At 55.3% G+C, this 115,343-nt stretch carries 105 protein-coding genes and 1 tRNA gene (2 of these 106 running past the window's edge); 58 read left to right on the plus strand and 48 right to left on the minus strand.

Going from position 1 to position 115,343, the window contains the following annotated elements:
* On the minus strand, positions 1-1,154 hold the 5' portion of the coding sequence (locus RCCS2_RS14575; protein WP_008235538.1) for an ABC transporter substrate-binding protein. It extends 430 nt beyond the left edge of the window; only the first 1,154 of its 1,584 coding nucleotides appear in the window; it begins with the start codon at positions 1,152-1,154; its stop codon lies beyond the left edge, outside the window.
* A gap of 178 nt (positions 1,155-1,332) precedes the next feature.
* Between RCCS2_RS14575 and RCCS2_RS14580 the strand changes: the two genes are divergently transcribed.
* Positions 1,333-2,244, plus strand: a complete 912-nt coding sequence (locus RCCS2_RS14580) for a LysR substrate-binding domain-containing protein (RefSeq protein WP_037294268.1) — start codon at positions 1,333-1,335, stop codon at positions 2,242-2,244.
* A 34-nt stretch (positions 2,245-2,278) separates the two neighbouring features.
* Entirely contained in the window at positions 2,279-3,247 is a 969-nt protein-coding gene (locus tag RCCS2_RS14585; protein ID WP_008235562.1) for a succinylglutamate desuccinylase/aspartoacylase domain-containing protein, read from the plus strand.
* Between the two features lie 277 nt (positions 3,248-3,524).
* Here the strand turns inward: RCCS2_RS14585 and RCCS2_RS14590 are convergent, their stop codons facing one another.
* Positions 3,525-4,280: a hypothetical protein gene (locus RCCS2_RS14590; protein ID WP_008235564.1), complete on the minus strand. Its 756-nt coding sequence runs from the start codon at positions 4,278-4,280 to the stop codon at positions 3,525-3,527.
* Positions 4,281-4,405: 125 nt separating this feature from the next.
* On the opposite strand from RCCS2_RS14590, the gene RCCS2_RS14595 reads away from it, so the two are divergent.
* From RCCS2_RS14595 to RCCS2_RS18000, 9 genes are all read left to right on the plus strand, one after another.
* Entirely contained in the window at positions 4,406-4,945 is a 540-nt protein-coding gene (locus tag RCCS2_RS14595) for a hypothetical protein (protein ID WP_008235565.1), read from the plus strand.
* Positions 4,946-5,297: 352 nt separating this feature from the next.
* Positions 5,298-6,104, plus strand: coding sequence for a tetratricopeptide repeat protein (locus RCCS2_RS14600; protein ID WP_008235567.1), 807 nt, complete (start codon positions 5,298-5,300; stop codon positions 6,102-6,104).
* Complete coding sequence (locus RCCS2_RS14605; protein ID WP_083791208.1) at positions 6,056-7,696, plus strand: ShlB/FhaC/HecB family hemolysin secretion/activation protein; 1,641 nt, start codon at positions 6,056-6,058, stop codon at positions 7,694-7,696. The genes RCCS2_RS14600 and RCCS2_RS14605 overlap by 49 nt, the downstream gene beginning before the upstream one ends.
* A 14-nt stretch (positions 7,697-7,710) precedes the next feature.
* Positions 7,711-14,043 carry a two-partner secretion domain-containing protein gene (locus RCCS2_RS14610; RefSeq protein ID WP_008235569.1) on the plus strand — a complete coding sequence of 2,111 codons (6,333 nt, stop codon included), beginning with the start codon at positions 7,711-7,713 and terminating at the stop codon, positions 14,041-14,043.
* Complete coding sequence (locus tag RCCS2_RS14615; protein ID WP_156788569.1) at positions 14,003-14,458, plus strand: hypothetical protein; 456 nt, start codon at positions 14,003-14,005, stop codon at positions 14,456-14,458. Before RCCS2_RS14610 ends, RCCS2_RS14615 begins: the two co-directional genes overlap by 41 nt.
* 14 nt (positions 14,459-14,472) lie before the next feature.
* Positions 14,473-15,171, plus strand: coding sequence for a deaminase (locus RCCS2_RS17995; RefSeq protein ID WP_008235571.1), 699 nt, complete (start codon positions 14,473-14,475; stop codon positions 15,169-15,171).
* A gap of 1 nt (position 15,172) precedes the next feature.
* A complete protein-coding gene (locus RCCS2_RS14625; protein WP_008235572.1) occupies positions 15,173-15,613 on the plus strand; it encodes a hypothetical protein in 441 nt (146 codons plus the stop codon).
* A gap of 84 nt (positions 15,614-15,697) precedes the next feature.
* Positions 15,698-16,468: a hypothetical protein gene (locus RCCS2_RS14630; protein ID WP_008235573.1), complete on the plus strand. Its 771-nt coding sequence runs from the start codon at positions 15,698-15,700 to the stop codon at positions 16,466-16,468.
* On the plus strand, positions 16,458-17,216 hold the full coding sequence (locus RCCS2_RS18000) for a hypothetical protein (protein WP_008235574.1): 759 nt from the start codon (positions 16,458-16,460) through the stop codon (positions 17,214-17,216). Before RCCS2_RS14630 ends, RCCS2_RS18000 begins: the two co-directional genes overlap by 11 nt.
* A 748-nt stretch (positions 17,217-17,964) precedes the next feature.
* Here the strand turns inward: RCCS2_RS18000 and RCCS2_RS14640 are convergent.
* Positions 17,965-18,051: transfer RNA gene (locus tag RCCS2_RS14640), tRNA-Leu, on the minus strand.
* A gap of 159 nt (positions 18,052-18,210) precedes the next feature.
* Here RCCS2_RS14640 and RCCS2_RS14645 point away from each other — a divergent pair.
* Positions 18,211-19,191: a complex I NDUFA9 subunit family protein gene (locus RCCS2_RS14645; RefSeq protein WP_008235576.1), complete on the plus strand. Its 981-nt coding sequence runs from the start codon at positions 18,211-18,213 to the stop codon at positions 19,189-19,191.
* Here the strand turns inward: RCCS2_RS14645 and RCCS2_RS14650 are convergent.
* Positions 19,188-19,991: an undecaprenyl-diphosphate phosphatase gene (locus RCCS2_RS14650; RefSeq protein ID WP_008235578.1), complete on the minus strand. Its 804-nt coding sequence runs from the start codon at positions 19,989-19,991 to the stop codon at positions 19,188-19,190. The two genes, RCCS2_RS14645 and RCCS2_RS14650, sit on opposite strands and share 4 nt — an antisense overlap.
* 216 nt (positions 19,992-20,207) lie before the next feature.
* Between RCCS2_RS14650 and RCCS2_RS14655 the strand changes: the two genes are divergently transcribed.
* The 8 genes from RCCS2_RS14655 to RCCS2_RS14690 all read left to right on the plus strand — a co-directional run bounded on the left by RCCS2_RS14655 (position 20,208) and on the right by RCCS2_RS14690 (position 31,473).
* Positions 20,208-21,635: an NAD(P)-dependent oxidoreductase gene (locus RCCS2_RS14655; RefSeq protein ID WP_008235585.1), complete on the plus strand. Its 1,428-nt coding sequence runs from the start codon at positions 20,208-20,210 to the stop codon at positions 21,633-21,635.
* Positions 21,636-21,736: 101 nt separating this feature from the next.
* Positions 21,737-22,408, plus strand: a complete 672-nt coding sequence (locus RCCS2_RS14660; RefSeq protein ID WP_008235586.1) for a hypothetical protein — start codon at positions 21,737-21,739, stop codon at positions 22,406-22,408.
* On the plus strand, positions 22,405-23,067 hold the full coding sequence (locus RCCS2_RS14665; protein ID WP_008235587.1) for a hypothetical protein: 663 nt from the start codon (positions 22,405-22,407) through the stop codon (positions 23,065-23,067). Before RCCS2_RS14660 ends, RCCS2_RS14665 begins: the two co-directional genes overlap by 4 nt.
* Positions 23,068-23,123: 56 nt before the next feature.
* The gene (gltB, locus tag RCCS2_RS14670; protein ID WP_008235588.1) at positions 23,124-27,656 is read left to right on the plus strand and encodes a glutamate synthase large subunit; all 4,533 of its coding nucleotides are present in this window, start codon (positions 23,124-23,126) and stop codon (positions 27,654-27,656) included.
* Positions 27,657-27,738: 82 nt separating this feature from the next.
* Positions 27,739-28,503 carry a monofunctional biosynthetic peptidoglycan transglycosylase gene (gene mtgA / locus RCCS2_RS14675; protein WP_037294273.1) on the plus strand — a complete coding sequence of 255 codons (765 nt, stop codon included), beginning with the start codon at positions 27,739-27,741 and terminating at the stop codon, positions 28,501-28,503.
* A 64-nt stretch (positions 28,504-28,567) separates the two neighbouring features.
* Complete coding sequence (fzlA, locus tag RCCS2_RS14680) at positions 28,568-29,233, plus strand: FtsZ-binding protein FzlA (protein WP_008235591.1); 666 nt, start codon at positions 28,568-28,570, stop codon at positions 29,231-29,233.
* Positions 29,234-29,284: 51 nt separating this feature from the next.
* Positions 29,285-30,322 (plus strand): tRNA epoxyqueuosine(34) reductase QueG, encoded by a 1,038-nt coding sequence (gene queG, locus RCCS2_RS14685; protein ID WP_008235592.1) that lies wholly within the window; start codon positions 29,285-29,287, stop codon positions 30,320-30,322.
* Positions 30,323-30,324: 2 nt separating this feature from the next.
* Positions 30,325-31,473 carry a PQQ-dependent sugar dehydrogenase gene (locus tag RCCS2_RS14690; protein WP_008235595.1) on the plus strand — a complete coding sequence of 383 codons (1,149 nt, stop codon included), beginning with the start codon at positions 30,325-30,327 and terminating at the stop codon, positions 31,471-31,473.
* Here the strand turns inward: RCCS2_RS14690 and RCCS2_RS14695 are convergent.
* On the minus strand, positions 31,470-32,495 hold the full coding sequence (locus RCCS2_RS14695) for a fatty acid desaturase (protein WP_008235597.1): 1,026 nt from the start codon (positions 32,493-32,495) through the stop codon (positions 31,470-31,472). The two genes, RCCS2_RS14690 and RCCS2_RS14695, sit on opposite strands and share 4 nt — an antisense overlap.
* A gap of 114 nt (positions 32,496-32,609) precedes the next feature.
* Between RCCS2_RS14695 and RCCS2_RS14700 the strand changes: the two genes are divergently transcribed.
* Positions 32,610-33,530 carry a DMT family transporter gene (locus RCCS2_RS14700; RefSeq protein WP_008235599.1) on the plus strand — a complete coding sequence of 307 codons (921 nt, stop codon included), beginning with the start codon at positions 32,610-32,612 and terminating at the stop codon, positions 33,528-33,530.
* Here the strand turns inward: RCCS2_RS14700 and RCCS2_RS14705 are convergent.
* Positions 33,527-34,159 carry a hypothetical protein gene (locus tag RCCS2_RS14705; protein WP_008235601.1) on the minus strand — a complete coding sequence of 211 codons (633 nt, stop codon included), beginning with the start codon at positions 34,157-34,159 and terminating at the stop codon, positions 33,527-33,529. The two genes, RCCS2_RS14700 and RCCS2_RS14705, sit on opposite strands and share 4 nt — an antisense overlap.
* Positions 34,160-34,388: 229 nt before the next feature.
* Between RCCS2_RS14705 and RCCS2_RS18720 the strand changes: the two genes are divergently transcribed.
* Positions 34,389-34,574, plus strand: a complete 186-nt coding sequence (locus RCCS2_RS18720; protein ID WP_156788570.1) for a hypothetical protein — start codon at positions 34,389-34,391, stop codon at positions 34,572-34,574.
* Positions 34,575-34,628: 54 nt separating this feature from the next.
* On the opposite strand, the gene RCCS2_RS14715 is transcribed toward RCCS2_RS18720, so the two are convergent.
* Positions 34,629-35,498, minus strand: coding sequence for a branched-chain amino acid aminotransferase (locus RCCS2_RS14715; protein WP_008235604.1), 870 nt, complete (start codon positions 35,496-35,498; stop codon positions 34,629-34,631).
* Positions 35,499-35,646: 148 nt separating this feature from the next.
* Here RCCS2_RS14715 and RCCS2_RS14720 point away from each other — a divergent pair, with 148 nt between their 5' ends.
* Complete coding sequence (locus RCCS2_RS14720) at positions 35,647-36,153, plus strand: MarR family winged helix-turn-helix transcriptional regulator (RefSeq protein ID WP_008235605.1); 507 nt, start codon at positions 35,647-35,649, stop codon at positions 36,151-36,153.
* Complete coding sequence (locus RCCS2_RS14725) at positions 36,150-36,851, plus strand: response regulator (RefSeq protein ID WP_008235606.1); 702 nt, start codon at positions 36,150-36,152, stop codon at positions 36,849-36,851. The genes RCCS2_RS14720 and RCCS2_RS14725 overlap by 4 nt, the downstream gene beginning before the upstream one ends.
* Positions 36,852-36,922: 71 nt before the next feature.
* Here RCCS2_RS14725 and RCCS2_RS14730 read toward each other — a convergent pair whose 3' ends face one another.
* Positions 36,923-37,645 carry a hypothetical protein gene (locus RCCS2_RS14730; RefSeq protein ID WP_232204283.1) on the minus strand — a complete coding sequence of 241 codons (723 nt, stop codon included), beginning with the start codon at positions 37,643-37,645 and terminating at the stop codon, positions 36,923-36,925.
* 111 nt (positions 37,646-37,756) lie between these two features.
* On the opposite strand from RCCS2_RS14730, the gene RCCS2_RS14735 reads away from it, so the two are divergent.
* From RCCS2_RS14735 to RCCS2_RS14765, 7 genes are all read left to right on the plus strand, one after another.
* The gene (locus RCCS2_RS14735) at positions 37,757-38,680 is read left to right on the plus strand and encodes a histone deacetylase family protein (RefSeq protein WP_008235608.1); all 924 of its coding nucleotides are present in this window, start codon (positions 37,757-37,759) and stop codon (positions 38,678-38,680) included.
* A complete protein-coding gene (locus RCCS2_RS14740) occupies positions 38,677-38,910 on the plus strand; it encodes an exodeoxyribonuclease VII small subunit (protein ID WP_008235609.1) in 234 nt (77 codons plus the stop codon). Before RCCS2_RS14735 ends, RCCS2_RS14740 begins: the two co-directional genes overlap by 4 nt.
* Positions 38,903-39,811: a polyprenyl synthetase family protein gene (locus tag RCCS2_RS14745; protein WP_008235612.1), complete on the plus strand. Its 909-nt coding sequence runs from the start codon at positions 38,903-38,905 to the stop codon at positions 39,809-39,811. The genes RCCS2_RS14740 and RCCS2_RS14745 overlap by 8 nt, the downstream gene beginning before the upstream one ends.
* 24 nt (positions 39,812-39,835) lie before the next feature.
* On the plus strand, positions 39,836-41,749 hold the full coding sequence (gene dxs / locus RCCS2_RS14750; RefSeq protein WP_008235614.1) for a 1-deoxy-D-xylulose-5-phosphate synthase: 1,914 nt from the start codon (positions 39,836-39,838) through the stop codon (positions 41,747-41,749).
* A gap of 339 nt (positions 41,750-42,088) precedes the next feature.
* Entirely contained in the window at positions 42,089-44,056 is a 1,968-nt protein-coding gene (locus tag RCCS2_RS18005) for an acyltransferase family protein (protein WP_008235617.1), read from the plus strand.
* 182 nt (positions 44,057-44,238) lie between these two features.
* On the plus strand, positions 44,239-44,586 hold the full coding sequence (locus tag RCCS2_RS18605; RefSeq protein ID WP_232204287.1) for a hypothetical protein: 348 nt from the start codon (positions 44,239-44,241) through the stop codon (positions 44,584-44,586).
* 86 nt (positions 44,587-44,672) lie between these two features.
* A complete protein-coding gene (locus RCCS2_RS14765; RefSeq protein WP_008235621.1) occupies positions 44,673-44,999 on the plus strand; it encodes a DUF3775 domain-containing protein in 327 nt (108 codons plus the stop codon).
* Between the two features lie 30 nt (positions 45,000-45,029).
* On the opposite strand, the gene RCCS2_RS14770 is transcribed toward RCCS2_RS14765, so the two are convergent.
* Genes RCCS2_RS14770 through RCCS2_RS14780 form a run of 3 tightly spaced genes read right to left on the minus strand, consistent with a single transcriptional unit; the run spans position 45,030 to position 47,338 of the window.
* Complete coding sequence (locus tag RCCS2_RS14770; RefSeq protein ID WP_008235634.1) at positions 45,030-46,079, minus strand: saccharopine dehydrogenase; 1,050 nt, start codon at positions 46,077-46,079, stop codon at positions 45,030-45,032.
* Positions 46,079-46,681: a glutathione S-transferase family protein gene (locus RCCS2_RS14775; RefSeq protein WP_008235637.1), complete on the minus strand. Its 603-nt coding sequence runs from the start codon at positions 46,679-46,681 to the stop codon at positions 46,079-46,081. The genes RCCS2_RS14770 and RCCS2_RS14775 overlap by 1 nt, the downstream gene beginning before the upstream one ends.
* 12 nt (positions 46,682-46,693) lie before the next feature.
* Positions 46,694-47,338: a histidine phosphatase family protein gene (locus tag RCCS2_RS14780; RefSeq protein ID WP_037294274.1), complete on the minus strand. Its 645-nt coding sequence runs from the start codon at positions 47,336-47,338 to the stop codon at positions 46,694-46,696.
* A gap of 250 nt (positions 47,339-47,588) precedes the next feature.
* Between RCCS2_RS14780 and recQ the strand changes: the two genes are divergently transcribed.
* Positions 47,589-49,628: a DNA helicase RecQ gene (gene recQ / locus RCCS2_RS14785; RefSeq protein ID WP_008235639.1), complete on the plus strand. Its 2,040-nt coding sequence runs from the start codon at positions 47,589-47,591 to the stop codon at positions 49,626-49,628.
* Positions 49,625-50,044 (plus strand): FosX/FosE/FosI family fosfomycin resistance hydrolase, encoded by a 420-nt coding sequence (gene fosX, locus RCCS2_RS14790; protein ID WP_008235642.1) that lies wholly within the window; start codon positions 49,625-49,627, stop codon positions 50,042-50,044. Before recQ ends, fosX begins: the two co-directional genes overlap by 4 nt.
* A gap of 10 nt (positions 50,045-50,054) precedes the next feature.
* Here fosX and RCCS2_RS14795 read toward each other — a convergent pair whose 3' ends face one another.
* Positions 50,055-51,272, minus strand: coding sequence for an MFS transporter (locus RCCS2_RS14795; RefSeq protein WP_008235643.1), 1,218 nt, complete (start codon positions 51,270-51,272; stop codon positions 50,055-50,057).
* Positions 51,273-51,401: 129 nt separating this feature from the next.
* Here RCCS2_RS14795 and truB point away from each other — a divergent pair, with 129 nt between their 5' ends.
* From truB to rpsO, 4 genes are all read left to right on the plus strand, one after another.
* Entirely contained in the window at positions 51,402-52,307 is a 906-nt protein-coding gene (gene truB, locus RCCS2_RS14800; RefSeq protein WP_008235644.1) for a tRNA pseudouridine(55) synthase TruB, read from the plus strand.
* Complete coding sequence (locus tag RCCS2_RS14805; protein WP_008235645.1) at positions 52,308-52,820, plus strand: DUF1643 domain-containing protein; 513 nt, start codon at positions 52,308-52,310, stop codon at positions 52,818-52,820.
* Positions 52,821-52,921: 101 nt separating this feature from the next.
* The gene (locus tag RCCS2_RS14810; protein WP_037294275.1) at positions 52,922-53,761 is read left to right on the plus strand and encodes a calcium-binding protein; all 840 of its coding nucleotides are present in this window, start codon (positions 52,922-52,924) and stop codon (positions 53,759-53,761) included.
* Between the two features lie 137 nt (positions 53,762-53,898).
* Positions 53,899-54,168 carry a 30S ribosomal protein S15 gene (rpsO, locus tag RCCS2_RS14815; RefSeq protein ID WP_008235647.1) on the plus strand — a complete coding sequence of 90 codons (270 nt, stop codon included), beginning with the start codon at positions 53,899-53,901 and terminating at the stop codon, positions 54,166-54,168.
* Positions 54,169-54,375: 207 nt separating this feature from the next.
* Here rpsO and RCCS2_RS14820 read toward each other — a convergent pair whose 3' ends face one another.
* The 3 genes from RCCS2_RS14820 to RCCS2_RS14830 form a co-directional block, all read right to left on the minus strand.
* The gene (locus RCCS2_RS14820) at positions 54,376-56,163 is read right to left on the minus strand and encodes a phosphate ABC transporter substrate-binding/OmpA family protein (protein WP_037294276.1); all 1,788 of its coding nucleotides are present in this window, start codon (positions 56,161-56,163) and stop codon (positions 54,376-54,378) included.
* Positions 56,164-56,388: 225 nt separating this feature from the next.
* Positions 56,389-57,033, minus strand: a complete 645-nt coding sequence (locus RCCS2_RS14825) for a 2OG-Fe(II) oxygenase (RefSeq protein WP_037294277.1) — start codon at positions 57,031-57,033, stop codon at positions 56,389-56,391.
* A 98-nt stretch (positions 57,034-57,131) separates the two neighbouring features.
* On the minus strand, positions 57,132-57,410 hold the full coding sequence (locus RCCS2_RS14830) for a hypothetical protein (RefSeq protein WP_156788572.1): 279 nt from the start codon (positions 57,408-57,410) through the stop codon (positions 57,132-57,134).
* A 297-nt stretch (positions 57,411-57,707) separates the two neighbouring features.
* Here RCCS2_RS14830 and pnp point away from each other — a divergent pair, with 297 nt between their 5' ends.
* Entirely contained in the window at positions 57,708-59,840 is a 2,133-nt protein-coding gene (pnp, locus tag RCCS2_RS14835; protein WP_008235658.1) for a polyribonucleotide nucleotidyltransferase, read from the plus strand.
* Between the two features lie 91 nt (positions 59,841-59,931).
* Here the strand turns inward: pnp and RCCS2_RS14840 are convergent, their stop codons facing one another.
* Genes RCCS2_RS14840 through RCCS2_RS14850 form a run of 3 tightly spaced genes read right to left on the minus strand, consistent with a single transcriptional unit; the run spans position 59,932 to position 62,166 of the window.
* Positions 59,932-60,849, minus strand: a complete 918-nt coding sequence (locus tag RCCS2_RS14840; protein ID WP_008235660.1) for a glycosyltransferase — start codon at positions 60,847-60,849, stop codon at positions 59,932-59,934.
* Entirely contained in the window at positions 60,816-61,472 is a 657-nt protein-coding gene (locus RCCS2_RS14845) for a hypothetical protein (protein ID WP_232204284.1), read from the minus strand. The genes RCCS2_RS14840 and RCCS2_RS14845 overlap by 34 nt, the downstream gene beginning before the upstream one ends.
* A gap of 40 nt (positions 61,473-61,512) precedes the next feature.
* Positions 61,513-62,166, minus strand: coding sequence for a peroxiredoxin (locus RCCS2_RS14850; protein ID WP_008235663.1), 654 nt, complete (start codon positions 62,164-62,166; stop codon positions 61,513-61,515).
* Between the two features lie 123 nt (positions 62,167-62,289).
* Here RCCS2_RS14850 and RCCS2_RS14855 point away from each other — a divergent pair, with 123 nt between their 5' ends.
* From RCCS2_RS14855 to RCCS2_RS14865, 3 genes are all read left to right on the plus strand, one after another.
* Positions 62,290-63,729 carry an aldehyde dehydrogenase family protein gene (locus tag RCCS2_RS14855; protein WP_037294279.1) on the plus strand — a complete coding sequence of 480 codons (1,440 nt, stop codon included), beginning with the start codon at positions 62,290-62,292 and terminating at the stop codon, positions 63,727-63,729.
* 96 nt (positions 63,730-63,825) lie between these two features.
* Complete coding sequence (locus RCCS2_RS14860) at positions 63,826-64,755, plus strand: VOC family protein (protein WP_008235668.1); 930 nt, start codon at positions 63,826-63,828, stop codon at positions 64,753-64,755.
* A 1-nt stretch (position 64,756) separates the two neighbouring features.
* Entirely contained in the window at positions 64,757-65,353 is a 597-nt protein-coding gene (locus tag RCCS2_RS14865) for an alpha/beta hydrolase (RefSeq protein WP_008235669.1), read from the plus strand.
* Here RCCS2_RS14865 and RCCS2_RS14870 read toward each other — a convergent pair.
* The 3 genes from RCCS2_RS14870 to RCCS2_RS14880 form a co-directional block, all read right to left on the minus strand.
* On the minus strand, positions 65,350-65,994 hold the full coding sequence (locus RCCS2_RS14870) for an RluA family pseudouridine synthase (protein WP_008235672.1): 645 nt from the start codon (positions 65,992-65,994) through the stop codon (positions 65,350-65,352). The genes RCCS2_RS14865 and RCCS2_RS14870 overlap by 4 nt on opposite strands.
* Positions 65,991-66,644, minus strand: a complete 654-nt coding sequence (locus RCCS2_RS14875) for a YggS family pyridoxal phosphate-dependent enzyme (RefSeq protein WP_037294280.1) — start codon at positions 66,642-66,644, stop codon at positions 65,991-65,993. Before RCCS2_RS14875 ends, RCCS2_RS14870 begins: the two co-directional genes overlap by 4 nt.
* Before the next feature lie 97 nt (positions 66,645-66,741).
* Positions 66,742-67,710, minus strand: coding sequence for a porin (locus RCCS2_RS14880; protein WP_008235675.1), 969 nt, complete (start codon positions 67,708-67,710; stop codon positions 66,742-66,744).
* 348 nt (positions 67,711-68,058) lie between these two features.
* On the opposite strand from RCCS2_RS14880, the gene RCCS2_RS14885 reads away from it, so the two are divergent.
* The 4 genes from RCCS2_RS14885 to holA all read left to right on the plus strand — a co-directional run bounded on the left by RCCS2_RS14885 (position 68,059) and on the right by holA (position 72,572).
* Positions 68,059-68,457: a DUF3576 domain-containing protein gene (locus RCCS2_RS14885; protein WP_008235676.1), complete on the plus strand. Its 399-nt coding sequence runs from the start codon at positions 68,059-68,061 to the stop codon at positions 68,455-68,457.
* A 77-nt stretch (positions 68,458-68,534) separates the two neighbouring features.
* Entirely contained in the window at positions 68,535-71,078 is a 2,544-nt protein-coding gene (gene leuS / locus RCCS2_RS14890; protein WP_008235677.1) for a leucine--tRNA ligase, read from the plus strand.
* Entirely contained in the window at positions 71,068-71,553 is a 486-nt protein-coding gene (gene lptE, locus RCCS2_RS14895; protein WP_232204285.1) for an LPS assembly lipoprotein LptE, read from the plus strand. Before leuS ends, lptE begins: the two co-directional genes overlap by 11 nt.
* Positions 71,550-72,572 carry a DNA polymerase III subunit delta gene (holA, locus tag RCCS2_RS14900; protein ID WP_008235679.1) on the plus strand — a complete coding sequence of 341 codons (1,023 nt, stop codon included), beginning with the start codon at positions 71,550-71,552 and terminating at the stop codon, positions 72,570-72,572. Before lptE ends, holA begins: the two co-directional genes overlap by 4 nt.
* Positions 72,573-72,626: 54 nt before the next feature.
* Here the strand turns inward: holA and RCCS2_RS14905 are convergent, their stop codons facing one another.
* From RCCS2_RS14905 to RCCS2_RS14925, 5 genes are all read right to left on the minus strand, one after another.
* Positions 72,627-72,839, minus strand: a complete 213-nt coding sequence (locus RCCS2_RS14905; RefSeq protein ID WP_008235680.1) for a hypothetical protein — start codon at positions 72,837-72,839, stop codon at positions 72,627-72,629.
* A 409-nt stretch (positions 72,840-73,248) separates the two neighbouring features.
* Positions 73,249-74,409, minus strand: coding sequence for a TIGR03862 family flavoprotein (locus RCCS2_RS14910; RefSeq protein ID WP_008235681.1), 1,161 nt, complete (start codon positions 74,407-74,409; stop codon positions 73,249-73,251).
* On the minus strand, positions 74,406-75,713 hold the full coding sequence (locus tag RCCS2_RS14915; RefSeq protein WP_050770834.1) for a mechanosensitive ion channel family protein: 1,308 nt from the start codon (positions 75,711-75,713) through the stop codon (positions 74,406-74,408). Before RCCS2_RS14915 ends, RCCS2_RS14910 begins: the two co-directional genes overlap by 4 nt.
* 57 nt (positions 75,714-75,770) lie before the next feature.
* Entirely contained in the window at positions 75,771-76,379 is a 609-nt protein-coding gene (locus tag RCCS2_RS14920) for an enoyl-CoA hydratase/isomerase family protein (RefSeq protein WP_008235701.1), read from the minus strand.
* On the minus strand, positions 76,376-77,134 hold the full coding sequence (locus RCCS2_RS14925; protein ID WP_008235702.1) for an SDR family oxidoreductase: 759 nt from the start codon (positions 77,132-77,134) through the stop codon (positions 76,376-76,378). Before RCCS2_RS14925 ends, RCCS2_RS14920 begins: the two co-directional genes overlap by 4 nt.
* 118 nt (positions 77,135-77,252) lie before the next feature.
* On the opposite strand from RCCS2_RS14925, the gene RCCS2_RS14930 reads away from it, so the two are divergent.
* From RCCS2_RS14930 to lpxK, 6 genes are all read left to right on the plus strand, one after another.
* Positions 77,253-78,755 carry a DUF2125 domain-containing protein gene (locus tag RCCS2_RS14930; RefSeq protein ID WP_232204286.1) on the plus strand — a complete coding sequence of 501 codons (1,503 nt, stop codon included), beginning with the start codon at positions 77,253-77,255 and terminating at the stop codon, positions 78,753-78,755.
* Positions 78,756-78,874: 119 nt separating this feature from the next.
* Positions 78,875-80,221 carry a TldD/PmbA family protein gene (locus RCCS2_RS14935; RefSeq protein WP_008235704.1) on the plus strand — a complete coding sequence of 449 codons (1,347 nt, stop codon included), beginning with the start codon at positions 78,875-78,877 and terminating at the stop codon, positions 80,219-80,221.
* Positions 80,208-80,999 carry an inositol monophosphatase family protein gene (locus RCCS2_RS14940; protein WP_008235705.1) on the plus strand — a complete coding sequence of 264 codons (792 nt, stop codon included), beginning with the start codon at positions 80,208-80,210 and terminating at the stop codon, positions 80,997-80,999. The genes RCCS2_RS14935 and RCCS2_RS14940 overlap by 14 nt, the downstream gene beginning before the upstream one ends.
* Positions 81,000-81,035: 36 nt before the next feature.
* The gene (locus RCCS2_RS14945) at positions 81,036-81,281 is read left to right on the plus strand and encodes a DUF4170 domain-containing protein (RefSeq protein WP_008235719.1); all 246 of its coding nucleotides are present in this window, start codon (positions 81,036-81,038) and stop codon (positions 81,279-81,281) included.
* A gap of 22 nt (positions 81,282-81,303) precedes the next feature.
* Positions 81,304-82,497 carry a 3-deoxy-D-manno-octulosonic acid transferase gene (locus RCCS2_RS14950; RefSeq protein ID WP_037294282.1) on the plus strand — a complete coding sequence of 398 codons (1,194 nt, stop codon included), beginning with the start codon at positions 81,304-81,306 and terminating at the stop codon, positions 82,495-82,497.
* Between the two features lie 3 nt (positions 82,498-82,500).
* On the plus strand, positions 82,501-83,487 hold the full coding sequence (gene lpxK / locus RCCS2_RS14955) for a tetraacyldisaccharide 4'-kinase (protein WP_008235721.1): 987 nt from the start codon (positions 82,501-82,503) through the stop codon (positions 83,485-83,487).
* Here the strand turns inward: lpxK and RCCS2_RS14960 are convergent.
* From RCCS2_RS14960 to RCCS2_RS14970, 3 genes are read right to left on the minus strand one after another with little or no spacing between them, the layout of a single operon-like run.
* Entirely contained in the window at positions 83,484-84,605 is a 1,122-nt protein-coding gene (locus RCCS2_RS14960; protein WP_008235723.1) for a CaiB/BaiF CoA transferase family protein, read from the minus strand. The two genes, lpxK and RCCS2_RS14960, sit on opposite strands and share 4 nt — an antisense overlap.
* A gap of 32 nt (positions 84,606-84,637) precedes the next feature.
* Positions 84,638-85,303, minus strand: a complete 666-nt coding sequence (locus tag RCCS2_RS14965; RefSeq protein WP_008235725.1) for a DsbA family protein — start codon at positions 85,301-85,303, stop codon at positions 84,638-84,640.
* 2 nt (positions 85,304-85,305) lie between these two features.
* Positions 85,306-85,824, minus strand: a complete 519-nt coding sequence (locus RCCS2_RS14970) for a DUF721 domain-containing protein (RefSeq protein WP_008235727.1) — start codon at positions 85,822-85,824, stop codon at positions 85,306-85,308.
* Positions 85,825-85,946: 122 nt separating this feature from the next.
* Here RCCS2_RS14970 and RCCS2_RS14975 point away from each other — a divergent pair, with 122 nt between their 5' ends.
* Both RCCS2_RS14975 and RCCS2_RS14980 read left to right on the plus strand, forming a co-directional pair.
* Positions 85,947-86,945 carry an A/G-specific adenine glycosylase gene (locus RCCS2_RS14975; protein WP_008235729.1) on the plus strand — a complete coding sequence of 333 codons (999 nt, stop codon included), beginning with the start codon at positions 85,947-85,949 and terminating at the stop codon, positions 86,943-86,945.
* Between the two features lie 52 nt (positions 86,946-86,997).
* Positions 86,998-88,140: an alkane 1-monooxygenase gene (locus tag RCCS2_RS14980; protein ID WP_008235730.1), complete on the plus strand. Its 1,143-nt coding sequence runs from the start codon at positions 86,998-87,000 to the stop codon at positions 88,138-88,140.
* Between the two features lie 9 nt (positions 88,141-88,149).
* On the opposite strand, the gene RCCS2_RS14985 is transcribed toward RCCS2_RS14980, so the two are convergent.
* Genes RCCS2_RS14985 through RCCS2_RS15005 form a run of 5 tightly spaced genes read right to left on the minus strand, consistent with a single transcriptional unit; the run spans position 88,150 to position 92,742 of the window.
* The gene (locus tag RCCS2_RS14985; protein ID WP_008235731.1) at positions 88,150-88,887 is read right to left on the minus strand and encodes an SDR family NAD(P)-dependent oxidoreductase; all 738 of its coding nucleotides are present in this window, start codon (positions 88,885-88,887) and stop codon (positions 88,150-88,152) included.
* Between the two features lie 2 nt (positions 88,888-88,889).
* Positions 88,890-89,462: a DUF3833 family protein gene (locus tag RCCS2_RS14990; protein ID WP_008235732.1), complete on the minus strand. Its 573-nt coding sequence runs from the start codon at positions 89,460-89,462 to the stop codon at positions 88,890-88,892.
* Positions 89,463-89,465: 3 nt separating this feature from the next.
* Positions 89,466-90,692 (minus strand): MFS transporter, encoded by a 1,227-nt coding sequence (locus tag RCCS2_RS14995; protein WP_008235740.1) that lies wholly within the window; start codon positions 90,690-90,692, stop codon positions 89,466-89,468.
* Entirely contained in the window at positions 90,689-91,447 is a 759-nt protein-coding gene (locus RCCS2_RS15000; protein ID WP_008235742.1) for a DUF1365 domain-containing protein, read from the minus strand. The genes RCCS2_RS14995 and RCCS2_RS15000 overlap by 4 nt, the downstream gene beginning before the upstream one ends.
* Positions 91,444-92,742: an NAD(P)/FAD-dependent oxidoreductase gene (locus RCCS2_RS15005; RefSeq protein ID WP_037294285.1), complete on the minus strand. Its 1,299-nt coding sequence runs from the start codon at positions 92,740-92,742 to the stop codon at positions 91,444-91,446. Before RCCS2_RS15005 ends, RCCS2_RS15000 begins: the two co-directional genes overlap by 4 nt.
* 256 nt (positions 92,743-92,998) lie before the next feature.
* Between RCCS2_RS15005 and RCCS2_RS15010 the strand changes: the two genes are divergently transcribed.
* Both RCCS2_RS15010 and RCCS2_RS15015 read left to right on the plus strand, forming a co-directional pair.
* Positions 92,999-93,523 carry a sigma-70 family RNA polymerase sigma factor gene (locus tag RCCS2_RS15010; RefSeq protein ID WP_198007055.1) on the plus strand — a complete coding sequence of 175 codons (525 nt, stop codon included), beginning with the start codon at positions 92,999-93,001 and terminating at the stop codon, positions 93,521-93,523.
* Between the two features lie 8 nt (positions 93,524-93,531).
* Complete coding sequence (locus RCCS2_RS15015; RefSeq protein ID WP_156788573.1) at positions 93,532-94,182, plus strand: ChrR family anti-sigma-E factor; 651 nt, start codon at positions 93,532-93,534, stop codon at positions 94,180-94,182.
* 65 nt (positions 94,183-94,247) lie between these two features.
* Here the strand turns inward: RCCS2_RS15015 and RCCS2_RS15020 are convergent, their stop codons facing one another.
* From RCCS2_RS15020 to RCCS2_RS15070, 11 genes are all read right to left on the minus strand, one after another.
* A complete protein-coding gene (locus RCCS2_RS15020) occupies positions 94,248-95,735 on the minus strand; it encodes an inorganic phosphate transporter (RefSeq protein ID WP_008235751.1) in 1,488 nt (495 codons plus the stop codon).
* A 55-nt stretch (positions 95,736-95,790) separates the two neighbouring features.
* Positions 95,791-96,282, minus strand: coding sequence for an NUDIX hydrolase (locus tag RCCS2_RS15025; protein ID WP_008235752.1), 492 nt, complete (start codon positions 96,280-96,282; stop codon positions 95,791-95,793).
* Positions 96,283-96,410: 128 nt separating this feature from the next.
* On the minus strand, positions 96,411-97,649 hold the full coding sequence (locus RCCS2_RS15030; protein WP_008235759.1) for a DNA recombination protein RmuC: 1,239 nt from the start codon (positions 97,647-97,649) through the stop codon (positions 96,411-96,413).
* Complete coding sequence (gene mutL / locus RCCS2_RS15035) at positions 97,646-99,457, minus strand: DNA mismatch repair endonuclease MutL (protein WP_008235760.1); 1,812 nt, start codon at positions 99,455-99,457, stop codon at positions 97,646-97,648. Before mutL ends, RCCS2_RS15030 begins: the two co-directional genes overlap by 4 nt.
* Before the next feature lie 48 nt (positions 99,458-99,505).
* Entirely contained in the window at positions 99,506-100,822 is a 1,317-nt protein-coding gene (locus tag RCCS2_RS15040) for a M16 family metallopeptidase (RefSeq protein ID WP_008235761.1), read from the minus strand.
* The gene (locus tag RCCS2_RS15045; protein WP_008235762.1) at positions 100,822-102,153 is read right to left on the minus strand and encodes a M16 family metallopeptidase; all 1,332 of its coding nucleotides are present in this window, start codon (positions 102,151-102,153) and stop codon (positions 100,822-100,824) included. The genes RCCS2_RS15040 and RCCS2_RS15045 overlap by 1 nt, the downstream gene beginning before the upstream one ends.
* 85 nt (positions 102,154-102,238) lie before the next feature.
* Positions 102,239-103,036 carry a DUF3035 domain-containing protein gene (locus RCCS2_RS18215; protein WP_008235763.1) on the minus strand — a complete coding sequence of 266 codons (798 nt, stop codon included), beginning with the start codon at positions 103,034-103,036 and terminating at the stop codon, positions 102,239-102,241.
* Positions 103,037-103,086: 50 nt separating this feature from the next.
* Complete coding sequence (locus RCCS2_RS15055) at positions 103,087-103,593, minus strand: signal peptidase II (protein WP_037294286.1); 507 nt, start codon at positions 103,591-103,593, stop codon at positions 103,087-103,089.
* A 10-nt stretch (positions 103,594-103,603) separates the two neighbouring features.
* Complete coding sequence (gene purH / locus RCCS2_RS15060) at positions 103,604-105,193, minus strand: bifunctional phosphoribosylaminoimidazolecarboxamide formyltransferase/IMP cyclohydrolase (RefSeq protein WP_008235765.1); 1,590 nt, start codon at positions 105,191-105,193, stop codon at positions 103,604-103,606.
* A 17-nt stretch (positions 105,194-105,210) separates the two neighbouring features.
* The gene (locus tag RCCS2_RS15065) at positions 105,211-106,938 is read right to left on the minus strand and encodes a heparinase II/III family protein (RefSeq protein WP_008235766.1); all 1,728 of its coding nucleotides are present in this window, start codon (positions 106,936-106,938) and stop codon (positions 105,211-105,213) included.
* A gap of 69 nt (positions 106,939-107,007) precedes the next feature.
* Positions 107,008-108,282: an RsmB/NOP family class I SAM-dependent RNA methyltransferase gene (locus tag RCCS2_RS15070; RefSeq protein WP_008235767.1), complete on the minus strand. Its 1,275-nt coding sequence runs from the start codon at positions 108,280-108,282 to the stop codon at positions 107,008-107,010.
* Between the two features lie 72 nt (positions 108,283-108,354).
* Between RCCS2_RS15070 and RCCS2_RS15075 the strand changes: the two genes are divergently transcribed.
* Both RCCS2_RS15075 and RCCS2_RS15080 read left to right on the plus strand, forming a co-directional pair.
* Positions 108,355-108,531: a DUF1674 domain-containing protein gene (locus RCCS2_RS15075; RefSeq protein WP_008235768.1), complete on the plus strand. Its 177-nt coding sequence runs from the start codon at positions 108,355-108,357 to the stop codon at positions 108,529-108,531.
* A 104-nt stretch (positions 108,532-108,635) separates the two neighbouring features.
* Positions 108,636-109,748 (plus strand): polysaccharide biosynthesis/export family protein, encoded by a 1,113-nt coding sequence (locus RCCS2_RS15080; RefSeq protein WP_008235775.1) that lies wholly within the window; start codon positions 108,636-108,638, stop codon positions 109,746-109,748.
* A gap of 16 nt (positions 109,749-109,764) precedes the next feature.
* Here the strand turns inward: RCCS2_RS15080 and RCCS2_RS15085 are convergent, their stop codons facing one another.
* On the minus strand, positions 109,765-111,933 hold the full coding sequence (locus RCCS2_RS15085; RefSeq protein WP_037294288.1) for a M10 family metallopeptidase C-terminal domain-containing protein: 2,169 nt from the start codon (positions 111,931-111,933) through the stop codon (positions 109,765-109,767).
* Between the two features lie 214 nt (positions 111,934-112,147).
* Between RCCS2_RS15085 and RCCS2_RS15090 the strand changes: the two genes are divergently transcribed.
* Positions 112,148-113,536 (plus strand): phosphomannomutase, encoded by a 1,389-nt coding sequence (locus RCCS2_RS15090; RefSeq protein WP_037294312.1) that lies wholly within the window; start codon positions 112,148-112,150, stop codon positions 113,534-113,536.
* 134 nt (positions 113,537-113,670) lie between these two features.
* Here the strand turns inward: RCCS2_RS15090 and galE are convergent, their stop codons facing one another.
* Together galE and RCCS2_RS15100 are read right to left on the minus strand one after the other, a co-directional pair.
* Positions 113,671-114,687 (minus strand): UDP-glucose 4-epimerase GalE, encoded by a 1,017-nt coding sequence (gene galE, locus RCCS2_RS15095; protein WP_008235780.1) that lies wholly within the window; start codon positions 114,685-114,687, stop codon positions 113,671-113,673.
* A gap of 60 nt (positions 114,688-114,747) precedes the next feature.
* Positions 114,748-115,343: the 3' end of a mannose-1-phosphate guanylyltransferase/mannose-6-phosphate isomerase gene (locus RCCS2_RS15100; RefSeq protein ID WP_008235781.1), read on the minus strand. Its footprint extends 820 nt past the window's final position; 596 of the gene's 1,416 nt are visible here — the last part of the coding sequence; its start codon lies off the right edge, out of view; its stop codon occupies positions 114,748-114,750.

Genomic DNA, 115,343 nt, shown 5'->3' on the forward strand with positions numbered 1-115,343 from the left:
GAGAACATCTGACCCAACGCTTCCGCGATGCGGGCATCGTTGATGTAGCGGTCGTTCGGGCCATGGATTGTCATGGTGAAACCGTCCGGGTAACCCGCTTCGGCCAGCAAGGCGCGCGCGCCCTCAGGGTCATATTCAACAGGTTGCAGGTTTGGCGAAATACCAAAGAAGCCTTCGGGCAACAACTGGCCTGCTTTGATCGCAGTGCCTTCCATGACACGGTCAACGATGGCATCGCGGCTGACGGCCATGCTTAGCGCTTGACGCACACGGACATCACGCAGCGGGTTTGGAATTTCCTCACCATTGGGTCCGGTGACAAAGGGCGATACATCGCGGAATTGATCCATATGCAGATAGATTACGCGGTTGGATACACCTTGGCTTAGCGAAATATCGTCGTTGTTTTGCAGGGTCGCAATATCCGTCGTAGGAACACCGGAGATCATATCAACATCACCCGACAACAGGGCGGCAACACGGGTTGGACCGGATTTCAAGAAACGATAATCAACCGTTTCAAACTCAGGTGCCGCATCCCAGTAATCATCATTGCGCTGCAATGTCAGGTTTTCACCGGGGGTAAAGCTGGCAAAACGGTAAGGGCCGGTACCAATCGCGGCAGATCCATCGTTAAAGTCTGCTGTGGTTGCGGTGCAACCCGTGTCGTCGGAAATAATCGCAACGTTCGCGATGTCGTTTGGCATCAACGGGTAAGGCGCTTCGGTCTTGATATGGATTGTGAAATCATCAATCCGTTCGACCGTCTTACCCTTGGTGAACGTGCCATAGCTTGACGGGCTGTCAGGTACGTTTGGCGCGCGCTCAAACGTGCAGACCACATCATCGGCGTTAAAGGCGCTGCCATCGTGGAAAGTCACACCTTCGCGCAACTTGAATTCCCATGTCAGATCATCAATCGGGGCCCAGGACACTGCCAAACCCGGCATCTGCTGCTGGTTTTCATCACGTTTGACAAGGTGGTCAAAGATATGGGTCGCGATTGCATTGTTCGGCCCGACATTGTGAAAATGCGGATCAATCGAGGTCGGCTCTGCGGCAAGGCCAATTGTCAGCGTCTCGGCTGTGGCACTTTGCGCCCCTGCGACGAGAACAGCGAACGGAAGCCCGGCTGCCAAAATAAGATGTTTCAAAGTTTTCTCCTACAGTCGGTGTGACGAACGGCGACAGCCCCGCAGGGCCTTAGGCGGTCCATTGCCAAATACGCTACTCGCATTTTTTTCATTAACAAGTTCATATCCTATGCGGTTTTGCATAGACCTATTCAGGCAACAATATGGTGGTTGGCGACAGTATGAAGGAAAAGAAGGCATGACATCGCATCGATACAGACTTCGAGAGTTAGAAGCGCTGCGCGCATTGGTCACCAGCGGTACAACCGTGGGTGCAGCCAGACGGTTGGGTGTTTCGCAATCAGGGGTCAGCCGCGCGATTTCGCAACTTGAAGCGCGGGTGGGACGAACCCTGTTCATGCGGCGCAACGGACGGGTCGAAGCCACTGAAGAAGCCTTGCGGCTTAACGGGCGTCTGGACCCGATTTTCGATACGCTGTCAGAAATTGAAGGCGCCAAATGGGCCGCGTTGGATGACACACCACTGCGCTTGGCCGTCCCACCCAGCCTTGCCCATCACTTTATCATGCCACGCATCGCCCGGTTTATCGAACAAAACCCGAAATATCGCATTCAGTTCGATATTCAGGCCAGCGAAAACATCGTCACCGGCATCCTTGAAGAACGTTTCGATCTGGGCCTGACCAGCACCATGGCGCAAAGGTCCGGCGTCACCCTGATCCCGTGGCGAACCTCATCCATCGTTTGCGCCATGCCGGAAGGCCATGTTCTGGCGCAGCGCGATATCGTGACGGCCAAGGATCTGGACGGCCAAAGCATGATCACCTTTTTGCGCCGTCTGGGCACACGGGCGGCCACCGAACAAATCTTTGCGCAGCATGGGATCGCCCCGCGCGAGGTCGCGGCAACGGCAAGTAACGTATCCGCGCTTGAACTGGTGCGCGAAGGGCTGGGGCTAACCTTGCTCAATCCGTTTCCGATCCTGTCAAAAGGATATCCCGGCATCATTGTGCGCCCGTTTGATGCGGCCATCACCTATCAAACTTGCTTTGCAGTGCCTGCCGGCCAACCGGCGACAACCGCTGCGCGCCAATTCATGAATTTTATTCGTATCACCACACCAAGAGACAGCTACTCAACAGACGGCTGAAACCGTCACCGGCCAACCCCAAGGATCAGGCAGAATGCAAAAAATCGACATCCCCAATACCTACCCTATCGAAGTCGCAGCGCCTGACATCTCAGCCTATGCAAATGGCAATACCGGCATTGATTATGTCTGGACCTTTGACAGCGGCCAAGACGGCCCACATGCGATGATCAGTGCGGTTGTTCACGGTAATGAACCAGCGGGGGCCATTGCGCTGGACTGGATGCTGCAAAAGCAGGTCCGCCCGTTGCAAGGTAAACTGACCTTGGCCTTTATGAATATCGCTGCATACGAAGCATTTGATGCAAATGATCCAAATGCCAGCCGCTGGGTCGAAGAAGACATGAATCGGGTCTGGGATACAGATGTTCTTGATGGCCCACGCGACAGTATCGAATTGCGGCGCGCCCGCGCCGTCCGGCCCGTGCTGGAAGATGTCGATTATCTGTTTGATATCCATACGATGCAGCATTTGGCCCCGCCCTTGATGATGACAGGGCGACACCAGAAAGCGATGCATCTGGCCGCACAGATTGGTATTCCTGAACGGGTGGTTGCTGACTTTGGCCACAAAGCAGGACGGCGCATGCGTGATTTTGGTGCTTTCGACGATCCAACGTCACAGCGCGCCGCACTGCTTATTGAATGCGGCCAGCATTGGCAGGTATCGGCGGGGCATCTGGCGCGCGAAAGTGCACTGCGCTTTCTTGCAACACTGGGTTTGATCGATTTGGCCAGTTTTGGCGTTCAGTCAGACGCGATGCCACCGCAGCGCTACTTTTCAGTAAGCGAAGCCGTAACGATCGCCACCGACGATTTTCGCTTTTCCGAAAACTTCATGGGCGGCGAAATCATCCCCCACGCGGGGACCTTGATCGGACACGATGGGGATGTCCCGGTGCATACACCAGCAGATGACACGATGCTCGTCATGCCGTCCAAACGCCTTTGGCGCGGCCAGACCGCAGTGCGACTAGCGCAATCGGTGACTTTGGATCGGTAAATGTACAAAGCTTACCGCAGGTTAAATACTTGTTTGAGTGTCTGAAAATGCGTCATTCTCAATAGTCACTTTCGGGTCAGCATACCGCGCCTCAAGCATTTCCATCTGCACAAAGACTGTAATGGCACCGGCCGATCCGTCACACTAGCCATCGCACGTTGAAAGGCGTGGCGTTCACGGCTTGGACATGGTCAAGGATGGGGCGGTGATCAAGGGTCGCCTATTCCCGCATTTCTGCACACAGCTAATCAAGCGCTACGCTTCAGTGCATATCGGTTTATTTTCTTTTTTCGCGCCAGATTATGATGCCAGTCATGGCAGCTATTCCGCCAATAATTGCGAAGATTAGTGAGCCGGTCGACCACATCAGGCCAAGTACCATGGCTGCAAAGAGAAGTGATAACGCGTGATCGGTTCTGTTTGACCATTGGCGCGCCAGGAAACCAGGTTTAGGTGCTGCGCTTTCATCTGTTGTTTGCCAGACGGGATGGTGCCAATGCGCATTTGGGGGGAAATCGTCTGATTGACCGGCCAACATAACCTCTTGGACTGGTTTTGGTTGTTCAGGAATAAATTCCAGATAGCCGGGCCACAAAGGTTCTATCTCAAAGCTGCTAACCTGTTTGCGCAGCTCTTCGATAAGGCTGTCCATATCCTCACTTGCCTGCGCCATATCGAATGTGTCCATGACAATATAGGGCGATGTCGTTTTTTGAATGTAGTCCAGAAAGGCATCATAAAGCGCTGCATATTCTGAACCGAGTGTGTTGAGCAGTTTGATCCTGCGTGCCTTGGCGCGCGAAACGCCCGTTTGAACACTTACCCCCAAAAACGGATATTTGAACGGTGCGCCTGTCCCGTCATCATTTTCGCAAGTTTCTGCGCGCATTTGAATGTCATCTTCATTAAAGAGCGCGAGCCAGAATAACGGCAGATTATTCGCATGTAATTCAAGGGTATCGTCTGGCAGGTCTTCCGACCAAGTCGATATATCCAACGCGGGCATGCCAATGAGGGTGATACGAATGCTCATGCGCAGGTTCTAAGGGAATTGATAGCGAAGAACCATCTGCTGTAATGTCATAATTTGACTACAGGCCAACTTCTTGTACGAATTTCCCTGCCAACAACTGAAGCTTTCGCATTATATCTTTGCCAATGACCAAAATCCATATTCACGAAGACGATGAAGGCATGCGTTGCCTTTACCCGGTCGCAGCGATGGATGATGTGCGGCGTGACCTGCATAAAGCCGCACAGAATGCAGCGGAAAATCGTGCGGCTGATGGCGTGGGTTGGACGGACATACATACGATCGAAAATCCCGCCGCCAACTATCGCAGCCACAAGATAAAGGTCTCGGCGGTTGCGAACCAGCTGATCACCATTCTACCCCGGATTAAGTATTTCGAAGTAGGCGCTGGGCGCGGCAACCCGTTTCACAAGCTGCAAAAACGCGCCTATTGCTTTGGCTTTGGCAAACACCTGTTTATCAAGATAGAAACCCGCCTGCGATATGTTACCAATATCTGGTATGATGTGGGTGTGTGCAGCAATGATGAACTTTCAGCTTTGCGAAAAGCGTTTGAACTGATCGACGATATCACACCATCGATTATCGTAGATTATTGGGAAAGCACTTGTGGCCCCATTGGTCGTTCGGATTTCATGGATCAATATATCGCTGAACTAAGTTAGGGTGCTGTACGGAAAGCGATGTCTGACATTTTTACAAAAGTTGGGTGCTTTTGAGGAAGATCACTGTCAGCGAAAAATGGAACCTCTAGTCCTGCCATCGCGCATCTGTGGTGCGTCACGATCCATCCCTTTGAGGGCGGTAATGTCCGTATCGGAATATTCCAGCACCAATAAATCTGGCCGCGTGGTGTAAAGACGGCGCATGCGAACGCAGAACAAGCTATTCATTGGTGGCGGGATAGGTGGTGTTGCCCGTCATCGTCAACGTTGCGAAATAGTTAATAGACTGTTGACGATTCTCTTTTTGGTTGTTTTACCTCCCTGCCATATTTTCCAACCGATAGGTCCCCAAATGCGTTGTTTTTCTGCCGTTTCTGCCGTTATTGTTTCGTCCTTGTTGACAGTTTCCGCCTCTGCAGATGTCGCACAAGGGGTTGAGTTGCTGAACGCAGGAGATGTATCCGGGGCGGCCACTGAATTTGCCGCGGCCTATGAGGCCGGCGATGGCGAAGGTGCATTTTATCTGGGCCGGTTGTTCGAGTTGGGTTTGGGCACCGAACAGGATGAAATGCGCGCAGCGAACCTGTATTCGGCGGCAGCCGAGGGCGGATCAGCTAAGGCGCAGGTCCGCTTGGGGCTGATGTATCATGAAGGCCGCATCCTGTTGCGCGACTACGTGGAGGGCACCCGCTTGCTGTGTGCCGCTGCTGATGCCGGTGATGCGGATGGGCAGTTGAACTGCGGTTTGGCTTACCGGGCGGGTCGCGGTGTAGCGCCTGATGATGTGCGCGCCTTATCCTATTGGCAGCAGGCCGCGGACCAAGGCAACATTCTGGCGATGAATGTACTGGGACAGACAGCTTTGAATTCCGGCAACATTGAACAGGCGGCTGTGCATCTCAAGCAATCGGCCGATCTGGGCAACGCGGGTGGCATGTATGAATACGCCAAGCTGTTGATGATCGGGGCAGAGTCTGATCCGGTGACCGCTTATTCCTATGCCAATCTGGCCGTTGTGCGCGGTCTGGCGGACGCGGGTGTGCTGCGCGATGAGATCGAGGCGCAATTGACAGCAGAGCAGGTTGTCGCCGGTCAGGAATTGGCCCGCACATGGACGGAAGAACGTATTCTGGAAGAGAACGCCGCGGGCGGGAACTGATCACTGCTGTGCATCATTGCGTGACATATGCCGCCTTGGGCGGAGCCGTTGGGCTATTGGCCAGCACTGCGCAAGCGCAGGTCAATTGTATTCCGATTGATACGATTGACGTGACCGGCGTCACTTTGTTGACTGCGCAGGAAACCGACGCGGCCCTTGCCCCCTTTCGTGGCGAATGCCTTGATATTGAGGGGATCAATGCGGCACTTGAGGCGGTGACGTTCCTTTATGTGGATAAGGGATATGTGACTGCGCGGGCGTATTTGCCAGAGCAGAATATCGCGGACCGGTCGTTGGACATTACGGTGGTTGAGGGCGAATTGGCCGCTGTAACCTTCAACGGTGAGGACAAACCTGTCTGGGAGGCGATCGTCTTTCCCAACCTGATCGGCAAATCGGCCAACCTGCGTGAAATCGAACAGGGGTTAGAGATTATCCGGTCGATGCCCGCCTATACCGCCACAATGGAGGTCAGCGCCGGTGCGGAAGACGGGCAGTCTGTGCTTGAGGTGACGGCTGTGGCCGAACGCCCGTGGACCGCACGAATTGGCGCCAACAACCAAGGCACCAAAGGTAGCGGTGAATATCAGGGCACGGTTGACCTGACCTATGATCACCTGCTGGGGCTGAATGAAAGCTGGTCACTGAGCTATACGCGCGGGGTCGAGACCTTTCCGTTCTCACCCGATACCGGCGGTGCCGCGACCGAAAATATTGGTGGATCGGTACGGTTTCCTTATGGGCGTTGGACGCTGACGGGGAACTACAAATATTCCAGCTATGAGACCGATACCGTTGGCCCGATCACGACGATTGGCACCGATGGATGGACCCATACTGTCGATGTTGGGCTGGCCCGTGTGGTCCATCGCAATCAGAACAGTAAAACGACGGTGTCCAGCACGGTTGAATATCGTGAAAACGCGAACCGGATTGCCGAGATTGAAATCAATGCATCAAGCCGGACCCTAGCGAGTGCGCGGCTTGACCTGGCACATGAACGCAGCATTTGGGGTGGCAGCCTGACGGCCCGCTTGGGCTATGAACAGGGTATCGCGGCCTTTGGCGCGGAAGAGCCTGATGACGAATTTTCAAGTTCTGATCCGCAGTTTGAACTGGGCGATTTTGAATTAAGCTATTTCCGGCCATGGCAGTTGGATAGCGGGCAAATCAGCTACACCGGGGTCCTGCGCGGGCAGTACAGTGACGATGCACTTTACGGTGCCTATACGCTGGCGATTGGCGGTTTGTCATCGGTGCGCGGTGCAAAAACGTTGGATTTTGATGCAACTGACGCAGGCCTTTTTGCAGGCAACGCAGGTGCTGTTTGGCGCAATGATTTCGCCTGGACGTCAAAGGCCGGGGCGACAAAACTTTTTGGCAGTTTGCAGACCTATGCCGCTTTGGATGCAGGTACGTTGCGCGTTGATGACAGTGACCAAGCGCGGCCCTTGGTGGGGTCCGCCGTTGGGGTGCGCACCGTTGGTGGCACTGTTTCAGTTGATGTGGGTTATCAGGAAGTGCTGCGCATGCCCAATGATACCAGCCCACCCGACGGTATTTTTATTGCTTCTCTTTCAGCCAGATTTTGACGAAGGTTAATATTATGACACGCAAGATGACAAAATATCTGAACAATGCGGTTTCAGCATTGTGTATCGCGTTGATCAGCGCCCAGCCTGTTATGGCGCAGTCTATTGTGGCTGATGGTAATGGTCCGCAGGTCATTGACACGCGCAACGGGACGCCGATGGTGATGATCAACACACCCGGTGCCGGTGGCCTGTCCCATAACACCTTTACCGAATTTGGCGTCGGACCGGGTGGCGCGATCCTGAACAATGTCGATACCGATACTGCCATGACCAACTTGGGTGGTTTGGTGCATGGTAACAGCAATTTGCGTGGTGGCGCGGCCAACATCATCCTTAATGAGGTCACTTCAAGCAATCCGTCGGTGCTGAACGGGTTTCTTGAGGTCGCAGGCCAGCGTGCTGATGTGATTGTGGCCAACCCTAACGGGATCACCTGCGATGGCTGCGGGTTTATCAATACCAACCGCGGCACACTGACAACCGGCACACCGACGATCCAGGGCAGCAATCTGACCGGTTTTTCAGTTGATGGCGGTGCTGTGCAGATTGGTAGAGGCGGCCTTGATGCATCTGACACCACAACGTTTGACCTGATTTCGCGCCAGATCACCGTTGCCGGTGCTGTGACTGGCCAGCGTATCCGCGTGGTCGCGGGCCGCAATGACGTGCTTTATGCGACAGGTGAAATAACCGAAAAAGAAGATAACGGGACCACAGTACCCGAACTGGCCATCGATTCCACCGCTTTTGGCGGTATGTTCGCAAACTCCATCACAATCACCTCGACCGAGGATGGTGTGGGCGTGCGCGCCCCGGAAAATATGGCGGCGAATGCCGGTGGTATGACGATTACAGCCGATGGCCGCTTGGTGATGAACAGCGCCACAGCCAGCCAGAACGTCACGGTCACCAGCACGGACCGGGTTGAGGTGCAGGGCAATGTGGTTGCGCAGACCGTAGATGTGACCAGTGCCGAAGATCTGGTGTTGCAAGCCAACGCCAAACTGATCGCCGAAAGTGCGGCTATTCTTGCGGTTGGTGGTGATCTGAATGTTGGCACGAACGCCGAGATCGCGGCGAACCGCTTTGATTTTGACGTGGCGGGCGCTTTTCGCGTCGGCAATGGCGCAGATGTTGTCTCGGTTCAGACGGCTGATATCGACGCAGGCAGCCTGCACAGCTTTGGCACACTGGCGTCGACAGATGGTGCTTTGCTGGTCACCACCAGCCTTGATCTGACCAACGAAGGTCTGATGTTCGGTGATACCGGCGTCACGCTGGCTAGCGATGCGTCGATCCTGAATAACGGTGGTAGCATTATTGCCAACGGGAATATCACGATCCGTGGTGAAACAAACGCCCGCGCGGCGGCCTTTACCAATCAGTTTGGTGGTGTGGTCGAAACGATTGCAGGCGATATCAGCATTTCCGCAGTCAGCTTTGGTAACCTGCGCGATGGCCCAATTTTAGCTGATGGCGTGCGGACCGATGGCGACCCTGCGGATGCCGTTTGTGACGGCGATACCTGCTATACAGAGATCAGGAATACGGGTCAGATCACCTATGATTATGATCCATCCCGGATCATCTCGGCCAGAAATATCACAATCAGTGCGGGTGATGCGGTTAACGCGTTCAGCACGATTTCGGCTTTTGGGAATATTAATATTGCAGCAAACAGCCTGACGAATGTCGGGCAGAACTATTACCGCGATAACGGTGTTGGCAGCCTTGAATTTATCGGCGCCGATTTTGGTGTGATCGAAGCAGGCGGGACCATCAATGGCACTACCATTACGGGCTATGTAATCAATGGCGCGGAAACAGCGCTGGCGTCACCGGCAGAGTTGACTGGTTCTACCAATACTGACATTTCTGACATTGATGTGGATTCCATTGGCAACCCTGATCTGATCGTCGTGAATGTCGATCCTGATGCAGAATTTCTTGTCGAAACGCGGACAGAGTTTGTCGATCTGGGGCAGTTCCTGTCGTCCGATTACTTTCTCGACATTATCCAGTACGACCCGGATCTGAAGCGCTTTGGCGATGCCTATGCAGAGGCGTTGTTTATCCGCAAACAATTGCAGGAACTTCTGGGTCAGTTGATCCTGACCACGGGCATTGACGAAAAAGCGCAAATTCAGGCGATGTATGACAACGCGATCAACGCGTTGGAAAACCTTGACCTGACACCGGGCGTGGCCTTGACCCCAAACCAGATTGGCGCGCTGACAAGCGATATTATCTGGCTTGAAGAAACGGTTATTGATGGCCAGACAGTGCTGGCGCCCAAGGTTTACCTGGCCAACCCCGAAATCCGCTTTGCCGGTCTAAGCGGGGCAATGATCACCGGTCAAAACGTTAACTTCCGGACGGATAACTTTGACAACTCTGGCAGCATCCGGGCCACCGATGAAATCAGCATCGTCGTCAGCGATACCTTCCGGTCCACCGGGGGTACGGTATCTGCTGAAAATATCGCCGTCGTTGGCAATAACATCGAAATCGTGACAGACGCACGGACGGTTGTGACCGAACAAGGTATTCGTTTGGTAAAGCTGCCGGTTAGAAACCCTATGCTTAGCCGCCTTTTGGCAGGCGCAAGCTGGACCGATCGCGAAGACCGCGCACTGCAAACGGCCACTTTCGCCGCTGGCAGCACCATTGTACTGACCGCCCGCAATGCAATCACAACAGCGGGTGCGCAGATTACGGCAGGTGACAATATCACACTGCTTGCCGGTGGCGACATCACCATCGGTGCTTTGGCGCTGGCGTCTGAGACAGGCAAAACCAGCGGGTCCAACCGCAACCGGATTGAACGTTTCGATCACCTGACCACCAGCCTAAGCGCTGATGGCGATATTATGATTTTGTCCTCGGGAAATGTGTCTGGTCAGAATGACATCGTTCTGGAAGGCGCAAATGTGACAGCAGGTGGCGATGTCGGGTTGATCGCGCAGGGTGGCGATCTGATCCTCGCGTCGGTCGCTGACGTGTATTTTCAGGATTATGCACGCAAAAGCGGCGGATTCCTCCGCAAGAAAATCCGGCGTGAGCAGACACTGAACGTCACAAACCAGACGACATCTATCACCGGTGCGTCCATTACCGGCGTAGCTGACAACAATATTTTGGTCGAAGGCAGCAGCTTTACCATTCCGGGCGTTGCGAACACCGATCTGGCACCGGGGCAATTGGCGCTTGTCTCTGTGAATGGCGGAACAGCGTTCACGGCACCAACGGACGTCCGTGCACGTTCCAGCTATAAAAGTACACGGTACTTGGGTGGGTTGATCACCAACTCGCGCGATAAACGGTCGTTGATTACTGATAGCGTAGGCGCCGTGGCAGATGCTGCGGGCGATATTGCGATCAACTCTGGCGCTGACCTCACGTTGACCTCTGTTGATTTCACCGCGGGCGGCGAATTTGTGACCAAGGTCACTGGCACAACCTATCTGCTCGCCGCGATTGATGTGGAATACCACAGTCTGACCGAGCACAAAGACAACGGCGTGATCATGACCGATATCCGGTCAGAGGATCTGACCGAAAGCGTGACGTTCAACGCGATCGAGGCCGCAGGTGGGGTCAACTTCGATGTGAACTCGCAGATCATATTGGCCGGGGTGCGCAACCCCCTGATTGACAGCATCCAAACAGGTGGCTGGGTCGCCGACAATGAAGATAGCGGACGGTTCAATATTGCCGATGCGTATCTGGGCGGGTCCGATGAAACCGAAAGCACCGAGGACGAAGCCAGCAACGATCCACACTGGCGCGAAGGCGGCGAATGGTCTGAGGAAGGTGAATTCCTTGTGCGGCAAGTCGCATTGCCCACAGGTGATGACGGGACTGAATACGCCTACCTCGCGGGCGTTCTTGGCCGCGACAGCACGATCAACAACCCGATTGAGCTGGTCAGCTACAACTTCTACGAAAAGGAACAAGCGCTTAGCCCGGCGTTTAAGGCGCTACTGACGATTGCCGTAACGCAAGGGCTGGCCGGGGTAGGCGGGCTGGCCGGGCAGTTGGGGATGGTGAATTCCGCGACCGCTGCAACAGCAACATCTGCGGCAACCGCGGCGACTGTCACAACCACAGGTCTGGCCGTAAACGCGGCGGCGGCTACCACGATTGTCGGTGTGCTGGATGGCGCCGTCGCCGGTGACATCGACATGGGCGACATTCTGGGTGAAGCTGCTTTTGCAGGGGTGAGTGCAGGGCTGACGGCTGGTATCGACGGTGGCGCCTGGCTGGGCGACACCGGCACGAAAAGCTGGATCAACATAAACCCAGCTAATGGCCCGGCCATTTTTTCCACACAAGGCATCTTGGATGCGATGACAGATGCGGTTCTGACAGCGGGTCTCAGTAGTGCCGTCTACGACACCGATTTCGCTGATAGCTTCAAAGCAAGCCTGCGAAGCTTTGCCATCAATCAAACGACGAGTGCTCTGCAATTTGGTGTGGGTGAGTTGAAAGCCGGGACCGATCTGGTCGATGGTGGCTTTGGCGCGGCCTTGCTACACGGGGCGATTGGGTGTGCGGCAAACGAAGCCTTTGACGGCGATTGCGGCTCAGGCTTTGCGACCGGGTTCACGACCGAGATTATCGCAGGGCAACTCTCGGCGAATTTCGAAGCCGATCCCGGCACGGACGCTGGCGCACAAGAAGCAGCACGACGGGCGTTCGAGCAAAACCGCGCAGAGCTGATCGGGGCGGCCTTGGGCTATCTGACCTCGGGCGGAAACGCAGTGAACGTCAACCAAGGGGCGTCCGTCGCAAAATCAGCGGTGACGTATAACCGACAGCTTCATATTCAGGAAGCAGAGCTGATTGAAATTTATGCAGGTGTCTTCGCACAAGAGCAAAACATCAGTCTGGAGGAAGCGACAGCACTTCTTACAGCGGAAACGCTGATTGGCGCATCCGACGATTTCACACATCTGCAAAGCAACGCGGCCGCCCGGGCGTTTTTGAATGGACTGGACCAAGCAGGGCAAGTCGTCGATGGCCAAACCTTGTTTGGTGAGTTGGATAGACAGTCCGAAGAATACCGCAACTCAACCATCAATATGCGCGATATGGAGCGGACTAATGCGCTGTTGTTCGGGGCTGACATCGCTGCATTCGACCGGGCGCTGAACCTTAGCGTTGACGATCCGAACTGGGACTATGTAGATCCATTTGCGCCAACATTCTTGGGTGCAGCAGCATCAGGCGCGGGCGCGGATTTAACGCAATTCAGAGGCACCTACGCGCGGTCTGAGGCGGAAGGTTTCTTTGAGGCAAACCGCCTTTGGGGCAGTGTCTATGCTGGTATCGGGCAGGGTCTGGAACAGGACTATCGCACTGGTTTGATCGACGACACTGATTTTGTCTCAATAGGAGATAGTGCCAGCAGTTTCCGCGATGCAGGTGCTGGCGTCGTGCAGATCAACAAACGAAATCTGGGCCGTTTGATACAGGACGGGCACGTTAGCTTGGCTGAGGTGCGCAGTGCCACAGGCGTTCAATTCAATCCTGATGGAACGACAAACGTATTCTGGGCCACCCAGCAAGACAATCTACTTGATGCAGCTGTTGTGGGCGCAGTCTCGGCTGGTGCGCTGACCATCCGTATGATGCGGTCGCCGCGCGTTTCGATGGACGGTCCTGGTGTCACGACAGGTATGCGTGTCGGGAATTCAGAAGTGCCCAGCGGATCTGCAATCGTACGCGATAGCACAGTGCGGTTGGATCAGAACATCACGACACCAGACGGTCAAACGATCCTAGCCGGGTCAGTGATCACGGAAAGCGGTGGCGCGATCCGGGTGGTAACACCGGGCGGCGTGGTGATTACAGGGCGGACGGCCGATCTGATGGGGGCTGCACCGCGGATTGCTACAAATACGGGACCTGTGCGAATTGGTGAGACCACGACTTTTGGTGATAGTACGAGACGTGCGGTGGTCGGCGATGGTTTAACTGGGGATCACATGCCATCACGTGCTGCTCTACAATCGCGTGTGGAAGCTGATATTGGTCGACCTCTCACTCAAGCAGAGGCAACCCAGCTAAGAAATTCAACGGGGTGTGTAATTGTTAGTGGCGGAGGGCATTGTGCCTTATCTAACACTTTCGGCGGTCGCAACACTCCAAGCAGAATTTTGAATGATGCAGCTAACCCACGTGCTGCTGCGGATGCTGATTTTGACGCAATGATCCCTGATTTTCAGGCTAGTGGTATGACAAGCGCTCAAATTAATGCGGCAAGAACACGTCTACATAACCTAAATGGAACTATTATCGATGACATTAACACCCAGTTTGGAACTCAGATTCGCTACTAATACTCTCGAATTATCTTTGGGGGGAGCTGTTCAAGATTTAGATAAAATGCTGGCTGCACATGTGGTCAGTACACAAGAAGATGTGCCGATGCACAGAACTTATCTTCGATTGATCGGAGACGGTGTTGAACTTGTATTTCAAGATAAACGTTTAACCACCGTTTTCCTCTATTTAACGAAAGGTCCGGAGAATTGTGGGATCTTTTCTGGATCGACTGATACGCTCGACCGTCAAGTGCTGGACAAAGCCGATGAACGAGAGTTTTCGGATGTGCTGGAAGCTAAAGGGTACGAACCTTCCAAACGAACGTATCCTTTTTCTGTTGATTGGCTAAATGATGTCATTCGGATCCGACTAGAAAAACGCTCGAGTGATTGTCTAGTGATGATTGATGATGGATCCATAATACGGTGATCGAGATTAGGCCCATGATCTATAATCTGATCCGAACATTAAGATTTTTACTGGTCATTGCTTTTGGCGTAGGGCCAGTGTTGGCACCACCTGCTTTGGCCTTGGATGTTCAATACCGACAACTGAACCAATATCACACCAACCAAGCCAGTGATATTGGCTTTGCGGCACGTGCGCCACCGTTGGCAGCGGCCAATGTTGCTACCATAGGTGATGTCACTGTCATGCAAGGCGGTTCGTTTGCTTTGTATGGGCAAGAAACGGTAGCGGCACTCTTTGGTTTTGGTGACGAAGCGTTTGGTGCGATATCGGATTTCAGAAGCCGAACCACAATTACTGATGCGCAAGGCGGAACGGGCACCGTAGCTGTAGCAGAAATCAATGGTCAGCGTTATTTCGGTGTTAACTCCACCAATCTCAGTGATGCTGATCGAAACTTAGGTCGTCAGTGGCGGGATCGGTTAGGATTAACACGAGGACAAGATCAAGTTGTGTTCCACGCAGAAGCACACTCATTGATGCGTGCTTACGAGCGCACCAATGGCAACATGCCATCAAATCTAACACTGTATGTGGACCGAAATTCTTGTGGTGTGTGTCAAACCTACTTGCCACGTATGGCTGATGAGATGGGCATCACCAATCTGAATCTTAGTTTTTCAAGCGGAAGATCTGGTGTGATCCGAAATGGCACTTTTGAGTGGTTGGACTAACATGAGCAGATATCATTCCACATTCTACGAACTTGGGCATAAGGACGACTTTTCTGCGAAAGCATGGAAGTCAGCGTTCAGCAAAGAGAATGAAATCCAGTGGGACAGCGAACAAAGCGGGTCGATCCAGTATTTTGATGATGATGGTGAACAGCACTCATTGATCATCAACTACAAACAAGGGCATGGCTTGGCGTTCTCATTGGACCGTTACAACAAGGCGAATTTTAGTCGGAACCGCTCAATGCTGAGCGTGGGCCAGCCATCAGAAATAAACAGCTTTGAGTGTGCTGATAGTGGTGTCACCGTATCACTTGGCAGCTTTGTCCCATTTGAAGCTGCTTGGCCTATTGTCGAACACTTTTTGTGTGAGCCGCATAACCTGCCGAACTGCGTGGAATGGATAGACGCCAACAAATTGGATTGGCCGGAAGATTATTGATCACCGTTCCAACTCTTTAGCGACGTTCATCAGCTCCAGCTCAATCGTCACACGGTCAACCAAATCTTGGAGTTCTTCGTGTGCATGGTTGAGATTGACGGCATAGCTTTTGCCGAAATGCGGGTTGCCGATGAAGCTGGCGAGGATGGTTTTTCTGACCGTTATGTGCTAAACAACCATATGAGTTTTTTACGTCATATCATTGGCTTGATCGCCGCTTTGATTTTCTCTGCGTTGAGCGTAGCAGCCATGCCAATGGCACCTGAAGCGACGTCTCAAGCTGAGTTATTCCCACATCAACCAGCTGCTGTAGCTGAACACGCTGATGTTCATTTTGCAGCACGAGCACCACCAGCAACAGTGGCCAATGTCGCATTCACAGGTGCTGCTGCTGCCGAGCGTGGCAACGGTATTGTCATGTATGGGCATGAACCCCATGTGACCAGCTTGGGTTTTAGTGTCGGTTTAGATGCTACAAATAGTGGACCCGATGGTATTTGGGATCGAGGGCAGTTTACGCCAATTCAGCGTGGAAATTTGATTGAAGATCATCTCGCCGTAACGGAATACAGTGGATGGACACGTGTAGGAGCTCAAAATAACGGGTTTTCACCCGCATTTGATTTCAATCAAGGTTCTACTTGGGTGAGCTTGAAAACCGTTGATACTGCGGGAACTGGATGGCAGTCTTCAATGCGGTCACATATTGACGAACTTAGAACTTGGACAAGTCTTAACTCAAACGCTACGAAGGTTTTGGATATAAGGGTTCAATCCGGTGGCGCGGATGTCGCACGTTCGCTTGAAGCATATGGGGCAGCAAGAGGAATAACGGTGAGGATCAATGAATTCTGATCTTTTTGATCGAGAACTTTGGATTATCGGAGAGAAGAAGCAGTTAGATGTTTCGGCAATCTGGTCGCAGTTTCAGTACATGGGGCTTCCAAACGATATGTCAGTTTCTTTTCGGTCTTCCAAAATCAACCGAGCTTCGATCAAAGTAACAAAAATCGAAGAGATCATTGATGGTGCCCATGTGCAATCGTTTGAAATTGAAGGAGATGGCTGCAGTTTTATGTATGGTCAAGATGGCGGCCACAATTATGATAGCGTATTCATAAACGCAAAATCAGCCATCCTGAATTCTAGCTTTTGTGACGAACTCTTAAACATGACAATCGCAGGTGATCCAAGCTTCACACAGGCTCATCTCTTTGATGCAAACTACCAACATTTGCAGAATATCTTTGACCCGCTACAGTTCAAAGCACTTGGACTTTCAATGGATGATTTGCCTATGAAATCGAACGGATTACCGTTCCCACTAGAGCAGAAAATCGTCGATACGAGCCAAAACCCGGGCCGATTTATTTTGGGACAAGGGTACGTGGAAGTAGCGGCAGCAGCGATGTGGTTTGGAGCTGGGTTTTGGGAAAAGGTCAATAACACAGCGCAAAAGGTCGTTGACCTGCTTCCAGCAGATGTAAAGCTTACAAAAGAGGTTTGCTGGAAGCTGAGCGCTGGTACTGACCTCTTCACTGATCAAACCACAGCCAAAGTGCAGGATGGCATCCGACAGGCTTTATTTGGGCGGATTATGTAAAGCTAATCACCGCTCCAAATTCTCGACCACGCACCCAATATCCAACTGAACGCTAACCTGTTCGACAATTCCTTCTAGCTCTTCGTAAGCGTGGTTTAGGTTTACCGCGTAACGGCGGGTACAGTCAGTGGTGTGGGTGCCCTACCGAACGCCGCACGCAACTTTGGCGGGCTCTTGAGCCGATCACGCGGGGGTGTTCTGGATGTTCCGGATACTGCGGCATTGCCCGATGGCTACAGATTATTAGATGATAGTGTTGGAGTTGCTCGTCCAACATTGACGGGCGGCAATCGCTGGGGGCTTGATACCGATGGTGTTGCAGTAATTCAAAGGCCAGACGGCACTTTTGCGCGGACGCAAACCGATATCTACAATATTGTTTTGCCGTCGGCTCCTAATAGTGGATGATTTAGTGGAATTAGGGCACGAAACGCTGATGAAGCGCAGTTCCTTCGCAATGTGGACGCAACATTTGGCGAAAGCACTACTTGGACAAGTGTAACTCGTCATAGGGACGAGTTGGTTGTGCAGCGTTCGGATATGGGACTGTGGAATCGATTGCACAATCAAAAAAGAACGCGTTAGACGAACAAAAGAATTCTCGAAATGTATGGGAATAAGTCGTTGCTATTGTCCAACATCGACAACGCTCAGCCGTGCGGTATGGTCTAAGAACGGGGGATATTCGGGGAACAAAAGAAATTTACGCAGCATATCTTTTTGATTTCCTGACATAAATCAAGACAAATGGTGCCCAGGAGAGGACTCGAACCTCCACGTCCATACAGACACCAGCACCTGAAGCTGGCGCGTCTACCAATTCCGCCACCTGGGCAGGTCACGTGTGCCGCGATTTACGCGCCGTTCCCCGCTGTGTCAACGCGATTCGAGGACAAAAAGCCGATGGTGGTTTAATTCAGGGTCATTGCGCCTTGTCTTAATGTGGCGCAGAGGGGTAAACCCGGACCCAGCTACTTATCCAAAGGCTTCAGCGATGTCTCAGCTTGTCACCATTTTTGGCGGTTCCGGTTTTGTCGGGCGTTATATTGCCCGTCGCATGGCAAAAGAGGGATGGCGCGTCCGCGTCGCTGTTCGCAACGTCAATGAGGCAATGTTCGTCCGCCCTTACGGTGTGGTGGGCCAGGTTGAGCCTGTTTTTTGTAATATCCGCGACGACGCAAGCGTTGAGGCCGTGATCAACGGTGCTGATGCGGTTGTAAACTGTGTTGGTGTTCTGGATGAGGTGGGCAAGAACACGTTTTCAGCTGTGCAAACCGAAGGGCCTGCGCGTATCGCCCGGATCGCTGCGGCCCATGGTATTACCCGGATGGTCCATATTTCGGCTATCGGTGCAGATGCCGACGCAGCGAGTGAATATTCAAAAACCAAAGCCGCCGGTGAATCCGGCGTGTTACAGCATATGCCGGACGCGATGATCCTGCGTCCGTCCATTATTTTTGGTCCTGAGGATCAATTCTTTAACCGCTTTGCCGGCATGTCCCGTTTGGGCCCTGTTCTGCCTGTGATTGGCGCTGATACGCGGTTTCAGCCGGTCTATGTCGATGATGTCGCCGCTGCTGCCGTCAAGGGTGTGCTGGGCGAAGCTGAAGGCGGCGTATATGAATTGGGCGGTCCTGATGTGCATACGTTCCGCGAACTCATGCAGCTGATGCTGGATGTGATCCGCCGCCGTCGTTTGATCGTGAATACGCCGTTCTGGATGGCGCGCGTGATGGCGTTTGGTTTTGGTCTTGTACGGAAACTGTCATTTGGGTTGATCAAAGGCCCTGTGACCAAGGATCAGGTTATCAATCTGGCTGTTGACAATGTCGTCGCTGACGATGCGCGCAGCTTTGCCGCATTGGGCATGCAGCCCACCGCGATGGAGGCCGTTTTGCCTGATTATCTGTGGCGTTTCCGCCCGTCAGGCCAGTACGACGCGATCAAAGAATCCGCCAAGAACCTTAAGACTTAAGTATAAGCGATCCACAGCAGGATGATGCCCAGCCCGATCCGGTAAATCACGTAAGGCGTGAAGCTGACGGATTTAAGCAAGCGCATCATCAGTGTCAGTGCAACCAATGCGGCGGCGAATGACATCCCGATAACGATCCCGATATCACGGATTTCACCGATGTCGCCGGTGCTGATCACATCCAGCCCAAGTAATGCCGCTGAGGCGATGATCGTCGGGATCGACATCAGCATGGCCAGCTTGGCTGCGTCTGTGCGGGTATAACCCAACATCCGCCCGGCAGTGATTGTGATGCCTGATCGTGATGTGCCGGGGATTAGCGCGACTGCCTGCCAGAGCCCCATTTGAAAGGCGTCTTTCAATGACCATTGCGGCGCTGTCTTTTCCGTCGTCCCCTTCTGATCTGCCCAATACAGCAAGATCCCAAAGATGATCATCGCCCAGCCAATAACAGCAATTCCACGCATCGCGTCTGACAGGCCGGTAACCTTCAGGATCAGCCCTACAATGATCACAGGCACCGTTGCGATGATCAGGCAAAGTGCCAGAAACGCGCCTTTTGTGTCGATCTTGCCGCGTATCAGGCGCAAGCTGCCGCCAAGGGCAAGTTTAACGTCCGACCAGAAGTATAAGATCACCGCGGCCAACGTGCCCACATGGGCCGCGACATCAATCACTTGTCCTTGGTCGTCCATACCTGACAAGGACGGCAAAAGGATCAGGTGCCCGGATGAAGACACAGGCAGGAATTCGGTGATCCCTTGGATCAGTGCGATAAGTAGCAGATGAAATGTCGTCATTGATCCGGTCTTTGATTCGTCAGATGCAAACTAACCTGCCTGAATTTAGGTGAAAGAGCGGATATAGGTCGCATACCGGACCTATATTTTAATATTTCCCAGCCACTTTCTTGTTCGAGAGTGAATTTTCTCACATATAGGTCAGTACTACTGCCTTTTCATTTGCGGATCACCGTCATAAAAGACATTTCGCTCTTGAATATGGGAGGTTCGCCGATGGCTGGCCAGAAGATGTTGAAGTTCACCAAGGTTGAACGGGATATGCCCGAAAAGCGCCCGCCGAACCTACGCAAAGAAGACTTCGGCGAGATTTATGCAGAGTACGCCCGCGACAAGGCCGCCGAGCAAGCCAGTCGGTGCAGCCAGTGTGGTGTGCCTTACTGCCAGACCCACTGTCCATTGCACAATAACATCCCTGACTGGCTGCGCCTGACCGCCGAAGGCCGGTTGGAAGAAGCGTATGAGATTTCGCAGGCCACCAACACGTTCCCCGAAATTTGCGGCCGTATCTGCCCGCAGGACCGCCTGTGCGAAGGCAACTGCGTGATCGAACAATCCGGTCATGGCACGGTGACCATCGGTTCGGTCGAGAAGTACATCACCGATACTGCGTTTGAAGAAGGATGGGTCAAGCCGATCCGCCCGCATGCCGAACGCAGCGAAAGCGTAGGTATCATAGGCGCGGGCCCCGGTGGTTTGGCCGCTGCTGACATGCTGCGCCGTCAGGGTGTGCAGGTCACCGTTTATGACCGCTACGATCGTGGGGGCGGTTTGCTGACCTATGGTATCCCCGGATTTAAGCTGGAAAAAGACATCGTCATGCAACGCATGGCGCAGCTGGAAGACGGCGGTGTGCAGTTTGTTTTGAATTGTAACGTTGGTGAGGACCTGTCGTTTGATGCTATTCGTGGCAAGCATGATGCGGTGCTGATCGCGACAGGCGTCTATAAAACACGTGATTTGCCCGACTCTGGCGCGGATGGCATCGTTGACGCGATTGATTTCCTGACTGCCAGTAACCGCAAAAGCTTTGGCGATGATGTGCCGGAATTTGACAGTGGTGAATTGAACGCCGAAGGCAAGCGCATCGTTGTTATTGGCGGTGGTGATACCGCGATGGATTGTGTCCGTACTGCCGTGCGCCAAGGTGCCGAAAGCGTCAAATGCCTGTACCGCCGTGATCGCGCGAATATGCCCGGGTCGCAGCGTGAAGTGCAGAATGCCGAAGAAGAGGGCGTTGAATTTGTTTGGTTGTCTGCGCCCAATGGTTTCGAGGGTGACGCTGTCACTGGCGTAAAAGTGCAGAAGATGCGTCTTGGCGCGCCTGATGCCACAGGCCGGCAGGCACCTGAGCTGATTGAAGGGTCCGACTATGTCGAAGGTGCGGATATCGTGATCAAGGCGCTGGGTTTTGAACCCGAAGACCTGCCAAAGCTGTGGGGCGTTGATGGGTTGGAAGTGACCCGTTGGGGAACCGTAAAAGCCGATTTTAACACAGGTGCCACCAACCTAGAGGGTGTCTATGCCGCAGGTGATATTGTGCGCGGTGCGTCGCTTGTTGTTTGGGCTATTCGCGATGGGCGTGACGCGGCGACGGCAATGCTGGAATACTTGGGGCAGGCCGCCGATGTGGCTGCTGAATAACGCCAGATATGGTCGTACAGATTGCGTACACATCCTGTACGTACACGCCGCCATACAGATGAATTGAGTAGGTCATACTGACTGACCCGGAAGGTAAAGAAATGATGAAGCCTTGGATGATCCTGACCGCCTTGGTTGCGGCCACACCTGCCACCGCTCAGCAAAGCTTTGCCGCGCCAGAAGGATGCGAGGCAGTTCTGACTGTTCAATATAAGGGCTGCGTCATGACGAATGTCTGGCGCTGTGAAGCTGATGATCCGGGTGATCAGTGGATCGCGCTTTTGACGCAGGCCGGTGTTTTCAGCGTGCAAAAAGTCGATGCAGAGTTTCAGTGGGTCGAGGCCTATAAAGTCACTGGCAATCAACGTCTGATCACACCTGCCGATGATCCTGCGTCGCTGACCACACTTTTCGACACCCAGATTGATACATGGGATTTCACCCTTGAAACTGATGAAGGGACTGAACGGAATGTGGGCTATGATCTGCTGACTGGCGAAACCACGGAAATTGATGGCGAGGTGCTGTTGAACACTGAATTTCAGGGTCGCACCATTGATGGTGAAGGCAATGAAATTGACGCCAGTAATGGCCGCCAATTTGTAAGCGAAAAGCATCGCTTGTTCTTTTTTGGCGAAAGCTGGCCGCAGGATAACCCCGAACAGATCATTGATATGTCCCCGGTAGAGTTTATTTATCCCGATGAACCGGGCTTTTTCGCGGATTTGCCGAAGTATGAGTGCAATGAAATCGACGCGGGGTTTCAGCCATGAGAACAGCACTTGCCCTGATCTGTTTCGCCGCCCCCGCTGCGGCGCAAGAGACGTTCGTACTGCCTGCAGGCTGTGATGCTTTTTTGACAGTGCAAAGTGAAAGCTGTCAGGTGGATCACCACTTTACATGCCAGGGTGATCCTGATGGGCACCAGCGCCGCGTCAGCCTTGATGAGGAAGGCGTGACCTATGCCGGCGTGATTGATCGCGAAACCCAGTGGATCAGCAGTTTTCATGTGCGCAGCGGGCATCGCGAACAGTTGGAAAGTGATCCTGCTGAACCTGCGTCCATTTCTGACCTGATCGAGACTGGGTTGGACGACTATGATTTCCGCACGTTTTCTGACGAGATCGGGACGACCCGCTATGTCGGCCAAGACACATTGACGGGTCGCGAGATTACCATTGATGGGGTCACGCTGGCCGAAACCACCTATGACATCACCGCACTTGATGAGGCTGGCAATGAGGTCTGGTCGTCCAAAGGCAACGAATTCATCAGCCGCAACTGGCGCATGTTCATCGCCGGTACAGGCGTGGTGACAACGTCCAACGGTGAATTTGAGCAAAGCAATCGCCCGGTCGAGTTTATCTATCCCGGTGAGCCGGGTTTCTTAAGCAGCAGCCCGAAACACGGTTGCGGCGTCGCAATCTCTTAAGAACAGAAATGCAAGTCCATCCCCCTGTGATGGCCCCGCCTACGAAAGGACATAACATGACAACATATGACGAAACTTGGGTCGCTGCCGAGGAAGCCAAGCGTCAGTGGATGGCTGAAAACGGTCTTTATAAAGACGACGATGAACATGCCTCTTGTGGTGTGGGCCTAGTGGTGTCCATTGATGGCACGCCATCGCGGGATGTTGTGGAAAAAGGCATCGATGCGCTGAAAGCCGTTTGGCACCGCGGTGCGGTTGATGCCGATGGCAAAACCGGCGATGGCGCGGGTATTCATGTGCAGATCCCGGTGCCTTTCTTTGAGGATCAGATCCGTCGTACCGGCCATGAACCCAAAGAAGGTGAACTGATCGCGGTTGGTCAGGTGTTCTTGCCGCGTACAGATTTCGGGGCGCAGGAACGTTGCCGAACTATTGTGGAAACCGAAGTGCTGCGCATGGGCCATTATATCTATGGTTGGCGTCATGTTCCCGTCAACACCGAGGTATTGGGCGACAAAGCGAACGCCACCCGCCCCGAGATTGAGCAAATCCTGATCCGCTGCGAAAAGGATATGGATGAAGAAAAGTTCGAACGCGAACTTTATATCATTCGCCGCCGGATCGAGAAGGCAGCGACCGCCGCTGGTATCGTTGGCATGTATATGTGTTCGCTATCCTGCCGGTCGATTATCTACAAAGGTATGATGCTGGCTGAACAGGTGGCGGAATTCTACCCCGACCTGATGGATGTCCGCTTTGAAAGCGCCTTTGCGATCTATCACCAGCGCTATTCCACGAACACCTTTCCGCAATGGTCGCTGGCGCAGCCGTTCCGCATGTTGGCCCATAATGGTGAAATCAACACGTTGAAAGGCAACGTCAACTGGATGAAAAGCCATGAAATCCGCATGGCGTCAGGGGCGTTTGGCGATAAGGCCGAGGATATCAAACCGATCATTCCGTCGGGTGCGTCTGACAGTTCGGCCTTGGATTCCGTGTTTGAGGTTTTGGTTCGTGCAGGCCGCAATGCGCCCATGGCCAAAACCATGATGGTGCCAGAGGCATGGTCGCAGCAGGCCGTGGAAATGCCCCAAGCGTGGCAGGATATGTATGGCTATTGCAATGCGGTGATGGAACCTTGGGATGGTCCCGCCGCTTTGGCGATGACCGATGGCCGTTGGGTCTGCGGTGGTTTGGACCGGAACGGTTTGCGCCCGCTGCGCTATGTTGTGACGGGTGATGGTCTGTTGGTCGCGGGGTCCGAGGTGGGCATGGTGCCGATTGATGAAGGCACTGTCGTCGAAAAAGGCGCGCTTGGTCCGGGGCAAATGATTGCCGTGGATATGCAAGAGGGCCGCTTGTTTCATGATGAAGAATTGAAAGACAAACTGGCCGCGGCCCAGCCGTTTGGTGAGTGGGTCAAAAAGGTTGTCGACCTTAACGACATCATGAGCGACGTGCCAGAAAAGGCGCTTTTTGAGGGTGATGAGCTGCGCAAGCGCCAGATGGCCGCCGGTTACAGCATCGAAGAGCTGGAGCAGGTACTGGCCCCGATGGCCGAGGATGGCAAGGAAATGATCGCGTCGATGGGTGATGATACGCCCTCTGCTGTGCTGTCCAAAACCTATCGTCCGCTGTCGCATTTCTTTCGGCAGAACTTTTCCCAGGTGACGAACCCGCCGATTGATTCACTGCGCGAAAGCCGGGTGATGTCACTAAAAACGCGGTTCGGAAACCTGAAGAACGTGCTGGACGAAGACAGTTCACAAACCGAGATTTTGCAACTGGCAAGCCCGTTTGTAGGCAATGCCGAGTTTGATGAAATGGTCAGCCACTTTGGTGACAACGTCGCCGTCATCGACTGTATCTTTGAACCCGGTTCCGGTGCGTTGAACGCAGGATTGAAGCGTATTCGTGCTGAGGCAGAGGATGCGGTGCGGTCCGGCGCAGGGCACATTGTGCTGACCGATCAGAACCAGTCGCCCTATCAGGTGCCGATGCCGATGATCCTTGCCACCTCTGCGGTGCATTCGGGGCTGACGGCGAAAGGCTTGCGCACCTTCTGTTCGATCAACGTGCGCGCCGCAGAATGCATTGACCCGCATTATTTCGCTGTGCTGATTGGCTGTGGTGCAACCACTGTGAATGCCTATCTGGCGCAGGATTCCATCGCGGACCGTCTGCGTCGCGGGCTGATTGATGGCACGCTGACCGATGCGATGACCCGCTATCGCGCGGCGATTGATGCGGGTCTGCTCAAGATCATGTCGAAGATGGGGATTTCGGTGCTGTCGTCCTATCGCGGTGGTCTGAACTTTGAAGCTGTCGGGTTAAGCCGTGCGATGGTGGCAGAATATTTCCCCGGTATGCACAGCCGTATTTCAGGGATTGGGACGAACGGTATTCAGACCAAGTTGGAAGAGGTCCATGCGAAAGGCTGGAAAGGTGGTTCTGACGTACTGCCGATTGGTGGTTTTTACAAAGCCCGCCGTTCTGGCGAAAAGCACGCTTGGGAAGCACAGACCATGCATATGATGCAGGCGGCGTGCAATAACGCGAGCTATGCGATGTGGCAGCAGTATTCCAAATCAATGCAGTCTAACCCGCCGATCCATTTGCGTGATCTTTTGGCGATTAAGCCATTGGGCACAGCGATCCCGATTGAGGAAGTTGAAAGCATCACCGCGATCCGTAAGCGGTTTGTAACGCCGGGTATGTCACTGGGCGCGCTGAGCCCAGAGGCGCATAAGACGCTGAACGTGGCCATGAACCGCATTGGTGCGAAATCCGACAGTGGCGAAGGCGGCGAAGATCCCGCGCATTTCCACCCGGAACCCAATGGCGACAATCCATCTGCGAAGATCAAGCAGGTGGCGTCGGGTCGTTTTGGTGTGACTGCTGAGTATTTGAACGCTTGTGAAGAGCTTGAGATCAAGGTTGCCCAAGGTGCCAAGCCCGGTGAAGGTGGCCAATTGCCGGGAATGAAGGTCACTGACCTGATTGCCCGTCTGCGCCATTCGACCAAGGGTGTGACCCTGATTTCACCACCGCCGCACCACGATATTTACTCGATCGAGGATCTCGCGCAGCTGATCTATGACCTGAAACAGATCAATCCGCGCTGTAAGGTGACGGTTAAGCTGGTGTCGTCGTCCGGTGTCGGCACGATTGCCGCTGGTGTGGCCAAGGCCAAGGCCGATGTGATCCTGATTTCTGGGCACAATGGCGGGACCGGTGCATCGCCTGCCACGTCGATCAAATATGCAGGTTTGCCGTGGGAAATGGGCCTGACCGAAGCGCATCAGGTGCTGGCCATGAACAACCTGCGCGAACGGATTACGCTGCGCACCGATGGTGGCCTGCGCACAGGGCGCGACATTGTGATGGCCGCGATGATGGGGGCCGAAGAATACGGGATTGGTACGGCTGCCCTGATCGCGATGGGTTGTATCATGGTCCGTCAATGCCAGTCGAACACATGCCCTGTGGGCGTGTGTACGCAGGATGAGGCATTGCGCGATAAGTTCACCGGCAACGCCGATAAGGTTGTGAACCTGATTACGTTCTATGCGACCGAAGTGCGTGAAATCCTCGCATCCATTGGGGCGCGCAGCTTGGATGATGTGATTGGCCGTGCTGATCTGCTGACCCAAGTGTCGCGCGGATCGGCGCATTTGGATGATCTGGACCTGAACCCGCTGCTGATCACCGTCGATGGTGCGAATAAGATTACTTATGATCGGTACAAGCCGCGCAATGCTGTCGATGACACGCTGGATGCGCAGATTGTGAAGGACGCCGCGCGCTTCCTGAATGATGGTGAGAAGATGCAGCTGGATTATGCGGTGCAAAACACGTTGCGGACGATTGGCACGCGGACCTCTTCGCATATTGTCCAGCAGTTCGGGATGCGAAATGCGTTGCAGCCGGACCACCTGACAGTGAAACTGCGCGGCTCTGCCGGGCAATCGCTTGGGGCCTTTGCGGCACCGGGGCTAAAGCTGGAAGTGTCGGGTGATGCCAACGACTATGTCGGCAAGGGCCTGTCAGGCGGCACGATTGTTGTGCGTCCGCCGATGGTTAGCCCGCTAGTGGCGTCTGACAACACGATTATCGGCAACACGGTGCTTTATGGGGCGACCGATGGCTACCTCTTTGCCGCCGGTCGCGCGGGCGAGCGTTTTGCGGTGCGGAACTCTGGCGCGAAAGTGGTGATTGAGGGCTGCGGGACCAACGGGTGTGAATACATGACCGGTGGTGTTGCGGTGATCCTAGGGTCGATTGGGGCCAACTTTGGCGCCGGGATGACTGGGGGAATGGCGTATCTTTATGATCCTCAGGCGCAAGTGGCTGATCTGATCAATATGGAAACGCTGGTGACGAACCCGGTGACGGTGGACCACTGGCACGCTCAGCTGAAAGGCCTGATTCAGCAGCATGCGCAAGAGACAGGCAGCCGCAAGGCAGCCGACATCTTGCAGCATTGGGACCTTGAGAAAGGGAACTTCGTGCAGGTCTGCCCGAAAGAGATGCTGGTGCATCTGCCCGCACCGTTGAGCATCGAAGATGCGGCGATCCCTGCGGAATAAATGACACGCCCCTGCGCCAAAATACGCGCGGGGGTGGCTGGTCTTCTTGACCTGTTAACGGCTGCCGTGGCTTATAGATGCGATGGCAGAAACGAGCACAGCAAAGAAGAAACCGGCGAAAAAGCCGGCACCTAAGAAGAGACCTGCGAAGAAGACCAAGAAACTCGGGCTAGTGGCGCGGGTGCGGCGGTTTTTTAGGCGGGTGGTTCTTTGGGGGGCGTTGGCCGTGTTTTCCTTTGCGCTGATGTGGACGCTGCTTTATGCGGTGATCAACCCGCCGACCACGCCTTACATGCGCGCCGAAGCGCATCGTCTGGTGAATGTGAAACAGGAATGGGTTGATATGGCAGATATCGCCCCGGTGATGGCCCGATCTGTTGTGGCGGCAGAGGACGCAAATTTCTGCCTGCATTGGGGGTTGGATGTAAATGCGATCCAGTCGGCGGTGGAACGGGGGCGCGGTGGTGCGTCGACCATTTCGCAACAGGTCGTGAAAAATGTGTTTTTATGGCATGGGCGCAGCTGGTCGCGCAAAGCGATTGAGGCGGTTTGGACGCCGTTGACAGAGGCGGTTTGGTCCAAGCGCCGGATTGTCGAAATTTACCTGAATGTTGCCGAATTTGATGAGGGCGTATTCGGTGTGCAGGCCGCAGCGCGGCACTATTTTGGGGTTGATGCGTCGAATTTATCGCCGATCCAGTCTGCGCGGCTGGCGGCCATCCTGCCGTCACCCAAGAACCGATCGGCCAGTAACCCCAGCACGTTTACCCGCAACAGGGCCGCGTCAATCATGAGCGGGGCTGCGACGATAGCGGCGGACGGACGCGCGGATTGCTTTGAAAACTGACCTGCCCATTGATCAGAGACGCGGCTTGCGGCATTGAAGGGGCAGTCCCTGAAGCGAGCCTGTCATGAACACCCTGTACCATTATCCCCTGTCCCCGTTTTCCCGCAAAGTCCGTTTATGCCTTGGCGAAAAAAAGATCGAAGTGGGGTTGGTCGAGGAACGATATTGGGAAGAAGATCCGGATTTCCTGCGCCGCAACCCAGCAGGCAAGGTGCCGGTGTTAAAGATGGATGGGCGCACGTTGTCGGATAGCGTGGCCATTTGCGAATATATCGAAGAGACACATCCAACGCCCGCCTTGCTGCCAAAAGCGCCTGATGCGCGCTGCGAAGTGCGCCGTTTGGTGGCCTGGTTTGACGATAAGTTTTATCATGAGGTCACCATCAATCTGACCGGTGAACGGGTATATCGCAAAGTCATGGGACGCGGATATCCCGACAGCACAAATGTCAAAGCGGGCGCAAAGGCGATTAAATATCACCTTGATTATATGGCGCGCCTGTTGGACGAGCGCCGTTGGCTGGCGGGTAACGACATGACGATGGCGGATTTTGCGGCTGCGGCGCAATTATCCTGTCTGGATTATACCAGTGATGTGGATTGGAACCGGCATGAGGTGCTGAAAGATTGGTATGCCAAGATCAAATCCCGCCCGGCTTTTCGGTCGATTTTGGCCGATGAGGTGCCGGGGTTTCAGCCGGCGGCCCATTATGCAGATCTGGATTTTTAAAGGGGGCCAGCCCCCCGTCGCTGCGCTCCTCCCCCCGAGGTATTTTCGAACATGAGAAGCTTGAAAGAGCAGCTTGTTGCGTTTGCGCAGGAGGCGGGTTTTGCATCTATGGGGGTATGTCGCCCTGATGCGGTGCCGGAATTACCTGCCCGGTTGCAAGCTTTTGTTGATGCGGGGATGCATGGGCAGATGGGCTGGATGGCCGAGCGGATGAATTGGCGCAGTGATCCGGCGGCATTATGGCCTGCGGCGCGGTCGGTTGTGATGTTGGCCGAGCCTTATACGCCTGACCATGATCCGTTGGCTGTACTGGAAGAACCGGATCGGGCGGCGATCAGTGTTTATGCGCAAAACCGGGATTATCATGATGTAGTGAAGAAGCGTTTGAAGCGTGTAGGCCGGTGGTTGATTGAACAGGTTCCCAGCGCTGAGATTAAGGTGTTTGTGGATACCGCCCCGGTGATGGAAAAGCCGCTGGCGCAGGCCGCTGGCCTTGGGTGGCAGGGCAAACATACGAATTTGCTGAGTCGTGATCTGGGCAATTGGTTTTTTTTGGGGGCGATTTTCACGACTGTTGATCTGGACCCTGATGCGGCTGAAGTCAGCCATTGCGGGTCTTGTACCGCGTGTTTGGATATTTGCCCGACGGCGGCGTTTCCTGCCCCTTACCAGTTGGATGCCCGCCGCTGTATTTCTTATCTGACCATTGAGCATAAAGGCCCTGTTGATGAAGAACTGCGCGCGCTGATGGGCAACCGGATTTACGGGTGCGATGATTGTCTGGCGATTTGTCCATGGAACAAGTTTGCCCATGAGGGCCGTGATGCAAAGCTGGCCGCGCGCGATGATTTGGTCGCACCCCCGTTGGATCGGTTAGCGGGGCTGGATGATGCGGCGTTTCGGGCGATGTTTTCTGGTTCACCGATCAAGCGGATTGGCCGGGACCGTTTTGTGCGCAATGTGGCTTATGCCATTGGGAATTCGGGTGAGGCTGCATTGATAGCATCTGTTTCACCTTTGGTTGATGATCCTGATCCTGCGGTGGCAGACGCGGCGCGCTGGGCTATCTTGAGGTTAAAGGAGACCTGATCATGATCCGTATTCTGACTTTGATGATGTTACCGTTGGCGGCCAATGCGCAGGTGGCACAGGGACGGGCCAACGCAGATTTTGCCCCTGCTTTTGCCGAACAGACCCGCGCGCCGGCCTTGCCAGAGACCTCGATCTCGGTTGAGGTTCTTGCAGAAGGGTTAGATGGCCCTTGGGGGATTGCCCCGCTGGGCGGTGGTCAGTTTTTGGTGACTGAAAAGTCGGGTGATCTGCGATTGATCAACCCTGATGGCAGTGTGAGCCGCCCTTTGTCTGGATTACCTGATGTCGCAGCGCAAGGTCAGGGTGGGTTGCTGGATGTGGCGGTATCCCCCGGTTTTGCGCAGGATCGAACGATTTTTTGGACCTATTCCAAGTCTGTGCGTGGTGGTTTGGTGACCGCTGCGGCACGTGGGCAGTTGGCTGCGGATGGAAGCGTGGGTGAGGTTGTTGATATCTTTGTGCAAGATAACCCTGCCCGCAATGGCCGTCACTTTGGCAGTCGGATTATTCCGATGGCGGATGGCACCGTTTGGATTACGACCGGCGATCGTGGCGCAGGTGATGGTGGCACATTGGTGCAGGACATCGACAGCACCCATGGCAAGGTTATTCGCATCAATGCGGATGGCACGGTGCCTGCCGATAACCCCTTTGTCGGTCGTGATGGGGACGATCAGATTTGGTCGCTTGGCCACCGTAATATGCAGGGCGCTGCGATTGGTCCCGGTGGGCTTTGGACGATTGAACATGGCCCGCGCGGGGGCGACGAGTTGAACCAACCGCAAGCCGGGCTGAACTATGGCTGGCCGGTGGTCAGTTATGGGATCAACTATCGTGGGTCAGATGTGGGCGAAGGCGACGCGCGTGGTGCTGGATTTGTAGAACCCGTTTACTATTGGGACCCCGTGATCGCACCCGGTGGCATGATGTTTTACGATGGCCCCTATACTGATTGGCAAGGCGACTTATTGATCGCATCGCTGAACCCCGGTGGTTTGGTGCGTCTGAAAATGCAAGGGGGCCGTGTGATCGGAGAAGAGCGGATGCTGACTGATGTTGGCCGTATCCGAGACGTGGAGGTCCTGGATGACGGCGCTGTTTTGGTGCTGCTAGATGCAGGTGAAGTGCTGCGGGTGACGCCCGGTTAAGCGGCCAGTTTGCGCGCTGCGGCGAATGAGATCAGGCGCTTTGACTTTTCGTCCCACAGATCAAGGCTCGCGCATTTGATGCTTTGCGCGATTGTCATGCGGCTGACCTCGACCAGTTCGTTGTGGTCGCGCAACACCTCTGTCAGCCGGTAGAATGGGATGCGGCTGTAAAGGTGATGAATGTGGTGAATACCGATATTCGCGGTGAACCAGCGCAGGATTGGCGGCAAGTCATAGTGTGAACTGCCGTGCAACGCGGCCTCGTGCAATTGCCAGTCTTCGTTTTGTTCCCAGTGGGTCGTTTCAAACTGGTGTTGCACATAGAACAGCCAAACACCAATGGACGCGGCGATGAGTGTTGTGGGCAGGAAGACAAGAAACAATGCCTGAAAGCCGCCGAAATAGACAATTGTGCCAAGAATAGTGAGGATCGCGGCGTTCGTGCCCATCGCGCTGATCCAGTATTTACGCCCCTGTTTCATCAAGCCCAATGGCAGCCGGTTTTGCAGGAAAAACAGATATGTCGGGCCAAGGCCAAACATCACAAACGGATGTCGGTAGGCGCGATAAAGGAAGCGGCCGAATTTCGTGCGTTGGTGATATTCTTCAACCGTCAGCGTCATCACATCGCCGATACCGCGCTGATCAAGGTCACCCGCGTGACTGTGATGGATCGAATGCGTGCGCCGCCACACGTCGTAGGGTGTAAGCGTAACAACGCCCAAGGCGCGCCCAACCCAATCGCTAACGTCGCGGTTGCCGTAAAACGACCCATGCCCGCAATCGTGTTGGATGCAGAAAAGCCGAAGCAGGAACAGACCGTTCGCTGCAGAGATCAGAAACGCCGCCAGATAGCTGTATTGTGCGACCCAACAGGCCAGCACCCAAAGCACCACAAAGGGGATCAAACTAACCGCAAGTTCAAAGCTGCTGCGGATGCTGCTTGGCTCACGATACTTTGCTAAAATCTGGACCCAGTCACGGGGGGTCATATTGGCGGGGGTCTGGTTTTTATCTTGCATATACTGCTTCTTAGCCTGAGTTACTTTCGGATAACCTAACGGCAGGCTTTAGCAAGTGAAAAAGGCTTCATTGTGTTCACCTCGCGACATAGTGTGCCATTGAGAGGAAAGACCATGCAGCCGCTTCGGGGCATCATTTTCAAGATTATGTCGGTCTGCATGTTCATGGGGATGGCCAGTCTGGTCAAAGCGGCATCTGTTGATGTGCCCCCCGGTCAGGCCGTGTTCTTTCGGTCGTTTTTTGCGCTGCCGATCATTCTGGGGTGGCTGGCGATCCGGCATGAACTGCGTACCGGCTGGAAAACCAAAAACCCGATGGGCCATTTCTGGCGCGGGCTGGTGGGGACATCGGCGATGGGGCTGGGGTTTACCGGTCTGGGGCTGCTGCCCCTGCCAGAGGTCACAGCGATCGGATATGCCGCACCGCTTTTGGTGGTCGTGTTTGCGGCGATGTTCCTGAATGAAAATGTACGTGCCTTCCGTTTGTCTGCGGTCGCTTTGGGCATGGTGGGCGTGTTGATCGTATTGTCCCCGCGGCTGTCTGTTGGGGCATCGCTGAACACGTCAGAGACATTGGGCGCGGTTGTGGTGCTGATGGGTGCGGTGCTGGCGGCCTTGGCGCAGGTGTTTGTGCGCAAATTGGTCGCGACTGAAACGACAGCGGCGATTGTGTTCTGGTTCACGATCACGTCGTCCGTCATGGCGCTGTTTACCCTGCCTTGGGGTTGGGTTGTGCCATCTTGGCAGGTCGCATTGATGCTGATTATGGCGGGTTTGCTAGGTGGCGTTGGGCAGATATTGCTGACCTCCAGTTATCGGTATGCGGATGCGTCGCTGGTCGCACCTTTTGACTATACATCAATGATTTTGGCGCTGCTTATTGGGTATTTCATCTTTGATGAGGTGCCGACCGGCACGATGCTGATCGGCGCCGCGATCGTGATTGCCGCTGGCGTGTTGATTATCTGGCGCGAACGTGCGCTGGGCCTGCAACGCGCCCAACAGCGTAAAGCGACCGGAAATGTCGGCAACTAGGCGCGGCGTCCACTTATTTTGAATTTGCGAAACATCGCCTTTGCGCGTGCAATCTTACGGGCGAAACCGGGTGGCGCGGCGTCGACGTCCAGACCCAACTCTGCGAAAAGTGGCCATAGGTGTGGCGCTTGATCCGGTTGCAAATGGGCCGGCACCTTGATGGCTGCGCCGCCTGTGGGTTCAAGAAACCGCTGCGGTATCTTGAATGGCAATGCCCCTTGTGAGTGCACCATCAGCTTTTGTTTTGTACGGGCAATGGCGCGCGGGTCTGCATCAACCGGATCGACCTGAATGCGATGTGTCCGGTAATACCCTGTGTCCCAGTTTAGCAGGATAAGCGCGAAAAGGTCCGCATGTCCGGGGCGCTGCGGGAGCGGTTTCGGATCGTCCAAGTACCGTGCCGGATCGCTGCGATAGAAGGCATGCACTGCGACCGCAAAGTCGCATTCCGTCTGGCTGAGCATCCAATAGACCAAACTGTTATGTTGTGGTCCCCGGGTCCGTCGAAGCGTTTCGAGCCAGACATCCTGGGGTGATGATTTGAGCGCACGACGCAAAAGCATCTCGCTGTCCGCGAGCTTTGGTTTGTTGGGCGTTGAAGATGCGTTGACGTTGTCAGGAAGGACCATGGCACTTTTTACTGATTGAACACTGTAGGTATTTCATTGAAAGCAGTCTGAACTTTGTCTGCGCAGAACACATTCAAGCATTTAATGTTGCAAGAATGGATACAATTTTACGAAATTTGCCCTTCTGCAACCGTTGACGCAAGAAAAGCTACTATTGGCTGGGTTTTGCCGACAGGCGCGCGAATCCTTGCGAAATATGGTATAGTAAGGGGCCAAATTGGAGGATGAGATGACAAAACATGTTTTCGACCGACCAAAGATTGTTTCGCCGGCCATGATAAAGCGTGCCGTGGCAATAGAACGCCAAGGCCGCCCCAATCAGGCAACGCTCGCGCTGCAGCGCCGCCGCCGCAAAAGAGAGTGGGACCAGCGTGCGAAGTTCTATACGCAGTTTGCGCATGGTGTGGAGCTTTAGAACGTAAAAAGGGACGCCAGAGCGTCCCTTTTTCGAGTTATGTTAGTGATCGCCCTATGCCCGCACCAGCTTTTCATAGTCTTCTGCAATCTCTCGCGTAATCGCACCGACCTCGAAGTTATAGTCGCCGATTTGGCCGACGGGCGTGACCTCGGCCGCGGTGCCTGTTAGCCAGCATTGTTCGAACCCTTCCAGTTCTTCGGGCATGATGACGCGTTCATGCACGGTCAGCCCTTTGTCTTTCAGCATGCCGATGACCGTTTGGCGGGTGATCCCGTTTAGGAACGCATCGGCGTTGGGCGTATGGATTTCGCCATCCTTCACGAAAAAGATGTTTGCCCCGGTCGCTTCGGCCACGTAGCCGCGATAGTCAAACATCATTGCGTCTGAACACCCTTTTGCCTCTGCGGCGTGCTTGGACATGGTGGCGATCATATAAAGACCCGCCGCCTTTGCCTGTGACGGCGCGGTTTCAGGGCTGGGGCGTTTCCACTTGGCGATATCAAGCTTGGCGCCTTTCATCTTGGCATCACCGTAATAGTTGCCCCATTCCCAAACGGCGACGGCCAGATGGACAGGGTTTTTCGCAGCAGCGACACCCATGTCTTCGCCTGACCCACGCCATGCGACCGGGCGCACGTAGGCGTCGGTCAGCCCGTTTGCATCAAGGGCCGCTTGTTTCGCCGCTTCGATTTCGTCCACGGTATAGGGGATTTCGAAATCGATCAGCTGGCCGGATTTGATCAGGCGTTCAGAATGTTCGCGCGATTTGAAGATCTTGCCGGAATAGCAGCGCTCGCCCTCAAACACCGAAGATGCATAGTGCATGGCGTGGGTCAGAATGTGCACATTTGCATCGCGCCAGTCGACCAATTGGCCGTCCATCCAGATTTTCCCATCTCTGTCATCATATGCACCGGCCATCGTATCCTCCACTCCGTTTGCGATTATTACGCATTTAGGTCCGTTTCGGACATAATATTGCGTAGTTTCTGCGTTTTCTTACGAGTTGATTCTTGGAATGTCAACAAAGCTGACGTATTGTGGATTTCAAGACCAAGGGAGGACGCGCATGAGTGACGGGTTGCCGCCGCAGATGGGCCAAAGCCTGCTTTTCCTGACGGACGAGCAGTTGCGCAAAGGGATCGAGGCGATGTTTTTCGCTTATCGTGGCTTTACGGCTGACCCTGACCGTATCCTTATGCAAAAGTCCTATGGCCGTGCCCACCACAGGGCCATTCATTTCATTCATCGCAGTCCGGGAACGACCGTCAATAACCTGTTGTCTATTCTTGGCGTTACAAAACAATCGCTTAATCGTGTCTTGCGCACGTTGATCGAAGACGGTTTGGTAGCCAGCACCGTAGGGCAGCGGGATAAACGTGAACGCCATTTGCATCTGACAGACGCCGGTGCAGCGTTGGAACGCGAATTGTCCGATGCCCAACGCGACCGGATGCGCGCGGCTTATCGTGCGGCTGGGCCGAATGCAGTTGCTGGATTTCGGCAGGTCCTGGAAGCGATGATGGATGAAGAAACGCGCCACCATTATGAGGCGATGAAGGATAGAATGGAATGAGTAACGATGACGCCCACCTGCTGATTGTAGACGATGATGAGCGTATTCGCGGTCTGCTGCAAAAGTTCCTGATGCGATCCGGTTTTCTGGTCAGTACCGCCCGCGATGCCGCCCATGCCCGCCGTATCCTATCTGGGTTAGAATTTGATCTGATCGTGCTGGATGTGATGATGCCGGGCGAAGATGGTATGGCGTTGTGCCGTGACCTGCGCAAGACAATCACGACCCCAATTATGTTGCTGACCGCCAAGGGTGGCACCGACGACCGGATTACCGGGCTTGAGGCGGGGGCGGATGATTATCTGGCCAAACCGTTTGAGCCAAAGGAACTTTTGTTGCGCATCAACGCCATTCTGCGCCGTATGCCCGCGACAGAACCTGCTGTTGTCTTGCCCAAGGTCCTGAATATGGGTCCTGTCCGCTATGACATTGAACGCGGTGAGATGTGGCACGGCGAAAAACTGGTGCGCCTGACCGCGACCGAAAGTCAATTGATGCGCATCTTCTCTGGTTGCCCGGGCGAGGCTGTGACCCGCATGCGTCTGGTGGAAGAGTTGAGCCGTTCCGGCGGTCAGACACAAGAGCGCGCTGTCGATGTACAGATCACCCGATTGCGTCGCAAGATTGAGGTGGACCCCAAGCAGCCACGCTATTTGCAGACGGTGCGTGGGGCAGGGTATATGCTGGCACCCGAATAGGGGCTCTGCCCCCGTCGCTACGCTCCTCCCCCGAGGTATTTTTGAACATGAGAAGATGTATGGTCAGATTTTTATCTGAGTTGCAGGTGGATGTGATCATCGTGGCGTGCAGCGCGGCATCCTTGGAAGCGGATTTTGGGATTGGCTGCGCCTAGGCTTTGCACCAGGTGGGGTTCGACGAAAATACGCCCGATGCGCGGGTCAGCAGAAAGGATTTGCAGCATGGCCCGGTTGCGTTGCGGCTCTAACGTGTAGTTTGCCCATAAGGGTTGCAGCGCTGCAAAATTCCATCTGAGTGACGGCCATCTTGCCGCGCAGTCGCTGGGGCCTTGTTCGAAAGCGAAGTAGCCGATGGGTGATCGGGTGGCCCCCGGCAGATAGCCGGTTTCATCCCGGTAGTAGAAAGCGAGGTCAGCCTTTTCGCCATCGTCGTGCGATCGATGCGGAAGCAGAGGGAAATTGTCGAAAAACGGGAAATTCGCGTCCAGTACCAGTGTTGTGGTGCCGGGGTAGCGTTGGTCCAGTGCGGTGGCCGTCTGTTCAAGAACATCGGCCAGTTCGGGGGTCACGTAGTTGCGGTTCAGCGCGCAATACATCCAGCTTTGTACTTGTAGCGGGCCATCTGCAGTGCAGCTAAGCGCTGTGCGCCCGAAGCTGGGTGCGATCAGCGTGGTCGCTACGGTCATCACGGTATAGATGAGCAGGAAGGACAGCAGCCTTTTGCGGAATGCAAGTGCGACAAGCCACGCCAAACCGCCGATTTGTGTCAGCGCGGTGAGCAGTAGGATAATCATGGTATGCAGTATGAAGCGGATCATGCTGCAAGCTTAACGCGTCATAGGGCATCGACAAGTATGCACACAAATACGGTTGTGCTTCTGCCCTGAATCTCGTCTTTTGGGGGCATGACAACAGCTTTGATTTCTCATGAAGATTGCGCGGATCATGTGACCCCACCCGGCCATCCTGAACAGGTGGCCCGGTTGGATGCGGTTCTGGGCGCGTTGGAAGGTTTCGATTTACAGCGCGTGAAGGCACCCTTGGCCGCCGAGGACGATCTGCTGCGTGCCCATCCAAAGGCGCATGTTGATGCGATCCACGCCGCAGCCCCGCAAGAAGGATGGCGGTCGCTGGATGCTGATACGCATATGTCCGTTGGCACCTTGAAGGCGGCCTACCGTGCTGCCGGTGGCGTTGTCCGGGCTGTTGATATGGTGCTGGGTGGTGAGGTGGCGAACGCCTTTGCCGCTGTGCGCCCGCCGGGCCATCATGCGGAACGGCAGACAGCGATGGGCTTTTGTTTCTTTGGCAATGTCGTGATCGGGGCCAAACATGCGCTGGACCATCACGGGTTGGACCGTGTCGCGATTGTGGATTTTGATGTGCACCACGGCAATGGCACGCAGGATCTGGTCGAGGATGATCCGCGCATCCTTTTTTGTTCCACACATCAGTCGCCACTTTATCCCGGCACAGGGGCCGCGCATGAAGTTGGCGTCGATAATGTGCTGAACGTGCCTTTGCCCGAAGGTACCGGGTCAAAGGCCTTTCGGGATGTGATGGAGCGGGTCGTTCTGCCGCGTGTTGATGCATTCTCTCCGCAACTCGTCATAATTTCGGCTGGATTTGATGCACATATGGATGATCCATTGGCGGGTATGAACCTGACGACCGCAGACTTTGCTTGGGTAACGGAACGTTTATGTGATGTGGCCGATAAGCATTGCCAAGGCCGGGTGGTATCAAGCCTGGAAGGCGGATATGACCTAGCTGCGTTGGGCGCATCTGCCGCCGCCCACGTGACCGTATTGGAGGAAAGAGGCCGATGAGCGACGTGAAAGACATGAGCTTTGAAGATGCGATCAAGGAGCTGGAAACAGTGGTTGGTCAGCTTGAACGTGGCGATGTGGCTTTGGATGAAAGCATCGCACTTTATGAACGTGGTGCAGCCCTGAAGGCCCGCTGTGAGGCGAAATTGAAAGAAGCCGAAGAAAAGGTCGCCAAAATTACGCTTGGCGAAGGTGGTGCACCGGTTGGGACGGCCCCACTCGATGGCTGAGGGTGCGCAGGGATATCAGATCGCCGCGTTGCAACGCAAACCGTTGCAGGATGCGCTGGCGCAGGCCTCAAAAATAGCTGAGGCGCGGATTGGCTTTGCGCTGAGCGGGCTTGAGGGCGATGTGCCTGCGGCCATGCTTTATGCGGCATCCGGTGGCAAAGCGCTGCGTGCTTTTCTGGCGCTGGAAACGGCCCGCATGCTGGGGATCAATCCGGTTGCTGCGGCAGGTGCTGCGGCAGCGATTGAGTGTATCCACGCCTATTCGCTGGTGCACGACGATCTGCCCTGCATGGATGACGATGATCTGCGCCGTGGTCAGCCCACCGTACATCAAAAGTGGGATCAGGCGACCGCAGTGCTGGCCGGTGATGGCTTGCAGGCCCTGGCCTTTGAACTGCTAATACAGGCCGAATGCGCGCCGCGTGCCAAGCTGAACCTGTTGATGTCCTTGTCCAACGCCGCCGGTGTGCGTGGCATGGTTGGCGGGCAGGCCGCTGATATTGCAGCTGAGACTGCTGCGGTGCCGCTTGATTTGGAACAGATCATGGATTTGCAGGCGTCCAAGACCGGTGCATTGATTTCATGGTCCGCCCTTGTCGGCCCGCGCATGGCGGAAACCGAGCGTGAGCCTTTGTCGATTTATGGCGCCAACCTGGGGCTGGCGTTTCAGATTGCCGATGATGTTCTGGATGCGACAGGTGATGCGGCCACAGTTGGCAAAGCCGTTGGTAAGGATGCCGCCGCCGGCAAGGCCACATTCGTGTCTTTGATGGGTCTTGATGGGGCGAAAAGTCGCGCGGGCGCACTGGTGGAGGAGGCATGCGATGCGCTATCTCCTTATGGTGACGACGCTGATACGTTGAAAGAGGCCGCACAGTTTGTGATTGCGCGCACGCATTAAGAAAGGTCGCCCAGAAGGGCCATAATGTCAGACCAACCCCACACCCCGCTTCTTGATCGCGTCAACACGCCTGATGATATGAAAGGCATGTCAGACGCCGAATTGCGCCAACTGGCCGATGAACTGCGTGCCGAGACGATTGCAGCGGTGTCGGTGACAGGCGGGCATCTGGGTGCCGGGCTTGGTGTGGTTGAAATGACGGTTGCGTTGCATGCGGTTTTTGACGCACCCAAGGATAAAATCATCTGGGACGTGTCCCACCAGTGTTATCCGCATAAAATTTTGACAGGCCGCCGTGACCGTATTCGCACGCTGCGCACCGAGGGCGGGTTGAGCGGGTTCACCAAACGCTCTGAAAGTCCTTATGATCCGTTTGGTGCTGCCCATTCCAGCACGTCGATCTCTGCAGCCCTTGGCTTTGCTGTGGCCCGTGATTTGGGTGCGGGCGGTGGTGATGCGATTGCGATCATCGGTGATGGCGCGATGTCGGCAGGTATGGCCTATGAGGCCATGAATAACGCAGGCCATTTGGGAAAGCGGTTGATCGTGATCCTGAATGATAATGAAATGTCGATTGCCCCGCCCACTGGTGCCATGTCGTCATATTTGTCGCGTCTTTATGCTGGCGAGCCGTTTCAGGAATTCAAGGCGGCGGCCAAAGGTGCTGTGTCCTTGCTACCAGAACCTTTCCGCGAAGGGGCCAAGCGCGCCAAGGATATGCTGAAACATATGACCGTGGGCGGTACGCTGTTTGAGGAACTAGGTTTCTCTTATCTGGGCCCGATTGATGGCCACGATATGGAACAGCTGTTGTCGGTGCTGCGTACCGTAAAAGACCGCGCCGATGGCCCGATCCTGATCCATGCAATCACCAAAAAGGGTAAAGGCTATGCCCCCGCTGAACGCGCCAGCGACAAGGGCCATGCGACGGCGAAGTTTGATGTGATCACGGGCGAGCAGAAGAAGGCGCCCAGCAATGCGCCGTCTTACACGTCTGTGTTTTCCGAAAGCCTGTGCAAGCTCGCTGCTGATGACCCCAAGATTTGTGCGGTGACCGCAGCCATGCCAGATGGTACGGGCCTCACGAAATTCATGGAACGCTACACCAGTCGCTGTTTTGACGTCGGTATCGCCGAACAGCACGCTGTGACGTTCAGTGCAGGGCTTGCCGCTGGCGGGATGCGTCCGTTCTGTGCGCTGTATTCAACGTTCTTGCAACGTGGCTATGATCAGGTTGTGCATGATGTGGCCATTCAGCGCCTTCCCGTCCGGTTCGCGATTGACCGGGCCGGGCTGGTCGGGGCCGATGGCGCAACCCATGCGGGGTCATTTGATGTGGGGTATCTGTCGAACCTGCCCGGTTTCGTGGTGATGGCGGCCGCGGATGAGGCGGAATTGGTGCGCATGGTCACCACCGCAGCAGCACATGATGAAGGCCCCATCGCGTTCCGCTTTCCACGCGGGGAAGGGGTTGGCGTTGAGATGCCTGAGACCCCCGAACTGCTCGAGATTGGCAAGGGGCGGATGATCCGCGAGGGCGCTCAGGTCGCAATCTTGTCTTTTGGAACACGATTGCAAGAAGTGATGTCGGCTTGTGAAGCGCTTGAAGCAAAGGGGATCAAACCGACGGTTGCCGATGCGCGCTTTGCCAAACCACTGGACCGAGAGCTGATCTTGCAGTTGGCGGCCGATCATGACGCGCTGATCACTGTCGAAGAAGGTGCCGTGGGTGGTTTCGGGTCTCATGTAGCCCAACTGTTGGCGGATGAGGGCGTGTTCGACCACGGGCTCAAGTACCGCTCAATGGTGCTGCCTGACACGTTCATTGATCAAGCAAGCCCCAAGGTAATGTATGACGTGGCAGGGATGAACGCCGAGCATATAGAGGCGAAAGTGCTAGAAGTGCTGGGCGTTGCAACGCTGGAAAAGCGGGCGTAGATCTGATGCCCGGTTTGAGCTCATGGTGGCCGATGCCCCACGAGGTTCTAACGTCGGCCATGCGCAGAAAGCGGACTTTGCAAAGTCTTGCGAATGGTGAAAGCTGGACCTTGGACTGAACTTCACGGTTTTGCGGTCTGAGCCCGCACACCAGACATTCGCTGTAAGCACAAAATTGAAGATGGCTCGACGGCCGCGGCGCGGACGAAGACTACATTCATTCGCACCACTAAGAAGTTAAACTGACCAGTAGGCATTGTTAGGATTTGTGTATAGCGCTAGGTTGATAGCATAGCGATCAGAGACTGACTTGAATATGTATTTTCCGGTTTAAAATCAATGAAATACTACCCTGAGATCGATGGATTTCGTGCCATTGCTGTGCTGCTGGTGATTGCATACCACTACTTCCCATCCTTTGCGCCTAACGGCTTTCTTGGTGTCGATATTTTCTTTGTTATTTCGGGGTTTGTGATATCTGGATCGCTCTTTAACTACTCCTCTGAGCTTACGCATAGGGAAATCATTGCAAAGTTTTACGCCAAGAGGTTTCGAAGAATTCTTCCTGCCTTGATAGGTTGCGCACTGTTCAGCACATTGGCGCTCGTGGTGCTCACAATTCGTCCATCAAGAGATGCTTTTCTTACGGGTGGCGCCGCTCTGTTTGGGCTATCAAACATAGTCCTGTTTGAACAAAACGCAGACTATTTTGCCCTAAGCAGCCAGATCAATGCCTTTACCCACACATGGAGCTTGGGAGTCGAAGAACAATTCTATTTGATTTTCCCATTATTGGGGCTCTCCATAGGCGTTTTTGGAGCCTCCCGTCGACAGGTTTCAAACGCTGCTTTGAGTATCCTACTTTGCTTGGCGTTGTTGTCGTTTGTTTCGTACGCCTGGATGGCTTCCGCAAACTCTGTAGCGGCCTTTTACCTTTCACCATTTAGATTTTGGGAACTCTTGATCGGCTGTATCGCGTTTCTCGTGCACCAATCAAAATATCAGGTCACTTGGCCGAAGGCTCTGGATAGCCTTATTTTAGCGGTGCTTGCCATTTGTGTCTTTTGGAAGGCCGATTTTCCAGTGACGCAGGTTGCACTGACCTGCTTTTGTACAGCGCTCCTTCTGCTCAGCATAACGAATAACGGTTTGCTAGGTTGGAAGATTTTCCTCAACGCAAAGCCAATTAATTACATCGGTCGCATTTCTTACTCGCTTTATTTGTATCATTGGCCGATCCAAGTAATTTCAGTTGTCACCATAGGAAACAGTCCACAAGCCTTTCTGATTGCGCTGTGCCTGTCATTTCTTTTGGCAATCACCTCGTATCATTTGATCGAAATTCCATTTCGAAGACCAAGCTCAAAGAGATCTGACAGCAAGTACATCGCGATCAGTTTAGTCCTGTCGTCGTATGTCGGAGTGTTTGTCGCCATAGCTGGTCCCAAAGCCGCAGAAAGAATGCCTTGGACAGTTTTTGACTCTGTTGGCGTTGTTCCGCATAAACCGTGGGATGTGATACCATGCCACGGTGCTGTCCGCATTGCAGCGGCAAGCGATCCTTTGTCGGAATGCCTTGGCTTTGGACCAAATTTATTGCCCGCTGATATCTTCCTTCTCGGTGACAGCCATGCAGCTCAACTTACGTTCCCATTGAAAGAAATCACCGATGAGCTCGGATCGTCGCTATATTTTATCAACACGGACCGCGAAGGCGACTTCCCTTTCATTTTTTTAGCCCAACGTGAAGCTCCGTGGGGACCTGCTTTGAGCCGAACACTTCAGAATGTAGACTCTGGGGACACTTTAGTCTTAGCGTTCCATAGGGGCCATCTAAATGCAAAACGCGATATGCATCTGGATGTTTCAGCAGACACTTCACCTAACTCAAAATCAGAAAACCTTGGTCATAATCTAGAAAGGCTTGCGCATGAGTTAGTTGCCAGAGAGGTTCGTCTGATTTTGGTGTTGGATACGCCTCTGCTCTCTTACATTACGCAAGTTGAGACATGTGCCCTACAGGTTCGACTATGGGGCACCACCGCGTGTACAGTGAGTAAGCAACAGGATTTAAGAACGCGATCACGCCAGCAAACGTCCTTTGAAGCTGTGGCTGCAAAATTTGAGAACATGGTCACTATTGTCGATCCCGCAGACGTCTTTTTCGCAAACGGCAATAACTTCAACCCCATTGCAGAAGACGGCTCATATAGGATGATTGACTGGAACCACTTGAGCCAAAGAGAAGCACATTTGTTGGCTCCGCTTTTCAGGACTGCATTATCAAAAGACCAAAGCCATCGTTAGAATTTGTTATGATTTTGTTAAGCGACGAGAGAGATTGTGAAGTTCCATGCAAATTTCCAATGGTAAATCAAATATGGATCTTGCTTATGGATTCTTTGGTTGGGCCATTACGGCGCATTTGGATTTAAGTGCTATCTTTCGTTAGCGTTGTAAGTTTAACAATACGAAATGACCGCTCCCGATTGAGCGCGGTGAAGTCTTGCGCTCGCAGCGAATGGTCCCCTTCCGCCAAGGTGTTTGATTTCAATCGCCGCTTTGGGCTGGTAGTGGTCGTTAGTACACGAATGTTGAACGGTAGCTTTGTCCGCATAGCAGTCATTGCCCTCAACGCGATCCTCGACTACCTTATCACCATGAAACATGTTCCTAAAGAAAACACCGATGATGCTCTTATTCAGGAATTCCTGAATAAAGGTGGCAAGGTCAGTGTTGGCAAAACCAAACCTTTGGCGGCTGAATTGGGTCTGAGCAATAATGTTTGGAACAACAAGCTGACCAAGGAAGAAAAAGCGGCGCGCGACAAAAAGTAAGGTCGTACAGCATCAGCTGTCTCTTGCGCCAGATCAAGGCTGCGCGTGGGCTCTTTCGTCATGATGGGCGCAAAGGAGGATATCCGATGTTACCAATCACTGCTGATAAGATCGCCGAGGTGATCATTCTGGCGCGCGAGCTTGACCGCGCCGAAAACGAGTTTGATGGTTTTGTCGATCAGCTTGCCGATGATGAAAAGGTCGGGCTGGTCGCTGTCTTTTGGATTGGACGCGGGAGTTTTGAACCAGAGGATCTGGGCGACGCCTTGGCAACCGCAGAGCGCGAGGCGACAACGCCGACAGCGGATTATCTGAAAGGGTCGCCGCATCTGGCTGATCATCTTGAGGCTGGTATGGCGGCCCTTGGCGTTGATCCGTCAACGGCAGAGGATGATCTTTACCGCCCGGCCTAGTAAGGTGGATCATGATCCACCTTACCGCGATCATCGGGTCGCTTGATCAAACCAGCCTTGTGCCCGGCCCCAAACACCTTTGCTGATATCTGACAGCGTCATCAGGTGCGGCAACAGTTGTTCTGCAAAATCTTCGCTGCTTTCGGCAGGCAACAAGGACGGCAGGTTGTCGATTGCTGTTACATCCAGCACGGGCCGGTCATGCACCCGCAGGGCAGGCGCCCCCCATGTTGTTGTGCGGTCATATACCTTAATGGGGGAAAAGTCGCTGTCGGGGTCGCAAGCGATATCGCCGATCACCGAAAGCGCGCGTGGCGCCACTTTGGCGCTGGCAGGCACAAAGACCGGCGTGCCGGGCCGCGCCAGGATGCAGTTGAGAAAGATGTTGTGCGCCAACACTTCCGGAAATGGCCCGCCAGATGCAGTTTCGGCCATGTCCCATTTTGTTGTTCCCACACCCATTGCCTGACACAGGTCGGCGGCCCCTGTGCCGACGCGCCCCAAGGCCCCGATGATCAATGCGGTCGGCCGGTCTGTGCCCAATGCCATCAGGTCTTGCTGAAGTTCCATGAGTAGATGGTTTGCGCTTGGGTAGGCTTTGACCGGTCCGGCGACCTTGCCGTTCTGCTGCGCCATCCAGCACATCAATGATACGGCAGCCCCCGCATAACCAGCCCAATAGCCGAATGCGGCAACCCGGCGCCCGTCCTCTTCGGTCAGGTATTCCAGATCATAAAGCGTGCCACCCCCTGCCTTGAACCGATTCAACAGAACCTTGCCTGATGGCTGCCCTTTATAGGCGTGCCCGAACATGATGTGGCGGTGGCGCAGGGGTGTGCCGTCTTCGGGCAATTCCTTGAGGCCAAAGATGATTGCATTATCCGGTGCATCGACCCAGGAAAACTCTGGCGTGACGTCGCATCCGGCTGCGGCGTAATCAGCAATGGGCAGACTGCGCTGTGTGCTTTCCTCAACCGTGACCTGATACCCTGCCGCAAGCAATTTGGCCGCCCCTTGTGGTGTCAGCCCAACCCGTTCTTCATGCGCGCGGGCTTCGGAGCGTACCCAGATATGCGTCATCACAGCATGCCTTTTTCAAAGATGGCTTGCACCGACGCTTTCGTGTTCATTTTATGCTGGAACGCGGTAAGGCGCGGATAGTGCGTGACGTCGACCCCATCACCCGGCAACCATGTCAGCACGACATAAAGATAGGCGTCAGACAGCACCTCTAACGTGCCTGTGGTGAAAGGCAGGCTTGGTAGAAACTCTTCCAGATGCGCCGCACAATCGTTCATCCGTTCCGGCACTTTGCGCTTCATGTCTGCAATCGAGCTTGCCTCGTCCGCCCAGCGTTCACCGCGCAGACCATGAGCGTGGTGCGGGTGCATGGTCGCGTTCAGGTATGAGATCAGTTCGCGCATTTTGGCGGCAGCGAATGCATCTTCCGGCACCAGTTGCGGGGCGACGTATTCGATGATCGCAGGCGTTTCGGTCAAAATGCCGTCGGGGGTTTCCAAGGCGGGCACCCGGCCTTTTGGATTGATCTCGCGATAGTCTTGTTTTGTCTGTTCTGCTGTGGCGAAATCAACGCGGACTGCCTCATAGGGGATATTCAATTCTTCCAGAACAAGGGCAACAGCAACGGAAATGGTGCGCGGTGCGTAATGTAGTTTCAGCATGGGTGCGGTCCTTTAGTAATGTGTCTGGGCATGCAGCCGGTCGTCGCGGTCTAGGTGCGGCACGGCATTAAAGCTGGCAAGGATCGGTCCTTGCGGGATCACGCGGACCCGGTGTAGGGAACTGTTCATGATGGGCAGCAGGACGTGGGCCATGCGGGTGGGGTCGAGGTTGAGCAAATGGCGGATAATCATACCGATCACCCCGCCTGATGTGACGCACAACACCCGGACACCCGGATTGGCGGCCTCTTGCAGCACCGATGTCACCCGATCCTCGAAAGAGGCGAAGGTTTCGACGCCCATAATCTCGGCCTTGTGCCAGGCTTCCATCACTTGCGGGACGTGGCTGGCAAATTCATCGGGGCCGGGGAAAGGCACGCCGTGCACGTCTTCAAGCGCTTGACCTAGATTAAAATAATCCATCTCGTTCAGGCGCGGGTCGATTTGCGGTTCGGTGTAACCGATACCAGTGGCGGTCTCTTTATGGCGGCGCAGGCTGCCGGAAATCACCTTGTCAAAGGCCCCTTCGCGGTCTGATAGGTAATCGCCCAGCCATTTGGCCTGCTGATGGCCCAAATCAGACAGCCGATCATAGCTTTCTTCGTCCGTTGCGCCGGAATTGGCCTGTCCGTGCCGGACTAAAATGATCTCGCCCATCATATTCCTCCTGAACCCACAGGGTTACGAGGTGTGACGGGGGTTGGCAACGCATCAAAGGCGTCGAATTCACGGCGCACTAATCATGTCCTAGAAATCTTACGGGGTCTTTTGTTGTCACCTTTGGGTTGGTCTGCGCTGAAGGTTCCCGCCTTTTGCATTTTGCCGCACGTCTTCCTCTTGTTAACAGATTCTTAGCGTGGGATTGTGACCTTCAAGAGCAGCAAAAATTTCAAAAGCAGGGTATCCGTTGTCCACCGCATCGCTTCTGAGTGACGTTTTCGGCTTTGACGCCTTCAGGCCCGGTCAGGAAGAGATCGTCGATGCCGTGATCGCAGGTGAAGACACCCTTGCGATCATGCCGACCGGTGGTGGTAAATCCCTTTGTTTTCAATTGCCTGCCCTTGCGCGGCAGGGTGTCACCGTTGTTATTTCGCCTCTTATTGCCCTGATGCGCGATCAGGTGCGCGGTCTGCGCGAGGCGGGCGTTGAAGCAGGCGCACTGACGTCTGGCAATACCCCCGAAGAAACCGACGCTGTTTGGGACGCGTTAGAGGCCGGAACACTCAAGCTGTTGTATATGGCGCCGGAACGCCTTGCCTCTGGTGGGACGATGAACATGCTGCGCCGGGCTGGCATCAGCATGATCGCGGTGGATGAGGCCCATTGTGTCAGCCAATGGGGCCATGATTTTCGCCCTGATTACCTGCGTATTGGTGAGTTGAAGCGCACGTTGGATGTGCCTTTGGCCGCCTTTACCGCGACCGCTGACGCCGAAACCCGGGAAGAGATTGTTGAGAAGCTGTTTGGCGGGCAGCAACCATCGAGTTTTTTGCGTGGTTTTGACCGGCCCAACATCCATTTGGCTTTCGCCGTCAAAGATGGGCCGCGCAATCAGGTTTTGAACTTTGCAGCTGCGCGCAAGGGCCAATCGGGGATCGTGTATTGCGGGACACGCGCGAAGACCGAAACGCTTGCGAAGGCATTGGGTGATGCAGGCCACCGGGCTTGTCATTACCATGGCGGGATGGAAGCCGAGGATCGGCGCATCGTCGAACGCCGATTTCAGCAAGAAGATGGGTTAATTGTTTGTGCGACCGTCGCCTTTGGCATGGGTATCGACAAACCCGATATTCGCTGGGTTGTGCATGCGGACCTGCCCAAGTCGATTGAGGCGTATTATCAGGAAATCGGTCGCGCGGGCCGTGATGGTGCGCCTGCCGAAACGCTTACCTTGTTTGGCCCTGATGACATCCGCTACCGTCGTCAGCAGATTGACGAAGGGCTGGCGCCCCCTGAACGCCGCGCGGCGGATCATGGGCGGTTGAATGCGCTGCTGGGATTGGCAGAGGCGTTGCGATGCAGGCGTCAAAATCTGCTGGAATATTTCGGCGAAACCCCCGGCCCCTGTGGGCATTGCGATTTGTGCGATAAACCGGCTGAGGTGTTTGACGGCACAACTGCCGTGCGCATGGCGTTGTCTGCGGCTTTGCGGACGGAAGAATGGTTTGGCGCGGGGCATTTGATTGATATTCTGCTGGGCCATTCGACGGATAAAATTCAGCAACGCGGGCATGACAGTCTGCCTACCTATGGTGTTGGCAAGGATTATGACAAACGCCAATGGCAGGCGATTTTCCGGCAGATGATGGGGCACGACCTGCTGCGCCCTGACCGCGAAAGGCATGGCGCGCTACGGATGACCGAACACGCGCGGCCTATCCTGCGGGGTGAGGCAACGATTGAACTGCGCCGCGACACCATCAAAGCCGCCCGCGGTTCTGGCCCTAAGGTGCGGATGCTGGTCAGCGAAGAAGACGCGCCGCTACTGTCTGCGTTGAAAGCCAAGCGGCGCTATCTGGCCGAGCAGGCCAATGTGCCCGCCTATATTATCTTTAACGACCGTACCTTGATCGAAATGGCCGAAAAGCGGCCTATGACCTTGGATGAAATGGCCCATGTTGGCGGTGTCGGGGCCAAAAAGCTGGAAAACTACGGGCGCGCGTTTCTTGAAGTGATCGCCGGCGCGGTTGAAGATGTGCATCCGATGCGCCGCAAGCTGGCGGGGCGCGATGAAGGGGCGGTTTATGACCGGTTGATGCAGGTGCAAGCGTCGCTGAACCGCGGGCCGCATGGGGCCGACAAACCGATGAGTTGCTCTGCGTCGATGCTGGCCAAGGTGGCGCAACTGCGTGGGGCGGATATGGATAACCTGACCCGCGTCATCGGCGATAAATACGCAGAGCGGTTTGGTGAGGCTTTTTTGGAAGTGCTGGAAGAGGGGCAATGAGCAAGGGCCTGAGCCATATCACCTTTATTGTTCAGGATTTGGACAGGATGGAACAAATCCTGGTATCGGTCCTGAATGCTCAAAAGATATATGACAGCGGCAAGCAATCGCATTCACTATCGGCTGAACGGTTCTTTGATATTGGCGGAGTGTGGGTGGCTGTTATGCAAGGCGACCCACTGCCAACGCGCAGTTACAATCACGTTGCTTTTGAAATGGATGATGCACAGTACGACGATCATTTGATGCGGATCAATGCGCTTGGCCTTGACGTCCGCGAGGGACGATCACGTATCGCGGGAGAAGGTCGGTCGATCTATTTTCACGACTATGATAACCACTTGTTTGAGCTTCACACCGGCACTCTGCAAGAACGGCTAGAGCGCTATGCACGAGAGGCTCAAAAGCCCGTATAAAGCCTGCCCGTTAATCCAACCGCAGCTTGAACACCGCGTAGACCAGCAACGCGGCACAGCTCAGACCGGCCAAAAGAAACGGTGCGCGGATTGCCATTTCGCGCCCAAGGTCATCTTCCAGAACGGACACGAGCAAACCGCCCGCCAATGCCCCCAGCGGCATCGAACCCCAGCCGAAGAAGCGGTAGATGCTGTTCACACGCCCCAGCAACTCGGACGGGATGCGGCGCTGACGCCATGACACCGTGATCACGTTCCATAGCATCGCTGCGGCCATCACGCCGTAAAGGGCGCAGCCCATGACGATACCTTGCGAGGTCAAACCGATGGTTGCATAGCCAATGCCCCAGCCTGCGACAGATGCGAAAAGGCACAGCTGGATCCCAAAAAGCCGCGTCAGCCAAGGGGCCAGCAAGCTGCCTGATATTGCACCCAACGCGGCAGCTGACAAAACCAGACCATAGACGGCGGGCGACAGGTTCAACACATCTTGGGCGAATAGCACCTGAACGGTCATTGTCGCGGTTGCGATGAAATTTGCCACGCCCAGCACGATCGCCAGCCTTAACAGCAATGCGTCGCCGCGCATAAATGCGATCCCTTCCTTCAGTGCTTGCCAAAAGCCGGTCTGCACCTTGATCGTGGGTTGCAATGTGATCAGCCAAACCAGCCCTGCGGCCAACGTCAGGAATGCGGCGTGAATGCCAAAGGGCAGTGCGATGCTGGATGCGATCAGCACGCCTGCCAAAGGTGGGCCAATGAACTGCCCGGTCAGTTGTTCGGTGCTCCAAAGCTGGCCGTTTGCTTTTTCCAGATCCTCGGATGCCACAATGGAGGGCAGGATCGTTTGGGCGGCGTTGTCCCTTAGCACCTCTGCACAGCCAAGCAGAAAGGCCAGCCCGGCCAGAAGCCAGACAGCACCGGGATCATGGTCTTGCATGGCCAGCAACATGATCGCAAAGGCAATCACTGCCCGTAAAAGGTCGGCACGGGCAATCAACTTGCGCCGGTCCACCCGGTCAATGACAACGCCAGCCGGGATTGCAAACAAAAGCCAAGGCAAACGCCCCGCTGCTGCAACAGCACCAATCATCAGCGCATTATCTGTCATCAGCGTGGCCAGCCACGGCAGCGCCAGAATAACCAGACCATCACCCAAGTTTGTAAGCGCGCCCGCACTGAACAGAAGCCGAAAATTGCGATTGCGCGCGAGCAGAGCCGTTGCCATGTTTTATCCTGGGGTTTGCGCAGCAGAAGGTGCTGTCCCTTCAGCCTGCTTTAACTGCAACGCTTTGTCCATATTGACCCGCGCGACCCGACCCTCTAGCAAGCGCCCATTCTGACAAAGGGCGATGATATGGCACGCAAACGCAAGGGCCGCGATATTTCGGGGTGGTTGGTGGTGGATAAACCTGCCGGTATCACCTCGACCGCTGTTGTGAATAAGGTGCGCTGGGCGATGGACGCCAAGAAGGCCGGTCATGCAGGCACGCTTGATCCAGAGGCAACAGGCGTGCTGGCCGTGGCCTTGGGTGAGGCGACAAAGACGGTGCCGTACATCACTGATGCACTAAAGGCGTACAGTTTTATTGTCCGTCTCGGTCAGGCCACAAATACCGATGATGCCGAGGGTGAGGTGATTGCCACCTCTGATCTGCGCCCTGATGATGCGGCGATCAAAGCGGCCCTTGGCGCCTTTGTAGGTGACATCATGCAGGTGCCGCCGCAATTTTCCGCCGTAAAGGTGGATGGTGAGCGGGCCTATAAGAAAGCCCGCGAAGGCGAAGAAATGGCGCTGGCTGCCCGGCCGTTATGGGTTGAGGAACTGGTTTTGGTTGATCGGCCGGATCAGGATCATGTGGTGTTGGAAATGACGTGTGGCAAGGGCGGTTATGTGCGGTCTATCGCCCGTGATCTTGGTGATGCGCTGGGCTGTAAGGCCCACGTCAAATCACTGCGCCGTATTTGGTCAGGGCCGTTTCAGGCTACCGAAGGTGTGACGCTGGACCAGATTGATGCGATGGCAAAGACGCTTGAACTGGATGCCTACCTTCAACCGTTGGAGGTAGGTTTGTCCGATCTGCCAGAGGTCAGGTGCCTTGCTGAAAGTGTGGCCAAGCTGCGCAACGGTAATCCAGCATCGGTTATCGCGAGCGACGTTGAATTTGGCGAAGAGGTTTGGGCCTCGTTTAAGGGTAAGGCAATTGCTGTTGGCACCTACCGCGGCGGTGAGTTGCAGCCATCCCGTGTATTTGTCGCCTAGGTGATTACGCGGACGCATATCAAGGATGATGCGCCTTCGACCGCCGTCTATTCCAATTGCGAACGCTATCGCTATGCGCTGACGCGGACGTGGGATGAGGCGGGCAAGCGCGTGCTTTTTGTGATGCTGAACCCCTCAAAGGCGACTGAGGTCCAAAATGACCCGACGGTCGAACGCTGTGAGCGGCGCGCCCGCGCGCTAGGCTTTGGGGCGTTTCAGGTGACAAATATCTTTGCGTGGCGCGACACTGATCCACGCAAGATGCGCAAAGCGGCTGATCCTGTGGGGCGTGCGAATGATGCGATGATACTTCTGGCGGTGGCGTGGTCTGATCAAATTATTGCGGCTTGGGGCACGCATGGCGCGCATCTTGATCGTGGTCCGCAGACGGAAGCCTTGCTGCGGGGAACGGGTCGGTCGCTTTACGCACTGGGCCTTAGCAAACATGGGCATCCGAAACACCCGCTTTACATCAGCTATACGCAGCAGCCGATCCTCTGGGATCCGTCGTAAGCGTTAACCAATCATTCAGTTTTCAGGCCATTTCAGCCCTATTTATGCTAGTTATCCATTCACGGGGTCGGGGGCGACTCGGTTAGTGGCAGGTAAACGAAATGCTCGCTCTTTTTGGATTGATGGGGGTCGCTATGGCGGCCGTGGCGATGGCGGACACGGATGAAGACGACGTGCCTGCAAATGACGACGCGCCAGAGGATGATGATCCCAGCGTCGATATAAAGCCGGTTGATGAGGTAATGGACCCCAGCGACGAAGACACCGTGATTTTTTCCGGTGATCTGGATGATATTGTGCTGACGGGTGGTGGCGATGATTATCTGGATGGTGAGGACGGCGATGACCATCTGGCAAGCGGCGCGGGCGATGACACGCTGCAAGGCGGGCGTGGTGACGATGTGCTGGATGCTGGCGATGGGAACGATGAACTGAACGGGCATGTGGGCGATGATGTGCTGGCCGGTGGCGCGGGTGATGATGCGCTGAACGGTGGCGGCGGCGATGATATTCTGATGGGCGGTGCTGGCGATGATGCGCTGCTGGGATCACTGGGCGATGACGCGCTTGTTGGTGGTAGCGGGGCGGACACACTGCACGGTGGGTCGGGCGACGACATCCTTTATGACCGGGATGACACGGACATGGATTATCTGAACGGCGGGGCCGGTGATGATACCCTGATGGGTGGTGCGGGTGATAATCTGCATGGTGGCACTGGGGCGGATACATTTGCGCTATTGGCCGACAACGACTTGATTGTTGAAGATTTCGACGCCGCAGAAGATGTGATCGAGATCACGTATGAAGGCACGCCACCGATACTCAGCACAGCGGAAACGGATGAAGGCATGGTCCTGATGGCGGATGATGCGGTGGTTGCCACTTTCCTTGATCTTTCTGATCTGGATACAGCGCAGATCACCTTGGTTGCAGCCTAACAAAACCCTTTCCTTTCGCACAGAATCCTTCTATTACACCGCATCTGCGCAGGGTTGGCCCTGCACGGACCCTCCACGGGCTTTTCTGGACGACATCCCGGATTGCGCCATTAACCCTTGATACAAAGGAGCCCCCGATGTCGATTACTGCCGAAGAAAAAACACGGATCATGAAGGAATTTGCGACCAAAGAAGGCGATACAGGTTCGCCCGAAGTACAGGTTGCTATCCTGTCCAGCCGCATCGCGACGCTGACAGAGCACTTCAAGACCCACAAGAAAGACAACCATGGTCGCCGTGGTTTGCTGAAAATGGTGGCCCTGCGTCGCAAGCTTTTGGACTATACAAAAACAAAAGACGAAGCGCGCTATCAGGACCTGATCAAGCGTCTGGGCCTGCGTCGCTAAGCGATACTGCCCAAAACAGATTACGGAAACGCCCGCCTTTTTGGTGGGCGTTTTTGTTTTTGGTGCGCCTTTGGCCTTGCATGGCTTCATGGTTGTACAAAGGCGGGACTTGCAAACATTTTGTCCACATCAAAGCGTCGATCGGGTCAGGTGTAAAAAAGGGGCGGTCGGTGCCGCCCCTTTTCAGGTTGAATTTCGGTAGGATGCTTATCGCACCCAAACCTCGACACGGCGGTTGCGCGAGCGGCCATAAGCGTCATCGTTGCAGCTAACAGGCGCTGCTTCGCTGAGGCCGACAGTTGACATACGTGTGCTGCGCAAGGGCCCCGCATTCGGATGGTTGCGAACCTGCTGCAGCACCTGCTGCGCGCGATCACGCGACAGCTGTGTGTTGTAGACGTATTGCCCGACAGAATCCGCAAAACCAACGAAGATAAGTTCACGGTTGGCGTTTTCAGGGCGGCTCATGAATTCAACCAAACGGTCCAGATCACGTTGCCCCTTGCTGTCCAGCACAAACACATCCGTTGGGAAACGGAACGTCAATGACAACCGGTTTGCCCCGGGCAGTTCAGTCGCAATCTGGTTTTGGACCGCGCGCCCGATTTCGCGTGGCTGGCCAATAAAAGCGGCGTCAGTCAGCCGCGCGAGCGCGCGATTATCTTCGACAATGCCAAGGCTGAAATACCCTGATTCAGCGACATATGGATCGGCGGCAGGTGAAATCATGAAATTCACAAGCTGACGGACCTCAGGCTTGGGGTTTTGGTTGTCGATGTACAGGCGGATACGCCGACCCAGCAGGTATTCTTCGGCCTTGCTTTTGAATGGTGTTGCTTCTGTCACAACGCCGCAATCAAGGATCAGGTCAATCGCTTTGGTGTCACCGATGTTATCACTGATCGAATAGCCGATGGCGCCGGGGTTTGTTTCGACAAATTCCCGCATATCGCGGCCACGATCCAATTCGGATGTACCTGGTGACAAGTCGCGTTCAGCACCGAAGGCCCAGTTTTCAAAATTCCTGCGCGCAGAGCCACCATCACGTGCGCCAGGCATGATCTGCATGTTTGGGCCGCCAACCTGTGACCAACTGGTTGTTTCATCGCTATAGATCGAAATCAGCTGCTGACGCGACAGGGCATTGATAGGATTGGTGTTGTGTATTGTCATCAAAACAGAGTCGACGCCGATGATGTATTCTTGTCGTGGATCAAACAGATTGCCGCGCCCTTGGGCGGCTAGCGCTGCAACCCGGCCGGCGTCAGGTGGTCCAGATGCCATGGCGATATCGGCAGTGCCTTCAATCAATCGGTCAAATCCATCCTCGGTGTCGTTTGATTCGATTTCCAGCACAAATGGATCACCACCGCCAATGGGCGTGAAAATGAATTGTGCTATGTCATCGGGAAATTCGATGGGTTCTGATACCGTCGCGTTCAGAATTTCTGCAAACGGCTCGACCACCAAAGGCATCAAATCTTCGCCGACGTTGTCCGATCCAACCATAACCAGATCAGCCTCAAGCCGAATTGGCGCGACCTTTTCGGTTTCGGTTGTGCTGCTGGCAAGCACAGCAAGCGGCGGACATCCTGCGCCGGTGCATGTCACGTCATCGACGTTCGCGTTCAGGATCACCCCTTCGCTTTCGACGCTGAAGACGCCATCTGCAAGGCCAACCAGTTGACCAGAAAAGCTTTCGGAACCGTCATTGGCGGTCAGCATGACTTCTCCGCCAAGTTCAAAGGCGGCAGCAGGGCAACCCGGCCCGCTGCATGTAACCCCGTCTGCTGCAACGCGCATATCACCAAGGTTGGGCACCCTGATGACGTACACGTCATTATCAAAGGAAACTAACTCACCTTCCAGGTTGATTTGACCATCCCCAGAACGCAGCAACACGTCGTCCGCGAGTGCGGAGGTTGCTAGCAATAGGGCTGCAATGGAAAGGAAGGTGACACGACGACCGCCAATTGGCGTGATATTTTTACTCATTGTTAAACTCGCTCTCGACTAGACTACTCACTTGTGTGGTGGGCCAGCACTTGCCGAAACGCGTCAGAAATGATGTCCCCCAACAACGACATGAGGAAATAAATCGGAAAAAAGACAATATTGTGGCAAATGTATTCGTTTGGAAAAATTAATAGCGAAAACAAAGGGCTGGAGAAAAACCTTGGATCGAAAATAGCATTTCTATTGCAACTTATAGGTGTTTCGCTAAGCGATAATTGTCGTATCGCCTTCTTCCGCAGGGTAGTCACGCTGGACATGGTACGCCAATTGCCGCCACCAGATAGACAGGGCGTATTTTTCGCCGTCTTTCACAGGTCGGCCACCATGTGTGGAATGTGGATGCTCCATCGCCGTGCCAAGGCGGGTATTTCCAAAGATCAGTACTCTGCCCAATTTGGGCGCAATCTTGATCTTGAGCGCGGGAAATTCCGTCTCGCCACCTTTGCCAACGTTATTGAGATAGCAGATCGTTGTAAAAAGCCTTTGACCGCCACGCGATATAAAATCCCGGCCGCCGACGGTGTTGTCAAAAGCATCGGTGTGGGGATCGAATTTTTGTTCCCCTTCGTATCGCAAAAGCTGTGATGGTTCCGAATTTTCGGGCGGAAGCCGCACCAAATCTGAAATTGTTGTCACAAGGGATGCAAGTTTTGGGTCAGACCACTGATCAATCGTGCCGGAATCGTTTGTTCGGCTTTCATCCAGCTTTCCGCCGCCGGCGCTATCGACAACGGTTGCGCGGACCAGCGCCTCTTGACCTAGTGAAATGACATGCTGCGCCAAATCTTCATCGAATACATCGTCAATCACTGCAACCAATGGGTTCAGACATAGGACGTTTTGAAACAAACCTGACACCTTTCAGTCATCAACATTAAATCTACGCGGCTGCTGTTATCAAAACAGCCATCGTAGATTCAAAGCAATAGAAATGGCAAAGCCGCTGTCTATGGAGGAGGTGGTGGTGGAGGCGTCGGTGCTGGAGCTGGCCCTGGTGTTGGCGGAGTGTCGTCATCGTCATCATCATCGTCGTCATCGTTTGATACAACGGCGATAGCCAATACACCTATAATCAAAGCTGGAATAATCCAATCAGAGCTGCCTGTCGGCGCCTCAACAACCTCTGGCTCAAGCGCAGGAGATTCGACAATGGCATCGGCCAGACCACCTGCCAAAGACTGCGTTGCAATCAATGAAATGGCGGCTGCGTGCGGTACATATTTCATGGCAAAGTCCCCAATATCCATGTGAAAGTTCCGAATTGTTTTTAGCATAAGCGAATTTTAACCATTATTTCAACGATAAATTGATGCCGCTGCGACACTGCTATCGGGGGTTGTGCCTTCGTTAGGGTCGCTACCGGTCAAAACCGCCCCTCTTTCCAAAACGCGAAAACTAGGCTAAGCCCCGGAAATCTTGAAGAAGCAGGCGCCCGCATCCCAGCGCCATAGCAAGATACCGGGATGAGGGGGAATACGCCCCCTACGCAAAAAGGCCCGAAATGGGCCAACTAGGAAAACATCATGTTTAATGAAGTGAAGAAATCAGTTCAGTGGGGCGAAGAAACGCTGACACTGGAAACGGGCAAGGTTGCCCGCCAAGCAGACGGTTCGGTCATCGCAACACTGGGTGAAACCAGCGTTATGGCGAACGTCACGTTTGCCCGTAAGCAAAAACCGGGGCAGGACTTTTTCCCGCTGACCGTCCACTACCAAGAAAAATATTACGCCGCCGGTAAAGTGCCAGGTGGCTTTTTCAAGCGCGAAGCGCGTCCCACTGAAAAAGAGACGCTGACATCCCGTTTGATCGACCGTCCGATCCGCCCATTGTTTGTCCCCGGCTTCAAGAACGAAGTGCTGGTGATGTGTACTGTGCTGTCGCATGACATGGTCAATGACCCCGATATGGTTGCAATGATCGCGGCCTCAGCGGCGCTGACCATTTCCGGCGCGCCGTTCCGTGGCCCGATTGCCGCCTGCCGCGTTGGTTTTGAAGATGGCGAATACATCCTGAACCCAGAAATCGACGACATGCACAACCTGCGTCTGAACCCAGAGCAGCGTCTGGACCTTGTTGTTGCCGGCACCAAAGACGCCGTGATGATGGTTGAATCCGAAGCTTACGAGCTGACAGAAGATGAGATGTTGGGTGCGGTCACATTCGCACACGAGCAGATCCAGCCGGTCATCGACCTGATAATTGATCTGGCCGAAGATTGCGCGAAAGAGCCGTTTGACTTCCAGCCAGAGGATTACTCTGACCTGTCCGCTGCTGTGAAAGCGGCTGGTGAAGACAAAATGCGCGCCGCCTATGCGATCACGGATAAGCAAGAGCGTACTGCGGCTGTGACTGCGGCCAAGGCCGAGATTGTTGAAGCTCTGAGCGAAGAGCAGCAGGAAGACGGCAACCTTGGTGCGGCTTTGAAGGGCCTCGAATCCAAAGTACTGCGCGGCGATGTCGTGAAAAATGGTAAGCGGATTGATGGCCGTGCGCTTGATACGATCCGTCCGATTGTATCCGAGACTGGCATCCTGCCACGGACACATGGGTCTGCCTTGTTCACACGTGGCGAAACCCAAGGTTTGGTTGTCACAACACTCGGCACCGGCGACGACGAACAGATGATCGACGCGCTGACCGGCATGTATAAATCCAACTTCATGCTGCACTATAACTTCCCACCCTATTCGGTTGGTGAAGTTGGTCGCGTATCCGGCCCGGGCCGTCGTGAGATTGGTCACGGTAAGCTGGCATGGCGCGCACTTCAGGCGGTTCTGCCTGCCGCGACCGATTTCCCGTACACGATCCGTCTGGTGTCAGAGATCACTGAATCGAACGGCTCGTCCTCTATGGCGTCTGTTTGCGGTGGTTCGCTGTCCATGATGGACGCGGGTGTGCCGCTGAAAGCACCGGTTGCCGGTGTGGCCATGGGTCTGGTGATGGAAGACGATGGCGAATACGCTATTCTGTCTGACATCCTGGGTGACGAAGATCACCTTGGCGACATGGACTTTAAGGTGGCTGGTACTGAGAACGGCATCACATCCTTGCAGATGGACATCAAGATCGCGGGTATCACGCCAGAGATCATGTCCAAAGCTTTGGCCCAGGCGAAAGCTGGCCGTCTGCACATCCTTGGTGAAATGGGCAAAGCCCTGACCGGCGCGCAGGAATTCTCTGTGCACGCACCAAAGATCGAAACCATGCAGATCCCAACCGACAAGATCCGTGAAGTGATCGGGTCCGGTGGTAAGGTCATCCGTGAGATCGTGGAAACATCCGGTGCCAAGGTTGATATCAACGACGAAGGTATCATCAAGCTGGCGTCCAACGATGCCGAGGCGATCAAGAAAGCCTACGACATGATCCATTCTATCGTGGCAGAGCCCGAAGAAGGTGTGATCTACAAAGGTAAGGTCGTGAAGCTTGTAGATTTCGGCGCCTTCGTGAACTTCTTTGGTAAGCGCGACGGTCTGGTTCATGTATCCCAGATCGAAAACAAGCGTCTGAACCATCCTTCTGACGTTCTGAAAGAAGGTCAGGAAGTTTGGGTCAAACTGCTGGGCTTTGATGATCGTGGTAAGGTCCGTTTGGCCATGAAGATGGTTGATCAGGAAACCGGCGAAGAGATCAAGAAAGAAGACGCGGCTGAGTAAGTCTGACTACTTGCGCTAAATCAGATCAGCGACACAAGTGCATCCGGCGGTCTTCACCGGGTGCATTTTTTGATGAAGTAGGAATAAACCTTCAGGTTTTGTACCTTGTCCAGGGCAACATCAGCCTAATTTGTTCGCCCAAGATCGTGACTCGTAGGGCGTAGAATAACGCGAACACCCGAATGCCATCCCACAGGTAAAGCTGCTCTTGATAGGCAAGCTTGCGCGCAACGCGTACCGAAGGGATCAGTCTATCAATCTGCGGTAGCACAAATCGTTTTCCATCCGCGCGCTTTTTGGCAATAACGCCCCCAGCGATCCGTCGCGATTTCCTCTGCATCGCGGCGAACGAACGACGAGCCGGGTGGTTGATGACGACTTGCGGCGCGTAGACCAATTTATGACCAGCAGCGACAACACGCATCGTCCATTCCTTGTCTCCGCCAGACATCATCGTTGCGTTAAATGTTCCAACAGCATCAAAAATGCTGCGACGCGTAATCACATTGGCTGTCGCTGCGTAACCTGCGGCGGCATAGTTTTCCTGACGCAAGAAAAAAATGCTGTCACAAAGCTCAACAGTGGTGGGTCTCGCGTCTTTCCAGAACAGCTTTATCCTGCCGGCAGCAACGCCGACATCATTGTTTTGTTCCATAAATTTGACGGCGCTTGAAAGCCAATCAGTTTCGGGAATACAGTCTGCGTCCGTGAATGCGAGCAAGGGTGCAGACGCGCTGTACAGTGCTGCATTTCGAGCCGCATATGACCCCGGCTCCGGTGCGTTGACGATCCGTGTATTTTCAGCAAGAACGAGACTGCTTGGTGGAATATCGTTAGGATCATTATTTGCAACGACCACATCGAATTTTTTTTGGTCGAGATCTTGCTGCGCAAGCGCATCAAGACAAAGCGCCAGCCGATCCCAATCGCGGTAGGTCGGGATAATAACCGAAATGTATTGTGCTGACCGTTCACTCACGCCGGGACCACGAAGCTTCCAATTGCCCACGTCAGATGCTCCCTAATGTTCAGATCTGGCGGTACATCAAAAACGGCCATCCTCCCGACTATCTGTGTTGGTTTGATAATGCGTTCTACCACATGATAACTGTCGCGGCTCTGATAGTCATCGATCAGGACGCGAACCGGTTTAACAGTGCGCATAACGACCGCGCAAAAGCATGCGACGCGGAAGCGACCATCTATCAGTACGACATCCGGGTTTACAAAAGATGGATGATCCCAGACGGAAAGTGCATAGCGGTGATAGCTCTCAAAACCGGACCCGTCCCGTGGCTTTCCCCACTTGCCAACCTTACCAATATCAACAGGAATGATTTCGTAACGACCTTGATATCCCAAGCTGCCGAGCGCGTCGTCCAATCCCTTTGCCCAGTCCGGATCGCTTTCGACCGCAGTGACATGTCGGCCTAGCTTCAGCGCCTCCAGCGTAGACCCGCCGGACCCATATTCGAGGATGTACGATCCAGAACCGTAAGTCTTGCGCAGCAATTCCGCTTCTTGCTGGGGCAGCGTGAGAACGATATCACTCGCTTTGACTGCGAGACCACCTCCGCGGTCTTTGCTGCCACCGTCGCGCATATGTTTAAAGTAGCTTCCAAGTGCTTTCATCAAAAATCTCCGAAACGAAATACCCAGTTTAATGCCTGCCTTAGTCTTTCAACTGCGTCGTGCGTAGATATGGCAGCACCTTTGTGAAATCGCCGAACTTTGCTTTCGCGTCATCGTCGCTAACAGTTGCGGGAATGATCACATCATCGCCCACGTTCCAGTTGGCTGGCATTGCAACGCCTTGACCGGCAGCAGTCTGCAAACCATCCAGCGCGCGCAGCACTTCGGCAAAGTTACGGCCAACGTTCATCGGATAGGTCATGGACAGCTTCAACTGTTTGTCGGGTCCAATGATAAATACGACACGTACCGTCGCACTGTCTGCGGGTGTGCGCCCATCGGGCAGATAGGCATCGGCAGGCAACATATCGAATGCTTTAGCGACTTTGAGGTCTTCATCTGCGATGATTGGGAAACCGGCCTTGGCATCGGCAAAGGTTTCAATATCGCCCTTCCATTTCTTGTGGTCCTCAACCCCATCCACACTGATACCAATCACTTTGGTGCCGCGTTTTTCCCATTCATCGGCCAATTGTGCGACAGCACCAAATTCGGTCGTGCAGACCGGCGTAAAATCCTTGGGGTGCGAAAACAGGATCGCCCAGCTGTCACCGATCCAGTCGTGCAGTGAAATCGTGCCCTGATCGGTTTCGACCGTCAGATCAGGAATTGTATCGTTGATGCGCAGACCCATTTTGGTGCTCCTTATCGTGTGAGTTCATCTTTCAATATAGGGATGATGACAGGTCAACACCACATCCGCTTGCGGAAGATCAATTGCGATGCCACACAATACCGAAACCATGGGAGAACCGCGATGATTGAGAGCCGCAATTTCTATATCAACGGAACATGGGTGCCGCCTGTTAAGGCGGATGATTATCATGTGATTGATCCTTCGACCGAAGACGCATGCGCGGTCATTTCCCTTGGTGATCAGGCAGACACTGATGCCGCCGTTGCTGCCGCAACAGCCGCGTTTCCCGCATGGGCCGCGACCGACCCTGAAACGCGTGCGGGCTATGTTCGTGGGATCCTTGAACAATATGAAGCCCGGGTCGATGAAATGGCCAAGGCGATCAGCATGGAAATGGGTGCACCGATTGATATGGCGCGCAGCAGTCAGGCGCCTTGTCTGCCATGGCATTTGAAAAATTCCTTGAAAGCCATGGAGCATATGGAATGGATCAGGCCACTTGGGGCCCATGCCCCCGATGATCGCATCGCGCTAGAGCCGATTGGCGTGGTTGGTCTGATCACGCCGTGGAACTGGCCGATGAACCAAGTGACGCTCAAGGTGATCCCGGCCTTGCTGGCCGGTTGCACAATGGTGCTGAAACCGTCTGAGGAGGCACCACTGTCGTCGCTATTATTCGCTGAGTTTGTGCATGATGCTGGCGTGCCCGCCGGTGTTTTCAACCTTGTGAACGGCGATGGTGCAGGTGTCGGCAGTCAGTTGTCCCGCCATGAAGATGTGGCGATGATCAGCTTCACCGGCTCGACCCGCGCAGGAAAGGCGATTTCTGCGGCGGCCGCTGAAACGCTTAAGCGGGTAACGTTGGAATTGGGCGGTAAGGGCGCCAATGTGATCTTTGCGGATGCCGATGAAAAGGCGGTCAAACGCGGTGTGCTGCATTGCATGAACAATTCGGGTCAGTCTTGTAATGCGCCAACCCGGATGCTTGTTGAACGTTCTATTTATGACGAAACGGTCGAGGCTGCGGCAGAGATTGCCAGCAAGGTCGGTGTTGGCCCGTCGTCTGAGCCTGGTCGTCATATTGGCCCTGTCGTGAACAAAACGCAGTGGACCAAGATTCAGGACATGATTGAGGTCGGCATGAATGAAGGTGCCCGTCTGGTCGCGGGTGGACCCGGTTTGCCGGAGGGGATGAACAAGGGGTTTTTTGTACGTCCAACTGTCTTTGCCGATGTCACGAATGATATGGCGATAGCGCAGCAAGAAATTTTTGGCCCTGTCCTATCGATTATTCCGTTTGAAGATGAAGCGGACGCTGTGAAGATCGCCAACGACACGCCCTATGGCCTGACTAATTATGTTCAAAGCCAAGACGGGGCCAAGCGTAACCGCATGGCCCGCGCGCTGCGTTCCGGCATGGTTGAGATGAATGGCAAAGGGCGCGGGGCCGGATCACCCTTTGGTGGTGTCAAAATGTCGGGCCGTGCCCGCGAAGGTGGCGTCTGGGGGATTGAGGAGTTCCTTGAGGTCAAAGCGATCTCTGGCTGGGGTGCCGAGTAGCGTCATGTGCATGGGCGCACGAAATAAGTGCGCTTGTTGCCCTTTAGTGCATCGCTGAAACCGCTATCTATCCCTGCAAAGGAATAGGAGAGCGATATGATCACGCAGATTAAAGGACTACACCACGTTACCTCGCTGGCCAGTGACGCCCGTGAAAACAATGCTTTCTTCACAAACGTGCTTGGCCTGCGCCGTGTGAAAAAGACCGTCAACTTCGACGCGCCAGATGTTTATCACCTCTATTACGGTGATGAGGCCGGTTCGCCCGGCACCGTCGTGACGTACTTTCCCTTCCCCAATGCGGGACGCGGCGGAAAAGGTGTGGGCGAGGTGGGGCGCACAGCGTTCAGCATTCCCACAGGGTCTGCACAGGCTTGGCTGGACCGGTTTGCGACGTTTGAGGTGAGTGGCGTCAGCCAAGATACCCGCTTTGGCGAAAAGCGTGTGTTGTTTGATGGCCCTGATGGGGACCAATTTGCCCTTGTTGAAAGCGACGATGACCGAACCCCTTGGACCGGGAATGGCGTGAGCGAGGCGATGGGCATCCGTGGCTTCCACTCTGCCGATATGCGGCTGAAGGATGCGGGCGTCAGTGGTGAGCTGTTGCAGTTCATGGGTTATGAAAAGCTGGACCGTCAAGACAACGTGACCCGCTTCATCGTGCCCGGCGGCAATGACGCGAATACGATTGATATCGAAGAGCTGCCAACGGCTGGCCATGCATCGCAAGGCGCGGGGTCTGTTCACCACATCGCGTTTGCGGTGGAAAACCGTGCGCGTCAGTTGGAGGTGCGCGAGGCGTTGCTAGATACCGGCTATCAGGTGACCCCGGTCATCGATCGCGACTATTTCTATGCGATCTATTTCCGCACACCCGGCGGCGTGCTGTTTGAGGTCGCGACGAACGAACCCGGCTTTAATCGTGATGAAGACACGGCACATCTGGGTGAGGCCCTGAAACTGCCCAGCCAGCACGAGCATTTGCGTGCCCGTCTGGAAGGCTTGTTACAGCCGCTAGGTGACTAACATGGCTTATGTTGCGAAACGCACGGAGGGAACAGCGGGTCAACCGCTGTTCCTGACCTTCCACGGAACCGGCGGCGATGAAACCCAGTTTCATGGCTTTGCCGAACAGCTAATGCCGGGTGCGCATGTGATGTCGCCGCGTGGGGATGTGTCAGAACACGGCGCGCTGCGGTATTTCCGGCGGACGGATGAAGGTGTCTATGACATGAAAGACTTGGCTTTGCGGACAGCGGCCATGGCTGGGTTCATAGAGACTGAGAAAGACTCTTGCGAACAGTCAAAGACAATTGGCCTTGGCTATTCGAATGGTGCGAACATTCTGGCGGCGGTCGCGCTGCAGCGGCCCGATCTGATTGATGACCTGATCCTGATGCACCCGCTGATCCCATGGTCGCCTGATGCACAACCCGGATTGGCAGGGCGGCGCATCCTGATCACCGCAGGAGAGCGTGATCCAATTTGTCCAGCGCCGCTGACGCAATCACTAGCTGACTATCTGTCAGCACAAGGGGCAGATGTATCGGTGCATTGGCATCCGGGTGGGCACGAGATTGCACAGTCAGAGATTGATGCCATTGCGGCATTTGTCAAAGCCTAGAAAGGACATTTTGCTGTAATCCGGATGCCTTGCCCGCCGTCAGGATGCCGGAACTGCAAAGTCTCAGAATGCAGCATAAGGCGCGGGTGGTCCCGCGCCTTGCCTTCCGCATAAAACGGGTCGCCCAAAATCGGATGGCCAAGTGCCAGCATATGCACGCGCAACTGATGTGACCGCCCGGTGCGAGGCATCAGGCGCACCCGCGTTTCGCCATCCTTGGCGCGGACCACACGCCAATCTGTTACGGCTTGCTTGCCGTTTTCATGATCCACCATTTGGCGGGGGCGGTTTGGCCAGTCTACGATCAGTGGCAGATCGACTGTCCCGGTCTTTTCGGTCATTTCGCCCCAGACGCGCGCAACATAGGTTTTCTTGGTCTGTCGTTTTTCGAACTGTAACCCAAGGTGGCGCTGGGCATGGGGGGTCAGGGCAAAGATCATCACGCCGGATGTGTCCCGGTCCAACCGATGCACCAACAGCGCCATCGGAAAGGCCGCTTGCACGCGTGCCAACAGGCAATCGGCCAGATGTTCGCCTTTACCCGGCACAGACAGCAGACCGCTGGGCTTATCGACCAAAAGCACCTGATGATCGTCATGCAGGATGACAAGCGGGTCTTGCGGCGGGTTGTAGTCGCTCACCCGTAAACGCGCTCACCAAAAATGGCAGATCCGACGCGGATATGTGTGGCCCCCAAGGCAATGGCGCTTTCAAAGTCGCTGCTCATGCCCATCGATAGGTCGGTCAGGTCATTGCGCGCTGCGATTTTGGCCAGCAATGCGAAATGCAGTGATGGTTCTTCGTCAACGGGGGGAATACACATCAACCCTTTTAGCGGTAGATCAAGCGCGCGGACCTCAGCAATAAAGGCATCGGCCTCAGCCGGTAGAACACCGGCCTTTTGCTGTTCTTCACCGGTATTCACCTGAATAAACAAATCCGGGCAAGAGCCAAGGTCTTGTGCATGACGTGCGATTGTATTGGCCAGTTTGGGGCGATCAACCGTATGGATGGCATCAGCCAGCTGCATGGCTTGCTTGGTCTTGTTAGTTTGCAGGGGGCCAATCAGGTGAAGCTTGATACCGGTATAGTGTTCACGAAATTCAGGCCATTTGCCTGCTGCCTCTTGCACTTTGTTTTCGCCAAAGATGCGGTGGCCTTCGTCCAGCACTGCTTTAACACGTGCGTCTGGCTGTACTTTGGACACCGCGATGAGAGACAGTTCATGCATTGACCGACCGGCTTTTTCGGCAGCCTTGGACATGCGGGCGGTGATTTCGGATAGGGACATAAGCGCCTCCTTTTCACCGTTTATGTGCAACATGGATGCGCAAAAGAAAAGAGCGGACGAAAACGCCCGCTCTTTCAGCTTAATTCACGTAGGTGAATTAGAACTTAACTTTGATACCCATATCAGCAACGGTGTTGCTGTCGTCGTCGAGGATTGGGCTGTCCACCTGGCCGATACCACCGGCAAGCGTCACACCGCCACCGAGGTCGTACTCAATACCGACACCGAAGTCGACTTCGTCTTCGTCAAGGTCGGTCGCACCGATTGTCCCGACGATGGTCAAAGCACCCACTGGATATGCTACAGATGCACCGTAGCCGGAGATCGAATCTGCGTCGATGGCAGGATTGGCGTCGAAGTCATCGCTTGATGCATTGTGGAAGAACAGGTCGATATCAGCACCGCCAGCAGTCAAAGAACCACCGATGGCAAATGTCTCAACATCGGAGTTACCCAAAGGACCCACTTCATCGTTTGTGAAGCTGACGCCAACTGAGAATGTTCCGGCATCGTAGCCTGCTGCAACACCATAGTCTTCGGATGCTTCGTCACCGTTTTCGCTCATGTCGGCAGAGGCAGCAACGGTAATTGCACCGAACTCGCCTTTGACAAGAATGTTCTGGCTATTGTTGTCGAAGAATGTTTCTGCAGTATCGTCAATGCCGATACCGTCAAAACCAACATCGCTCAGAGTGCCAACAACATTGTCGTCAGCAGCACCAGGTTCACCGATAGTCACTGTAATGCCACCAGCAGATACGTAGAATTCTTCGTCAGTGATCAAGGCGCCATCTTTAGAGTCAAGGTTACCATCTTCGATTGAAGAACCCGTGTCGATATCAAGATCGAAAGACGCACCAACTTCCAGACCACCATCTGTAGTGGTCTTGCCGGCAACGCCAAAATCAAGCTCAACAAACTGTGTTGTTTCTTCATCAGCATCTTCAACATATTTCAGACCGGCAACAGCTTCACCGGAGATTGTGATTGAAGCGCCGTGGCCTTCCGCAGCGGCGAAGCCTGCTGTGAAGACGAGTGCAGTCGTAGCAAGAAGCACTTTTTTCATGGTTTAATTCCCTCGTAGGTAGTTACATTTTACTCAACTGGGATCCACCCAAATTGATTGCGGATGTTGTCTGCCCCTTATTATCCGATTGCAAGTTACACAGACGGGTAGACTGCACAGCACTAAATTATGATGCAACTTTGCCACATCAGTATCAGGCGCTGTATTCGTATCCCAAGGGGAAAATTGTCTTGTGGCAGAAAAGCCGTGTTGTTAAGCACAACAGACCCCGCAGACTGTATGAACAGCAAAACCACACGATTGTTTTTGTTTTTATATACGTAGTGGGTCTGTCGGCTTGCAGCGACACGGTGCCGTCAGTAACTCAGGTCGCGATAGGATGAATGGATGGCTATGCTCCTTACGAAACGTGCTTTTTTATCTGTTGCATTGATTGGAGCTTTGGTCGCTTGCGGCAGCGGCACACCGCCAACCCCCCGCGGGGCGGAAAGCGTGGCTGTGAACCGCTATCTGTGGGCGGCATCCCTTGATGTGCTAAGCTTCCTGCCAGTGCAAACAGCGGATCCTTTTACAGGTGTGATTACCACGGGCTTTGGGACGCCCCCGGGCAGTGGCCGTGCTTATCGTGCCACCGTGCAGGTGAAAGACCCTGCGATGGATGCCCGCTCGCTCAACGTTAGTTTGCTGACCCGTAACGGCCCGGTCGCCGTTGAAACCGAACGTGCCGTGACCGACGCAATCCTAGCACGTGCCCGCCAGTTACGGATTGCCGACGGCGCACTATAGCCATCGGCACCAAGCCCGATTATGAATAGCGCCGGGCCCACTGCCCGGCGTTTTGCTTTTTTCGAAAGACCGATAAGATGACGACTTACTCTCCCGCCGAAATCGAGGCGAAATGGCAAGATGCATGGGCTGATGCCCAGACCTTTAAGGCGGAACGCAGCGCTGATAAGCCCAAGTATTACGTGCTTGAGATGTTTCCCTATCCGTCCGGCCGCATCCATATGGGCCATGTGCGCAACTACACCATGGGCGACGTGATTGCGCGCTATAAGCTGGCGACCGGTCACAATATCCTGCACCCAATGGGTTGGGATGCGTTCGGGATGCCAGCCGAAAATGCGGCGATGGCATCGGGGGGTCACCCCAAGGATTGGACCTATAGCAACATCGCCGACATGAAGGCGCAGATGAAGCCGCTGGGCCTGTCGATTGACTGGTCACGCGAATTCGCGACTTGTGATCCCAAATACTATGGCCAGCAACAGGCCCTGTTCATTGATTTCCTGTCCAAGGGCCTGATTTACCGTAAGAAAGCGGTCGTGAACTGGGACCCGGTCGATATGACCGTGCTGGCCAATGAGCAGGTGATTGACGGCAAGGGCTGGCGATCCGGGGCCGAGGTTGAACGGCGCGAACTGGTGCAATGGTTCTTCAAAATCAGCGATTATTCCGAAGAATTGCTGAGTGCAATTGACGGGCTGGACAATTGGCCCGCCAAGGTGAAACTGATGCAGGCGAACTGGATCGGTAAGTCGCGCGGATTGCAGTTTGCTTTTCAGCGTACCAACGGTGGCGAGATTGAGGTTTATACAACCCGACCCGACACGCTGTTGGGGGCGTCCTTTGTGGGTATTTCCCCGGATCATCCGCTGGCCAAGAAATTGGAAGCGAAAGACGACACTGTTGCGGCCTTCTGCGCTGAATGCCGCAAGGGTGGGACAACCGCCGAAGCGATTGAGAAGGCTGATAAGCTGGGTCATGACACTGGTCTGACAGTAAAACACCCGTTGAAGGGGCAGCCTGATCTGCCGGTTTACATCACGAACTTTATCCTGATGGACTATGGCACTGGGGCGATCTTTGGCTGCCCTGCGCATGACCAGCGCGATCTGGATTTTGCGCGCAAATATGACCTGCCTGTGATTAGCACATATGCCCCCGTCAATGACGAAGGCATTAAGATGCCAGAGGATGGCGGTGACGCTTACGTCCCGCCCAAGTCTGAAAAAGTGATCTACATCCGCGGCTTTGCAGGTGAAACCGAGCAAACGGGCGACGAAGGCATCGCCACCGCGATTGCGTTCTGCGAGGCCAATGGTATTGGCAATGGCGTTACCAAATTTCGCCTGCGCGACTGGGGCCTGAGTCGTCAGCGTTATTGGGGCTGTCCGATCCCCGTTGTGCATTGTGACGACTGCGGTGTGGTGCCTGAAAAGAAAGAAAACCTGCCGGTTGAGCTGCCTTATGACGTGAGCTTCGACACCCCCGGCAACCCACTGGACCGTCATCCGACGTGGCGTGACTGCGCCTGCCCATCTTGCGGTAAGCCAGCGCAGCGTGAGACCGACACGATGGATACGTTTGTGGATTCGTCATGGTATTTTGCTCGCTTCACGTCGCCTGACGCCGACACACCGACAAATCTGGAAGATGCCTCTTATTGGATGAACGTCGACCAGTATATTGGCGGGATCGAACATGCGATTCTGCACCTGCTCTACAGCCGCTTCTTTGCCCGCGCGATGCAAATGACAGGCCACCTGCCGCAAGGTACCGAAGAGCCGTTTAATGCACTGTTCACGCAAGGCATGGTAACACATGAGATTTATCAAACGACTGATGAAAAGGGCCGTCCGGTTTACCACCTGCCAGAGGATGTCACTGATGGAAAGCTGGCGGATGGGACCGAGGTGCAGATCGTGCCTTCGGCCAAAATGTCAAAATCCAAAAAGAATGTCGTTGATCCCGATGATATCCTCGCCAAATACGGTGCCGACACCGCCCGTTGGTTCGTCCTGTCTGACAGCCCGCCCGAACGGGACGTGGAGTGGACAGCCTCTGGCGCTGAGGCGACGTTCAAGCACCTGAACCGTGTGCATCGCGTGGCGACCGATATTGCCGCCATGGATGAAGACACAAGCACGGATGATGAAGACCTGCTGCGCGCGATGCATAAGGCGATCCATGACGTGACCATGGGGGTCGAGACGTTTGGTTTTAATGCCGCGATTGCAAAGCTTTATGCTTTTACCAATGTGCTGGCGAAATCCAAAGCAGGTGGATCGGCCAAGCGGCAGGCGGCTAAGGTTCTGGCGCAGTTGATGTCCCCCATGACCCCGCACTTGTCCGAAGAAATCTGGTCTATGCTGGGCGGTGAGGGCCTGATCGCGAATGCGCCGTGGCCAGTTGCGGATGAGGCGATGCTGGTGGAAGACACAGTGACCATGCCGATCCAGATCAACGGCAAACGGCGCGCCGAAATTCAGGTGGCCGCCGATGCATCGAAAGATGCGGTTGAAAAGATGGCGATGGATTTGGAGGTCGTGCAAACCGCCCTTGGCGGTGCGGCACCCAAAAAGCTGATCGTCGTCCCCGGACGGATTGTGAACATTGTCATCTAAGCTGATCCCCCGCCGTACGATGCTCATCGGTTTGATGGGGCTGGCCGGTTGCGGCTTTGCGCCAATATACGGTGATGGTAGCGCGCTGAAAGGGCAGGTCTTATTCGAAACTGACGAAAGCGTTGCCGGTTTTCGTTTGCGTCAGCGGTTGGAAGACCGGCTTGGCCGCAGTACAGCACCGCGATACGCGCTGAAAACGACTGTGCGCGCGTCCCAACGGGCGGCGGCGATTGCGTCAGATGGTGATACGTCGCGTTTCAACGTTATTGGCACGGCGACGTGGTCATTGGTGTCACTTGATAGCGGGCAGGTCATAGACGGCGGGGAGGTTGATGCGTTTACCAGTTATTCCGCCACCGGGTCGACCATCGCAACCCAAGCAACACGGGACGATGCGAATGCCCGGCTTTCCATTATTCTGGCTGACCTGATTGTCAGTCGTGTCCTTGTCCTTGGCCTCGAGCTGCCGCAATGAAGCTGACAGGTGCGGCCGCCAACACCTATTTCCGTCAGCCAGACCTGTCGCATACGGCGCTTTTGATCTTTGGTGCTGATCCGATGCGCGTGGCCGACAAGCGCCAACAGGTCATCAACGCGATGGTGGGCCCGCAAGGCGAAGAAGAGATGCGCCTGACGCGTATCAACGCCGCCGATCTGCGCAAAGACCCTGCCTTGTTGGATGACGCGATTAAGGCGCAGGGGTTCTTTCCCGGGCACCGCGTCGCTTTTGTCGAAGATGCGACAGATGGATTATCTAAGGTGATTGCAGCAGCCCTGTCAGATTGGCAGGCCGGCGACGCGCAAGTGGTGATTACCGCGGGGCAGTTGACGGCCAAATCCGCGCTGCGCAAGGTGGTTGAGGGGCATAGCAATGCCGTGTCGATTGGTCTGTACGACGCTCCCCCGACGATTGCAGACGTCGAGCAGGCGCTGAAAGATGCTGGTGTGATCCAACCGGAACGCGATGTGATGGACACCCTGATGTCACTGGCCAATAGCCTTGAGCCAGGGGATTTCCGGCAAATGATTGAGAAAGTCAGCCTTTATAAGCGCGGTGACGATAGCCCGCTAAGTATTGCTGATCTGACCGCAAATGCACCGCAATCCGCCGAGGTTGATGTGGATGACGTGCTTGAAATTGTGACCACAGGGCAGGCGGACCGTCTGGGACCGTTGCTTCGCAATCTGTATGCGCAGGGTGTCACGCCCGTTACGTTAAGCATTGGTGCGATGCGCCATTTCCGCAGATTACATGTGGTGGCAAGTGACCCGGGCGGCCCAGCCGCAGGGGCAGGCAGGCTAAGACCGCCTGTCTTTGGTCCGCGCCGTGATAAAATGGTAGGGCAGGCCAGCCATTGGGGCCGCGACCGATTGGAAAAGGCGCTGACGGCGCTGACCGATGTAGATTTGCAATTGCGCTCTGCAAATACGGCGCCGCCTAATGCGCTGATGGAGCGTGTTTTAATCAGGCTGGCGATGCTGGCGCGGCGTTGACACGAAAAAGGCAGGCCGAAGCCTGCCTTTTCCATCAAAGTCGTAGACCTTGATTTAGTCTTCGTTGACGGCCGCAGCGATCAGAAGTGCTGCAAGCACACCCAGAACAACGTAAGTTGGGCTTACAGAAGAAGCTGCAGGTGCAGGTGCTGGCTCAGCCATCACAACTGGTGCTTCCATAACTTCGTCGGACATACCACCAGCGGTGGCGGCTACGCCGGAAACTGCAATAGCTGCGGCAGCGGCGAGTGTTGTTGTAAAGCGCATATTAATACTCCATTCATGCACGGGGCGGTGAGGTCAAAGCGTGACCTACCCACATTTCTACATTGAATCAGGGATCGGCGCTGAATCCTAGATGTGAAAATTGATGGAACAGTCCGCGTAATTGCGCGGTATGATGCCGAGGATAGATGTATATCGCGAAGCAAGCGCAACGTGAGAAATATTATTTAACTATAACAGTAGCTTACGTATCTTCTGTCTAAGCAATCGTTTGCCCTACCCAAGATCCTTTTCCGATATATGCCGCGAAAGCAGCCTAGAATAGGTGCAATTTGGCAACAGTTCCCGCCGCAAAAATAGGCAAAGCCCGGACTTTAGTGACATGCGGGCAGGGATTCTCTGACGTCCGAGTGCAGCCGACGCCTGATTTCGCACTGGCGGTGATGTTGGCTTACGTTGCAAATGCAGCGGCCTGCATGCCCGCCAAGGCCCCGGTCGCGAGGCACCCGGTGATCAGGTAACCACCTGTTGGTGCTTCCCAATCCAGCATTTCGCCTGCACAGAACACGCCCGGTTTATGTGTGATCATCAGGTTATCCGTTAATGCATCAAACCGCACGCCACCCGCGGTCGAGATTGCTTCGTCTATCGGCCGTGGCCCTTGATGGGTGACAGGTAGTGCCTTGATCAATGATGTCAGGTCATCGGGAAACGGGCGACCGAATTCGGAGAGCAATGCGGTTTGCGCGGGCGTGAATTTCAACACTTTGCGCAGATGGTTCGAAAGGGTGGATTTGCCACGCGGTTTGCGCAGTGCGGCAGATACTTTCTCTAGTGGCCAATCTGGTTTCAAATCAATGGTCAGCTTTGCACCCAGACGCATTGCGCGCGAAACCATATAAACCCCGCCGCCTTCAATCCCACGTTCTGAGATAATGAACTCACCGCGCGAGGTCTGCCCCCCAGCCATAAGAGCGACCGATTTCACCGGTGCGCCAAGGTGGGGTTTTATATGGTCGGACCAATTAACGATAAAGCCCATGTTGGCGGGTTCAAATTGCGCGACGTCATTTGGCAGATGCGCGGCCCATTGCCCGTCCGCCCCCAGACGCGCCCAGCTTGCGCCGCCTGTGGCAAGGATGGTCACTTTTGGCGTCATGTTTTGCAGACCCGATGGCGTTTCAAACACTAAGGCATCGCCTTGCCAACCGTGCCAGCGCCAACGGGTTTCAATGCGCACGCCAAAGCCGCTTAACCGCGCAAGCCATGCCCGCAACAGCGGTGATGCCTTCATAACGGATGGAAACACCCGTCCCGTTGATCCGATGAACACATGTTGTCCCAATCCTTCCGCCCAGGCAATCACCTGATCTGGCCCAAATTGGTCCAGCGCGGTCTTAAGCGCGACAGGCATGTCGCCACCATAGTTGGCTAAAAACGCAGCCTGTGGTTCAGCCTTGGTGATGTTCAGCCCGGATTTGCCGGCCATCAGGAACTTGCGCCCAACCGATGGCATGGCATCAGCGACAGTGACTGAAAGCCCGGCCTTGCCCAGCATTTCTGCTGCCATCAGGCCAGCTGGGCCTGCACCGATAACAACGGCATCTGTCACGTGGGGATCGGACCTTTAAGTTCTACAACACGGTGTGGATAGGGGATTTCGATGTCATTTTCCTTTAATGCATTCCAGACAAGGAAAAGGACGTCGGATGCGTATTTATTTTTGCCGTCGTCGATCCCTTCGACCCAGAATTCCACCCCGAAATCAACACCGCTGTCACCGAAGCCGCGCAATTCACAATCTGGACCTTCAGGCAATTGCAAGACACCGGGGTGTTTTGAAACAGCCGCTTCGATGATCGCGGGCACCTTGTTGATGTCGGTGTCGTAGCTAACAGAAAACGGAACTTCCAAACGGTTGGCCGACCCGGAATCAGAGTAGTTGACCACTCGTGTGGTGATAAAATCCTCATTCGGTACCACGATCCACCGACCATCAAAGGTCTCAAGGATCGTCGCACGGGCCATCATCTTGATGATTGTACCCGCCTCGCCGCCGTCCAGTTCGACATAGTCACCGACGGTTGCTTGCCCTTCGACCATCAGGATCACACCGGAAATAAAGTTCGATGCAATCTTTTGCAGACCAAACCCAAGGCCCACACCGATGGCTCCGCCGATGATCGCCAGTGAGCTGAGGCTGATCCCCATGATATTCATCAAGACCAGGAAGGCGATGGCGAAGATCGCAAACTCGGATGACTTGATCGCCAGTTGCCGGATGGCCGGACGCATCGGTTGTCGGTCAATATAGGATGACGATTGCGAATTGGACCATTGGCCCAACCAGAACAAGAAGCTGCCAGCAATAATGCCGCGGACGATGGCCAGCGCAGAGAAGCTGATGTTGCCCAAATTGACCTGAGCGCCATCAAGTGCTGCGATCACTTCGTCGAGGAAACCAACCGCATAAAGCGCGGCGACAGGAACCAGTACGTATTTGGCCAACGTCCGTAGAAATGGATCGGTGATGATATGTTTGGCAAGCGCGCGTGCGGCAAGCAACAAAAAGACCCGTTTGCCGAATGCGATGACAGCACCAGAACCAAAGAGCGATCGGGTCACCACCTCACCTATCGCGGTGAAACCATAGGCCAGCAGCGGCAGCAAGAGGGGTAGGAAGATCAGAATGAACCGGCGTGCCTTGGCCAGAATGGATTGGTTGGTCGCCTCTGGTGTCAGTAGTAACGCAATCCGATGTGCCACGATCCGATTGACCAACCGCGCCAGCAGGTACGCCCCGATCAACAGCGCGAACTGCGACCAGGCGGCAGGCGACAAAAGCCAGTCTTGCGCCAAGATCAGCGCCTGATCGAATGCGTCACGTGCTTGGTCGGTCAGTGTTGCTGGTTCCATAAGGGCTGTCCCATCCCGTTTCATTTGTTCTGACGCCTGCCAGTTCAAGACACAAGACTAAGCCGTCATGCCCTTGATGCCTGCAATATGGTCGGGTGCCGCAAGCAGCACGTCCGCACCCAGCGCAAGGGCTGTTTCATGCAGCGCATCCTCCGCAACAATCTGGTCCACCAAGCCCCAGTCCTGCGCTTGTTCAGCCGTGATTTTTTGCCCCGCCATCAGGATCAGTTTCGCACGTGCTGCCCCGATCAACCCAACAAGGCGCGGGGGATCAGAGGGCTGGGGTAGAAAGCCAAGCTTCATCACGGGGTAAAAGAACTTTGCTTTGGCCACGGCGATCCGCAGATCACAGGCCAACACCATGCCAAAGGCACCGCCTGCCACAGTGCCGTTCAAAGCGGCAATGCTGAACCCTGGCAGGTTGGCAATCGCGGTGGAAAGACGTTCCCACACCGGATCAGTGGCAAGGCCTGCGCGTGCGGCATCAAGATCCGCACCTGCGCTAAAGACGCCGCCAGTCCCCGTCAGGATAAAGAGCTTGGCCGCCTGCGCGCACTCGGCAATATCTGCAAGCTCTGTCAGCATTTCGCGCGTCAATGCGCCAGCCTTGTCGGGGCGGTCAATCGTGACGGTCCAAATATCACCGTCCTTGTCGCAACGGATCATATAAGGCCGACCTTTTTGCGAATGTCGTCTTCACGCAGGTGCACGTCATCGCCCAGATAGTTGTCCGCGTCCGGCGTGCACATCCACAAAAGCGCCTGTGCCGGCCATTCCGGTGGAATATGGACAGACCAATCAAGCTGACTGACGGGGTTAATACCCGACGCCTTGATTTCGCGCTGCATCTGGGTGGCGACAGTGCCGGGGGACAGGCCCATGATGCGCAGACCCTTATCGCGGGATTCCTTGTCTGCAGCCCGTGTCAGCATATAGACCGCCGCCTTTGAGCTACAGTAGGCTGTCCACCCTTCCACCGGGCCATGTGCGGCGCCGGATGAGATGTTGATGATCGTGCCGTGCCCCTGCGCGATCATCCCCGGCATCACGGCATGCAGCCCGTGCATCACGCCTTTGACATTAATGTCGATCGTGCGCGACCATGCCTCTGGATCGGTGTCTTGCAGGTGGCCAATGGGGTCGACGATGCCTGCGTTGTTAATCAGGATATCCAATCCGCCAAAAGTTTGTGCAGTCGCTTCAACTGCCGATGCAACCTCTGCGTAACGCGAGACGTCACAGGGGATCGCCAGCGCCTTTTCGCCGATTTTTCCTGCAATCTCGGCGATATCGTCAGTGCTGCGCGCGACAAGAGCCACATTTGCGCCTGCCTTGGCAAACGCATGGGCCGCAGCTTCGCCAATTCCGCGGCTGGCCCCGGTGATAAGTACGGTTTTCCCGACTAAATTGATATTTTTCATGGCAGTCCCTTTCGGATTACGCTGGGTATGGCTACTTACTGGCTTAAAGCAACGCGCTTTGTTGGCATATTAGGAAGCCATGGCGCGTTCTGAAAGAGTGATAACGAAAGGACTTTATATGACCTATTCAACTGGAATGCGCAGCGCTGTTTGCCTCGCCGCGTTAATTGCTGGCAGTGCTGCAAACGCCGACGTGACGGCCGCGCAAGTCTGGGAGGACTGGAAGGCGCAGTTGGCCCTTTATGGCGAGGACAGCCTGACCATTGGTGCGGAAGAAACATCCAGCGGTGTGCTGACAGTTCGTGACCTTGCAGTGCGTGCATCCGATGATGATGTCACAGCTGAGGTCACGATTGATACGATCACGTTCAATGAACAATCCGACGGTACTGTGCGTGTGACGATGGACGACAGCTATCCTGTTGTTGTGACAGGCGACGATGGCGTGGTCGTCACCGTTATAGTCAGCCAGCAGAACATGGAAATGATCGTTGGCGGTGATCCGGATGCGATGGATTATGACATCACGGCAGACCAGTATTTGATTGCACTGCAAGATGTGGTCGACGGCGATGTCACCTTTACGGGTGACGCAGAGATTGCGATGAACGACGTTGATCTGACGTATAACGTTGCGGTCGATGATATGCGGAACATCTCTTATAATGGTACGGTTGCGTCGGTCGATCTGCTTGTCGATTTTCAAATCCCGGGCGGGAATGGCGAATACGTCACCGGTGGGGGCAAGATGGACAGCCTGACGATGCAGGCTGAAATGTCGATGCCACTGGACGCCGATTTCAATGATGCTGATACATTCGTAGACGGTGGTTTTGCGATGGCTGGTGGCTATACCATTGAAAGCGGTGATTATGTCTTTGATGTCAACGCAGAAGGCGATCAGGCGTCTGGTGCTCTTAGCATGGGGTCATCAATGCTGTCAGCCGAGATGAGCAGCAGCAAACTTGGCTACACCTCTAAAACAGATGATCTTGTGCTGAATGTTGTATCCAGCGACTTTCCTTTGCCAATTGAACTGAGCCTCGCGCAATACGGCGTCAACTTTTTGATGCCAACAGGAAGCGCTGGCGAATCGTCTGATTTCGCCATTGGTTTTGATCTGGTTGATCTGAACATCAGCGATGCAATCTGGAACCTTTTTGATGGTGGCAATGTCCTGCCCCGCGATCCGGCGACGATCCAGCTTGCGATGAGCGGAACAGCCAAGTCATTGTTTGATATGTTCGATCCAGAACAGCAGGCTGTGATGGATAGCGGCGAACTGCCGTACGAGCTGGAGTCTGTCACGCTTGATACGTTGAACGTTGATGCGGCTGGCGCCAAGCTGACCGGCGAAGGTGCGTTTACGTTCGATAACACCGACATGCAAAGTTTTGCACCGATGCCGCGGCCGGAAGGTGAAGCATCGCTTGAGATCACTGGTTTCAACGGCTTGCTTGATAACCTCGTGGCGATGGGTCTGGTGCCAGAGCAAGACGTGATGGGTGCGCGCATGATGGTCGGCATGTTTGCCCGGTCCACCGGTGACGATCAGATGGAAACCTCTTTAGAGGTTTTGCCAAACGGTCAGGTTAATGTGAATGGCAACCGCGTGCGCTAAGCGGTTCAATTCAATAACGGGGCGCGGGTGGAAACACCCGCGCCTTTTTTTGTGCATGGCCTTGGCCTTGCGGGTTTGACCCCGGCGCACTAGGTCATTGATCAACCAAAGGATACCTGATGACCCAATCTCTTTCCGATCTTTCTGACCAAATTTTGCAAGCTGCCAAGCGCGCTGGTGCAGATGCTGCTGACGCGATAGCGGTAGATGGGACATCCGTGTCGATCACCGTCCGCGAAGGGGCCTTGGAACAGGCAGAACGGTCCGAAGGTGTTGACATTGGTTTGCGTGTCTTCGTGGGTCAGCGGCAGGCCTGTGTATCTTCGTCTGATACCAAGCCCGATACACTGACCCAAATGGCCGAACGTGCTGTTGCGATGGCCAAGGAGGCCCCTGAAGATCCCCATGCTGGTCTGGCTGATCCGTCCCAGTTGACAACAAACACGGCAACAGAAGCGTTAGAGCTTTTCGATCCAAGCGAAGAACCTGACCCGGCGGCCCTGCAAGACGACGCGACCCGTGCCGAAGCTGCCGCTTTGCGCAATACAGGGATCAGTCAGGTTCAATCGGCATCCGCTGGTTATGGTCGCCGCCGCATTCATTTGGCTGCGTCTAACGGGTTCTCGGCTGGGTACGCGCGTAGTGACCGTGGCCTGTCATGTGTCGCAATCAGCGGGACTGGCAATGCGATGGAACGCGACTATGACTATGACAGCCGCGTGTTTCAGGCTGATTTGCGGGACGCTGAAGAGATTGGCCGCATTGCGGCTGAACGCGCGGTTGAACGGGCCGGCGCAAAGAAGCCGCAGACAGGTGCGTTTCCGGTACTTTTCGATGAACGCGTCGCAAGCACATTGATTGGCAGCCTGTTGCAGGCCACGAACGGCATGATGATCGCCCGTGGTTCCAGCTGGTTGCGCGATGCGGTGGGCCAGCAGGTATTACCAAAAGGTCTGTCGGTCATCGAAGATCCACATCGCGCCCGTGTCACCGGATCGCGCCTTTTTGATGCCGAAGGGTTAGCCACATCGCAGCGCGCGATTGTCGATGATGGTGTGCTGACAGGCTGGACGCTGGACCTTGCGACAGGTCGCAAGCTGGGCATGGACAGCACGGCCAATGCTGCCCGTGGGACCAGTTCGCCACCATCGCCAAGCCTGACCAATGTGGCGCTGACCCAAAGTGACAAGTCGCGCGCCGACCTGATCAAAGATATGGGCACCGGGTTGCTGGTGACTTCGATGATTGGTTCAACCATCAACCCGAATACCGGTGATTATTCGCGCGGTGCCGCAGGGTTTTGGGTTGAGAACGGTGAGATTACATATCCTGTCAACGAATGCACCGTCGCGGGAAACTTGCGCGACGTGCTAAAAACCATTGTACCAGCCAACGACGGGCGCATGCATTTGTCGCGCGTCGTTCCGTCCTTGCTGGTCGAGGGGCTGACACTTGCCGGAGACTGACCTTGCGTTGCTGATCGCGGCGGCGCGCCGGTCGGGTGACATTGCCAAGCAGTATTTTCAGCAAAACCCTGATGTAACTGATAAGCCGGACGGGGCAGGGCCAGTGACCGCAGGCGACCTTGCAGTCAATGCGATGCTTGAGGGGTTTCTGCAGGCGGCCCGTCCAGATTATGGCTGGTTGTCCGAAGAAACTGAAGACAATCCAGCCCGGTTGGATACAACCCATCAGTTTATCATTGACCCCATTGATGGCACGCGCGCCTTTATCGAGGGCAGCAAGGATTGGGCGCATTCACTTGCGATTGCCCAGAACGGTGCCCCAGTCGCCGCTGCTGTTTATCTGCCCATGCGTGATCTGATGTTTGCAGCCGCCAAAGGGGCTGGGGCGACGCTGAATGGCAAACCGATTGTTGCGACCACAGCACCGATGGACGGGGCCACCTTGTTGGGCACTAAACCGAATTTCGACGGCAAATTCTGGAAAGACGGGGTGCTACCGCCAGTGAAACGCGCATTTCGGTCGTCGCTGGCGTACCGGCTTTGCCTTGTTGCACAGGGGCGGTTTGATGGCATGATCACCTTGCGCCCCAGTTGGGAATGGGACATTGCCGCTGGTGCCTTGATCGTGGAAGAAGCGAACGCCGCTATCACTGATCAAGATGGTGCAGCCCTGAACTTTAATAACAGGCATCCTCAGGTCCCCGGCGTGCTTGCCGCGGGATCGGGCTTGCATCGTGATCTGCTGGCCCGTCTTGAGCCACAGCAATTAAACCCCTAGACTGCCCTCAACTCGTATACATACAAAGGTATTCCCATGACACAGCGTCTGCATCTCGTTTTCGGTGGTGAACTTATCGACCCCAGCAAGAACGCTTTCAAGGACATTGAAGCGATAGATATCGTTGGCATGTTTCCCGATTATGATACGGCCTATAATGCCTGGAAAAGTGCCGCCCATCGCACTGTTGATAACGCGCATATGCGCTATTTTATTGCCCATATTCACCGGTTGCGGGACGAAGAGACCGAGGCGTCGCCTACCGAAGAGCTTGATAACTGACGTGGGGTATTAGGATCGCAAAATGGCACGGTCCCTCGCAATTGCGGCTTATCTGGCAAGCCTTGGGTCGCCGGATCGACCCAATACTCAGGTAGAGCAACCGCCACGCCCCACAGGGACGATCATTTGGGCCAGGTGCAGCCATCCTGACCAATTGACGGCAGTAGAAACGCTTGATCGCAAGCTGTCAGAGGATGGCGACCCGGTTCATGTGATTGCAACGCTTCTTGACTGGAACCCGGTGTTTTCGGACAGATGCCTGCCGGAACCGCAGGGGCGCGCTGATATCCGCCGTTTCATCGCCCATTGGCAACCCGTGATGAGCGTTTGGGTCAGGAGCGACCTTGACCCCATTTTACTGGCCGAGATGCGCGGCGCGCAAATACCGACGATCTTTGTTGATGCATCTGCGGAAGGGCTTGATGATGTGGCGGGCACATGGGTGCCGGGTGCAATGCGGTCGCTTTTGTCCCAGTTTGAGGCTGTCTTTGCCATGGATCAAATCGCCGCTGATCGCCTTATTCAGGCCGGAACGCCGCCTGAAACCGTCTTGGTCACCGGTGCGATGGAAGATTGCGCGCCAACTTTGCCGTGCAATGAACTTGACCGCAGCGAAATCGCCACAGCCATTGGTACCCGACCAGTATGGCTGGCCGCTGCGGCCTCTTTAGAGGAATGTAAGGAAGTCGCGCTTGCCCATCAGGTGGCCAGCAGGCGCGCGCACCGGTTGCTTTTGATTTTCGTCCCAAAGCATCAGGTGATGGCGTCGCATATTGCCGATGAGCTGCGCCAGAACGGTTTCAATGTGGCCCTGCGTTCGTCCGAACCAGCGCCGTCGGAAATTACGCAAGTCTATGTCGTCGATACCGAAGAAGAGCTTGGTCTGTGGTACCGCATTGCGCCGATTACTTATCTGGGTGGCACGCTGGATGGCGGCGGGTGCCGTGATCCGTTTGAAGCGGCTGCTTTGGGATCAGCCGTTCTTTATGGTCCGCAGGTCGCCCCTTATCAGCGGCACGCCGCGCGTCTGAATGCGGCCAGCGCGTCGCGTTTGATCCGGTCTGCGTCTGATCTTGGGCCAAATGTGGAAAGCTTGCTTGCGGCGGACAAAGCCGCGCAGCTGGCACATGCTGCGTGGGATGTAACGTCGCGCGGGGCAAGCGTGACCAATAGGATTGCAGCCTTTATCCAGCTGCGGCTGGAAGAGTTGGTGTAGGTCATGCGCGCCCCTTCGTTTTGGTTCACGCCACCGGATCAGCCAACATGGGTTGCACGCGCCTTGGGCCCGCTGGCGGCACTTTATGGCGCGGCGACAGCGCGGCGCGTCCGGCGGGCACCTAAGGTTCATGCAGATGTCCCTGTGATTTGCGTCGGTAACATCAATGCGGGTGGAACAGGCAAGACGCCGACGACGATCGCATTGATTGAACGTTTGATGGCGCGTGGCCGGACACCGCATGTTGTTTCGCGGGGCTATGGTGGCAATCTGGATGGTCCTGTGCGTGTTGATGAGCACGCGCATAAGGCCGACCAGACCGGGGATGAACCGCTTTTGCTGGCTGCGTTTGCGCCAACATGGGTGGCCAAGGACCGCGCTTCTGGCGTGCAGGCTGCGCAGGCGGCAGGTGCTGATGTGATCTTGTTGGATGACGGGTTTCAGAACCCTGATGTGGCAAAGGATCTGTCGATTATCGTGGTGGACGCCATGCGCGGTTTTGGCAATGGCCGGGTGATCCCCGCGGGCCCTTTGCGTGAAACGGTTACGGCAGGCTTGCAGCGCGCCGATCTGGTGCTATCCATCGGCCCGCCAGATGCCCAAGACCGGTTCAGCAGCGACTGGTTATTTGCGGTACCGCATCTTGTTGGTCACCTTGCCCCCTTGCCCACGGGTATGCCGTGGCGGGATTTAAAGCTGTTGGCCTTTGCTGGCATTGGGCACCCCGAAAAGTTCTTTGTCACCTTGCGCGATATGGGCGCGACCTTGGTCCGGGCAGAGGCGCTGGGCGATCATCAACCGCTGACGGATGCGTTGATGAAGCGGTTGGAAATTGAGGCAGAGGCGTGCAAAGCGCAGTTGGTCACAACCGAAAAGGACGCGGTGCGCCTGCCTGACAGTTTTCGCATGAAGGTGCTGACCTTACCGGTCCGTCTGCAATTGGTCGATTGGGGGCCGGTTGACGCCGCGTTCGACAGGCTTGGCCTTTAGTCCAGCAAATCCTGATCGGCGCCCAGTTTGGGTGACGCGGTTTTTGGGCTGACATCAGCATCGGAGAACGTGATTGGCAGGCGGACCGATGGAATGCCGTCCAGATCAACCCGCATACCGCGATGAATGATTTGCGGGTCGGCAAAGGTTTCGTCCAGATTATTGATCGGTCCGGCAGGTACGCCGTGTTCTTCGCAGGCGGCAAGCAGATCGGCCTTGGTCCAGCGCTGTGTCTTTGCGGTTAATGACAGTGTCAGCGCGTCACGGTTTTTCAACCTTGCGGCATTGGTCGCATAGTCAGGATGCCTGGCCAGATCAGGCAAGTCCAAAAGCGTGCAAAACTGCTGGTACTGCCCATCATTGCCACTGGCCACGATGATATGTCCGTCCGCACAATCAAAGACCTGATAAGGCACAATGTTCGGGTGTGCATTGCCCAGCCGTTGCGGCGCGTTGCCAGTGGCAAGATAGTTCATCGCCTGATTGGTCATCACGGCCGTTGCGACATCCATCAACGCCATATCAATGTGCTGGCCTTTACCAGTTGTGTGCCGCTGGTTCACAGCCGCTAAGATGCCGGTACAAGCGTAGATGCCGGTGAAGATATCCGTGACAGCAACACCAACCTTTTGCGGCTGCCCATCGGGTGGCCCGGTGACGGATATCAGCCCAGACATACCTTGAATGATATAGTCATAGCCTGCGCGCTTGGCGTAAGGGCCATCTTGCCCGAACCCGGTGATCGAGCAATAGATAAGACGGGGGTTCAATGCCGATAAGCTGGTATAGTCGAGCCCGTATTTGGCCAAGCCGCCAACCTTGAAGTTTTCGATCAGGATATCAGCATCGGCAATCAGTTTGCGCACCTGCGCTTGGCCTTCTGGCGTGCGCAGGTCGATGACGACAGACTTTTTCCCACGATTGCAGCAGTGGAAATAGGCAGCACTTTTTTCGCCATCATGATCGACAAAAGGCGGGCCCCACTGGCGGGTGTCATCGCCTTCGGCGCTTTCGATCTTGATCACTTCGGCACCAAGATCAGCAAGGGTTTGACCGGCAAGCGGGCCCGCAAGGACCCGCGCCAGTTCAATTACTTTCAGGCCTGCAAGAGGCTGCATCGCGGTTCTTTCAGTTCATGCACAGGCCAGATTTAGCCCAGCTTCCCATCCAGAATACCAGCGAATTCATCATACGCCATGTTCGAATACTGCTGCCCATCAATCATGAATGTCGGTGTTGAACGCACCTCGTCACGTTCGGCATTTTCCTGATACCACGTGAACAGCGCCTCGGCTTTTGCGCCATCGCTTAGACAGGCATCAAGCGTTGCATCATCCAAACCGGCTGTCTTTGCCAAGGTACGCAGTTCTTCGATGATTGTCGCAGGGTCGCCAGAACCTGCCCATTCGCGCTGTTCTGCGTAAAGCAGTTCAGAGAAGGCAAAGAAGAAGTCAGCGTCATTGCTGCAACGCGCAATCATCGATGCCCACAGACCGGGACGATCAAAGTAAACCTCGCGGTATATGAATTTGATCCGGCCGGTGTCGATGTAGTTTTCTTTTAGCGCCTTGAACTGATTGGCGTGGAACGTCGCACAATGCGGGCAGGTGAAGGATGCGTATTCGATCACTTCGACAGGCGCATTTGGATCACCAAGGATCATTTCAACGACTTCGGGTGCTTCGCCATCCGCGGTTTGCGCCATTGCGGCACCGGGCAGAAGCCCTGTTTGCGGATCAGGTCGTGTCAGTGTCCAACCGGCACCAAGGGCCACCAAAGCGCCGCCACCAGCGGCCAAAAGAGTTCTGCGTTTCATATCTACCTCTGATTAGAGTTTTGTTTTGTTAAGACGTTTGCGCCCAGCGCTGTCAGTGCCGCGCGCAGTTTTTCGTTTTCCACCGCTTTAGATAGGTCTTTGGCGGCTGATTGCATCTTGGCGTCCGGCACTTTCTTCACCTTGGGCGCTGGGCTGAACGCCACGCGCCCTTCGGCAAAGCCGGTTGGCGCTGTCTGCGTCACGCGTACCCGCGATATGGCACGGTAGCCATAGCAGGCATTCACCTTTTCGCGAATTTGTTCTTTTTGCATCTCTAACATTGGCGCTTGGGCGCCTGTTGTCAGCAATGTCAGCGTCGCACCCATGCCGCCTTTGCCATAGCTGACGTTTACCGGGGTTGCGATTTTAGATGTGGTTTCGCCCACCACCTCGGCCCAATGCGTCAGCAAACGCGTCACCGCAAACCCGCGATCTTCGCTGGCTTTGCGGATATCGCTTTGCATCAACGTCGCCGCACGGGAAAAACCGCGCGTAGTGCTGGTGTGCTGTGGCCGTTTCATATCTAAGCCCTACTCTAAGATGATAAATACGCCAAGTCTGTGGCGCAGGATGATACGGATAATAAACATTGCGTGACCTTAGTTCAGAGCTTTTGGCATGGTACGATGTGCACGCGCGTGAAATGCCGTGGCGTGTGTCACCGGCAGACCGCAAGGCTGGGGTTATGCCTGACCCTTACGCCGTCTGGATGTCCGAGATTATGTTGCAGCAGACAACTGTCGCTGCAGTGCGTGACTATCATCGCAAGTTTATGGGAATTTGGCCGACAGTGCGCGATCTGGCGGCGGCTGAGGATGCTGATGTTATGGCCGCTTGGGCAGGTCTTGGATACTATGCCAGGGCGCGCAATCTGTTGAAATGCGCGCGTGCGGTTGTTGCTGAATATGATGGCGTTTTCCCTGAAAAATACGACGAATTGCTGAAATTACCCGGCGTTGGCCCTTATACGGCAGCAGCAGTTGCAGCGATTGCCTTTGATCAGTCCGAGACGGTTGTTGACGGCAATGTCGAACGGGTGATGGCGCGGCTTTATGATATTCACGCCCCCTTGCCGGGATCGAAGGGCGCATTGACGGCCAAGGCGCGCGAACTGACGCCCCAAAGCCGCCCCGGCGACTATGCCCAAGCGGTCATGGATCTTGGTGCCACCATTTGCACGCCGCGCAGCCCTACTTGCGGGATTTGCCCTTGGCGTGATCATTGCGCGGCGCGGGTCGCGGGGACCGCGGCGGAGCTTCCTAAAAAGACCCCGAAGAAGAAAACGCCAACGCGGTTTGGGATCGTTTATGTGGCGCACAGGTCGGACGGCGCTTGGCTGTTGGAAACGCGCCCTGAAAAGGGATTACTTGGCGGTATGTTGGGATGGCCAGGGTCCGATTGGGGGGATCAGCCGGAAGAAAACCCACCGTTTGAGGCCGACTGGCAACCACTTTCGCAAGAGGCACGCCATACGTTTACCCACTTTCATTTGCGACTGACGATCATGATCGTTCAAGCTGATTTGGACACGCAGCCGTTGCGCGGACAGTTCCTGACGCCAGACGCATTTAGCCCGGCGGCACTGCCAACGGCGATGCGCAAAGTGTTTGATCTGGCCCATATGACGTTACGCCACAATTGAGAAAAAGGTTTACTGGTTGTAAACTGCATAAGTCTAAAGTTGTGAGGGCCAGATGACGTCAATGCCTCAAACACCAAAGATCGCAAAGGTCACGACCGCGCTGCCATTCTGGTTGTCGCTAGGGCTGGTGCCTATTGCAATCTTTGCTGCGATGTATGGGGGTTGGGCGATTGCGCTGTTGCCGGCCTCAACCTGGTATTTGTTTACGGGGCTGGATTACGTTGTTGGCAAGAACAACGAAAACCCCGATCTGGAAACGCCTGATGATCAGCTTGTGTGGTATCGGTTGATCACCCTGCTGTGGCCTGCGGTGCAGTTGGTCACGATTTTCGGTATCATGATATATGTGGTTGGGTCTGGCCACCTTACCGCGATTGAGCAGTGGTTTCTGTTCGCCGCTTTGGGCATTCTGTCAGGGACCATCGGGATCACCTATGCGCATGAGTTGATGCATCAAAAGCCCAAGCTGGAACGCTGGATGGCGGATATTTTGCTCGCCTCGGTCCTTTATTCGCACTTCCGATCTGAACATCTGTTGGTCCATCACCGCTATATCGGCACCCCGCGCGATCCTGTCACGGCGCGCTATGGCGAAAGTTTTTATCGGTTTTTCCCCCGTGTGCTGTACCAATCACTTGTGTCATCCTTCAAAGCTGAAAAAGGGATGTTGGCGCGCAAATCTTTGCCTTGGTTTCACCGCTCGAACCCGTTTTGGTTCTATCTGGTACTGCAAGCTGGGTTTGTCCTGATCGCGGCTGCAATTGGCGGTTGGTGGGGTGTGTTTCTATTTGCCACCCAAGCGTTTTGGGCAATTTTCCAGTTAGAGTTGGTGGATTACGTTGAACACTATGGCCTAACCCGCAAACACCTTGGCGATGGCAAATATGAACATGTGCTGCCGCGCCATTCCTGGAACGCCACACAACAGGCGTCGAACTGGCTGTTGATCAATTTGCAGCGGCATTCTGATCACCATTACAAACCCAATCGGCGGTTTCCGTTGTTACAAACCTACGATGATGATGAGGCCCCGCAACTGCCCTATGGTTATCCGCTGATGACAATGATCGCGCTGGTGCCGCTGGCGTGGCGTAAAATCATGAACCCACGCGTCAAGGAATGGCGGCAGCGGTATTATCCCGAGATCAAGAACTGGACGCCGTATAAACGTGCGACAAATCCGATGCCGCGGTAGTGATATACGTTACTTGGCGCCAAACAGGCGGTAATACATCCAATCCGGCATAAACTGCGACAGGCGGAAGACCCAGGAAAAGAGCATTGGGAAGCTCTTTTTGAAATCGTCCGTGTTCATATGCTCGAACACTTCTTTGGCCGCATCTTCGGGTGACATGATAAACGGCATGTTGAAGTCGTTCTTTTCTGTCAGGCGCGTCTTGATAAAGCCGGGATTGATCAGTTGAACTTCAATCGGTGACGTCCGTAAATCTGCATGCATCGATTCAGCCAAAGACATCATGCCTGCCTTGGACGAACTGTATCCGATTGCACCGGGCAAACCGCGAAAGCCGGACAGTGAACCGACAAGGACAATATGCCCCGCGTTCTTGGCAACCATATCCTTGATAACCGCGCCGACGACGCGTGATGCGCCAAGGAAATTCACCTCGCCCATCATGTCGGCTTTTTCGTTATCCCATTCTTGTGCTTTCATGGGCCAATAGACGCCAGCAAGATACACGACACCGTCGATGTCGCCCGCCTCTTTCGCCGCTGCCTCGACCGCTGCACGGTCAGCCACGTCAACCGTGATGTAAGACGCTTTGCCGGGCAGCTCTGCGACCAGTTCTTTCAGTCGGTCCTCGGATCTGGCAGAAACAATCACCTCGGCCCCTGCGCGGCTGAGCGTAAACGCCACTTCGCGTCCCAACCCCTCGCTTGCGCCAACAAGCCAGTAACGTTTTCCTTGCCAGTTTTTCACGTCTATTCTCCTGCGTAGGCCTTGTCTTTGGGGCGCATGGTTGCGACCAGTTCGGCCACTTTGATCCCGAATTTGCGGAACTGGCTACGGTTCATGATGTTGCCGTTGGACATGAGATACATCCAGTCGGTGACATCCAGCGCATGTCCGCCTGCTTCTTCGGTTAGTCTGATACGATAGTTCAATAGCACGGCTGACCCGTTTTGCTGGCCGGTTCCCGCGCCGACGACATCGGGGGCTTCGGCCTTGATGCGGCCGTCATTACCAAGTGTCAGGGTCCATTCCCGGTCCTGCACCTGCCCGCTGTTGTAGTAGAACTTTTCTTTCATCGTTCCGACATTGCCATTCCAGCTTGCTTCAAAGTCAGCAACGAACCGGGACGATACTTTGCCCGTTGGTCCGTAAATCACACCTTCACAAACGATTGGGCCGTTAAAACGTTCCCGAATATCGAAGATAGGACCATCCGCATAATCATCGGACTTTTGCGCCCAAAATGACAAATAGCGGGTCTTCATAAACGTCGCCACACCCATCAGGGCCGCGCCGATCAAGATATAGGTGACAAACGACATCGTTTAGTCCTCAAGTTTGGTAGCGATCAGCAAGCCAATCGCAATCAGTTTCAATAGCGACGGTACAAGTGCGTAAAGCACCGTCAGCATGGTGATGGCCTCGGCGGGCAAATCGGTTGCCCCCGCCTGAAAGCCGGATCGTTCCAGTAACGGCAGCAAAACCACCGCGGCGAAGGCAAGCGTGAACTTGTTCACCAAATTCCAAAGGCCAAATCCCTGTCCGCCATTGGGCGAGATGGCAGCCATACGTTTCGCAAACATTGCAGGCAGCAAAGTAAGGTCTGCCCCGATGGTCGCTCCACTTAATACGCAGATGATCGCGAAAGGGATCACATCGCCCGGCGATAAAGTGAGCGTGTAGGCAAATGAGGCCACGGCCAGAACCATCGCCGATAGCAAAACAGGCTTGGCCCCAAAACGCTTTGCGAGCGCGGACCAGACTGGTGACGATATCGCCGCAGCCAAGAAAAACAGGACCAATAGCGCGCCTTCCCAGCCGACAGCGCCCAGTTTGCTTTCGACGTAGAATAGGAAAAGCGTGGACGAAACGGCAAGGGGCGTTGCGTTTACCAAGGCAAGAATAAGCAACTTCCGCGCGGTATTGTCGCGGAGGATTTCGCCAATCTGCGACGGTTCCGGGCTGACGCGTTCTTTCCATTCCGGCCACATGAAGACCGCCGCGATGAGTGTGAGCACCGCAAACCCAAAGGCAAAGGCGGCAAACGGGTCCGCCACAACGCCGATAAGGACGGTCGGAATAACAGCCGCGATGCATACCCCAAGCAGTGCACCGCTTTCGCGCCAAGCAGCCAGCCGCACATGCCCTTGCGGGTCTTTGCCAGCTTTGCTGACCCCTTGCGCATAAAAGTTGATCGACAGGAAACTGAACGCGGTGAACAGCCCGGTAACCGTGATCCCGAACCACCAGAGCGGGTCAATAGGGGGGGCGACGGCGAAAAGTCCGATCATGGACAAGGCCATGACGAGAGCAGTCAGTGTTATGACAAGTTTCTTTGACGAAGTAAGCCGTTCACTGATCCAACCCAAAATGGGATCCTGGATCATATCAAACAGGCGCATTGCAAAAAGCAGCGCCCCCAAAGCGGCAAGGCTGACGCCGAATGTATCGGCATAATACTTGGGCGCATAGATGTAGATCGGTAGGCCGGCCCCGGCCAGCACGGCCGCAAAGACCGAGTATGCAGGCAGCCGCTCTGATAGGGCTTTCATCTGCTGACCTCATCTGCGGGTGGTTCAGGCTGCGAACGAAATGTTGCGCCTTTCCACCAAAGCTTGATCGCCTGCCAGTGGATCAACGCCAAAACCCGCCGTGACCCAAAGGGTCGCCGAAGCGCGGCTTTGATGATGGATGCATTGGTGATCGGCTTGCGGGGCCCTGTCAGCGTGGCGATCAGCCCACCGTTGCCGCGCGAATAGTCAATCCAGATGCCGATGCTGTCGGCCTGGATATCAAAGCGGAAGGTGTAACCGCCCTCAATCGGCTGGAAAGGTGACACATGCATCAGCTTTTGGGCTGATAGTGTTTCGTCTTTGGTGATGGCACGGCCATCTTCATGGCGGCAGAGGTACGAATGGCGATCGCCAAAGGTATTCGTCACTTCGGCGATGACGGTCGTCAGTGCATCATCAACATTATAGCACAGCCAGAATGACACCGGATTGAACACATGCCCCAGCACACGGGGCTGGGCGAGCAGTTCAATGCGTTTGGCATCTGTCACATCATGTGCGGCCAAAACTTCACGGACCCAGTCAGCGCCTTTGCCGTGCTTGGGCGCGCCGCCGTGATCGCTGTCTTGCAGTGACATCAGATTGCCAGCATTACGTGAAAACAGCGCTGGTGTCTGCGGCGCCACCTCTGCATCCGTCAGCACGTAGTCAATGGAATAGCGAAAGGCGTTCTTCGTCGCCCCACGTCGCCCATGATAGGTTTCAGCTGCGATATGATGAACGGTTCCGGTCACTCTGCGGCGTGTTGTATATGCTCACGCGCGTTGAGCGAATGGACAACATCCAACGCGCTGGACAGCCCGTCTTCGTGAAAGCCGTTCTTCATCCAAGCGCCGCAAAACCACGTGCGGTTTGATCCGTTCATGGCGGCAGCCGCTTCTTGTGCGGCAATCGCTTCAAGATCATAGACTGGGTGGCGCAACATAACCTCGTCCCAGATCAGTTCTTCCTTGATCGGGCGGTTGCTGTTCAATGTGACCATCATGTCTTCGCCTTTCAGCCAAGGCTGCAAGGAATTCATCCAATAGGTCAAGTTGATCTCGGTATCGGTGCGCTGGGCATCTTCGGAATAAACCCAAGACGACCAAACCTGACGCCGCTTTGGCATGATTGACGTGTCAGAGTGCAGCACAACCTTATTCGGTTGATAGCGCACCGCGCCAAGAACCGATTTTTCGACGGCTGTGGCGTCGGACAACATGCGTAGCGTGTCATCGGAATGCGTGGCAAAGATGACTTCATCAAAGCTTTCCCAATCAGCACCATGGGTTTTCACGTCGGCACCCGATGCATTGCGGCGGACCGCATCGATGGGTGCGCCAAGCCGGATATCAATGCCGCGTTGCGTCATATCGGCCCCCAAGCGCGTCACGTATTCCTGCGACCCCCCATCAACAGTGTACCACTGATGTTGGCCGGTCGCACCCAGCAGGGCGTGATTATCAAAGAACCGCATCATCGCGTAGGCAGGAAAATCGAGGATTTTCTCTTTCGGTGTCGACCAGATCGCGCCAGAGAATGGCAACAAATAATGATCGCGGAAATAGTCGCTGAGGTTCAGCTTCTTAAGCAATTCACCGATGGTCAGTGTCTCATCCTGGCTGGCGTCCAGCCCTTGGGCGTTGAATTTCAAAATATCGCGCACCATGCGCAGGAACTTGGGGCTGGCGATGTTGCTGCGCTGGGCAAAAAGCGCATTCAGGCTGGCCAACCCGTATTCCATACGCCCACCGCTGAAAGAGGCGCCAAAGCTCATGTTACTTTTGATGACGGGCACATCAAGGTGGTCAAACAGCTTGGTCAGGTTGGGATAGTTGGCGTAGTTGAAAACGATAAAACCGGTATCAACGGCTTGATCACGGTTTTTACCTGCCATGCGTGTGCGGGCGTGACCACCAAGCCGATCTTCGGCTTCGAACAATACAACACGGTGATCTTTGGCCAGCGCATGCGCGGCCCCCATTCCTGAAATCCCTGCACCAATTACCGCAATTTTTCTGGGAACGGCTGTCCCGGTCTCGAATGGCATGTCAGGGGGGCTCCAGTATCTCTTAATCGTTTGTTATTATTGTTACGCGTCCATTAGTTACATGGATCACAAGAAAAAGCACCCGTCCTGTGATCCAATCTGAAAACCGCGCCGTAACACTTATATGTTGACGGAAGCTGACACCCTCACAAAAGCGGATGCGCTGCCGCCGAACGTCATTTATGGTGACGTAAAGGCGCAACGGGTGAGCAAGGTGAGGAATACGAAGGTGAACCCTGAAGCATCAGCAAAACGTATGGCTTGGGTCGTTCAGGTGCATGCTGTGCGGGACACCAAGGACCGCAAAGCTTTTGCTGAGCTTTTTGGATACTTCGCCCCGCGGGTGAAGTCGTTTTTGATGAAATCGGGGGCCAGCCCGGATCTGGCAGAAGAATGCACACAGGAGGTCATGGCGACCCTTTGGAATAAGTCCCATATGTTCGATCCCACCAAGGCGAGTGTATCCACATGGATTTTCACAATCGCCCGAAATCGTAAGATCGACATTCTGCGCAAACAGCGCAGGCCGGAACCCGAAGACCTTCCATGGGGACCAGAAGCAGAGCCGGATCAGGCCGATGCGATTGGTCTACAACAAGAAACAGAACAACTTGGGCAGGCCCTTGCCACATTGCCCGAAGAACAAAGAAAACTGATCGAGCGCGCCTACTTTGGCGAGCTAAGCCATAGTCAAATTGCCGCAGAGACGGGATTGCCACTGGGGACGATTAAATCGCGGATTAGATTGGCGCTGGATAGACTGCGCCACGCAATGAAATGATGACCGATATGAAACAGATTAAACACCACCTGACCGAGCCTCTTTTAATGGGGTATGCTGCGGGAACGCTGCCAGAAGCCTTTAATCTGGTTGTGGCAACGCATATTTCGATGTGTGACACGTGCCGTGCGGCTTTGGCCGAATACGAGGCTGTTGGCGGCGAAGTCATGCTGGACGCAGAGCCTATTGATGTGGCCGAGGATGCATTGGCCGCAACACTTGCGATGATTGACGGTGGACAGGTCGCTGAAAAGCCTGCCCCGGTTCGGACGCAAAACAGCGTTTTCCCCGGTCCTTTGCAAGACTATGTCAATGGCGACATTGACAGCCTGAAATGGCGCAAAGTTGGTGGCGGCGTAAGTCAGCTGGTGCTGAACACATCAAAGGATGCCAGCGTGCGTTTGCTGCGCATTCCAGCGGGCACGGCTGTGCCTGACCATGGGCACCGCGGCACAGAACTGACACTGGTACTGCAAGGTGCTTTCACGGATGAAGAAGACCGTTTTGGTGCAGGCGATGTCGAAGTGGCAAACGAAGATTTACACCACACGCCCGTTGCAGAAGACGGTCTGGACTGCATTTGTTTGGCAGCGACAGATGCGCCGCTGTTGTTCAACGGTCTTGTTCCACGGATCGCGCAAAAGTTCATAGGTATTTAACCGGGACTCACTCACAAAAAAGGCGTCCAAGCGAAAGCTTGGACGCCTTTTTCGTTCAGATTGTATCAGCTCATGACGGTACTGAGGGCGAAGAAAAAGCAAGCTGAAAGGATTGCCGCTGCTGGCACCGTGACAACCCACGCCGCGATAATCGTTAAAAAATGCGACCGGCGCACAAGTTTGCGGCGGCGTCTTTCTTCGGGTGCATACATGACGCGGTTGGGCATCGTCATGCGTGCTTTTTTGATCCGCCGTTCTGCATCCCATTCACGAAAAAAACCGACGCCGAACACACCGCCAACAGCGATATGGGTGGAACTGACAGGCAGGCCCAGCCAGCTGGCAACGATCACGGTGATTGCTGCTGAAAGCGCGACGCAATATGCGCGCATTGGATTTAGTTTGGTGATCTGGCTGCCGACCATACGGATCAGTTTCGGTCCGAACAGAAACAACCCGAACGAGATGCCCAAGGCACCGATGACCATAACCCAGAACGGGATGGTAAAGGCGGACAGGAAATCGCCTGACTGCGCTGCCTGCACAATGGCCGCAAGCGGGCCAACTGCATTGGCCACATCGTTTGCACCATGCGCAAAGCTTAGCAAGGCCGCCGAAACAACCAGCGGAATACCAAACAGCACTTTGAGCGACTTGTTACGATTTTCCAGTCCTTCCGATTGTTTCCTGATCACCGGGATCATCACCACCCAGATAACCGCACCAATCACAGCACCAATCAAAAGCGCCGTCGGCAGGTCGATCTTGATGATCTTCTTAAGACCCTTAAGCGCAAGGTAAGCCGCAAAGGTGCCGCCCATAATACCAACCAGCACGGGCACCCATCTACGGGCCGCCGCAATCTTGTCGTCCTGATAAATAATTCGCGACTTGATCAGCCATAGGAACCCCGCCGCAATCAAGCCGCCCAGAAAAGGCGAAATGACCCAACTTGCCGCAATCGCCCCCATGGTCGGCCAATTCACAGCGGCAAAACCTGCGGCAGCAATGCCGGCGCCCATTACGCCACCAACGACCGAATGGGTGGTGGACACGGGTGCACCTACCCAGGTCGCCATGTTGACCCAGAACGCCGCCGCCAAAAGTGCTGACATCATCGCCCAGATAAAGGTCGTTGCGGTCCCCATACTTTCGGGCGCGATGATGCCTTTGGCGATGGTGGAAACCACGTCACCACCCGCAATCAGCGCACCGGCACTTTCAAAGACAACGGCAATCGCAATCGCACCGCCCATTGTCAGCGCGTTCGCACCAACAGCAGGGCCCATATTGTTGGCCACGTCATTGGCACCGATATTCAGTGCCATATAGGCGCCCAGACAGGCGGCCATGATCACGATGAAAGAATTGTTTGCCTGCCCAAAGAAAAGTGCAGCGGCAATGCCTGCGATAATCACAAACAACAGCGAAATACCCATCCCGATAAGCGGACGCGAGACATAGCCGGTCGCGAGTTCAAGATTGGAAAAGCGTGCGAGATCGCGATCCAAGGTTTCGAGGTGGCGTGGATCGCCCTCGTTCAAGTTCGTCATGCAGCCACTCCCCCGGAATCGTCGCTACAGGACTAGCGGCGAAGTGACGCAGAAATCAACTGTGTTGAACGTTCTGAGGAAAGAGATTTGTCATCCGGCGCAGAATCTCCTTCAACTCACCCTCTTTTACAAGGTCGGCTGCCGCCTCTGGTGACATCCACTTGCGCTGGCGTTCACCCGCTTCGGGGAATTCGGCAGAAAGCTCTTTGACCTTCACGGGGTATACCAGTGTTTCGACTGGTACGGGCAGTCCGGCACGCAGGATTTTGTCGTAAGTATAGGTGCCAATGGGTTGCGGTGTGGCCTTGCTATTGCGCACGCCCGCTTCTTCCCAGGCTTCTTGAAGTGCGGCTTCAGATGTTTCAAGCCCACTGATCGGCCAGCCTTTGGGGATGATCCAACGCCCTGTGTCGCGGCTTGTGATCAACAACACCTCCATATCGTCGCCTTTGCCACGATAGCACAGTGCGGCGACCTGCAACCTTTTGGGGCGCTGGAACAACAAGCGCAAGACGTCGCGCCAAAGCGAGGTGATAAGGGTGATCATTCTGAAACCGCTCAAGTCTTTATTTATATTTTTCAGAAGCTTATAAGATCAAAACAGGCAAGATGCAAATCGCAGTCGTGTGAGTGTCGCCGGACTGCGCGATATTCCTCTTTTACACCGCCGCCGCTTTAGCCCTTTGGCGGCATGATCGGCACAACCTTGGGGTCAGGCTCGGGTGTGATTTCTGCGAAATCAAAGTTGTCCAGACGATGGGCCCGTTTGCCTGCCTTCTCGGCCGAGATCTTGATATCCTCAATATCCTTCGCGGCTTGCCCAAAGTGCCGATCCAGATTACCCACTCGGGTCACCAGCCGCTCCACATCGCCACCCAGCATCGCCAGTTCTTTGCGAATGGCACCTGTTTGTTCACGCATCCGCGCGTCTTTCAGTATCGCGCGCATGGTGTTCAGCGTCGCCATGCAGGTCGTGGGCGACACGATCCAGACCCGCGCGCTGAACCCTTCGCGCACAATATGGGGCAGGCGGCTGTGCAATTCGGCATAAACAGCTTCGGACGGTAGGAACATCAGCGCACCATCAGCGGTTTCGCCTTCGATCAGGTAGCTTTCGGAAATCTTCTTGATATGGGCTTTGATCGCTTGACCAAAGGTGGTCAAGGCGCGTTCGCGGTCAGCCTTGGTATCAGCCGCCATCAATTGTTCGTAAGCTTCCAGCGGAAACTTGGCATCAATGACGATTGGGCCGGGGGGATTGGGCAGATGTATCAGGCAATCCGGTCGGCTGTTGTTGGAAAGGGTCGCTTGCCAGGTGTAGCTGTCGGCGGGCAGGGCCTTGGACACGATATCTTGCAACTGAATTTCGCCGAAAGCGCCGCGGGTTTGCTTGTTGGATAGAATATCCTGCAGCGACAGCACATCGCCCGACAGCTTTTCAATATTCGTCTGTGCCTTGTCGATGGTCGCAAGCCGTTCTTGCAGCGCGGTCAGGCTTTTTGTGGTTTTCTCGGATGAGCCAGAAAGCGTGTCTTTCATCCGTTCCTGCATTTCGGCCAAGGAGCGGGCCGATTTGATTGCATTATCTGACAGGCGTTCCGCCATTTGGGCCTGCACTTCGGCCAGTCGCGTCTCCATCGTTTGTACGACCTGCACCTGCGCCGTTGCCTGCGCATCGCTGACCGTGCGTATGTTCCCCGCCAGTTGCTGCTGACCTTGCCCCAGCGCGTTCACATCCTGCGACAAGCGCCCGACCTGTGATGCCACAAACTGCACCGCCTCGGTCGATTTCCCGGCACGGCGCACCGTCATGATCAGCAGGATCAATACAACCAGCGTGATAACCGCGCCGACAATGACCCCAATGACCATCGGGTCGCTTAAGTCATAGATATTTTCACCAATCTGGATCATGTGCGCCCAAACAGCCGTTCGATATCGGCCAGCTTGAGTTCGACATAGGTCGGTCGTCCGTGGTTGCACTGGCCGGACAAGGGTGTCGCTTCCATCTCACGCAGCAGTGCGTTCATCTCGGCGGCTTGCATTCTGCGGCCCGACCGGATGGAGCCGTGACACGCGACCCGGCTGAGAATTGCTTCGATCCGCGCTTGCACTGATGCGCTGTCACCTTGGTCTGCCAGTTCGTCCAGAATATCGCGGATCATCGCTTCGGCGTTCACCTCGCCCAAGATCGCGGGGGTTTCACGCACGGCAATAGCGCCACCACCAAAGGGTTCGATGGTCAGGCCGAATTTAGCCAGGTCATCTGCGATGTCGCGCAGTTGCGCCGCCTCATTTTCCGATAGTTCAACAATTTCAGGGATCAGCAGGGCCTGTGCCGCAACACCGTTTTCGGCCATCTGCGCCTTGAGCTTTTCATAGACCAACCGTTCATGGGCGGCATGTTGATCAACAATGACGATGCCATTTTCGGTCTGCGCGATAATGTAATTCTCATGCACCTGTGCGCGGGCGGCACCCAACGGTAGATCATCGGGATCATCTTCAACCATCGGTTCAAAGCGCGCTGAAGGCATTTCACCAAATCCGGGTGCCTGCGCCTGAAAGGTCATCGACCGGGCACTGAAACTGGGCCGGTCCATCTGATAAACCCGCGGTTCGGTTCGTTCCGGTGTGATCGCGCCCAAGGTTGCATTAGCAACAGTGGTCGAGGCACGATGTCCGGCATCGGCCAAAGCATGGCGTAAACCAGACACGATCAGCCCGCGTACCGTGCCGGGATCACGAAAGCGGACCTCGGATTTGGCGGGGTGCACGTTGACGTCGACCAGCGTTGGGTCGCAGTCGACAAAAAGCGCAGCAACCGGGTGCCGGTCACGCGACAGCACGTCCATATAGGCGGCGCGCAAGGCACCAAGCAACATTTTATCCCTGACCGGACGTCCGTTTACAAAAAGGAACTGCGCCACCGCTGCCCCGCGTGAATAGGTCGGCAAGGCCGCATACCCTGTCAGGTGGAACCCCTCCCGCTCGGTATCAATGCGCAGGGCGTTTTCAGCAAAATCTTTGCCAAGGACAGCGCGTAACCGACCATGCAGCGCATCAAATAAATCGCCGGTTTCGGCATCTGCGCGAAAAACAGTGCGATTATCACCTTTGGAGGCATCGCGCAGGATGAACGTCACGAACGGTTCTGCCATGGCCAATCGCTTGACCACATCGGTCACGGCCTGTGCCTCGGCCCGGTCGGTGCGCAGGAACTTCAGACGTGCGGGCGTTGCATAGAACATGTCGCGCAATTCAATAACCGTGCCAGCGGACAGCGCGGCAGGTTTCACACCTTCAGCCTGCCCGCCCGCGACAGCGATCATCGCCGCTTCTGCGTTCTTGGCGCGTGAGGTGATTTTCAAGCGGCCCGTTGCGCCCAGCGATGGTAAAGCTTCGCCCCGGAACCCAAAGGACTGGATATTCAACAGGTCAGAGCCATCAATCTTTGACGTTGCATGGCGCAACATGGCCATGGGCAGATCAGACGGTGTCATGCCACAGCCATCGTCCGTCACACGGATCAGGGTTTTGCCGCCATCGGCAATCACCACTTCGATCCGGGTTGCGCCAGCGTCGATACTGTTTTCGACCAGTTCTTTGACCGCAGAGGCAGGCCGTTCCAAAACCTCGCCCGCCGCAATCCGGTTGATTGCGGCGTCATCCAGCTGCCGGATCACCGGGCGCGGCTGTATCTGGGGGTCTGCGATGGCCATGACACAAGTTCTAGCATAGCCAGCTGCGATTCTACGAGCGGAAATCGCTTATTCAGACGGCGTGTTTTCCAATCCGACAGGCTTGCCAACCACCACAAAATGCAGGTTCTCTGGTTGAAGCAATTCAGCCGCGACCCGGTTTGCATCTTCCAGCGTCACAGCCTCAACAAAATCGTTGCGGTTGGTTACATACTCTGGCGTTAGCCCGATCATCTGCATGCCAACCATGATCTTTGCGATCTCGGCGTTTCCGTCAAACCGCAGCGGATACTCTCCTGTCATATAGGTCTTTGCGACTTCCAGTTCTTCTGCGGTGATCCCGTCCTCGGCCATCCGCGCCCATTCGCTGCGGGTGACTTCAATCGCCTCAGCAATCGTTTCATTGGACGAGGCTACCCTGCCCAACATCACCTCTGCATGGAACCGTGGCACCAGAAACGAACTGATCCCATAGGTCAGCCCGCGCTTTTCGCGTACTTCGGTCATCAGGCGCGATTCAAATCCGCCTGCACCCAAAACACGGTTCACGATCACAGCTGCGAAAAAGTCTTCATCATCGCGTTTCATACCGCCATGACCAAACAAAGCGACCGATTGCGGTGTATCGAAATCAACAACCGTGATGCCACCTGCCATATCGTAGGTAATGTTTTCTGGCAGGGGCGGCCCATCCTGCGGCAAATCACCTAAAAGATCATCCAGCAGACCGCCAACCGTCTCGGCTGTCGTATCGCCAACAACAGCGACATAAAGCCTGTCACGAACCAAGGCATTGCGATGCGCATCGCGCATATCGTCCTGGGTCAGGTTGCCGACACTTTCAATCGTGCCTTCAATGGCTGAACCATAGGGGTGATCCCCGTAAGCGGCGGCGCTGAACGTATCGCTTGCGATGGTGTTGGGGCTTTTGGCGTCACTTGCGATGCCAGAGATGACTTGCGCGCGCACGCGGTCCAGCGCCTCTTGGTCAAAGCGCGGCTCAACCAGCGCCTGTCGCAACAGTGCGACGACATCTTCCTTGTTTTCGGTCAGGAAGCGCGCTGAGACTGAAATCGTATCGTCGGTTGCGCGAAAACTGATGCTTGCCGCAAGCTCCTCCAACTTTGCTTGAAATTCTTGCGCTGACATATCGCCAGAGCCTTCTTCCAGCAGACCTACCATCAGGTTGGTCGCACCCCGTTTGCCGGGCAGGTCCAATACCGGGCCACCTTGAAACCGCAGTTCCAGTGCGACAAAGGGAATCTCGGGTTCCTCAACCACCCAAGCGTTGATGCCGCCTGGGGATGTGACCTCCTTAATATCAATGTCTGCCCGCGCAGTTGTTGCGACAATGGTCAGGCACAAAGCAATCAGAATACGTCGCATCAGCGTGCCTCCTCTTGATCGGACACGACCCAGCCGGTGACGGCCTGATCCCGATTGAACACTTTGGCAGCGACCGCTTTGATGTCTTCTTCGGTCACGGATTGAAGGATATCAGGCCACGCTTGTACGTCTGCAACCGTAAGGCTTTGGGTCAGTGCCGCACCATACCGCTGCGCCAAACCCTGCACGTTATCAAGCGCGTAAACCTCTGACGCGCGCAATTGGGTGCGGATGCTTTCCATACGCGCAGGATCAATTTCGCCTTCCATGAAGGCGCTGATCACCTCGTCCATCGCCTCCTCTGCCTCTGACAAGGTGACGCCGTCAGCAGGAACCACAGCGAAAGAGAATGTCGCATCATCCAACCAGGACGCACTGTAGGACGCATTGGTGTAAATGGCGGTTTGTGTGTCAAACTGAAGCGCCTGACCTAATGCAGATGTAAACGGCGACCCGCCCAGTAATTCAGCCAGATAAACAAGCGCTGCGGCTTCGGTTTGCGCGCCCGGGTCACGTTCCGGCGCGAGGTAAGACCGTACCAGATAAGGCTGACTGACGCGCGCATCGACATAGGTGATCCGACGTTCGGCGCGTTGTGGTGGTTCTTGGGGGCGTTCGCGGACGGGCAGCTGATCTTCGGCAGGGATAACGCCATAGTATTGTTCGGCCAGTGCCAACACCTCGTCCGGCTGCACATCGCCGGCGACAATCAGGATGGCATTGTTCGGCGCATAGTAAAGGTCGTAGAAATCCTGCGCATCTTGCAGATCAAGCTGCTCCATCTCGTGTTTCCAGCCGATAATTGGCACGCCGTAGCGATGGTTCTGAAACAGTGCTGCGCGGAATTGTTCACGCGCCAGCGCGTTGGCGCTGTTTTCGGTGCGCTGGTTGCGTTCTTCCAAAATGACGCCGCGCTCGCTTTCGACCTCTTCTGGGGTCAGAACAAGGTTGTTCATGCGATTGCTTTCCATCTGCATCATCAGTTCAAGCCGGTCAGCGGCAACGCGTTGGAAATAGGCGGTATAATCATAGCTGGTGAAGGCGTTGTCGCTGCCCCCATTGGCCGCAACAACAGACGAAAATTCGCCCGAAGCCAGTTCATTGGTGCCTTTAAACATAAGATGTTCAAGGAAATGGGCGATACCGGACACCCCTTCGGGTTCATCCGCTGACCCTACTTTGTACCACAGCATATGCACGACAACCGGGGCGCGGTTGTCTTCGATCACCACAACCTCCATCCCGTTATCAAGTGTATAGGTCGTGACGTCTTCGGCCTGAGCGGCAACAGCCGACATCATAATTGCCAGCGCGGCGAACAAACGTGTCATGGGCATCCTTTTTTCAAATGACTGCCCCGATATCTACGCTGCTTTAGGCTTGGATCAAGTGACCATACGCGGATGTGAGGTGTGGTTATTCGGTTTCATCTTCGTCGCAGACCCGGCGGAAGCGTCCATCCGGTGATCCGGCTGTCGTAATGACGCAGTTGTCACCTAAACCGATACGCTCCAAAAAAGGTGTGCGTGCGGGCTCTGTTGCTTCGGCGGACCCTTCCGCGCCAGATGCCTGTTCGACATTGGTTTCATCGCCTTCGCAGACACGGCGCATGCGTCCGTCAGGCGATCCGGCTGTTGTGAATACACAGCCTTCACGTAAACCTAGACGCTCAAAGAAGGTGGCGTTTGCAGCGTCTCGTTCTTCGATGACCTCGGCAGGGATTTCTGCGACGGTGACGCCCGCTGCCTGCAATCGGGCGCGTTCGGCAGAGGCATCAAGCGCTTGCCGTCTGTAAGCAGGAAAGTAACGGTCGCGCCCAAGCGGGTTGAAAAAGTTCGACCGTCGTGCACGGTCCAGTTTGGCTTCGTCTTCTGCGGCCAAAACCGCCCGGATATTGGGGTCTACGCCATAGCGGTTGGTTTGCGCAACAAGGGCTGCGTCGCCAGCAGGGATACCCCCTGCGATCTGGGCGGATGGTGATCCACCAAGCGCGCGAATGGCGTCAGCGTTTGGTGATGGATCGGTGCGGTTTGTGCCGCCGGGCGTAGGCGGCGGCAGGTCACGCGTTTGCGGAATTTCCAGCGGACCAAGGGGGATTACTGCAAATTCATCTGGGCCACCACCGGCAGATCGCAGGTCACGCAAGGGCCTGTCTGTGTTCCCACAGGCGGTCACCAAAATCAGGGCCAGAACGGAAAAAGAAAGCGCACGCATGATAAATCCCTCAGGGTGTTGTCAGTGTGTATCCCATGGCTGTCAGGACGTCACGCTGATTTCTTTTTGTCATCGGCAAGGAAGGCAAGCCCGATGGCGCCGATGAAAATACAGATATCAGCCACGTTGAACGAAAACGGGTTGTTGAACCCACAGCATGACATATTCAGGAAATCCGCGACTGCCCCGTAAAAGAACCGGTCAATCACATTGCCCATCGCCCCACCGATCAGCAATCCGCCAGAGATATAGACCCATTTGGTTCCGCCAACCTTGTTCAGCCACCAGATGACCGCGGCTGTGATCGTGAATGCTACCCCGATCAGGACCCAGCGCATGTCATAGTCGGCGAACAGTCCGAAATTGACGCCGCGGTTCCATGCCATGCGCAGCACTAGGAAGGGTGGAAACACCTCAACCAATGGGGGATAAGGCAGTTGATCTGACGGTACGGTGACTTGCGCCCATTTTAGTCCGAAGACGTTGAACAGCACATAGAATTTGATCACCTGATCAAGCAGAAAAATCCAGAATGCTGTCATGAACATCAATCGCATTGCTGTGCTCCTAGTGCCGGAAGTGGCGCATGCCGGTAAAGACCATGGCGATGCCGGCCTCATCCGCTACCGCGATCACCTCGTCATCGCGCATCGACCCGCCAGGTTGGATCACACAAGTCGCCCCCGCTGCTGCGGCTTCCATCAAACCGTCAGCGAAAGGAAAGAATGCGTCGGATGCAACGGCTGATCCTTTGGTCAGTGGTTCAGGCAAACCCATTGCTTCAGCCATGCGTTCAGCCTTTTTCGCCGCGATCAATGCACTGTCGAGGCGCGACATCTGGCCTGCGCCAACGCCCACGGTCGCCTTGTCTTTCACGTAGACAATCGCGTTGGATTTAACGTGCTTGGCAACTTTCCAAGCAAACAGCAGGTCCGCCATTTGGTCGTCCGTCGGGGCAACTTTGGTCACAACCTGCAGATCATCCATCCCGACAAAGCCGGTGTCCTTGTCCTGCACCAACATACCACCCGCCACTTGGCGGTAGGTTGTGATCGGGGCTTTCACATCCGGCAGGCCATCAGTTGTCAGCAGGCGCAGGTTTTTCTTGGCCGCAAACACGGCCTTCGCGGCGTCCGATGCGCCGGGCGCGATCACAACTTCTGTGAAAATCTCGACAATTGCTTTTGCGGTGTCTTCATCCAGTGGCTGGTTCAGCGCGACAATGCCGCCGAACGCGCTGGTGCGGTCGCAGTTAAATGCGTTCTGATAAGCCGCAAGCAAAGTCGCGCCGCGTGCCACACCGCAAGGGTTGGCGTGTTTGATGATCGCCACGGCAGGGCTATCCGCAGGATCGAACTCGGCCACCAGTTCAAAGGCGGCATCGGTGTCGTTGATGTTATTGTAGGATAGTTCCTTGCCTTGGTGCTGCACAGCGGTTGCCACACCCGGACGGTTTGTGCCGTCGGTATAAAACGCAGCTGACTGGTGGCTGTTTTCACCGTACCGCATGGTCTGCTTATAGGTGCCGCTGAAAGACCGACGACGCGGTGTTTCTGCCCCAATCGCGCCCGCCATCCAAGTGCTAACCGCCGTGTCATAGGCGGCAGTGCGGGCATAGGCGGTTTGGGCCAAACGCTGGCGCAGCGCGAGGGTGGTTTGCCCGTCATGTGCCTCTAGTTCAGCTAGCAGTGCGTCATAGTCCTCAACATCCGTGACCACGTTCACAAAGGCATGGTTCTTAGCCGCAGAGCGGATCATTGCAGGGCCACCAATGTCGATGTTTTCAATGCATGTATCGAAATCCGCGCCTTTAGCTACGGTTTCTTCAAATGGATAAAGGTTCACGACCAGCAGATCGATGGGCCCGATGTTATGTTCAACCATCGCATCGCGGTGCCCTTCCAGATCACGGCGCGCCAGCAATCCGCCATGTACAACAGGATGCAGCGTCTTCACCCGCCCATCCATCATTTCAGGGAAACCTGTCACATCCGCCACATCGCGCACCTCAAGGCCCGCATCGCGCAGCGCTTTGGCTGACCCCCCAGTGGACAGCAATTCAACCCCACGCGCAGCAAGCGCACGGCCAAGGTCAATCAACCCGGTTTTGTCAGATACAGAAAGCAGGGCGCGGCGCAGCGGGGCAAGATTGGTCATGGTGGTCCTTTGATCGGCTAATCTATCGCGTCCAATGGATCGGCCTTTGCAAAGTCACGCACAGCGGTAGGCGTGTCTTGGGTTTTGGCCAAGGACCAACGGACACGCGTCGCATAGGCCATTGTGCGCCTAGATAAAACCACCTGTTGGGTGGGAATGGGCTTTAATTGCCGGTTTTGCAGATAAACAGACGGTGCAAGGCTGAGTTTTGTCGTTGCATCATGGCGCAATTGCCAGACTTCCCCTGATTTGAGGGTCAGTGACACGGTCGTGCGATCCACATCAATGGCCGGCACCACATCAGGATGCAGATGAAAGCGGATGATAAACGGCATTCCGCCAGATGTTTGCGCGGTCGCGAACGCAGTCTCGTCTTCGGGGCCAAGGGTGGTCAGCAGATCCTTACCCTCTAACGTGCGCCCGTCTGCGGACAGCTGCAGAATACGTGCATGGGTCAGACCATGCGAGGCTTGATAACCGTTATGCGACATCTCAAGCTTGCGGTCGTCTGCGTAAGAGCATTGGACCAGCGTGGGCAGTTCTGTCAGCAGTTCATCCCCGTTCGCCAAACGCCCCTTCGGACCCAGGTGAGAGGACGATACGCCCTCGATCATCGTTGTTGAATGGCTGGGTGTCGCCCGGCTGGCGCGCCGCCATTCGTCACCAAAGCGCGCACCAGAACCGCAGTTGACAATCATCGGGCGGCGGCCAGAGGTCAGTTCAAACCCCAAAGTACTGGCATGTGCCGCGACCGAAGCTGCACCCGCAGGTGGGGCGGCGGCATCGACGATTACCGTTGTGCGGCCCGCGGCCAACCGGGCATAGCCCATGCGGGTGTCCTGCGCGGGGCGTGCTTTGATGCCTGATGCAAAAAGAGCTGCATCCAGACGCCCGCCAATCCCTTCGCCACCGCCATGAAAGCGGGCAAGACTGCCATCGGCATGACGTAAAACGCGCAAAGTTGGCACCAGGCGCGCGACAGCCTCTGTAATCTCGGTCGGGACCGTGCGACCGGCATCGCGCAGTGTTTGCATCGTCCAGTTCAGCAGGCTGAGGATATCCAGCAGGTCTTGTGGTTTGCGGGTTTCAATGGCCCCGTCAGGCCCGATCTGCGTGGCGCAATCCTGTGCCAGCGCCGCAATGGCGGGTTCGGCATGCCGGTCCATGCTTTTAAGCGACAGGCTGGCATAGATCATCCCGGCCAACGCATCAAACCGGCGTAAACCGCGTGTTGTGTGCCAGCGGCGCGACAGGAACAGCGTTTGCCGCGCGAGGCTTTGGAAAAACTGCGCTGAGGCGTATTTGTCATGCCCGCGCAGCAGGAATGGGCCGTGGTTGATCCAACGCATCAGGCGGCGTCCGGTGATGCCGGGGGTCCAGCCATCGCCATGCCCTTTGCCGTAGGTGTCGATCCAGCCAAACACCCACTTTTGCGCCAACGCGCGGGCCTGTGCGTCACCAACGGCGGCCAGATCATCCAGCCATGCACATCCGTGGATTTCATCAGCGACCTCGGGGTAGGCCGCAGCAATATCCCAGATCGTGTAACTGCGCCCTTCAACGAAAAGGCCAGAAAACAGGAACTGCCCCGCAATCAGTTGTTGGCCACGCGCAAGGACGCCAATGGTGCGCGGTTCGGGAACAGACACAAATTCAGTCGCTAATGCCGCCCGCGCCGCGCGCCGCGCGTGCCAGCGATGCATAAAGCGCGTGCGCTTTTCCTGCCATGTGATTGCTTTGGCCAATGCCTGTAGCCTTAATTGCGCGCATAAGATGCGGTTTTGCACAAACCATAGAAAAAGCCTGACGCTAAGTCACGCAGGCTTTCGCATGACCGCCATATAGAAACCATCCATCCCACCGATATCAGCCCAATAGTCCGGGCGCAGGCGCAGCCCGCCTTCATCCGTGATCCAGTCTGGGTTGACGCCGTTGATCCGCAATGCGTCGGCGTCGATGGTCAGGCCGGGATGCCGCGCAAGCGCCTCTTCCGCCTGCACTTCGCCTTCATCAGGTAACAGTGAGCACGTGCAAAAAACCAGACGGCCGCCAGGTTTTAGTAAGGTCAGCGCATGATCTATCATCGCCTCTTGCTGGTCGATCAGCGCGCCAAATTCGGACCCGTCCTTTGCATAAGGCAAATCCGGGTGTCGCCGGATCGTGCCAGTGGCAGAGCATGGGGCGTCCAGCAAAACGGCATCAAATCCGTCTTGTTCAAAGGTGAAGGCGTCACTCACAACGCAGTCCGCCTTCAGGCCAACGCGGGTCAGGTTTTCGCCAATCCGTTCCATCCGTTTTTCTGAGATATCGACGGCGGTCACTTGCGCACCCAAGGCGGCCAATTGCATCGCTTTGCCGCCCGGCGCGGCGCAAAGGTCCAGAACTTTTAGGCCCGTCACATCACCCAGCAGTTTCACAGGGATAGCTGCTGCGGCATCCTGTACCCACCAATCGCCTGTCGCATAGCCTTTGAGGGTCGACACCTGCCCGGCGTTTTGCAGGCGCACTGACCCGGTGGGTAAGACCGTCCCATCCAGCGCTTTGGCAACGGCGGCGGCATCGACCTTCACTGATAAATCCAACGGCGCGCCAGCGAAATGCGCAGCTTCCATGGCTGCCACAGCATCACGCCCCCAAGCTGCCACCAATGGCTGCCGTAACCATCCCGGTGTCAGCGGTATGGCGCGTTTGTTCCACCCCTCGGGTCCTTCGGCGGCAATCTTGCGCAACACCGCGTTGGTCAGCCCCTTCATTGCTTGCGTGCGCTTGTTGCGGGCGACAATTTCGACATAGGCGTTCACCACGCCATGCGCGGCTTCCCCGCTGCATAATTCAATAACGCCAAGACGCAGCGCGTTCATCACATGATCCGGCGGTGTCTTCTTCAGGTAAGGCTTGAGCATCCGGTCAGCACGGTCCAAACCGCGTAAGGTTTCCGTCGCAAGGCGCTGGGCGCGTGCACGGTCGTCGTTTTCCAGCCGGGCCAGCGCCCCACCACCGATCAGTTCCGCCATCAAACGGCCTTCGCCTGTGATTTGCATCAGCAGATGATGGGCAGAGCGGCGGGCGGGCAAACCTGTCTGGGTCATGGATGTCTCACTTGAAGCTGGGTGCGCGGGACGTATATCAATCGTAGTGTATCGACAAGGAGGGTGCCGCCCGTGACCGATCAGCCCAAAGACCTGCCAGCCGCAGCCCAACGCGCCTTGGCCGAGGCCGAAGAACGCCGCAAAAAGGCTGATGCGCAGACGCTGCCACCCGAATTGGGCGGGCGCGACGGGCCAGAACCTGTGCGCTACGGCGATTGGGAGAAGAAGGGCCTTGCCATTGATTTCTGATGATCTGGGCCGCCTTGCAATTATCCACTTATCTTAACAAGCAAGCGCTGTTGCCTGTGTCTTTTGCGGTGTAGGTTAGTCTGGTTGCTCGAAAGGAATCAGATTTGTTCGCCCAAAGATGTGTTGCCGCCATTGCTTGTGTTGCCCTTGCCAGTTGCGGTCTGCCCCGCGGTGCTGGTTTCCAGTCAGAGGTTTTGGCCGCGTCGAACGCCAACACGGCCGCTGAAGGCGAAGAACCGGTCTATGATTTCACCGTTTATGAGGTGAACCGCAACACCCTGCCGGTCTTGCAAGGATGGCCGGCGACAGGTGGCGAAACCCTGCTGTGGATCGTGGCGCAGGAACAGCCCGCATCGCTGTCGATTGCCACGGGCGACACTGTGCAGGTCACGATCTGGGACGCCGAAGAAAACTCGATCTTCGGGGCCACTGGTGTGACCCCTTTGCAGCCCGAAGCCGTCAGCGCAGATGGCCGGATTTTTGTACCCTACATTGGCGATCTGCGCGTGGCTGGCATGTCGCCCAGCACCGCGCGCCAGCGCATCGAAGAAGAGCTGATCCGCACAGTGCCGTCTGCACAGGTGCAATTATCTGTCGAACCGGGGCGGTCGAATACGGCCAATCTGGCGTCTGGTTTTGCCGCGCCCGGCCTATACCCGCTGTTGGATCGGAACGTGAAAATCCTTGATCTGTTTTCGCAGGCTGGCGGGCCGAACCCAGAACTGAACTCGCCGCAGGTTCGTCTGGTCCGCGGGTCGCGTACATTCGGTATTCCGTTTGAACGGCTTTTGCGTGATCCACGCGCCAATATTGCCATACGTGGCGGCGATCGAATTTATATTGAGGATGACAACCGCAAATTTATTACTCTTGGTGCCACTGGGACCCAGACCATTGTCGATTTCCCCGAGGTTGAATTATCCGCACTCGAAGCGCTTGCTTTGATTGGCGGGGTCAATGCAGGCAGCGCCAATCCCGAAGGTATTTTGATCTTACGTGAATATGCCCCCAGCGCTGTCGCTGATGGGATTGTCGGCCCCCCGCAAGAACGGGTGGTCTTTAACATTGATCTGACCAGCGCGGATGGCTTGTTTTCGGCCAGCAATTTCATGCTGGAAGGTGACGATCTGATCTACGGCACCGAAAGCGTGCTCGGTTCGGCGCTGACATTGGTCAGCCTTACCAATACGATTTCTGGGCTGGCCAATAGAAACTAGGGCCAAGACCCCGGGCTTAGAACAACGCAATGTCGTCTGCGAATGTTGCGGGATCTGTGATCCCGTTGATGATCAGCACATCGCCATTTTCAAAGTCGATTGTCGCGCGTCCGTCTGAAATGTCACCGTAAAGGAACAGCAGGTCCGCGGCAGAGGTCAAACCCGTCCACAAAGACGGATCAAGGATGATTTGGTCCAGCCCCTGTTCAAAATCCACAATCTCATCCGTGCCGCTGTTGAAGATAAAGGTGTCCGCACCTGCGCCACCAACCAGCATATCTTGACCCAATCCGCCATCAAGAACATCCGCGCCCGCGCCGCCAAGCAGCGTGTCGGCCCCTTGACCGCCCAACAGCGTGTCATCACCCGCGCGCCCAAAGATTGCATCAGCGCCTGCATTCCCGCGCACGATATCATCACCGCCACCGGCGAAAATAAGGTCAAACCCGGCCCCGCCCTCCAGCGTTTCAGATGCATCGCTTCCGTCAATCACAGCGCCTATCACACCGCTATCTGATGACGTGTCCATGGTTCCGCGCAACAAATCAATATTGCCTGATTTGATCATTTGCCATGGGGTCATAGGATTGTTTGCACCGGAGTCATCGACTGGAGGTTCTGTTGTTGTATCGTCCAGTGTTGGCGTAGGTGTCGCAGGCCCCGGATAACCGGGGGTCAGATCGACAGGAAGTCGGGACAAACCAATCAGATCATTTGTGTTCAGTGTGCGGTAATCAATTGGCGTGCCATCAGAACTGCGGACATTCAGTACCTCATCCCCGTAGATGATCCGCATTCCGTCGCTTTGCAGAGTGATAAATAACTGACTGATATCGCGCAACATCGGCCAGAGTGACAGGTCGATCTTGTCCTCGCCCGCTGTGAAATCCGTGATCGTATCTTCTGCGCCATCTGCGGATAGGATGAACACATCCGCGCCCGCGCCGCCTGTCATATTGTCACGGCCCAACCCATCGCGCAGAATATCGTCACCGGCTGCGCCGTTCAGCGTATCATCGCCGTTATGGCCTTGCAGGATGTCGCCACCGTTGGTGCCGGTCAGGTCGTCGCCGTCCACGACAGCCGTCAGTGTCACCCCTGCCACCCCTGTATCTAGCCGTAATTGGGTTACCCCGGTTTCGCTGCTGCTGGCTGCGAAAATATCAATGCCCGCACCGCGTTTTGCAGCAGCAAGTGCGCTGATGTTATCCAGCCCAAAGTCATCGGTGTCTTCAATCGCATGGCGGTGCACCAACAGGCCACCTTCCAGCAGCACAAACACAGAGATACCATCATCCGCACCGCCAGCGATAACGTAGGTTTTGCCATCCGCCTCGACTACTTCAAGTGATGTGACGCCGCCGAACCGGGTATCCCTGCTGTCCAGTACATGATCACGAACGATCATGCTGCCATCAGCACCCAGTTCAACAACGCTCAGGCTGTCTGTGCCAGCAGCGGCAAGGATAAGATAGGTGTCGCCACCGACAGTTGCGGCTTCAAGTGCTGTTGGCGCGCTGGTCCAAAGCCCGTCATCCGCGCCGATTGTCGTTTCGCTGATGATGTTGCCGGTTTCGTCAACCGCCCGGGCTGTGACGCCATTTTGAAAAGTACTGGTTGAGATGACAAAATGCTGGCCTGCCACGGTTGTGACTGCGGTCGCGACAATGCCCGATGTCGTGGTTGGTGCGGCATCTTGCAAAACCGTATGACCCGTCAATGTCCCACCGGCATCGAATGTCAGGCGCGCCAGGCCAGTTTGCCCCGCCAATGCGCCAAACACGACTTGGCTATCGTCTGCGAGGGTCAGGGTCGTTCCATATTGGAACCCATCAAACGCAGAAGGCAGTGCCGTTAAGTTGACGAAGCTATCAAACCCACCATCAGCCCCAAGCGTGGCCATTTGCAATCCGCCGTCGGCGCTGCCGCCGACCAGAACGATTTCTGGTGACAGGGCCGCCATGCTGCCCGTTCCACCGGCCATCAGCCCGCCATCAAATGGGGTGCTTTCGCCAATGCTTAGAACACCACTGTCGATGTCCCACTGCCGCAGCACACCGTCGTATCGGGTGCTGCTATAAAGGTGCGCTGTGCCGTTCACATCCACAACCATCAGGTCGGTGATATGCGAGAAAGTCATGTCACCGGGATCGGTGACATAGTACGAAAAAGAGAGTGATGACATAAGGTAGGTCCCCCCCGGAACCGCGTGTCTTCATGATGTGAGATCAACATGATCGGTCCGGGCGGAGGGAGCGCGGCGCAATTGCGGCGCAGGTGTGAAGCTTGCCATGCAATTTGCTCAATATCATTTTGGATTTGAGGCGAAGTCTGCTCTATGTTTTCCTTTATGACATGTCGGGATATGCCCTGCCGTCCCCAGCAATTGGATGACCACAATGCCCCCTAAATTCGGAACCAGCGGCTTGCGCGGTCTTGTGACAGATCTGACAGCCGATTGCGTGACACGCTATGTACAGGCATTCATCGTCAGCTGTCCTGTGGGGAAGGGGCTTTATGTCGGGCATGATCTGCGTGCGTCTTCGGCAGGTCTGGCAGATATCGTCGCACAGGCTGCCGCGCAGGCGGGTCTTGCTGTGACGCTGTGTGGTGATGTCCCCACACCGGCCCTTGCCCACGCAGCAATGGCAGATGGCGCCGCTGCAATCATGGTCACCGGCAGTCACATACCGGCAGATCGGAATGGACTGAAATTCTATACGCCACTTGGCGAGATCACAAAAGCGCAAGAGGCCGCGATCCAAAAGGCCCTTGGACACACCGCCCTGGCCATGCCCGCAGGTGCCATAACGATGGCGACAGACGTGCAGGCGCGGTATGCAGCACGATACCAATCGGCCTTTGGCAAGGCTTTGGCAGGTTTGCGCCTTGGGCTTTACGAACAAAGCGCTGTGGGGCGCGATGGGTTGTCGGACCTGCTGCGCAGTCTTGGTGCAGAGGTCACATCCTTGGGCCGGTCAGATGTGTTTATTCCGATTGATACTGAGGCGGTTCCAGATGATCTGCGCCAGCAGTTGCGCAACTGGGCGCGCGAACATGACCTTGATGCAATTGTTTCAACTGACGCCGACGGGGATCGCCCGTTGCTGACAGATGAAGACGGTGAAGTTGTGCCCGGTGATATTTTGGGCCAGATCGCTGCCGCGGCACTGGGTGCGCAAACCGTGGTGACCCCAATTTCATCGAATTCCGGCGTTACGCTGTCTGACCGATTTACACGTGTCGTGCGCACGGCGATCGGATCGCCGTATGTGATTGCGGCGATGCAGGATAACGCCGGGGCCGTTGCTGGTTACGAGGCGAACGGCGGCTTTCTTTTGGGTTTTCAAGCGCAAGGGCCTGCCGGGGCGTTGCCGCAATTGATGACACGGGATGCGGCGTTGCCAATCATCGCGGTTCTGGCGCAAAGCCCGGACATTGGGATCAAAGGGGTCGTGGCCAAGCAGCCTGCACGCTTTACCGCAGCAGACCGGTTGCAGGATGTTGATCTGAAAGCTGCGGCTGCATTCCTTGATCAGCTTCGCCAGGATGACGATGAAAAAGCGGCCTTTTTGACCGCTTTGGGTGGTACATGTATGGCAGTTGATGAAACCGATGGCGTGCGGATGACGTTGCAGGATGGGCGCATTGTTCACCTGCGTCCATCGGGGAACGCACCTGAAATGCGGCTTTATGTCGAGGCGTCGTCGAAAAAGGATGCCCGCGAAATGCTAGAGACGCTTTTACCAGTCCTGATGCGTGCGATTTCGTCGCATAAAGAATTTTAAGTTTTGTGACAAAACGCACAGAACGGACCGGTTTGCATACGTATGCTATTTGCCGGGGATATTTTTGAGTGGTGAGGGTTTAACGGTATGTCTTCAGCGTGCCTTGCATCGAAAGATGCAAGGCACGTTCATTTTCAAGACCCGTCATACCCGTTGGGATTTTTTGATTGCCAAGCCCATGTGCTGGCTGTCATCGCATCCAGATCATGTGTCGCGGACCAGTTCAGTTCTGCATTTGCACGGCTTGCATCGGCTTGCATTGCGGCAATATCGCCTTCTCGGCGCGGGGCTTGTTTGGTGGCAATCGGCTGTCCGCTTGCACGTTCGAATGCCGCGACCATGTCGCGCACACTATAGCTTTGTCCGGTGCCAATGTTGAACGGCCGCGCGCCAGTGGCGTCTTGGGCGTAATTGATGGCCGCGACATGCGCGCGCGCCAGATCAACCACGTGGATATAGTCACGCAGGCCGGTGCCGTCAGGCGTGTCATAATCATCGCCAAAGACCTGTAAGGCATCGCGCTTGCCAACCGCAACTTGGGCGATGAATGGCATCAGGTTGTTGGGAATGTCCTTGGGATCTTCGCCAATATCCGCAGAAGGATGCGCGCCGACGGGATTAAAGTAGCGCAACAAAACGGCGGTGGTGTCAGGGTAAGCCGCCGTCCAATCAGTCAGGACCTGTTCGGCGATCAGCTTAGACCGCCCATAGACAGACATTGGGTTCGTTGGATGGGCTTCGTCATAGGGCAGATAGACCGGTTCACCATAAACAGTGGCGGACGACGAAAACACAATGCGATGACAGCCAGCGCGCCCCATTGCGCGCAAAAGGGTGAGGGTGCCTGCGACGTTGACATCATAGTAGTGCAGCGGTTTTTGCGTGCTTTCGCCCACGGCCTTCAGCCCGGCAAAGTGGACCACGGCCTCTGGCTGAAAATCCTGCATGACCTCGTCCAGCTTGTCGCTATCGCGGACATCGCCGACATAGTCATGCAGCACCCCGTTGGACAACGAACGCACCCGCGTCAGGACCTCTGGCGTCGCGTTGCTATAGTTATCAAGCACACAGACCTCATGGCCTTGCGCCATCAGTTCCAACAACGTGTGACTGCCGATATACCCAGCGCCGCCCGTGACCAATACGCGCATGACTGTCTCCAAATGATGTGGGACCGTTCTAGGCAGTCAAACGACCGGGTTCAACTGCGCTTATGCGCGTGCGTAATTGTCTTCGTAACGGACGATATCGTCTTCGCCAAGATAGGCGCCGGTCTGCACTTCAATCAGGATCATCGGCAATTTGCCGGGGTTTTCCAGCCGGTGCCGCGTGCCCAACGGGATATAGATCGATTGATTTTCGGTCACCAGATCAACCTTGTTGCCAACCGTAATGCTGGCGGTGCCTTGCACAACGATCCAATGTTCGGACCGGTGGTGATGGGATTGCAACGAAAGGGCAGCACCGGGATTTACGACAATGCGTTTGACCTGAAAGCGGTCGCCCTTTGCGATGCTTTCAAACCACCCCCAAGGCCGGTGATCACGGGGCGACTGCTCGGCCTGTTTGGCCCCGTTTTCTTTCAACGTGGTGACGGCAAGTTTGACATCCTGTGCGTGGTCTTTATGGCTGATCAGAACTGCATCCGGCATGGCGACAGCGACAATATTCTGCAGTCCGATCCCGACGATGGTTTGTCCTTCGACTTCGGATCGTAACAGGACATCGGTGCAATCAATCGCCGTGGCATCGCCAGACAGCGCGACACTGTCGGTTTCCGTTTCGCGCCAGACAGCGGCCCAATCGC

This window comes from Roseobacter sp. CCS2 (assembly GCF_000169435.1).
Lineage (GTDB): Bacteria > Pseudomonadota > Alphaproteobacteria > Rhodobacterales > Rhodobacteraceae > Yoonia.

Excerpts from the sequence above, each read along its gene's own strand:
- RCCS2_RS14925 (WP_008235702.1), bottom strand. The coding sequence starts at position 77,134 with ATGAAAAATATCAATTTAGTCGGGAAAACCGTACTTATCACCGGGGCC.
- RCCS2_RS15025 (WP_008235752.1), bottom strand. The coding sequence starts at position 96,282 with ATGATCACCCTTATCACCTCGCTTTGGCGCGACGTCTTGCGCTTGTTG.
- RCCS2_RS14915 (WP_050770834.1), bottom strand. The coding sequence starts at position 75,713 with ATGGAACCAGCAACACTGACCGACCAAGCACGTGACGCATTCGATCAG.
- fosX (WP_008235642.1), top strand. The coding sequence starts at position 49,625 with ATGAGCAAGGGCCTGAGCCATATCACCTTTATTGTTCAGGATTTGGAC.
- RCCS2_RS14730 (WP_232204283.1), bottom strand. The coding sequence starts at position 37,645 with ATGATTATCCTACTGCTCACCGCGCTGACACAAATCGGCGGTTTGGCG.
- RCCS2_RS14600 (WP_008235567.1), top strand. The coding sequence starts at position 5,298 with ATGCGTTGTTTTTCTGCCGTTTCTGCCGTTATTGTTTCGTCCTTGTTG.
- RCCS2_RS14610 (WP_008235569.1), top strand. The coding sequence starts at position 7,711 with ATGACACGCAAGATGACAAAATATCTGAACAATGCGGTTTCAGCATTG.
- RCCS2_RS14665 (WP_008235587.1), top strand. The coding sequence starts at position 22,405 with ATGAGAACAGCACTTGCCCTGATCTGTTTCGCCGCCCCCGCTGCGGCG.
- RCCS2_RS14875 (WP_037294280.1), bottom strand. The coding sequence starts at position 66,644 with ATGTCCCTATCCGAAATCACCGCCCGCATGTCCAAGGCTGCCGAAAAA.
- RCCS2_RS14935 (WP_008235704.1), top strand. The coding sequence starts at position 78,875 with ATGACCCAATCTCTTTCCGATCTTTCTGACCAAATTTTGCAAGCTGCC.
- mtgA (WP_037294273.1), top strand. The coding sequence starts at position 27,739 with ATGGCAGAAACGAGCACAGCAAAGAAGAAACCGGCGAAAAAGCCGGCA.
- RCCS2_RS14605 (WP_083791208.1), top strand. The coding sequence starts at position 6,056 with ATGGACGGAAGAACGTATTCTGGAAGAGAACGCCGCGGGCGGGAACTG.
- RCCS2_RS14625 (WP_008235572.1), top strand. The coding sequence starts at position 15,173 with ATGAGCAGATATCATTCCACATTCTACGAACTTGGGCATAAGGACGAC.
- RCCS2_RS18005 (WP_008235617.1), top strand. The coding sequence starts at position 42,089 with ATGAAATACTACCCTGAGATCGATGGATTTCGTGCCATTGCTGTGCTG.
- RCCS2_RS14855 (WP_037294279.1), top strand. The coding sequence starts at position 62,290 with ATGATTGAGAGCCGCAATTTCTATATCAACGGAACATGGGTGCCGCCT.
- RCCS2_RS14880 (WP_008235675.1), bottom strand. The coding sequence starts at position 67,710 with ATGAAAAAAGTGCTTCTTGCTACGACTGCACTCGTCTTCACAGCAGGC.
- RCCS2_RS14820 (WP_037294276.1), bottom strand. The coding sequence starts at position 56,163 with ATGAGTAAAAATATCACGCCAATTGGCGGTCGTCGTGTCACCTTCCTT.
- RCCS2_RS14995 (WP_008235740.1), bottom strand. The coding sequence starts at position 90,692 with ATGAAAGCCCTATCAGAGCGGCTGCCTGCATACTCGGTCTTTGCGGCC.
- RCCS2_RS17995 (WP_008235571.1), top strand. The coding sequence starts at position 14,473 with ATGATCTATAATCTGATCCGAACATTAAGATTTTTACTGGTCATTGCT.
- truB (WP_008235644.1), top strand. The coding sequence starts at position 51,402 with ATGGCACGCAAACGCAAGGGCCGCGATATTTCGGGGTGGTTGGTGGTG.
- RCCS2_RS18000 (WP_008235574.1), top strand. The coding sequence starts at position 16,458 with ATGAATTCTGATCTTTTTGATCGAGAACTTTGGATTATCGGAGAGAAG.
- RCCS2_RS15015 (WP_156788573.1), top strand. The coding sequence starts at position 93,532 with ATGAAACAGATTAAACACCACCTGACCGAGCCTCTTTTAATGGGGTAT.
- leuS (WP_008235677.1), top strand. The coding sequence starts at position 68,535 with ATGACGACTTACTCTCCCGCCGAAATCGAGGCGAAATGGCAAGATGCA.
- pnp (WP_008235658.1), top strand. The coding sequence starts at position 57,708 with ATGTTTAATGAAGTGAAGAAATCAGTTCAGTGGGGCGAAGAAACGCTG.
- RCCS2_RS14960 (WP_008235723.1), bottom strand. The coding sequence starts at position 84,605 with ATGCAGCCTCTTGCAGGCCTGAAAGTAATTGAACTGGCGCGGGTCCTT.
- RCCS2_RS14950 (WP_037294282.1), top strand. The coding sequence starts at position 81,304 with ATGGCACGGTCCCTCGCAATTGCGGCTTATCTGGCAAGCCTTGGGTCG.
- gltB (WP_008235588.1), top strand. The coding sequence starts at position 23,124 with ATGACAACATATGACGAAACTTGGGTCGCTGCCGAGGAAGCCAAGCGT.
- RCCS2_RS18215 (WP_008235763.1), bottom strand. The coding sequence starts at position 103,036 with ATGCGTGCGCTTTCTTTTTCCGTTCTGGCCCTGATTTTGGTGACCGCC.
- RCCS2_RS14795 (WP_008235643.1), bottom strand. The coding sequence starts at position 51,272 with ATGGCAACGGCTCTGCTCGCGCGCAATCGCAATTTTCGGCTTCTGTTC.
- RCCS2_RS14660 (WP_008235586.1), top strand. The coding sequence starts at position 21,737 with ATGATGAAGCCTTGGATGATCCTGACCGCCTTGGTTGCGGCCACACCT.
- lpxK (WP_008235721.1), top strand. The coding sequence starts at position 82,501 with ATGCGCGCCCCTTCGTTTTGGTTCACGCCACCGGATCAGCCAACATGG.
- RCCS2_RS14965 (WP_008235725.1), bottom strand. The coding sequence starts at position 85,303 with ATGAAACGCAGAACTCTTTTGGCCGCTGGTGGCGGCGCTTTGGTGGCC.
- RCCS2_RS14980 (WP_008235730.1), top strand. The coding sequence starts at position 86,998 with ATGACGTCAATGCCTCAAACACCAAAGATCGCAAAGGTCACGACCGCG.
- RCCS2_RS14780 (WP_037294274.1), bottom strand. The coding sequence starts at position 47,338 with ATGGGCGAGATCATTTTAGTCCGGCACGGACAGGCCAATTCCGGCGCA.
- RCCS2_RS14745 (WP_008235612.1), top strand. The coding sequence starts at position 38,903 with ATGGCTGAGGGTGCGCAGGGATATCAGATCGCCGCGTTGCAACGCAAA.
- RCCS2_RS14945 (WP_008235719.1), top strand. The coding sequence starts at position 81,036 with ATGACACAGCGTCTGCATCTCGTTTTCGGTGGTGAACTTATCGACCCC.
- galE (WP_008235780.1), bottom strand. The coding sequence starts at position 114,687 with ATGCGCGTATTGGTCACGGGCGGCGCTGGGTATATCGGCAGTCACACG.
- RCCS2_RS14830 (WP_156788572.1), bottom strand. The coding sequence starts at position 57,410 with ATGAAATATGTACCGCACGCAGCCGCCATTTCATTGATTGCAACGCAG.
- RCCS2_RS18720 (WP_156788570.1), top strand. The coding sequence starts at position 34,389 with ATGACAAAACATGTTTTCGACCGACCAAAGATTGTTTCGCCGGCCATG.
- RCCS2_RS15085 (WP_037294288.1), bottom strand. The coding sequence starts at position 111,933 with ATGTCATCACTCTCTTTTTCGTACTATGTCACCGATCCCGGTGACATG.
- RCCS2_RS14770 (WP_008235634.1), bottom strand. The coding sequence starts at position 46,079 with ATGACGCATATCTGGGTACGCTCCGAAGCCCGCGCGCATGAAGAACGG.
- RCCS2_RS15055 (WP_037294286.1), bottom strand. The coding sequence starts at position 103,593 with ATGCGATTGATGTTCATGACAGCATTCTGGATTTTTCTGCTTGATCAG.
- RCCS2_RS14585 (WP_008235562.1), top strand. The coding sequence starts at position 2,279 with ATGCAAAAAATCGACATCCCCAATACCTACCCTATCGAAGTCGCAGCG.
- RCCS2_RS14930 (WP_232204286.1), top strand. The coding sequence starts at position 77,253 with ATGACCTATTCAACTGGAATGCGCAGCGCTGTTTGCCTCGCCGCGTTA.
- RCCS2_RS14810 (WP_037294275.1), top strand. The coding sequence starts at position 52,922 with ATGCTCGCTCTTTTTGGATTGATGGGGGTCGCTATGGCGGCCGTGGCG.
- RCCS2_RS14595 (WP_008235565.1), top strand. The coding sequence starts at position 4,406 with ATGACCAAAATCCATATTCACGAAGACGATGAAGGCATGCGTTGCCTT.
- RCCS2_RS14645 (WP_008235576.1), top strand. The coding sequence starts at position 18,211 with ATGTCTCAGCTTGTCACCATTTTTGGCGGTTCCGGTTTTGTCGGGCGT.
- RCCS2_RS15090 (WP_037294312.1), top strand. The coding sequence starts at position 112,148 with ATGCCCCCTAAATTCGGAACCAGCGGCTTGCGCGGTCTTGTGACAGAT.
- dxs (WP_008235614.1), top strand. The coding sequence starts at position 39,836 with ATGTCAGACCAACCCCACACCCCGCTTCTTGATCGCGTCAACACGCCT.
- RCCS2_RS15070 (WP_008235767.1), bottom strand. The coding sequence starts at position 108,282 with ATGACCCAGACAGGTTTGCCCGCCCGCCGCTCTGCCCATCATCTGCTG.
- RCCS2_RS14615 (WP_156788569.1), top strand. The coding sequence starts at position 14,003 with ATGACATTAACACCCAGTTTGGAACTCAGATTCGCTACTAATACTCTC.
- RCCS2_RS14845 (WP_232204284.1), bottom strand. The coding sequence starts at position 61,472 with ATGAAAGCACTTGGAAGCTACTTTAAACATATGCGCGACGGTGGCAGC.
- RCCS2_RS14850 (WP_008235663.1), bottom strand. The coding sequence starts at position 62,166 with ATGGGTCTGCGCATCAACGATACAATTCCTGATCTGACGGTCGAAACC.
- RCCS2_RS14700 (WP_008235599.1), top strand. The coding sequence starts at position 32,610 with ATGCAGCCGCTTCGGGGCATCATTTTCAAGATTATGTCGGTCTGCATG.
- RCCS2_RS14725 (WP_008235606.1), top strand. The coding sequence starts at position 36,150 with ATGAGTAACGATGACGCCCACCTGCTGATTGTAGACGATGATGAGCGT.
- purH (WP_008235765.1), bottom strand. The coding sequence starts at position 105,193 with ATGACCAATCTTGCCCCGCTGCGCCGCGCCCTGCTTTCTGTATCTGAC.
- RCCS2_RS15030 (WP_008235759.1), bottom strand. The coding sequence starts at position 97,649 with ATGATCCAGATTGGTGAAAATATCTATGACTTAAGCGACCCGATGGTC.
- RCCS2_RS14765 (WP_008235621.1), top strand. The coding sequence starts at position 44,673 with ATGTTACCAATCACTGCTGATAAGATCGCCGAGGTGATCATTCTGGCG.
- RCCS2_RS14990 (WP_008235732.1), bottom strand. The coding sequence starts at position 89,462 with ATGTCGTTTGTCACCTATATCTTGATCGGCGCGGCCCTGATGGGTGTG.
- RCCS2_RS14885 (WP_008235676.1), top strand. The coding sequence starts at position 68,059 with ATGGCTATGCTCCTTACGAAACGTGCTTTTTTATCTGTTGCATTGATT.
- RCCS2_RS14630 (WP_008235573.1), top strand. The coding sequence starts at position 15,698 with ATGGTTGAGATTGACGGCATAGCTTTTGCCGAAATGCGGGTTGCCGAT.
- RCCS2_RS14970 (WP_008235727.1), bottom strand. The coding sequence starts at position 85,824 with ATGAAACGGCCACAGCACACCAGCACTACGCGCGGTTTTTCCCGTGCG.
- RCCS2_RS14720 (WP_008235605.1), top strand. The coding sequence starts at position 35,647 with ATGAGTGACGGGTTGCCGCCGCAGATGGGCCAAAGCCTGCTTTTCCTG.
- RCCS2_RS14590 (WP_008235564.1), bottom strand. The coding sequence starts at position 4,280 with ATGAGCATTCGTATCACCCTCATTGGCATGCCCGCGTTGGATATATCG.
- RCCS2_RS14705 (WP_008235601.1), bottom strand. The coding sequence starts at position 34,159 with ATGGTCCTTCCTGACAACGTCAACGCATCTTCAACGCCCAACAAACCA.
- RCCS2_RS14690 (WP_008235595.1), top strand. The coding sequence starts at position 30,325 with ATGATCCGTATTCTGACTTTGATGATGTTACCGTTGGCGGCCAATGCG.
- rpsO (WP_008235647.1), top strand. The coding sequence starts at position 53,899 with ATGTCGATTACTGCCGAAGAAAAAACACGGATCATGAAGGAATTTGCG.
- RCCS2_RS15040 (WP_008235761.1), bottom strand. The coding sequence starts at position 100,822 with ATGCGACGTATTCTGATTGCTTTGTGCCTGACCATTGTCGCAACAACT.
- RCCS2_RS14920 (WP_008235701.1), bottom strand. The coding sequence starts at position 76,379 with ATGATCCGTTGCGACAAGGACGGTGATATTTGGACCGTCACGATTGAC.
- RCCS2_RS14905 (WP_008235680.1), bottom strand. The coding sequence starts at position 72,839 with ATGCGCTTTACAACAACACTCGCCGCTGCCGCAGCTATTGCAGTTTCC.
- RCCS2_RS15005 (WP_037294285.1), bottom strand. The coding sequence starts at position 92,742 with ATGCCATTCGAGACCGGGACAGCCGTTCCCAGAAAAATTGCGGTAATT.
- queG (WP_008235592.1), top strand. The coding sequence starts at position 29,285 with ATGAGAAGCTTGAAAGAGCAGCTTGTTGCGTTTGCGCAGGAGGCGGGT.
- RCCS2_RS14735 (WP_008235608.1), top strand. The coding sequence starts at position 37,757 with ATGACAACAGCTTTGATTTCTCATGAAGATTGCGCGGATCATGTGACC.
- RCCS2_RS14775 (WP_008235637.1), bottom strand. The coding sequence starts at position 46,681 with ATGCTGAAACTACATTACGCACCGCGCACCATTTCCGTTGCTGTTGCC.
- RCCS2_RS14715 (WP_008235604.1), bottom strand. The coding sequence starts at position 35,498 with ATGGCCGGTGCATATGATGACAGAGATGGGAAAATCTGGATGGACGGC.
- RCCS2_RS14650 (WP_008235578.1), bottom strand. The coding sequence starts at position 19,991 with ATGACGACATTTCATCTGCTACTTATCGCACTGATCCAAGGGATCACC.
- RCCS2_RS14860 (WP_008235668.1), top strand. The coding sequence starts at position 63,826 with ATGATCACGCAGATTAAAGGACTACACCACGTTACCTCGCTGGCCAGT.
- RCCS2_RS14975 (WP_008235729.1), top strand. The coding sequence starts at position 85,947 with ATGCCGTGGCGTGTGTCACCGGCAGACCGCAAGGCTGGGGTTATGCCT.
- RCCS2_RS15045 (WP_008235762.1), bottom strand. The coding sequence starts at position 102,153 with ATGACACGTTTGTTCGCCGCGCTGGCAATTATGATGTCGGCTGTTGCC.
- fzlA (WP_008235591.1), top strand. The coding sequence starts at position 28,568 with ATGAACACCCTGTACCATTATCCCCTGTCCCCGTTTTCCCGCAAAGTC.
- RCCS2_RS15010 (WP_198007055.1), top strand. The coding sequence starts at position 92,999 with ATGGCTTGGGTCGTTCAGGTGCATGCTGTGCGGGACACCAAGGACCGC.
- holA (WP_008235679.1), top strand. The coding sequence starts at position 71,550 with ATGAAGCTGACAGGTGCGGCCGCCAACACCTATTTCCGTCAGCCAGAC.
- RCCS2_RS15020 (WP_008235751.1), bottom strand. The coding sequence starts at position 95,735 with ATGACGAACTTGAACGAGGGCGATCCACGCCACCTCGAAACCTTGGAT.
- RCCS2_RS14740 (WP_008235609.1), top strand. The coding sequence starts at position 38,677 with ATGAGCGACGTGAAAGACATGAGCTTTGAAGATGCGATCAAGGAGCTG.
- RCCS2_RS14655 (WP_008235585.1), top strand. The coding sequence starts at position 20,208 with ATGGCTGGCCAGAAGATGTTGAAGTTCACCAAGGTTGAACGGGATATG.
- RCCS2_RS14695 (WP_008235597.1), bottom strand. The coding sequence starts at position 32,495 with ATGCAAGATAAAAACCAGACCCCCGCCAATATGACCCCCCGTGACTGG.
- mutL (WP_008235760.1), bottom strand. The coding sequence starts at position 99,457 with ATGGCCATCGCAGACCCCCAGATACAGCCGCGCCCGGTGATCCGGCAG.
- RCCS2_RS14865 (WP_008235669.1), top strand. The coding sequence starts at position 64,757 with ATGGCTTATGTTGCGAAACGCACGGAGGGAACAGCGGGTCAACCGCTG.
- RCCS2_RS14580 (WP_037294268.1), top strand. The coding sequence starts at position 1,333 with ATGACATCGCATCGATACAGACTTCGAGAGTTAGAAGCGCTGCGCGCA.